Source organism: Pseudomonas sp., from assembly GCF_002796985.1.
GTDB lineage: Bacteria > Pseudomonadota > Gammaproteobacteria > Pseudomonadales > Pseudomonadaceae > Pseudomonas.
On the sequence record NZ_PEKX01000020.1, the window covers coordinates 113,597 to 228,939 of the forward strand.

Below are 115,343 nucleotides of genomic sequence, written 5' to 3' on the forward strand. Positions count from 1 at the left end.
ACTCAACGACCAGCCACGCGGGTCACGCACCGCATTGCCCACGGTCGCCACCTGCTCCATGTATGCCGGCTTCACCCGAGCTTTCTCGCGCAATGCACGCAAGGCGGCATCGTCCAGGCCATGATCGGCGCAGCGGCCGTTGATCAGCACGCCGGGTAGCGCCCACTGGCCTTCGAACGGCGCCTGGCCGCGGCGGATCAGCAGCAGCTCCAGCCCGCGCTCGGGGTTCAGGCGCAGGGCCACGATATCCACGGTGGCCAGCACTTCAGCGGTACTCATCGATGCTCCTCCCATGCTTCCTCTTCCGGAAGAAGCCCTGTGACTTATTTCACCATGTACAGAAAGCATCTTCCACCTCCGATGATTTTCAATCTTTCTGCTTGACGACTTATTTCACGTCGTGAATTATGTGGTCACGACAGGCCACTAAAGGTCAAGCGGAGGCTTCCATGAACCTGATCGCCAGCTTCGATGTAGACGCCCAGAAAGGCTTCACCCCGCTCTGCCCCAACGAACTGCCGGTCCCCGGCGGGGACGCCATCGGCGGCGCCCTCAACCGGATGGCCGAACGCGCCAGCCTGCGCCTGGGCAGCAAGGACGCCCACAGCCCGCAAGCCCCATGGGTGGTGAGCGAGCCGGCACACATGCTGCAACCGCTTGCCCTGCCCAATGCCGACCTCACCTGGGTCAGCCACTGCGTACCGGGCACGCCGGGCTTCGAGCTGCTGGACGAGCTGCCCAAGCCGATGGACTACGACTTCTTCATCTGGAAGGGCGTGGAGCCGGACCTGCACCCCTATGGCGCGTGCTACCACGACCTGGCGGAACGCCGCAGCACCGGGGTGATCGAATACCTGCGGCAGAACGCGGTCAGCCATGTACTGGTGGGCGGCCTGGCGCTGGACTACTGCGTGAAGACCACCGCCCTGCAACTGCGCCGCGCCGGCTTCGAGGTGCTGCTGTACCTGCCGGCCTGCCGCGCCATCGCGGAGGAAACCGCGAAGGTCGCCTGCGCCGAGATGCGCAGCGCCGGGGTCATCCTCTGTGCGGAAGAGAAAGAACTGGACGAAGCCCTCACGGGCATCAGGGAGAACTGATCATGGCCGAGAGCGTGTTTGCCGAGCGCATCGTGCAGAACCTGCTGGACACCGACTTCTACAAGCTGACGATGATGCAGGCGGTGCTGCACAACTACCCCAATGCCGAAGTGGAATGGGAATTCCGCTGCCGCAACGCCGAGGACCTGCGCCCGTACCTGGCGGAAATTCGCTACCAGATCGAGCGCCTGGCCGAGCTGGAAGCCACCCCGGACCAACTGGCCTTCCTCGAACGTATCCCGTTCATCAAGCCGGACTTCATCCGCTTCCTCAGCCTGTTCCGCTTCAACCTGCGCTACGTGCACACCAGCATCGAGGACGGCCAGTTGGCCATCCGCCTGCGCGGGCCGTGGCTGCATGTGATCCTCTTCGAGGTGCCGCTGCTGGCCATCGTCAGCGAGGTGCGCAACCGCTATCGCTACCGCGAGGTGGTGCTGGAGCAGGTTGGCGAGCAGCTCTACCGCAAGCTCGACTGGCTCGCCGGCAACGCCAGCGAAGAGGAGCTTAAGGACTTCCAGGTCGCCGACTTCGGCACCCGTCGGCGCTTCTCCTACCGCACACAGGAAGAGGTCGTGCACATCCTCAAGCGCGACTTCCCCGGCCGCTTCGTCGGCACCAGCAACGTGCACCTGGCCCGCGAGTTCGACGTCAAGCCCATCGGCACCATGGCCCACGAATGGCTGATGGCGCACCAGCAGCTCGGCCCAAGGCTGATCGACAGTCAGATTGCCGCGCTGGACTGCTGGGTGCGTGAGTACCGGGGCCAACTGGGCATTGCGCTGACCGACTGCATTACCATGGACGCCTTCCTCAGCGACTTCGACCTGTACTTCGCCAAGCTCTTCGATGGCCTGCGCCACGATTCGGGCGACCCGCTGGTCTGGGCCGAGAAGGCCATCGCCCACTACCGCCGCCTGGGGATCGATCCGATGACCAAGACCCTGGTGTTCTCCGACGGCCTCGACCTGCCCAAAGCGTTGCAGCTCTTCCGCGCATTGCGTGGCAAGATCAACGTCAGCTTCGGTATCGGCACCAACCTGACCTGCGACATTCCCGGCGTGGAACCGATGAACATCGTGATCAAGATGACGGCCTGCAACGGCCATCCCGTGGCGAAGATTTCCGATACCCCGGGCAAGACCCAATGCCGCGACGAGAACTTCGTCACCTACCTGCGCCATGTATTCAAGGTGCCGGTGTAACCCTTTTTCGACTTCGACAGGAGCCCCGAGATGAAAGACAGACAGGCCGCCATCGCCAGAGAACTCAACGTGCAGCCGCCCTTCCAGTCCGATGCCGAGCTGCAGGCCGAGATCCAGCGTCGCGTGCGCTTCATCCAGGACTGCCTGAAGGGTTCGGGGATGAAGACCCTTGTGCTGGGCATCAGCGGCGGCGTCGACTCGCTCACCGCCGGCATGCTCTGCCAGCGCGCCGTGGAAGGCCTGCGCGCCGAGACCGGCAACCAGGATTACCGCTTCCTCGCCGTGCGCCTGCCGTACAACGTGCAGGGCGACGAGCAGGACGCCCAGGACTCGGTGGACGTCATCGCCCCCGACGAGCGCCACACCGTAAATATTGGCCCCTCGGTACAGGCGCTGGCCGCCGAAACCCAAGCGCTGGAAGGCCTGGCCCCGGCGACCCGTGACTTCGCCCTGGGCAATACCAAGGCGCGCATCCGCATGGTCGCCCAATACACCATCGCCAACGCCCGCGCCGGCCTGGTCGTCGGCACCGACCACGCCGCCGAGGCGGTGATGGGCTTCTTCACCAAGTTCGGCGACGGCGCCTGCGACCTCGCCCCGCTCACCGGTCTGGTGAAGAACCAGGTGCGCAGCATCGCCCGCAGCCTCGGCGCGCCGGAACATCTGGTGGAAAAAGTGCCGACCGCCGACCTCGAAGACCTCGCACCCGGCAAGCCGGACGAGCACTCCCACGGAGTGACCTACAAGGAAATCGATGCCTTCCTGCACGGCCAGGACGTTGGCCAGGAAGCCTTCGACATCATCGTCCGCACCTTCGAGAAGACTCGCCACAAGCGCGCACTGCCCACCGCGCCGTAAGCGAACGGCAGCCGTTGGCGCGGAGGAAAACCCGCGCCAACGAGCGCAAGGGTTCAGTGCTGGGGAATGACGTAGCGCCAGATGGCGATGAAGTGCAGCAGGCTGCCGGCGATCGCGAACAGGTGCCAGATGCCGTGCCAGTGGCGGAAGCGGCTGTCGTAGGCGAAGAAGATGATGCCGATGGTGTAGAAGGCGCCACCGCCCACCAGCCACGCGAAACCCGCGCCGCCCAGCGCGCGGTACAGCGGGCCGACCGCGATCAGCACGATCCAGCCCATCACCGCGTAGATGATGATCGACAGCACCCGCGCCTCGGAGCGCGGCTTGATCTCCTGCAGCATGCCGATCACCGCCATCGACCAGACGATGCCGAACAGCGTCCAGCCCCACGGCCCCTTGAGCGTCACCAGGCAGAAGGGCGTGTAGCTCCCGGCGATCAGCAGGTAGATCGACAGGTGGTCGAGCTTGCGCAGGATGACCTTCGCCCTTCCCTGCACGCTGTGGTAGAGCGTCGAGATGCTGTACAGCATCGTCAACGTCGTGCCATACACCGCCACGCTGACGATACGCAGTGGCTCGCCCACCAGGCTGGTTGCCACCAGCAGCCAGATGCCGCCCACCAGCGCCAGCACGGCGCCAATCAGGTGAGTCCAGGCGTTGAAGCGTTCACCGTGGTACATGAGTCCCTCGTTGCAATTTCAACCACGCCCACACCCTACCTCGGTTCCATGAAACAAAAAGCGTGAAATGAAAAGCCCGACCTAAAAGTCGGGCTTTTCGGATCACACGCTTTCGAACGAAAGCCGGATCACTTCACCGCCAGGGTGCCCTTCATCATGGCCGAGTGGCCCGGGAAGGAGCAGAAGAAGGCATATTCATCGCCAGCCTTCAGCTTGGAAACATCGAAAGTCACCGAGTCCTTCTCGCCGGAACCGATGATCTTGGTGTGGGCGATCACGCGGGTGTCGCCGTCCTTCACGTAGTTCTTGTCCAGACCGGCGGCCATGCCATCGGTCACCACGCCCTGCATGTCAGCAGCGGCGGTCAGCACCCAGTTATGGCCCATGACGTTCTTCGGCAGGCTGCCCGGGTGGGACAGGTTCACGGTGAAGGTCTTGCAGCTCTTGTCGACGGTGATGGCGTTGGTGCTGAACTGCATCTGGTCGTTGCCCTGGATGTCCACGGAGCATTCGGCGGCCAGCAGCGGGGCACTGAACAGGCCAAGCAGGGATACAGCGGCGAGTTTACGGAACATGACATGCCTCCTAGGCAGGTTGGGCGGAGAATCCTGAAGGGGAAGACTGCCCGAAAGGGGTACGGGTTCCCCTGATCTACATCAAAGGCCACCTGGCCGATCACCATGGGCCAAAACCACAGACTGTCTATCAGGTCGATCGGCAGGATCAACGAGGCAGATCAGCGCACCCCGCCTAGCATAGACGCCATCCCCCGGCCCAACTGGAGTTTGCCCCATGCGCCGTCTCCCGGTGTTACAAAGTCTGCTGTTACAGAACCTGCTCGCCTGCTACGCCCTGGGCGCTAGCGCCGGGGCCGGGGCCTGCCGCTTGGCCGAGCTGGAATAGGTATTTTCGGACTTGGTGATGCTTCCGGCTGCCGCTACCCTGACGGCCTGCAAAACGAGGAGTGATCCATGACCTTGCGTTCCATCTGCGTATTCTGCGGCGCCAGCCCCGGCGCCACTCCGATCTACCAGGAAGCCGCCGAAGCCCTCGGCCGCTACCTCGCCGAAAACGGTATCCAACTGATCTATGGCGGCGGCGCCGTCGGTTTGATGGGCATCGTCGCCAACGCCGCGCTGGCTGCCGGCGGCGAAGTCATCGGCATCATCCCGCAAAGCCTGAAAGACGCCGAAGTCGGCCACAGCGGCCTGACGCGCCTGGAAGTGGTCGACGGCATGCACGCGCGCAAAGCGCGCATGGCCGAGCTGAGCGACGCCTTCATCGCCCTGCCGGGCGGGCTGGGCACGCTCGAAGAACTGTTCGAGGTCTGGACCTGGGGCCAGCTCGGCTACCACGCCAAGCCGCTGGGCCTACTGGAAGTGAACGGCTTCTTTGACCCGCTGCTGACCTTCCTCGACCATCTGGTGCAGGAACGCTTCGTGCGCCAGCCGCACCGCGACATGCTGCAGCGCGCCGCCTCACCCGCCGAACTTGTCAGCGCCCTGGCCGCCTGGAAGCCCCTGGCCGCGCCCAAGTGGGTGGACCGCACGCCGACCTGACAGACGCCTACCAGCAGCGCTCCGTAGCCGCACCACGGAGCCCGCTGCTGGCCAGCGTCAGCACCCCACAAGTATCGCGCGCCATGGCCCCGACCGGCTCGGCCTGCAGGACATAGCCCGCCTCGTCCGGCCCCTGGGCGAAGCCCAGGTGATAGAACGCCTGCCCCGCCCCCGCAGGCGACTGGTCGAACGGCAGCGGCGCACCGGCATAGGTGCCACGGCTGGTGTAGAAGCGCTCCAGTGACTGCGCCAGCTCCATCAGGGACCTCTGCGCGTCCACCCGACGCACCCGCTGGAGATGCTCTTGATACGCCGGCAGGGCGATGCCCAGCAGGATGCCGATCAGGGTCAGGCAGACCAGCAGCTCCACCAGCGTGAAGCCGCCCGCTTGTTCGTTCATCGCTTTCATCTCAACGAGACTCCCACCAGGCCTTGCGGCCACTGTCGCGGGGCAGCTCGACCTGGCGGCTCTGCGGGCGACCGTCGCGATCCACGGACAACATCCGCAGATCACCCTCCGGGTCGGGCTGCAGCAGCACTCCGCTGGGCTGCCGCGATGTGTCGGCACCCGTCATGTCACTGCTCGGCAGGCCGCCCGCCAGCCGCTCGCCGCTGCCCAGATCCAGCACGACCGAACCGTGAACCAGCGGATCGCTGCAGGGGTCTTCCCCCGGCGCGATCAGGTTGAACAGCACCAGCTTGCCCTCACGAATCTGCGCTTGTTCCACCACCCGCCAGCCATTCGCCGGCAGGTCCAGATACCAGCCGCGCACCCCGTCCGGTGCGGCGTTGGCGGACATCGGGCGGAGGCTGTCACGGCCGGCGAGGGTGTCCCCACCATCGAGCACGCCGTACAGGCTCTCGGCCTTTGCCGAGGGTTCGTTGTCACCCGCGCGGTAGAAACGGCCACTGCCAAACAGCACGCGCACCTCACCGCTGCGGTCCAGTGCGGCCGCCACCGGAGCGGTGATCGCCTGGGGGCTTCCATCCTGCGCCAACACGCGAAACAGCGGCTTGCCCGAGAGCGACAGCGGAATGGCCGAGTCGCCACCCTCCTCGCCCGTCAGGTCCACACGCCAGAGATGCCCGAGACTGTCGCCCACATAGAGGCGGTTGGCGGTAACACCACCCAAGCTGCTGATCGCCGTCACAGGCCCCAGGTCGCCAGCCTCGGGCAGATGAACGCGCTTGAGCAGATGACCATCCGCGGCATCGAGCAACCAGATATCCCCGCCCAGGCGTTCCGGGTCCCTGGCGCCCGAGGAAACCACCACCACGAACTTCCCCGAGCCCAGGGCCATGAGCGTTGGCCGCCCCAGCGTGTAACCGAGGTCGGGATGGCTGAACTCCCAAAGCACGCTTCCGGGATGCACCCGCTCCGGATCGCTCACATCCAGGGCAAATACGCTATTGCCGCCAGCTCCCGTGCTGCCCACCAGCAAGGTTCGCCATTGTTCGCCGAGCCAGGCGTTGCCTACGACAGGCGATCCATCGACGTAGTAGCGGTGGGTGTAGCCGGGGTCAGCCAGCTCGCGCAGGTGACTCAGTACCACCGCTGGCACGTAGGCGAACAACTCCCTCCCATCGCGCGCATCGAAGCCATGCAGCATGCCGTCATTGGCACCCACCGCCACCAGTGGCGCGCGCTGCTGGTACAGCGCGCTGGCGAGAAACTCCCGGTAGCGGCTGCCCAACGGCTCGGGCAGCTCAGCGTAGGGCTGCGGGTCGTGCCAGGAGTGAACGGGCCGTGATCCGACGATATCGCCCAGCCGACTGGCTCGCAGGCGAAACGGCAGCACGCTGCCCGGCTCGCGACGCTCCAGCAGGCGCGAACCGCGCAGGTAGTCCACCAACGATGCGCCCTCCTCGGCGCCCAGCCTGCGGCGTTGTTCTTCGTTCAAGGCGCTCCAGGCGAAGGGCATGCCTTCGCGGGCGACCAGCGCCCCGTCCGCCCCGGCCGTGGGAGGTCGCACAGTGAGAATGTTTCGCCCGGCCAGTTGCGTTTCGCTCAGCTCATCCAACCGCTGTGCAGCCGACCACTGCGGTTGCTGCTCGCCCTCACGCCACCGTTGTAGATCGCCGCTCCAACGCCGCCCCTCCAGCAGGGTACTGAACCACTCGCCAGGCTGCGGGCCTGCGCTGAAATTGCCGATGCTCTTCGGCCCCTCGTCAGCCACGCGGGCGAAGGCCTGCTTCAGCTCATCACGCAACTTGTCGGGCTCGCTGAGCCGCAGCAGATTCGCCGGCCAGCCATCCGCCCCCTCCCACCAATTGCCCGGCAGCGGTGATGTGCGTGCGAAGGCGTAATTGCGCGGGACCGTGAAGCCGCCGTACTGGGTCGCCAGCCAGAGGGCGTTGCCACGGCCGACTATCTCTTGGGAAGAGGCCAGCCAGTAGGTGGATGCGCTTTGCCGGCCGGGCAGGTCCGGGCGCAGGTCGCGCACATGGGCGTCATAGGCCAGCCCCGCCAACGCGAGCGAGGCAGCGGAACCTGTTCCCGCCTCCATGGCCGTCACTCGCTGCGCCGCCTGGTCCAGTTCGGAATCACCGAGGCGCAGCAGACTCGCACCCGCCTCGCCATCGCCCGCGCCACCAATCCCGAGCATGGCGTTGCGCTGGCAGGCGTAGATGAGCGGGTCCGCACGGTCGCCCTGACGGCGCAGATAGCGCGTGGCGGCATGGAGCAGCTCGCCCACGTCATCGAATGGCAGTAACGGGGACTCGTCAAAGCGGTTGAGAGTGGCGATCACTCCAGCTGACCGGTCGATGAACATGCCGGTCTGCGCCGACCATTCTTTCAGCGGGTTATCCCGCCCATCGTCGAGCCACGGACCGACGAACTTCTGTGGCGCGCGCAGCATCACTCCCGCTTCGCGATCAGACCGGCCGAAGACGCTGAAGCGCAGGCGAACAGCGTACTGCTGCAACAGCCCCTCGGGCTTGTAGTGCTCGCCATAGCGCTGACAGTTGCGCTCCAGTTGGCCGGTAGCACAAACCTGCACACGCACTGACAGCCGATAAGTCGTCGCCGGCAGCAACAGCGCACCGGGCAGGAGCTCCTGCGGCTCGCCGGGAAAGTCAGGGCTGCGGCTCAGCAGCAGGCCGCGTTCCTGCCCCGCTATGCGCAGATGCAGCGTTGCGCCGGAGAAAGGCGTGGCACCCGCCACAATATCCAGCGGCAAAGCACGATCAGGAAAAGCACCGTCTCGCTCCAGGTTCCGACCTTTCTGCAGCACCGTCAGCCCGGCGCTGTCGATCAAGCGGTCACCGCCGCTCAGCACCGCGCGATAGACATCGATGGCTTGCGCTGTGGCCCAGTTGAGGAAGTTGCCGCTCCATGCCTGCCGGCAGGTATGGGCCAGGGCCGGACCGACCGGCTGGAAATACCGGCCCGACTCCGCCTCACCATCGCGGTAGACGTAGCACTTGCCCGGATCGAAGTAGCCGAAGTACTGCTCGCCGGGAACATACACAGGGCTCGGATTGGCCGCCGTCGCTATCGCCGGATGGGCCATGGACGGCAACAGCAGGAGATTGCCCGGAGCACCGCTGGCGACCTGCAGCGGAATCTGGCTGACCGGAGCGGCCAGCAACGGGCTCGCCAGGGTGATGCTCACCATCAGGGCACAGAGTCTTCCGAGCCTCATCGCCACCTCCTTGCAGCCCGCTAACGGATGAAATAGATGCTGCTCAGCCGAACGCTGGAAACCGGCTCTCCCGAGGGCTGGCGACGTACGCCGTAGCCCGTGGCGCGCACCTCGATGGCCACGCCATTGGCCGCCCCGCCCTTGCCGACTTCCACCCCCTCGCTGAGCAGCCATCGCAGGAACCGCAGCCGGTAAACCGGCTGCGCGGCGCTATCGGAAAAGCCGCTGGCCACTCCTTCGGCAGCGTCGACAGAAGCCATGGGGCCGTCACGCCGATAGCGCGCCAGTGCAGTCGCTTCCCCTGCGCGCAGCGCCGCTTCTGCTGCCTGAAAAGCCATCTGCCGGTCACGCAGGTTGCCGGCCATGCGCTCTTCCAGTTGCACCATGCGCATACCCGCCAAGCCAATAAGGGTCAGCAGCACCAGCATGACCAGGGAAACCAGCAGCACCGCCCCACGTTCGGCTTGCCCACGCATCGACGAACTCCCCTTCATGGCAGCGGATTGCGCAGCGCCGCGGTGCTGCCCATCACCAGGCGCAGCCTTCGCTCCGCATTCGGCGCCAGGGTCCGGCCGCCGAACTCCAGCGTTCCAGGTGCCTCATCAACCTCTCGCGACTGACTCTGCAAAAGCAGGCTGAGGCGCACTGTGCGCACTCGACGCCAATCACCGGAGCTCATTTCCCGCGCCGTCTTGTAGGCCGCCACCCACTCGCCTCCCGCTCCCGCCACGCCATAGCGCAGGCTCATGCCGGCCACGCCATTCACCAGCTCGCTGGTCTGCGCCACACCCGTGGTTTCGCTGTTGTCGGTGATGAACAGTCCCGGCGTCCCATCCACACCCCGACCGACCCAGTAGATGACGTAGCGGTAGGGATAAACCCGCGTAGCCGGCGCCAGCAGGTGCCCCAGCGAACGACCCGCCACCAGGCTCGATGCATTCCCGGCATTGCGCAGCAGCAGGCAGGACTGCTGATCGCTGAGCACATAGAAGGCCCCGGCGACTGCCCCCGCTGACGCGAGGAGCAACCGGTTACCGGTGATCGTCCGCGCCTCCAGAACCGGGTCGGCGGCGTAGCGCAGCAACACCGCATCGGTGTTGGCCAGACGCCCGGAAGGGACCCAGGCCGCCGCCGGCATTCCCGAGCCATATCCCTCAATCGCGGATTTCTCCACGGCGTACTGCGCGCCCCCGTCACCACTGACATTGACCAGCCCGTCGGCGCACGCACCGGTGAAACCGGCATTGCGCAGGTCTTGCGCCATGGCCTCCAGGGCGAAGCGGCCGTTCTCCTGCAGTTCGGCCAGGGCGATACCGGCCTGATAGCTGCGCTTGCTGCCGAGCACGACCTGGATGACGCCCGCCAGAAGCAATAGACCCAGCGCCATGGAGACCAGCAGTTCGACCAGCGACAAACCTCGCTGGCGCATCTCAGAGCCCTGCCCGATAAGTGAAGGTTTCCCAGGCATCGCCAGCTGTCGCCAACCGATCGCGAGCACGACGCTCACTCCAACGCACGGCAATAGTCGCGCTAGTCAAATCACCGTGACGGACGACCTGCACCGAACCGCTGCCCGTTCCGCCCAGTACCTCGCACACGCTGGCGAGCCATTGCTCCAGGTCGAGCTGCGCACGCGTCAAACCACCCGCCTTCGGGCAGCCACCGGACACCTCGGCAAAGCTCGTGTCATAGGCGCCAGCGCGTGCTGCTTCGGGGTTGGCACGCAGCAGGTCGGCCATCTCAGCAGCCAGCCAGGAGGCCTGGGAGCGTTGCAGCGCGCTGTAGCTGGCGGCGATGCCGACATTCTGCAACCCCGCCAACCCCAGCAGCCCGATGCCGAGGATGAGTACCGAGACCAGCACTTCAACCAGGGTGAATCCTTCGCTGCGCTTGCCGCCAGTCATGTTGATCGCCTCGCCGCTGAGGAGTGAGCCTCAAGGGTGCAAGGTGCAGCGCGGGGCAGTCAGCCAGACATTTGCTGGGAGATCGAAGGGAAAAGTCCGCCAGCCGGAGAGGATCAGGCGTGCAGCTAGGAAAGCGTCCGAAGTACCGCGCCACTCATCCGTGCCGGCGCGCCATCGGTCCCGGCGTGGTTGTTCGCGCCGTGATTCTCGCTGGGAAAAGAAAAGGCCACCTCGCGGTGGCCTTTGCATGAGCGCGTAGGCCTCAGCCGTTAGACTGCTGCACGATCACCGTCTGCGCCGGCATCGGTGCCGGGAAGTCGGTGCCCAGGGCTTCCTTGATGGTGCGGTTGGTGTCGAAGTAGACCTGCCAGTAGTTGTCGTTGTGGCAGTACGGACGCACCGCGAGCACCGGGCCGACCAGGTTGAACTCGAGGATTTCCACGTCCACCGGAGGGTCGCTCAGTACGTTGGGGATCGCCGCGATGCGCTGCTTGAGTACCGCCACGGCAGCCGCGTAGTCAGCGGCACCGGAGAGCTGCGCCTTGAGCTCCACGCGGCGGTAGGGGTTGTGGGTGAAGTTCTGGATGGTGTCGCTGAAGATCTTGTTGTTGCCCACCAGGGTCAGGACGTTGTCCGGGGTGTTGATGGCGGTGGCGAACAGGCCGATCTCCTTCACGGTGCCGACCACGCCACCGGCGCTGACGAAGTCACCGACCTTGAACGGCCGCAGCACGATGATGAAGCCACCGGCCGCGAGGTTGGCCAGCAGGCCGGACCAGGCCATGCCGATGGCCAGGCCGATGGCGGCGATCAGGGCAGCGAGGCTGGTGGTCTGTACGCCAAAGTAGCCGAGGATGCCGACGACCAGGAGGATGTTCAGGGTGACGGTGATGAAGGAGCCGACGTAGCGCAGTACCGTCGGGTCGACGCTCTGCCGGGCCAGGGCCTTTTCCACCAGGCCGACGGCGAAGCCGATCAGCCAGCGGCCGAGGACCCAGAAGAGAATGGCGACGATGATCTTCACACCGAAGGCGAGCGCGTACTGCGAAACCGTCGCCCACAGTGCGTTGATCTTCTCCGTACCCACATTGATGATGTTCGTATCTTCCATGGAAGCGCACCTGCGAGAGAAAGGGACCTGATGAAAGCTAGCACGGCCCCAGCCGTTTGCTCATCGCAGCGCGCAGCCCAGAGCCCTGGCGGGCCCCGGGCGCTATTCCACTAGCAGCCCCCGGGCAACGAGGCGATCCAGCGGTTGAGCAGTTCCAGGCCCTCGCGGTGCACCAGCGCACGGCCCAGCTCGGGCATCATGTCGCCGGGTTTGTCGCTGGCAACGCGATAGCTGAGTACGGATTTCTCCGGGCTGCCGGGGTGGATGTCTTCCAGCCGCCCGCCGGTGCCGCCGCCCGCTGCAACTGGCGGCTTGCACAAGCCGTAGGCAATGGACACCGGCGTGTGCGGGTCGAGGTACAGGCCCGAGGTGCGCGCCGCGCCCTTGGGGTTGTGGCAGTGCGAGCAGTTGGCGTCCAGGTAGCTGCGTGCCTGTTTCTCCAGGCTTTCACCGGCGCGCGGATGCCCCCACAGCGCGTTCTGCGGCACCTGCGCCAGTTCCGGCAGGCCCTTGAGGAAGCCACGCGCCTGCCAGTGCTGCAGTTGGTTCTCGCTGCCTGCCGCGTAGGCGAAATCCTTGTTCAGGTGCCGTGCCTTGGGGCCCAGCGGGGCGATGCCGCCGCCCTTCTGCTCGGCGTGGCATTCGGAGCACTGGTTGGCGTCCGGCACCATGTAGGTGAAGGCGGTCTTCTTGCCGTCCTCGGCGGTGAGCTCCAGTGCCGGGCTGTCGCCGGCGACCTCCAGCGTCGCTTCGCTCTGGTCAGCATTCCATACGTAAGGCAGCGCCGCCCAGCCGTCCTTCTGCCGCACCAGCACGCGGGTTTCCACCAGGTGGACCTTGGCCATGTCGAGCCCGGCCTTGGGGTCGCGGTCGTCCTGGCTGTTCTGCAGCAGATTGCCCTGGGCGTCCTTGGGGTAATAGAAGGTCTTGGTCAGCACGCTGCCGACGGGGTAGTCAAAGCGATCCTCGGCGTATTGCGCGGACTGGCCTTCGGGCATCCACACGGTGCGCAGCTTGTGCGCGTAGTCGGTGAACAGCGAGGTGTTCAGGTCGTAGGGCAGCACCTCGGCGGCCGGCGTCAGGTGGCCGCCCGCCAGGTGCAGCATGCCCCAGCCGCTGAGCTTTTCCGGGTAGTCGTCGCCTTCGGGCTGATAACGCGGCTTGCTCTCCTGCCCGCACCCGGCCAGTGCAGCGGCCAGGGCGAGCGACAACAGGAACGAAGCGGGTTTCATCATGCCTTGTTGCCCTTGTCACCCAGGCCGGCCTGTTCGATCTTCGGCAGTGGTTTGAGCTTGCACTGGTGCGAGCTGATGTCGGTACTGATGTTCTTGTAGCCGTGGGGGCCGTCGACGTTGACGATGCCGGCATTGCCATTGTCGATGCAGATGGCCAGGGCTTCGGGCAGCTTGCCGTCGACCAGTTTCTTCTCGTTGAAGTAGCCGTCCCAGAGGATGTCCGGCAGGCGCCCGTTGAGGCCGAACTGGGCGACTTTCAGCGCCTTCAGCTCCAGGTGGTCGGGGCTGTCGCCGCCGGGGCCGAAGGTGTTGCCGTGGATGAAGATGCCCTCGGGGTAAGGGTCGAAGTTCGGCTGGGTGGCCTTCTCCGAATAGTTGGTGCTGAAGTAGCTGCTGATGATGACGTTGGCGGTTTTGTGGTTGCCGATCTTGTTGTTGAAGATCTCCACGTCGTCGTTGGAGTTCACCACCACACCCGAGCCGGCCGGCACGCTGGCGACCGGGGTGCCCTTGTGGCCGAAGTTCTCGTGGTTGTTGCCCTGCACGTCGTTGTCGAAGACGCGGGTGCCGCGCCCCGGCTGCTGCAGGTTGGGCATGTTGAAGACGAGGATGCCGCCGGTGTTGTCGGTGGCGACGTTGTTGTAGACGTCGGCGCCGATGGTGTTCTCGATCTCGATGCCGGCGACGTTGCGTTCGGCGCGGTTGTTGCGCACCACCACGTTGCGCGACTGGCCGACGTAGATACCCGAGTCCGAGGCGCCGATGGCGACGTTGCCTTCGAGCAGGGTGTTCTCGGTCTGTACCGGGTAGATGCCGTAGCCGCCGTTTTCGGTGGAGGCGCCGTTGGTCCACTCGGTGCGGATGTTGCGGATGACGATGTTCTTGCCGCCGATGACCTTCAGGCCGTCGCCCTTGGTGTCCTCGATGGCGAGGCTCTCCAGGGTGAAGTCGGAGGCGTCGACGAACAGCCCTTCGGCGCCGGCCTTCTGGTTCTTGAAGCTGAGGATGGTCTTGTCCATCCCGGCGCCACGAATGGTCACGCCATCCACCTTCAGGCTCAGGCTGCGGTCCAGGTGGTAGGTGCCGGCGGGAATGTCGATGACATCGCCGGCCTTGGCCTTGATCAGGCGGGCCTGCAAGTCCTTCTGGAAATCAGTGCTGACGGCGGCGGTGGGCTTGTCACCTTCGCCGCAAGCGGCCAGGGCAACAGAGAACGCGAGAAGGGAAAGGGTAGCGAGACGCATGGCGGGCTCCGGTCTTGTTCTTATGATATGGAACTATCGTACCAACTAAAACCGAGAATACTCCTACATCCCGCGCCACGCCAGCCCTTCAGACACTTCGCACTTTGATTGATTGGCGTCACTGCTCCGTGATGGCGGATCGGGATGATCTGCGCTTCCAACCCAAGGAGTGCACGGATGAGCTTCATGCCCTGGAACGACGAGTTCGTCATTGGAATCGAGCGGATCGACGAACAGCACCGCTGGCTGGTCGACCTCACCAACGCGCTGTACGACAGCCTCAACGGCCCGGATGGCGAGGACCAGCCCATCGGCGAGCTGCTGGAGCAACTGGTGGAGTACACGATGAATCACTTCATCGTCGAGGAGGTGCTGTTCCAGCGTCTGGGCTACCCCGAGGAAGAGGCGCACCGGGCCGAGCATGATCGTTTCAACCGACAGATCATCGACCTGCTGTACCGCCACGAGGCTGACGAGGTCGTCTCGGTCGAAGCGCTGGAGCTGCTCAAATCCTGGCTGATCCACCACATCCTGAAGGTCGACAAGGCTTACGTGGCGTTCTTCAAAGCAAAAGGCGTGACCGCTTAGCGGGCACGCCTTTCTCTACAGCGCCTGAGAGAGGCTTAGCGCGGGATGTTCGGCTGACGCTTGGTGGTGCGCTTCTTGCCCTTGGCGTGGCCGGTGGCCTTGCCTTCCTCGGCCTTGTTCCACGGCTTGGAGCCATTGCTGGCGCGCGGCGGCAGGCCGGTGTGCTGGGTCAGCAGCGGCTTGCCGGTCTTCTTGCTGCCGGCCGGGGTGGAGTTCTTGCGGCGCGCGCTCTGGTACTCGTCGGTCTGCGGCTGATAGGTCGGGATCAGATGATGCTTGCCGTTGCCGATCAGGTCCGCGCGGCCCATGCGCTCCAGCGCCTCACGCAGCATCGGCCAGCCCTTCGGGTCGTGGTAACGCAGGAAGGCCTTGTGCAGGCGGCGCTGCTGGTCGCTCTTGACGATGGTCACGCCGTCGCTCTTGTAGGTGACCTTGCGCAGCGGGTTCTTGCCCGAGTGGTACATGGCCGTGGCGCTGGCCATCGGCGAGGGATAGAACGCCTGCACCTGGTCGGCGCGGAAGCCGTTGCGCTTGAGCCACAGGGCGAGGTTCATCATGTCCTCGTCGGTGGTGCCCGGGTGCGCCGCGATGAAGTACGGGATCAGGTACTGCTCCTTGCCCGCCTCCTTGGAGAACTTCTCGAACATCCGCTTGAACACGTCGTAGGTGCCGATGCCCGGCTTCATCATCTTCGACAGCGGGCCTTCCTCGGTGTGCTCCGGGGCGATCTTCAGGTAGCCGCCGACGTGGTGCGTCACCAGTTCCTTGACGTACTCCGGCGACTGCACGGCCAGGTCGTAGCGCAGGCCCGAGGCGATCAGGATCTTCTTCACCCCCGGCAACGCACGCGCCTTGCGGTACAGCTCGATGAGCGAGGAATGGTCGGTGTTGAGGTTCTCACAGATGCCCGGCCACACGCAGGACGGCTTGCGGCAGTGCTGCTCGATCTCCGGGCTCTTGCAGGCAATGCGGTACATGTTGGCGGTCGGCCCGCCGAGGTCGGAGACCACGCCGGTGAAGCCCGGCACCTTCCTCATCGCCTCGATCTCGGCGAGGATCGATTCGTGCGAGCGGTTCTGGATGATCCGCCCCTCGTGCTCGGTAATCGAGCAGAAGGTACAGCCGCCGAAACAGCCACGCATGATGTTCACCGAGAAACGGATCATCTCGTAGGCCGGGATCTTCTCCTTGCCGTACTCCGGGTGCGGCACGCGCGCATAGGGCATGCCGAACACGTAGTCCATTTCCTCGGTGGTCATCGGGATGGGCGGCGGGTTGAACCACACGTCCACTTCGCCGTGCTTCTGCACCAGGGCGCGAGCGTTGCCGGGGTTGGTCTCCAGGTGCAGCACGCGGTTGGCGTGGGCATAGAGGACCGCGTCGCTGCGCACCTTCTCGAACGACGGCAGGCGGATCACCGTGCGATCGCGCTCCAGGCGCGGGTGTGCCAGCAGTTGCACGACCTTGGCTTCGTTCGGGTCTTCCTGCTCGCCCTTCTCCTGCTCGATGGCACAGGCGGCGGTGTCCTGGGTGTTCACGTACGGGTTGATGATCTTGTCGACCTTGCCCGGGCGGTCGATACGGGTGGAGTCCACCTCGAACCAGCCTTCGGGAGTGTCGCGCCGCACGAAGGCGGTGCCGCGCACATCGGTGATCTGCTCGACCTGCTCGCCGGCGGCCAGGCGCTGGGCGATCTCCACCACGGCGCGCTCGGCGTTGCCATATAGCAGGATATCGGCCGTGGCATCCATCAGGATGGAGCGGCGCACCTTGTCCTGCCAGTAGTCGTAGTGGGCAATGCGGCGCAGCGAGGCCTCGATGCCGCCGAGGATCACCGGGGTGTCGCTGAAGGCTTCCTTGCAGCGCTGGCTATAGACCAGGCTGGCGCGATCCGGGCGACGACCAGCCAGGCCACCGGCGGTGTAGGCGTCATCGCTGCGAATCTTCTTGTCCGCGGTGTAGCGGTTGATCATCGAGTCCATGTTGCCTGCCGCCACGCCGAAGAACAGATTCGGCTGGCCGAGCTTCATGAAGTCGTCTTTCGAGCGCCAGTCCGGCTGGGCGATGATGCCCACGCGGAAGCCCTGGGCTTCCAGCAGGCGGCCGATGATGGCCATGCCGAACGACGGATGGTCGACGTAGGCATCCCCGGTGACGATGATGATGTCGCAGGAATCCCAGCCCAGCTGATCCATCTCTTCCTTGCTCATGGGCAGGAACGGCGCCGGGCCGAAACACTCGGCCCAGAACTTGGGATAGTCGAACAACGGCTTGGCGGCTTGCATCACGGGCACCGGGTATCTCTAAGTAGGTATCGCGGAAAAACGCGGGCGCGGAATATAGCACAAAAAACGTACAAATCCGACCAACGAGCTCAGATTTAACTGGGATTTAGCCAGCGATTTAACCGGCATCCGGTAGATATCCAATGCCATCATATGGCTATACTTCAGCCACTATCCGCCGTACGCCTGGCCATCCCGCCCAGGCCAGGGAGTGCCTGTCGTGCGTCGCGCCTTCGTGCTGTTGCTTACCCTGCTGTTCTGCCACACGGCGCTAGCCTTCGAACTGGACGACAAGGCCAGCGGCGCCTGGCTCAACGATCACCTCGAACTGCTGCAGGAACGTGACGGCCCGCTGTCGCTGGAAGCCGTGCAGGCCAGCCACGACTTCGTGCCGGCCAACGGCCGCACCAGCGTTGGCCAGAGCCCCAACGGCTGGTGGCTGCGCCTGGACCTGGAGCGTCACGCTACCCCGCCAGGCGGCTGGTGGCTGGAGGTGGATGCGGTCAATCTGAAAGACCTGCGCCTGTACCTCCCCGACGAACGGGGACACTACCGCGAGATAGCCTCCGGTGAGGCTGTGCCCTTCGCCGAGGGCCGAGACCGCAGCTACCGCCGCCCGGTCTTCCATCTGCCTGACGGTACCGGCCCGCTGCGCGTCTATGCACGCGTCTACGACCCGGCCGGCAACTCGTTTCCCCTGCGCATCTGGTCACTGGACGACCTGCAGGAACACCGCGCCGATACCAACCTGTTCCTCGGAGTGATCTACGGCCTGATCGGCGCGCTGCTGCTGTACAACCTGTTCATCCTGCTGACCCTGCGCGACCCGGCATACTTCTGGTACGTGCTGACCACCGCCAGCGCGCTGCTGTTCAGCCTGAGCATGACCGGCCACGGCTTCGAGTACTTCTGGCCGAATCAGCCGGTGCCCTGGTGGCTGGACCGTATCACCCTGCCCTCGCTCTGGGGCCTGTGCGTGCACCGCTTCACCATCACCCTGCTGCAAACCCGCCGCCACGTGCGCTGGTCGCACTGGCTGCTGAACCTGAACTGCATGCTGTATGGGCTGACCATCCTTCTCGGCGCCCTGCAGTTCCGCGGTGTCGCCGGCTGGATGCTGGTGGCGATCACCCTGATCGGCGTGCCGGCAGCCCTGGGCGGCGCCGTAGTGCGCTGGCGCCAGGGTTCGTTCCCGGCCTTCCTCTACCTGCTCGGCTTCGGCCTAGTGCTGACCAGCGTGAGCGTCTCGGTGATGCGCGCCACCGGCGTGGTGCAGCCGTCGCCGCTGACCTCCTACATCTTCCCCATCGCTGTGGCGCTGGAGTCGGTGCTGTTCTCCTTCGCCCTGACTTCGCGTATCCAGGGCCTCAAGCGCGAGCGCGCGCAGGCCCTGGAACAGGCGGACCGCGAGAAGAGCGCGCGCCTGACCCTGATGCAGAGCGCCCAGCACGACCTCGCGACGGCGGTGGCCGAGCGCACCGCCGAGCTGACCCAAAGCAACCAGTTGCTGCGCGAACGCGAAGTGCAACTGCAACACGCCGCGCACTATGACCCCCTGACCGGCCTGCCCAACCGGCGCTATCTGGTGGAGCACGCCGAACACGCCCTGGCCAACGCCCAGCAGAATGGCGAAACCCTGGCACTGATGCTGATCGACCTCGACCACTTCAAGCCGATCAACGACAGCCACGGCCACGACGCTGGCGACTTCCTGCTGCAGAACGTCGGCAATCGCCTGCGCCAATGCGTGCGCGGCAGCGATTGCGTGGCGCGCCTGGGCGGCGACGAATTCGCGGCGCTGATCGCCGGTCCCGACGCCGAAAGCCACGCCAAGGAGATCGCCTGCCGCATCCTCCACGAGCTGTCGCGCCCGGTGAAGTTCGAAACCCTGGAGCTACGCATCACGCCGAGCATCGGCGTGGCTATCTATCCCAGCCACGCAATGCAGTTCAGCAAGCTCTACAAGGCCGCCGACCAGGCGCTCTACGAAGTGAAGGGCAACGGCCGCGCGAGCTACGCCCTGGCCAGCGAAGGGGCTGGCGAGACCAGCGAGCTTTGGCTGGAAAACGAATGGCTGGAAAGCGAAGACCGCGCCTGATCAGTTGCGATAGCGGCGCGGCACGCGGGCGGTAACCTTGGTCAGCAACTCGTAGCCGATGGTCCCGGCGCAGGCGGCCACCTCGTCCACCGGCAGGTTGGCGCCCCACAGCTCGACGCGGTCGCCCACGGCGGCATTGGGCAGATCCGTCAGGTCAACAGCCAGCATGTCCATCGACACCCGCCCGGCCAGCGCCACCCGCTTACCCTCCACCAGCACCGGCGTACCGCTCGGTGCGTGGCGTGGGTAGCCATCGGCATAACCGCAGCTCACCGTGCCGATGCGCGACGGCCTCTCAGCCACCCAGGTCGCGCCGTAACCGACGCTCTCGCCCACCGCTACCTCGCGCACCGCGATCAGTTGCGCTTCCAGGCTCATGGCCGGACGCAGGCCCAGCTCAGCGGCGCCGATGTCGGCGAAGGGCGTGGCGCCGTAGAGCATGATGCCAGGGCGAACCCAGTCCATGTGCGCGGCGGGAATGGTCAGCACGGCGGCGGAGTTGGCCAGCGAGCGCAGGTCGAAATCCAGGTCCAGCACACTGAGGAAACAGGCCACCTGGTCTTCAGTCAGCTCATCGCCGCGCAGGTCGGCATTGGCGAAGTGGCTCATCAGGTTCAGCTCGGCCACTTGTGACGCCTGACGCAGGCGCGGATGCCAGTCGCGCAGCGCCTCGGGCGAGAACCCCAGGCGGTGCATGCCGGTATCCAGCTTCAGCCACACGTTGAGCGCGCAGGGCAGTTGCACGGCGAGTAGCGCCTGGGCCTGCTCTGGCCCTTGCACCGCCACATCCAGACGCAGCTGGGCGGCGATCAGGTACTCCGCCGGCTCGAAGCAGCCTTCCAGCAACAGGATGCGCGCTCCGGCGTGCAGGGCGCGCACCTCGGCGGCCTCTTCCAGACAGGCCACCGCAAAGCCGTCGGCCTCGTCATGCAGGCAGCTCACCACTTCGCGCGCGCCATGCCCGTAGGCATTTGCCTTGACCACCGCGAAAGCCTCGCGCCCGGGCGCGCAGCGCTTGGCGACAGCGTAATTGTGGCGAATGGCGGCTAGATCGACGTGGGCGACGAGCGGGCGCATGGCGGCCTCTGCAATGAAAACGGGCGCCTATCTTAAGGCGCCCGTCGGTCACGCGAAATGCGGCATCGTTATTCGTCGTCGAAGTTGTACATGCCGGGAGCGAGGTTCTCGAAGCGGCTGTAACGGCCGAGGAAGGCCACGCGTACCGTGCCGATGGGGCCGTTACGCTGCTTGCCGATGATGATCTCGGCGACGCCCTTGAACTCGGTCTCCGGGTGATACACCTCGTCGCGGTAGACGAACATGATCACGTCGGCGTCCTGCTCGATCGCTCCGGATTCACGCAGGTCGGAGTTCACCGGGCGCTTGTTGGGGCGTTGTTCCAGCGAGCGGTTGAGCTGGGAGAGTGCCACCACCGGGCAGTTGAACTCCTTCGCCAGCGCCTTGAGCGAGCGGGAAATCTCGGAAATCTCGTTGGTCCGGTTGTCACCGGAAGAGCCGGGAATCTGCATCAGTTGCAGGTAGTCGACCATGATCAGGCCGACTTCGCCGTGCTCGCGGGCCAGACGGCGGGTCCGTGCACGCATTTCCGAGGGCGAGATGCCGGCGGTGTCGTCGATGAACAGCTTGCGGTCGCTGAGCAGGTTCACCGCCGAGGTCAGGCGCGGCCAATCCTCATCATCCAGCTTGCCCGAACGCACCTTGGTCTGGTCGATGCGACCCAGCGAGGCGAGCATACGCATCACGATGGAGTCGGAGGGCATCTCCAGCGAGTACACCAGGATCGCCTTGTCGCTGCGCATCAGGGCGTTCTCCACCAGGTTCATGGCGAAGGTGGTCTTGCCCATGGACGGACGGCCGGCGACGATCACCAGATCCGCCGGTTGCAGGCCGCTGGTCTTCTCGTCGAGGTCGGTGAAGCCGGTGGAGATACCGGTGAAGGCTTCATCACTATTGAACAGGTGGTCGATGCGATCGATGGTCTTCACCAGGATCTCACCGATGCCCACCGGACCACCGGTCTTGGGACGCGCTTCGGCGATCTCGAAGATCTTGCGCTCGGCGTCGTCGAGTACTTCGTTGGCGCTGCGCCCTTCCGGGTTGAAGGCGCTGTCGGCGATATCGCTGCTGATGCCGATCAGCTGCCGCAGCGTGGAGCGCTCGCGAATGATGTTCGCGTAGGCCTTGATGTTCGCCACCGAAGGGGTGTTCTTCGCCAGCTCCGCGAGGTAGGCAAGGCCGCCCACCTGGGGCAGTTGGCCCTCACGCTCGAGCAACTCGGAGAGCGTGACCACGTCGATCGGCTGGTTGCCTTCGGCGAGCTTGTAGACGGCGCGGAAGATCAGGCGATGGTCATGGCGGTAGAAGTCGCCATCGGACACGGCGTCGGAGACGCGCTCCCATGCATTGTTGTCGAGCATCAAGCCACCCAGCACGGCCTGTTCAGCTTCGATCGAGTGCGGTGGCACCTTGAGGGAAGCGGTCTGCAGGTCGTATTGCTCGGGGACGGTGATGTCGTTCATGGGCTCTTCGTATTGAGTGAAACGGCGGAAAAAACAAAGGGCACGGACCGAGATTCGGTGCCGTGCCCATTGTTAGCGGACAGCTTCGCCCAGGCAAGCCGTGCGAAACGTCCTAGCGACGGATCGCTTACTCGGCGACTACAACCACATGCAGGGTTGCATCAACATCCATGTGCAGTTGCACTTCGATGTTGTATTCGCCTACAGCGCGCAGGGCGCCGTCGGGCAGGCGAACTTCGCTCTTTTCCAGCGGGTAGCCGGCAGCCGAAACGGCGTCGGCGATGTCGCGGGTGCCGATCGAACCGAACAGCTTGCCTTCGTCGCCAGCGTGCGCGCCGATGGTCACGATCAGTTCGGCCAGTTGGGCAGCACGAGCTTCAGCAACGGCTTTTTTATCAGCAGCGGCTTTTTCCAGCTCTGCACGGCGCTCTTCGAAAGCAGCGACGTTGGCAGCGGTGGCAGCGGTGGCTTTGCCCTGCGGCAGCAGGTAGTTACGAGCGTAACCGCCCTTTACGTTCAGCTTATCGCCCAGGTTGCCCAGTTTGGCGATCTTTTCCAGCAGGATGACTTCCATTTGAGTCTTACCTCTTAACTTTTAACCTTCACCGTTCGCAGCTTTCTGGCGCTTCGCCAGACGACCGCGAAAATCAAACAGACTGTCGACGACGGCGACAAGACAGATCACATTGCCCAGTACGAATACCAGCAGGTACAGCGGTGCCAGCCAGAAGCCCGGAAGCTTCTTCAGCGCAGCCAGGCCGTGCCCCAGTGCGATCCCGGCAAACAGCAGCGGGATCATGCACAGCGGCGCCAGCATGGTGGCTGCGGGACCTGCGAAGGGCAGAGCCACAACGCCGACCAGCAGCGCTACAGCCGTGCCCGGCGACAAACGCAGTGCGCGGAACTCGCGGCCAAACCCTTCCGGGTTGAACAGTACTGCTTGCCAATAACGCGCCAGCATCAGGCACAACAGGCTGATTGTCTGCAGCGAGGCTGCCATCAGGCCGGTGATGGTCGGAACCATCTCCGCCTGCAGGGCGGCCATCTGTTCCGGCGAAAGCTTGGCTTCGGCCAGAACCTGCGGCAGTGCCTTGCCAAATGCATCGGCAAGACCCTCAATCAACCCGGCCGACACCGTGCTGAGCAGCAGCACGAACACCGCACCGAGCACAACGCTCGCCAGCATCACCTGGTTCCAGGACACCTTGCTGCGCAGAACCTGCGCCAGCACGGCACTACCCACCAGAACCAGACTCACGCTGGGGTCACCCAGGTACCACCAGGCCAGTGCCGGAAGCAGCGCCCAGGCCAGGATGCCAAAGGCATCGCTGGGACCACGGCGCAACAGCACCAGACTGCCTGCTGCGGCACCGAGCCAGAACAACGGCTGCAGTACCGCGGCTGCGACGACCACCAGGATCGCCTGCATGCGGCCTCGCATGACAAATTCAGCCAATGCGCGCATGCGATCTATCCATCAATTCCAGTCGACTGCCCGATCAACGGCCGTGGCTGTCGGTGTAGGGAAGCAGGGCCAGGTAGCGGGCGCGCTTGATAGCGGTCGCCAGCTGACGCTGGTACTTGGCCTTGGTGCCGGTGATACGGCTCGGAACGATCTTGCCGGTTTCGGAAACGTAGGCCTTCAGGGTGTTGAGATCCTTGTAATCGATCTCTTTCACGCCTTCAGCGGTGAAACGGCAGAACTTACGACGACGGAAGAAACGTGCCATGTGTGTGGCTCCTCAATACTGGTCCGGGATTACTCGTCAGCGCTGTCGCGGCTATCATCGCCGTCAGCGGACTCGCCCTCGTTCGATTCGGGACGCTCACGGCGCTCACGGCGCTCGTTGCGGCTCTCTTCGGCCTTCAGCATTTCGGACTGGCCGGTAACGGCTTCGTCGCGACGGATGACCATGTTACGGATCACGGCGTCGTTGTAACGGAAGTTGTCTTCCATTTCTGCCAGGGCCTTGGCGGTGCACTCGACGTTCATCAGAACGTAGTGAGCCTTGTGCACGTTGTTGATGGCGTAAGCCAGCTGACGACGGCCCCAGTCTTCCAGACGGTGGACTTTGCCGCCGTCTTCTTCGATGGCCTTGGTGTAACGCTCGACCATGCCACCGACTTGTTCGCTCTGGTCCGGGTGAACCAGGAACACGATTTCGTAATGACGCATAAATGCTCCTTACGGATTGCAGCCTGCCGACTAAGCGGTCAGACAAGGAGTGAATGATTTTTTCCTTGCCGTCTGAAACCAGTACGCGCGAACGCCTGCCCGGACGACAAGGGCCGACATTCTAGAGAAGGGGGGAAGGCGGCGCAAGGCAATTGACGATTATTTGTACAGCTGGAGCGAGAGCTCCTGTTAGGAGCGAGCTTGCTCGCGAACGGGATCGACACCGTGCCGGTCCGGTTCGCGAGCAAGCTCGCTCCTACAAAAGCGTTGTCAGGCGCCAGCCTTGGGCTGGCGTTGGCGGACGATCTCGAACAGGCATACGCCGGTGGCCACCGAGACGTTCAGGCTGCTGACGCTGCCCTGCATCGGCAGCTTGGCCAGGTAGTCGCAATGCTCGCGCGTCAGGCGGCGCATGCCCTTGCCCTCGGCGCCCATCACCAGCACGGTCGGCCCGGTGAGGTCGAGCTCGTAGAGCATCTGGGTCGCCTCACCGGCCGTACCGACGATCCACAAGCCACGCTGCTGGAGCTTCTCCAGGGTGCGCGCGAGATTGGTCACGGCGACCAGCGGGATCACCTCGGCGGCGCCGCAGGCGACTTTGCGAACAGTGGCGTTGAGGGTGGCGGACTTGTCCTTCGGCACGATGACCGCCAGCGCGCCCGCCGCATCGGCGGTGCGCAGGCAGGCGCCGAGGTTGTGCGGGTCGGTCACGCCGTCCAGCGCCAGCAAAAGCGCCGGGCCAGTGGAGCGCTCCAGCAGCTCCTCCAGCATGTTCTCGCCCCACACCTGGCTCGGGCTGACCTCAGCGACCACGCCCTGGTGCACGCCTTCGGCCCACTCGTCCAGCTCCTTGCGGTCGCGCGTCCCCACAGGAACGCGCACCTGACCCGCCAGCTCGACCAGCGCCTGGACGCGTGGATCATGCCGACCTTCGGCCAGCCACAGCTGCTTGACCCGCTTCGGGTGATGGCGCAGCAGCGCTTCTACGGCATGAACCCCGTAGACCTTTTCCCACTGACTCATTTCTTCGCCTTACGCTTGCTGCTGGCCGGAGCGCCGCCAGTCGCGCCGACCTTGGGCGCGGCGGAACCCTTGCGGTGCTTGCTCGACTTGCCGGAGCGGGCTTTCTGTTTCGAGGGATTGCGCGGCTTGCCTGCCGCAGGCGCGCCCTTGCCGCTGCCAGCTGCCGGTTTGTGGCCGCCGACCTTGGCTTCGTCGAGCAGCGCTTTCTTCACTTCACGACTCTTGCGCACATCGGTATTGCCAAGCATTTCCTCGGCCTTGGCGAGCATCTCCGGGGCCACCGATGGCAACGCCTGGACCACACCAACCCTGCGCTTGCGCGGCTGCACGGCGACATCAGGAGCAAGGTACGGATCGTCCGCAACAGCGCGAGGAGCCCGGGCCGGGGTTTCTTTCGCCGCCGCCCCCTTGAGAGCCTTGCCCTTGGCGACCTTGCCTGACGCCTTGCCTTTGGCCGGCTCAGCCTTCTCGCCACGCTTCTTGCGGCCGATAGGTGCGCTGAGCACGTTGTCGGACAGCTCGAAGTCGATCTTGCGCTCATCCAAGTCGACGCGCGCCACGACGACCTCAACGGTATCGCCGAGGCGGAAGCTTCGGCCGGTACGCTCACCACTCAGGCGGTGATGCACGGCATCGAAGTGGTAGTAGTCGCCAGGCAGCGCGGTGACATGCACCAGGCCTTCGACGTAGATATCACTCAGCTCGACGAAGATGCCGAAGCCGGTTACCGCCGTGATCACACCCGGGAAGGTCTCGCCCACGCGCTCGCGCATGAACTCGCACTTCAGCCAGTTGGTGACATCGCGGGTCGCTTCATCCGCACGGCGCTCGGTCATCGAGCACTGCTCGCCCAACTGCGCCAGGCGCGCCTCGTCGTACGGATAGATGCGCGCCTTGGGCATGCTGGTGGCGCCGACGCGCTGCACATGCTCGGAGGCCGCCTTGGAGCGGATCAGGCTGCGAATGGCGCGATGGGTCAGCAGGTCCGGGTAGCGGCGGATCGGCGAGGTGAAGTGGGTGTAGGCCTCGTAGTTCAGGCCGAAGTGGCCGGCATTGTCCGGGCTGTACACCGCCTGGCTCAGGGAGCGCAGCATCACGGTCTGGATCAGTTGCAGGTCCGGGCGACCCTGGATGGATTCCAGCAGCTTCTGGTAGTCCGCCGGCGTCGGGTCGCCTTTACCGCGGTAAAGGGTCAGGCCCAGCTCACCGAGGAACTGGCGCAGGTTGTTCAATTTCTCCTGCGGCGGGCCGTCGTGGACGCGGTACAGCGCGGGGATGGCGTGCTTCTCGAGGAACTTGGCGGTAGCGACGTTGGCCGCCAGCATGCATTCCTCGATCAGCTTGTGCGCGTCGTTGCGCTGGGTCGGGCGGATCTCCGAGATCTTGCGGTCCGCGCCGAAGACGATGCGGGTTTCCTGGGTCTCGAAATCGATCGCTCCGCGCACGTGACGCGCGCCGACCAGCACCTTGTACAGGTCGTAGAGAGTATTGAGGTGCGGCACCACCTTCGGCAGCTGTTCCTTCAGGCGCAGGCCTTCGGGGCTGTCCGGGGTTTCCAGGTACTGGCTGACCTTGGTGTAGGTCAGGCGCGCATGGGAGTGGATGACCGCCTCATAGAACTGATAGTCGGTCAGCTTACCGGCCTTGGAGAGATTCATCTCGCAGACCATGGCCAGGCGATCGACCAGCGGATTGAGGGAGCACAGGCCGTTGGAGAGAATCTCCGGCAGCATCGGGATCACCCGCTCGGGGAAGTACACCGAGTTGCCGCGCTTGGCTGCCTCTTCATCCAGAGCCGAACCAACCTTCACATAATGAGAGACGTCGGCGATGGCGACGAACAGCTTCCAGCCGCCACCCTTACGCTTTTCGGCATAGACCGCGTCGTCGAAGTCACGGGCATCCTCGCCATCGATGGTGACGAAAGACAGGGCGCGCAGGTCGACGCGCTTCTCTTTGTCTTTATCCAGCACCTCGGGCTTGAGCTTGGCCGCTTCCTTCTCCACCGCCTCGGGCCAGGTGTGGGGAATGTCATAGCTGCGCAGGGCGACTTCGATTTCCATGCCCGGCGCCATGTAGTCGCCGAGCACTTCCACCACCTCGCCCTGGGCCTGGCGATGCACGCTCGGCCAGACGTCGATGCGCACCTGGACGAATTGATTGTGCTTGGCCTTGCCGGCCTTGCCCGGCGGGATCAGCACTTCCTGCTGGATCTTCGGGTTGTCGGCGACAACCGTGCCGATGCCGCTCTCGTCGAAGTAACGGCCGACGATGGTCTCGTGGGCGCGCTCGACCACTTCCACCACCGCTCCTTCACGGCGACCGCGGCGGTCGAAGCCGGACACGCGCGCCAGGGCACGGTCGCCATCGAACACCAGGCGCATCTGCGTCGGGCTGAGGAACAGGTCGTCGCTACCGTCATCGGGAATCAGGAAGCCGAAGCCGTCGCGGTGGCCGGCAATGCGACCGAGGATCAGGTCGAGCTTGTCCACCGGCGCGTAGGCGCCACGGCGGGTATAGATGAGCTGGCCGTCGCGCTCCATGGCGCGCAGTCGGCGGCGCAGCGCTTCTTCCGGCTCTTCGCCGGAGAGGCCGAGCTCTTCCAGCAGTTGGGCTCGCGTCGCGGGGGCGCCGCGCTCGGCGAGATGCGCCAGGATGAGCTCACGGCTGGGAATAGGGTTGTCGTATTTTTCCGCCTCGCGGGCGGCCTCGGGATCGAGGTTTTGCCAATCGGCCATTAAAGTGCGGTCACCTTATATATAGGGGTATGGTTCGCCATCTGCTTATTGAAGCGCGAAATCCGCCTGCGGGTCAGCTTCGGGCAAGAATAAATTTTTTATCGCATCAGGGGTTTACAAGCTAAAAGGGGCTCCGTATAGTTCGCGCCCACAGCGTCAGACAGACGTTGTAACACGGAAACGATGAGCAATCATCGACTCCAGTGCCCAGGTGGCGGAATTGGTAGACGCACTAGGTTCAGGTCCTAGCGGTGGCAACACCGTGGAAGTTCGAGTCTTCTCCTGGGCACCACTTATTCAAGGATAAAGTCAGTCGACGACAGGCTTTATCAGGCGGGTTCGGAACCCTGATAACCGAACAATAGACCGTCAGATGCAACCAAGGGTTGCATCACCGCAAGTCGATGAGCGATCATCGCACCCCATGCTGAAAAGCATGCCCAGGTGGCGGAATTGGTAGACGCACTAGGTTCAGGTCCTAGCGGTGGCAACACCGTGGAAGTTCGAGTCTTCTCCTGGGCACCATCTTCAAACGAAAAAGCCGAGCACTGCTCGGCTTTTTCGTTTTTGGCTTTCCGTCATTCAGCCCCACCTCCTCTCAAGCCGCACATAATCCCAGGCTGATCTGCAGCCCGACTTTCGCCATCAGCCCATCCTCGGCGCGCGCCACCTCATCAGCCCCCCCTCCGGCCTCCCGGAACATTTACCCCAGAAACGACAACGGGCCGCATGAGCGGCCCGTTGCAGCGTACAGCTTCGAATCAGCCGAACGGATGGCGCAGCACGATCGTCTCGGCGCGGTCCGGGCCAGTGGAGATGATGTCGATGGGCGCACCGACCAGCTCCTCAATGCGCTTGATGTAAGCGCGCGCATTGGCCGGCAGACCTTCCAGGTTCTGCACACCGACGGTGGATTCGCTCCAGCCCGGCAGGTCTTCGTAGATCGGCTGCAGGCCAATGTAGCTGTCAGCATCGGTCGGGGCGTCGGTCAGCAGCTCGCCTTCGGCGTTCTTGTAACCGGTGCAGATCCGCACGACTTCCAGACCGTCGAGGACGTCCAGCTTGGTCAGGCACAGGCCGGACAGGCTGTTGATCTCGATGGCGCGACGCAGGATGACGGCATCGAACCAACCGCAACGACGGGCACGGCCGGTGGTGGCACCGAACTCGTGACCGACCTTGGCCAGGCGCGCGCCGATGTCATCGAACAGTTCGGTCGGGAACGGACCGGAACCCACGCGAGTGGTGTAGGCCTTGGTAATACCCAGAATGTAATCCAGGTACAGCGGACCGAAACCTGAACCGGTAGCAGTGCCGCCAGCAGTGGTGTTGGAGCTGGTAACGAACGGGTAGGTACCGTGGTCGATGTCCAGCAGCGAGCCCTGGGCGCCTTCGAACATGATGTTCCCGCCGGCACGGCGCAGGTCGTGCAGGGTCGAGGTCACGTCAGCCATCAGCGGCTTCAGCTCTTCGGCGTAGGCCATGCACTCGTCCAGTGTCTTCTGGAAGTCGACGGCCGGCTCCTTGTAATAGTGCTGCAGGACGAAGTTGTGGTAGTCCAGAACCTCACCCAGCTTGGCGGCGAAACGCTCGCGGTGGAACAGGTCGCCGACGCGCAGGCCACGACGGGCCACTTTGTCTTCATAAGCCGGGCCAATGCCGCGACCGGTCGTGCCGATCTTCGCGTCGCCACGGGCCTTCTCGCGAGCCTGGTCCAGGGCCACATGGAAGGACAGGATCAGCGGGCAGGACGGGCTGATGCGCAGGCGCTCGCGCACCGGTACGCCCTTCTCTTCCAGCTTGGCGATTTCACGCATCAGCGCGTCGGGCGCCAGCACCACGCCGTTGCCGATCAGGCACTGCACACCTTCGCGCAGGATGCCCGACGGAATCAGGTGCAGTACGGTCTTCTCGCCAGCGACCACCAGGGTATGACCGGCATTGTGGCCGCCCTGGTAACGCACCACGGCAGCAGCCTGGTCGGTCAGCAGGTCGACGATCTTGCCTTTGCCCTCATCACCCCACTGGGTGCCCAGGACTACGACATTCTTACCCATAAACTTGTCCCCATCGTGGATGTTCGGTGCCGGCCGCGGCCGGCAGAAACTCGTAGTGGCGCGCCTCAGAGCGCGACCACCTGCCAATTGCCATCGCGAACCAGCAACTGCTGGTCGCAGCCCGCTTCGTTAGCCGAAGCCGCATCCTGCCCGGGCAGCGCCTGAACCACGCGCACACCCTGGCGGCGCAACTGCTGCACCGCCTGCCACAAGCCAGCCCCATCGGCCGGCGCCCAGACTCCGGTGCGCGGCTCTTCGAGCTGGGCGCGGCCGAGAGTGACCAGGGTCTTGAGGTCGGTAGAAAAACCGGTGGCCGGACGAGCACGGCCGAAGTCGGCACCGATGTCATCGTAACGGCCACCCTGGGCGATGGACTCACCAACCCCAGGCACGAACGCGGCAAACACCACGCCCGTGTGATAGTGATAGCCACGCAACTCGCCAAGATCGAAGTACAGCGGCAGCTGCGGGAAACGCGCAGCCAGCGAGTCGGCGATGGCGGTCAAATCGGCCAGCGCCGCCTGGACGTTGGCCGGAGCGCCAGCAAGCACTTCACGCGCCTGCTCCAGCACTTCGCGACTGCCGCACAGCTCGGCGAGCGCGCGGAGCATGCCGGCGAGCTCGGTCGGCAACCCCTCGGTCAGCGCTGCCACTTCGTCCACGGCCTTGCGCTGCAGGGCGTCGAACAGCAGTTGCTCGACTTCGCCGGACAGCCCGGCAGCCTGGGCCAGACCACGGTAAATGCCGACATGACCGAGGTCCATGTGGATATCCGGCACCTGGGCCATCTCGAGCATGTCGAGCAGCAAACTGATGACCTCGACGTCGCCGGCCGAGCCGGTATTGCCGTAGAGCTCGGCACCCAGCTGGATCGGGCTGCGCGAAGTGGCCAGTGCACGCGGGCGGGCATGCAGCACGCTGCCGGCATAGCACAGGCGGTTCGGGCCATCGCGCCGCAGGCTGTGGGCGTCCATGCGCGCCACTTGCGGCGTGATGTCCGCGCGAAAACCCATCAGACGGCCGGAAGCCGGATCGGTGACCTTGAAGGTACGCAGGTCCAGATCCTGGCCGGCACCGGTCAGCAGGGATTCCAGGTATTCGATATGCGGGGTGACGACGAACTCGTAACCCCAGCGCTGGAACAGGTCCAGCACCTGACGGCGGGCTGCTTCAACGCGCGCCGCCTCCGGTGGCAGCACTTCTTCGATCCCATCTGGCAGTAGCCAGCGATCTACCGTTGCCATGTCGCCTCTCCCCTTTTAAGCCGGGCGGCACTTCAATGAATGCAGTAAAGAAGGACGGTGCCGAGCAGCATACTGCCCAGCCCGATGAGTCTCAGGCCACGATCGCCCAGGCGACCGAGCCCGCTCACGGCGTTACGCCAACCGCGCGGAGTCAGGAACGGAAGGATGCCTTCCAGCACCAACGACAGACAGGGCGCTTTGCCGAATTCCTGCCACTGGGTTCCTGCACGTGATTCTCGCAGACGCAAAAAAGCCGGGATTTCCCGGCTGCCCCATGATAACACGATTTCTCCGGCGGGCGCTGCCGCCCGCCGGAGATTGACTCAGGGTTTAGCTTTTTCCAGGTAGCGGAAGAACTCGTTGTTGGGGTCTAGCACCAACACGTCCTTCTTGTCCGCGAAGCTCTCGCGATAGGCCTTGAGGCTCCGGGTGAAGGCATAGAACTCCGGATCGGCAGTGTAGGCCTTGGCGTAGATCGCCGCCGCCTTCGCATCGCCGTCACCGCGGGTCTCTTCCGACTCACGATAAGCCTCCGCCAGCAGCACGCGACGCTGACGATCGGCATCCGCGCGGATACCCTCGGCCAGTTCGCGGCCCTTGGCGCGGTGCTCGCGAGCTTCACGCTCACGCTCGGTGCTCATGCGCTCGAACACGCTGCGGTTCACTTCCTTGGGCAGGTCAATGGCCTTGACGCGAACGTCGACCACCTCGATACCCAGCTCCTTCTGCGCCATGCGGTTCAGCGAAGCGGTGATATCGCCCATCAGCGCATCACGCTCACCGGACACCACCTCGTGCAGGGTGCGCTTACCGAACTGGTCACGCAGACCGGCTTCCAGGCGACGGGACAGACGCTCGTCGGCGATCTGCTTCATGCCGGATGTCGCGGTGTAGAAGCGCTCGGCATCGGAGACGCGCCACTTGGCGTAGGCGTCGACCATTACCGCTTTCTTCTCCAGCGTGAGGAAGCGCTGGGTCGGCGAGTCCAGGGTCAGCAGGCGGCCGTCGAACTTGCGCACCGTGTTGACGTACGGAATCTTGAAGTGCAGGCCGGGCTTCACGTCCGGCTCGACCACGCGACCAAAGCGCAGCATGACGGCACGCTCGGTCTGTTGCACCACGTAGACGCTGCTCCAGACGGCAACAGCAACCACCACACCCGCGATGAGGGCGATCAGGGACTTGTTACTCATCAGCGGCTCTCCCGGGTACGCGTGTCACGCTGCTGCAGGTCGTTGGCTACCCGCGAACCAATATCCGGCGCGCTGCTGCTCGCGCTCGGCGTACTGCTCGGAGTTGCCGAACCGCGGCCATCCATCATCTTGTCCAGCGGCAGGTAGATCAGATTGTTCTGCCCCTGCTTGCCAGTGACCAGCACCTTGCTGGTCTGACTCAGGACATCCTGCATGGTGTCCAGGTACAGACGTTGACGCGTGACGTCCGGCGACTTGTGGTACTCGCCAGCCAGCTTGGTGAAGCGGTCCGACTCACCCTGGGCGCGAGCGACGACTTCATCGCGATAGCCGTTGGCTTCCTCGATGATGCGCTGGGCCTGGCCACGAGCCTCTGGCACCACACCATTGGCGTAGGCTTCGGCCTGGTTCTTCTCACGCTGCTCATCCTCGCGGGCACGGATCACGTCGTCGAACGCTTCCTGTACTTCACGCGGCGCGGCGGCACTCTGGATGTTCACCTGGGTCACCGTGATACCGGTCTTGTAGGTATCAAGGAAACGCTGCAGACGCTCCCGCACCTCGGTGGCCATCTGTTCACGGCCCTCGGTGAGGATCTTGTCCATGGTGGTCGAGCCAGCCACGTGGCGCAGGGCGCTTTCGGTGGCGTGCTGCAGGCTTACTTCCGGCTGGTCGACGTTGAGCACGAAGTCCTTCAGGTTGCTGACCTTGTATTGCACGGTCAACGGAACCTCGACGATGTTCTCGTCCTCGGTGAGCATCTGACCCTGCTTGCTGTAGGCACGCTCGCGGGTGACGTTCTCCTGGAACTTCTTGTCGATCGGTGGGAAGTAGATGTTCAGGCCAGGCCCTACGGTCTCGTGGTACTCACCGAAGCGCAGGATCACTGCCTGCTCCTGCTCGTCCACGACGTAGATGGCGTTGTACAACCACAGCACGACGAGAATCGCCAGGCCAATGCCGAACAGGCCAAGACTACCGCCTCGACCACTGCCACCACCGCCCGACCCACTGCCGCGCTTGGGTTTACCGAAAATTCCGTTCAGGCTGTCTTGCAGCTTGCGGAAGGCTTCATCCAGATCAGGAGGGCCCTGGCGGCCGCCACCACGGCGTCCACCCCAAGGGTCCTGGTCGTTCTTGTTCGAGTTGTCACCCGGCTCATTCCAAGCCATAGCGCTCTCCATCTGATAACGCGAAAACGCGCCTGCGGCGCGCCCACCTATGCTACCGAATGCCCCTTGCCCTGCCAAAAGCAGTGTGCCGGGCTTTATTGCAAAGTGTGTTGCGCAATGAACTCCGCCGGCTGCCAGCCTTCGCGGCTCACCAAGCGGTTCAACTCGACACGCGGCAGGCGAACCTGCAATACGGCGCGCCCTTGTTCGTCGTGCCCTTCGGACTGTACCGCACCCAGCTCGAAGAACTGAGCCCGGAGTCGCCCCAGGCGCTGCGGCAGGCAGAGCGTTCCCACGAACATGTCCTCCCCCAGCAACTCGGCAACTGCCTGCTCCAGCAACTCCAGCCCGCGCGACTCACGCGCCGACAGCCAGACGCGGACCGGTCTACCCAGCTCGTCGCGCTGGATCATCGGCTGCATGTCCGGGAGCAGATCGATCTTGTTGTACACCTCGAGCATCGGCAACTCGTGCGCGCCGATTTCCTGAAGTACCGCCAGTACCTGCTCGATCTGCGCATCGCGGTCCGGCTCGTGAGAGTCGATTACGTGCAGCAGCAGATCGGAGTTGCTGGACTCTTCCAAGGTAGCCCGAAACGCCTCCACCAGCTTGTGCGGAAGGTGACGAATGAAACCCACAGTGTCGGCCAGCACGATCGGCCCGACGTCATCCAGCTTCAGACGGCGCAGGGTCGGATCGAGGGTGGCGAACAACTGATCGGCAGCGTAGACCTCGGAGGTGGTCAGCGCGTTGAACAGCGTGGACTTGCCGGCGTTGGTGTAGCCCACCAGGGACACCGCCGGAATTTCCGCACGGCGACGGCCACGGCGAGCCTGCTCGCGCTGGCTACGAACCTTCTCCAGGCGTGACTTGATCTGGCGGATACGCCCACGCAGCAGACGACGGTCGGTTTCCAGCTGGGTTTCACCCGGGCCACGCAGGCCGATACCGCCCTTCTGGCGTTCAAGGTGAGTCCAGCCGCGCACCAGGCGCGTGCTCATGTGTTCGAGCTGGGCGAGTTCCACCTGCAGCTTGCCCTCATGGGTGCGGGCGCGCTGGGCGAAGATGTCGAGAATCAAACCCGTACGATCGAGCACGCGACATTCGAGCGCTCGCTCGAGGTTGCGCTCCTGGCTCGGCGTGAGGGTGTGATTGAAGATGATCAGCTCGACCTTCTCGGCGTGGACGAGGTCGTGCAACTCTTCGACCTTGCCGCTGCCGATCAGGTACTTGGCTGAGGGCTGATGGCGCGAAATGCTAACGAAAGCAACCGACTCCGCGCCTGCCGAACTGGCCAGCTCCTGGAATTCCTGCGGGTCTTCGCGCGCCTCGGGGTCCTGACCTTCCAGATGGACCAGAATGGCCCGCTCCCCACCACCTGGGCGCTCAAAGAACAAGGCGGACTCCCGTCAAACGTTGCCCGGCTCGGCCGGTTGGTCCGCTGTGGGCAGGCGCACGGGGCGGCTGGGAACCACGGTGGAAATTGCGTGCTTGTAGACCATCTGGCTGACAGTGTTCTTCAGCAGGATGACAAACTGGTCGAAGGATTCGATCTGACCCTGCAGCTTGATGCCGTTGACCAGGTAGATGGAAACCGGAACGCGTTCTTTGCGCAGGGTATTGAGGTAAGGGTCTTGTAGCGAATGCCCTTTTGACATATGCCGCACTCCTTGTAAGGGTAAATAACTGATTTGATTAGTAGTCGAATTTGGCTTAACGCCGTCCTGAACCCCAAGGATAGACGGCCGGAATTAAGGTCTCGAGCTTATATGGAGACCGCCTCAAAGTATTTCAAGGCACGCGGCAAATTGTCGCCTGCCTGACTGTCCAACCAGTGTAGATCGCTCCAGCTGCGGAGCCAGGTGAACTGGCGCTTGGCCAACTGCCGCGTGGCGATGACGCCGCGCTCCACCATCTCAGCGTAGGACAGTTTGCCCTCGAGGTATTCCCATACCTGTCGGTAACCCACCGCTCTTATGGACGGCAGCCCCACGTGCAAGTCACTCCTTGCCCGAAGGCGTTCGACCTCGGCGATGAAGCCCTGTTCCAGCATCTGGTCAAAACGTTGCGCGATACGCGCGTGCAACACCTGGCGCTGCAGAGGCGCGATCGCCAGATGGGCCACAGTATACGGTAATTGCCCACCGCCTTGCGCGCCGAAACCCGCATTTTCACTCGCCTGGCGCAGGCGGTGTGCAGTCATGGACATACCGCTTGCGCGATACACCTCAAGGGCTCGAACAAGGCGCTGGGGATCATTCGGGTGGATGCGCGCGGCCGACTCCGGATCGACGCGGGCCAGCTCCTGGTGCAAGGCGCCCCAGCCTTCAGCGGCGGCCCAGGCTTCCAGTTCGGCGCGCAAATCAGGGTCGGCGCCAGGCATGTCGGCCAGGCCTTCCAGCAATGCCTTGAAATACAACATGGTGCCACCAACCAGCAGCGGGATACGTCCGGCCGCAGTGATCTCGGCCATAGCTGCCAGGGCATCGGCGCGGAATTCCGCCGCCGAATAGGCCTCACTGGGGTCGCGAATGTCGATCAGGCGGTGCGGAAACTCCTCCAGCACGTCACGGGACGGCTTGGCGGTACCGATGTCCATGCCGCGATAGATCAGCGCCGAATCCACGCTGATCAGCTCCACGGGCAGCAGGCGCGCCAGCTCCAGCGCCAGGTCGGTCTTGCCGGCGGCGGTGGGGCCCATGAGGAAAATTGCGGGAGGCAGGGACATCGGGGGCTCGTTATTACGTACTGCTGGTTATTGCGAACTGCTGAATCGATTGGCGCGCAGTTTACTGCACTTTCCTGAACGCAAGCTTACGAAAAATCAACGTCCGCGCAGGAACAGCTTGTCCAGCTCATCGAGCCCCAGCTGGGTCCAGGTCGGCCGACCGTGGTTGCACTGGCCGCTGCGCTCGGTCACTTCCATGTCACGCAGCAGGCCGTTCATTTCCGGCAGGGTCAGGCGGCGGTTGGCGCGCACGGCGCCGTGACAGGCCATGGTGCCGAGCAGTTCGTTGAGGTGTGCCTGGATGCGGTCACTGGTGCCGTACTCCAGCAGGTCGGCGAGCACGTCGCGCACCAGCTGGGTCGCCTCGGCCTGCTTGAGCAGCGCGGGAATCTGGCGGATCGCCAGGGTTTCCGGGCCGAGTCGCTGCAGCTCGAAGCCGAGCTTGGAGAACCAACTCCCGTGCTCCTCCGCGCAGTCCGCCTCACGCTCGATGACAGCGATGGATTCGGGTACCAGCAGCGGCTGGCCGCGCAGGCCTTCGCTGGCCATGGCGGTCTTCAGGCGCTCGTACATGATGCGTTCGTGGGCGGCGTGCATGTCCACCAGCACCAGGCCATGGGCGTTCTCCGAGAGGATGTAGATACCCTTTAGCTGCGCCAGGGCATAACCCAACGGCGGCACGTCCTGGCTGCTTTCCGGCAGCGCCTGGGGCATCTGGCCGGGCAGCGGCGCGAAGTAGGCCTTATAGGCGCCCTGGGCTTCCTGAATAGGCGGCAGCTCCGGGCGCGTCGGCTGATAGCTGTAGCCACCGCCGCCACCACTGGAGCCCCCGGAAGACGAACTCGGCTGCCAGGCACGCGCGGCGGCCGGGGCCTCCAGCACGGTTTCGGACAGGCGCATCTCACCCTGCGGGCCAAACTCACCCGCCTCCGCACCGGTAGGGCGCGCCACGGTCAGGGTGGTGGCTCCCGGCGGCGCCAGCTGGTCGTCAGGGCGCACTTCCGCCAGCGCCCGGTGCAGGGTGCCGTAGAGGAAGTCGTGGACCATGCGGCTGTCGCGGAAACGCACTTCATGCTTGGTCGGGTGGACGTTGACGTCCACCACCGACGGGTCGACCTCGAAGAACAGCACGAAGGTCGGATGGCGGCCGTTGTAGAGCACGTCGCGGTAGGCCTGGCGTACCGCGTGGGCGACCAGCTTGTCGCGCACCATGCGGCCATTCACGTAGAAGTACTGCAGGTCCGGCTGGCTGCGAGAGAAAGTCGGCAGGCCGACCCAGCCCCACAGGTGCAGACCGTTACGCTCCACTTCGATGGGCATGGCCTGCTCGAGGAAGCCGGCACTGCACACGGCACCCACGCGACGGGCACGGGAGGCCTCGTCCTTGGCTTCATGCAGCGAGAGAATGGTCTTGCCGTTGTGGCGCAGGTGGAAAGCCACGTCGAAACGCGCCAGGGCCAGACGCTTGATGACTTCCTGCAGGTGATCGAATTCGGTCTTCTCGGCGCGCAGGAACTTGCGCCGCGCCGGGGTGTTGAAGAACAGGTCGCGCACTTCGATGCTGGTGCCCACCGGATGGGCCGCCGGCTTCACCGTGGACTCCATGTCGCGACCTTCGACCTCGACCTGCCAGGCCTGATCGGCGTCAGCGGTACGGGAAGTCAGGGTCAGGCGCGAGACGGAACTGATCGAGGCCAGCGCTTCGCCACGGAAGCCCAGGCTCATCACCCTCTCCAGGTCCTCCAGCTCGCGGATCTTGCTGGTGGCGTGGCGCGCCAGGGCCAACGGCAGATCTTCGGCGGGTATGCCACCACCGTCGTCACGTACGCGCAGCAGCTTCACACCGCCCTGCTCGACTTCAATGTCGATGCGCTTGGCACCGGCATCCAGGCAATTTTCCAGCAGCTCCTTGATGACCGAGGCCGGTCGCTCGACCACCTCGCCCGCAGCAATCTGGTTCGCCAGCCGCGGGGTCAGCAGCTGGATTCGGCGCGCCTCGCTCATTGCTGCGACGCCAGGGCGGTGCCCGGAATATTCAGCACCTGACCAACCTTCAGGGTGTCGGTCTTCAGACGGTTGGCGCTGCGGATCGAGGCGGTGCTGACGTCGTAGCGGCTGGCGATCATGCCCAGGCTCTCGCCGGCACGCACTACGTGCTCACGCGGACCGGAGGCCAACTGGCCGCCATCACGCAGCGAGGCGATGTAGGTGCCCGGCGGCGGAGTCTGCACGAAGTACTGGCGCACACCGCCAGCGATAGAGCGCGCCAGCGCTTGCTGGTGCGAGCCGCTGGCGAGCTTGGCCGATTCGTTCGGGTTGGAAATGAAGCCGGTCTCCACCAGGATCGAGGGAATATCCGGAGACTTCAGCACCATGAAGCCGGCCTGTTCCACGCGGCGTTTGTGCAGCGGGGTGACGCGGCCGACACTGGTCAGCACCTTGTGGCCGACATCCAGGCTGGAGGACATGGTGGCGGTCATCGACAGGTCGAGCAGCACGCCAGCGAGCATCTTGTCCTTGTCGTCGAGGTTGACGCCGCCGTCACCGCCGATGAGGTCGGAGCGGTTTTCCGTGTCAGCCAGCCAACGCGCGGTCTCGGAGGTGGCGCCACGGTCGGACAGGGCGAACACCGAGGCACCAAAGGCGCTGCGGCTGGGCGCGGCGTCGGCGTGGATGGAGACGAACAGGTCGGCGCCTTTCTTGCGGGCGATCACGGTGCGGTTGCGCAGCGGGATGAAGTAGTCACCGGTCCGCGTCAGTTCGGCGCGGAAGCCTTTCATCTGGTTGATCTGCCGCTGCAGTTCGCGGGCGATCGACAGGGTGATGTTTTTCTCGTGCAGGCCATTCGGGCCAAGGGCGCCAGGGTCTTCACCGCCGTGGCCGGCGTCGATGGCGATCACGATGTCGCGCTTGCCACCGCTACTGGGCGCAGGAATCTTGGCAACCGACTGCGCGGGGCTGACCGGCGTGGCCGGTACGTCGGGCGTCGGGGTCGCGGGGACGTCCGGGGCGATATCGGCGCCCTGGTCATACAGGTCGACGACCAGGCGGTTACCGTACTGCTGGTTCGGCGGCAGCACGAAGCTTTTGGGCGTGACCTGATTCTTCAGGTCCAGCACCAGACGCAGGTCGGTAGGCGTGCGCTGGGCAGAGCGCATCGCAGTGATCGGAGTATTGCCGAGCTTGAGCTTGTCGAGGGCCGCGGACATCTGCGCGCCGTTGATATCGACGACGATGCGGTTAGGCGCACTCAGGGTGAACAGACTGTGCTGCACCGGGCCGGACAGATCGAACACCAGGCGCGTGTTGTCCGGCGCGCGCCAGATGCGCACGCTCTTGATTTGCGTGGCGGCAGAAACCTCGCCGGCAAAGAATGCCAGCAGAACGGACACCCCGATAAACAACGCCCGAAGGCGCAACCCCCAACCCATCTTTTTCTATGCTCCCGTGGCCAGGGCGGCACACCAGGCTTCGCCCCGTGTTCCGTGCAGGTCGAGGCGCAGCATGCGTCCGCCCGCATGCGGAACAATGGTAATGTCCATGTCGGCCTTTGGCAAAATGCCTTTGCCGCGCTCCGCCCACTCGATCAGGCACAGAGCGTCGCCCTCGAAGTAGTCGCGAATGCCAAGGAACTCCAGCTCCTCCGGGTCGGCGAGGCGATAAAGGTCGAAGTGGAAGGCGCGGATATCGCCGATTTCGTAAGGCTCGACCAGGGTGAAGGTCGGACTTTTTACCGCTCCGCCATGGCCCAATCCCCGCAGGATGCCGCGTGACAGCGTGGTCTTGCCCGCCCCCAGGTCTCCGTGCAGATAAATCACCCCGCGCCCACCGGTCGCTTCGGCGATGCGACGGCCCAGGTCATACATGGCCTCTTCGCCCTCGGCGAACAGATTCAGTTCAGGCATGGAGACAGCTCCTCGAGCAACTGACGAACGGCAGGAATCAGATCGGTGGCCGCCAGACCGCGACCTTGCGCGCCGAGCGATTCACCGGCGCGCGCATGCAGCCAGACGGCCAGACAGGCGGCATCGAAAGCGGGCAGGCCCTGCGCCAGCAGGGCGCCAATGACGCCGGACAGCACGTCCCCCAACCCAGCGCCCGCCATGGCCGGATGGCCGTGACTGCACAGCGCCAGCGGGCCGTCCGGGGACGCGATCAGACTACCGACGCCCTTGAGCACCACCACCGCCTGGTAGCGCTGCGCCAGCGCGCGTGCAGCCTTGGGCCGGTCCGCCTGGACCTCGACGGTGGAAACACCCAGCAGCCGCGCCGCTTCGGCGGGATGGGGAGTGATCACCCAGTCGCCGGACGGGCGCGACACCCGACCCTCGGCCAGCAGATTGAGCGCATCGGCATCCCACACCTGCCGGCGCTCCAGGCTCGCCGCAGCGCTGACCAGCACCCGCCCCCAGGCTTCACGACCAACACCGGGGCCGACCACCAGCACATCGGCACGCTCGGCCAGACGCAGCAGCTCCGCGGAAGAGGAGACGCCGCGCGCCATCAGTTCGGGGCGGCGCGCCAGAGCGGCCGGCACGTGAGCGGCGCGAGTCGCCAGGGAGACCAGCCCGGCGCCACAACGCAGCGCGCTTTCCGCCGCCAGCAGCACAGCGCCTCCCATCCCGGAGTCGCCACCGATCACCAGCGCATGGCCGAACTGGCCCTTGTGCGCAGCCTTCGGGCGTGCCGCCAGACGGACCAGCGACGCCGGAGCGAGCCGGTAAGCCAGGCATTCATCGGCAATCAGAGCAGGATCGGCGTCCAGCCCGTCGAACGTCAGCTCGCCGCACTGGTCCGGGCCACTGGCGGTAAACAGCCCGAGCTTGAGACCGATGAAAGTCACGGTCAGGTCAGCCTTCACTGCGCAGCCCAGCACCTGCCCGGTATCGGCGCTGAGGCCGGAGGGAATGTCCACCGCCAGTATCGGCAGGCCGCCGGCATTGATCGCCGCGATGGCCGAGGCATAGGGCTCGCGCACTTCGCCGCCAAGGCCGGTGCCCAACAGGGCATCCACCAGCACGCCGCGCAGTTCGGCGCGCTCGCTCCAGGCCTCGATATCCACGCCGGCCGAGCGCGCTTCGCCATGGGCCGAAGCGGCATCGCCGGAAAGACGCGACGCATCCCCGACCGCCAGCACGCGCACGCGCCAGCCTGCGCGCAGGGCCAGAGCGGCAATCAGATAGCCGTCGCCGGCGTTGTTGCCGTGGCCGGCCAGCACAGTGATTTCGCCCGCGTCCGGCCAGCGGCGGCGCAGAGCGCGCCAGGCAGCATGGGCGGCGCGGCGCATCAGCTCGAAGCCGGGCGTGCCGGCGGCGATCAGGCGCGCGTCGAGGTCGCGCACTTGCTGGGCGCTGTAGAGGTTCAGGGGCAGGGCGTCGTGGGCGTCGGCAGTCATCGCGGTTCCGGGCGGCAGATTGTGTCGCCTTGGCGTTCGGGCGGGCCGACGCCGGCAAGGTCTGGCAGAATTATACGCACCCCAACTTCGCTTTCTCGCCTTCCATGCACGATTCGACACTCGACTACGCCGACCTCGCCCGCTCCATCAAGGACTGGGGGCGCGAACTCGGCTTCCAGCAAGTCGGCATCAGCGGGCTCGACCTGGAGGCCCACGGCGAGCACCTGCAACGCTGGCTGGAGGCGGGCTACCACGGCGAGATGGATTACATGGGCGCCCACGGCAGCAAGCGCTGGCGGCCGGACGAACTGGTGCCCGGCACCCTGCGGGTGGTCTCCCTGCGCATGGACTACCTGCCCGGCGACACGCGCATGGCGCAGGTACTGGGGGATGCCGAGAAAGCCTACGTCTCGCGCTACGCCCTGGGCCGCGACTACCACAAGCTGATCCGCAAGCGCCTGCAACAGCTGGCCGAGCGCATCCAGCAACAGGTCGGACCGTTCGGCTTCCGCGCCTTCGTCGACAGCGCGCCGGTGCTGGAAAAGGCCATCGCCGAGCAGTCGGGCCTGGGCTGGATCGGCAAGAACACCCTGGTACTCAACCGCAAGGCCGGCAGCTACTTCTTCCTCGGCGAGCTGTTCACCGACCTGCCGCTGCCGGTGGATGCCCCCCACGGCACCGAGCACTGCGGGCGCTGCTCGGCCTGCATCGACATCTGCCCCACCGCCGCCTTCGTCGCGCCCTATGTGCTGGATGCGCGGCGCTGCATTTCCTACCTGACCATCGAGCTGAAGGGCCCGATACCCGAAGACCTGCGCCCGCTGATCGGCAACCGCGTGTTCGGCTGCGACGACTGCCAGATGGTCTGCCCGTGGAACCGCTTCGCCCGCGCCACCGACCAGGGCGACTTCCGGCCACGCCACAGCCTGGACAACGCTGCGCTGGCGGAGCTGTTCCTGTGGACGGAAGAAGAATTCCTCAGCCGCACCGAGGGCTCGCCGTTGCGGCGGGCGGGTTACGAGCGCTGGCTGCGCAACCTGGCGGTAGGGCTGGGCAATGCGCCGTCGACCATCCCGGTGATCGAGGCGCTGCGCGCGCGGCGCGAGTTCCCGTCGGAACTGGTGCGCGAGCATGTGCAGTGGGCGCTGGGCCGGCACAACGTTTGACGCGAAGGCTTTTCGTAGGAGCGAGCTTGCTCGCGAGCAGCCCCGCAGCGGAGGTTGTTCGCGAGCAAGCTCGCTCCTACAAGAGCAGAATCACGCCGGTCAGACCTTGATGAAATGCTCGCGGTAATAGCGCAGCTCGGCGATGGACTCGCGGATGTCGTCCAGCGCCAGGTGGGTGTTGCCCTTCTTGAAGCCGTCACGCACCGCCGGGGCCCAGCGTGCGGCCAGTTCCTTGAGGGTGGAGACGTCCAGGTTGCGGTAGTGGAAATAGCCTTCCAGCTTGGGCATGTGCCGGTAGAGGAAGCGGCGGTCCTGGCAGATGCTGTTGCCACAGATCGGCGAGCTGCGCTTGGGCACCCACTTTTCCAGGAAGGCGATGGTCGCCGCTTCAGCCTCGGCCGCCGAGATGGTGCTTTCGCGCACACGCTGGGTCAGGCCGGACTGGCCGTGCTGGCGGGTGTTCCACTCGTCCATGCCGGCGAGCAGCGCCTCGCTCTGGTGCACGGCGATCACCGGGCCTTCCTCGAGGATGTTCAGCTCACTGTCGGTGACGATGGTTGCCATCTCGATGATGACGTCCTTGTCCGGGTCCAGCCCGGTCATTTCCAGGTCGATCCAGATCAGGTTCTGCGGGTTCTGCATGATGGGGCTCCTCAGCTCAGCCCTCTAGTTTAGCGGGAAGCACGCCGCTGCATGCTAAACTGCGGCGCGATTTTCCCTGTGGATACCCTATGGCCAAGCGTCACCTCACCCGCCGGCAAAGCTGGCGCATCGAAAAAGTCCAGGAAGAGCGGGCCGCCCGCGCGGCCAAGCGCGAGTCGCGTGCGCTGGAAGATCTGGAAGGCGGCGACCTGGGCGCGGAACAGACCGGCCAGGTGATCGCCCACTTCGGTGTGCAGGTAGAAGTCGAAGCCCAGGACGGCGACCACGCCGGCCAGGTGTTCCGTTGCCACCTGCGCGCCAACCTGCCACCCCTGGTGACGGGCGACCAGGTGGTCTGGCGCCCCGGCAACCAGGGCATCGGGGTGATCGTCGCGCAGTTGCCGCGAACTTCCGAGCTGCGCCGCCCGGACATGCGCGGCGTGCTCAAGCCGGTGGCGGCCAACGTCGACCGCATCGTCATTGTCTTCGCGCCGCGCCCCGAGCCCCACGCCAACCTGATCGACCGTTACCTGGTGGCCGCCGAGCACGCTGGTATCAAGCCGCTGCTGCTGCTGAACAAGGCCGACCTGATCGACGAGGAGAACGCCCCCTTCCTCGACTCGCTGCTGGGCACCTACCGCGAGCTGGGCTACCCGCTGCTGGAAGTCTCGGCCGCCAACGGCCTGGCGCTGGACGCCCTGCGCGCCGCGCTGAACGAGCACGTCAGCGTGTTTGTCGGCCAGTCCGGCGTGGGCAAGTCTTCTCTGGTGAACGCGCTGCTTCCAGGCGTCGACACCCGTGTTGGCGACCTCTCGGAAGTCACCGGCAAGGGCACCCACACCACCACCACCGCACGGCTGTTCCATTTCCCCGCCGGCGGCGACCTGATCGACTCCCCCGGCATCCGCGAATTCGGCCTCGGCCATGTCAGCCGTGACGACGTGGAAGCAGGCTTCATCGAATTCCATGATCTGCTCGGCCACTGCCGCTTCCGCGACTGCAAGCACGACCGTGAGCCGGGCTGCGCGCTGCTCAAGGCGCTGGAAGACGGGCGCATTTCGCCGCAGCGGATGGCCAGCTACCGACACATCCTCTCCAGCCTGCCGGCAGACGAGTACTGATCGGCGGATACCTGTAGGAGCGAGCTTGCTCGCGAACAACTCCCCTGCGGAGCCGTTCGCGAGCAAGCTCTCTCCTACGAAGAGCCTGTCTCACCGCCCCATAACGCGACAGCCGCAACGAAGAAGGCCAGCTTCTCAGCTGGCCTTCTGGTTTCTCACTGCTGCTTGTTCAGCTCATCGAGTTTCAGCGTGCCGCCGTCGTCGAACAGGTTGAGCTTCTGCTTGAGCTGGTCCGGCGGCAGCGGGTCGCCCTGCCCGGCCGCTGGCTGGGCAGGCGCACCATTGGGCGCAGCCGGCGCGGCAGCGCCCGGAGTTGCCGGAGCGGTCCCGTCGGCAGGTTTTTCCACCCCGCCATCCTGCCCCTCGATGGCGCGCTGGGCCTTCTTGGTCAGGACGATGATGTCGATGCGACGGTTCACCGGGTTCAGCGGCTTATCGCGATCGAACAGCGCCGAAGAGGCGTAGCCGACCACGCGGGCGATCTGGTCTTCCGGGTAGCCACCCGCTTCCAGCGCGCGGCGCGCGGCGTTGGCGCGGTTGGCCGAGAGCTCCCAGTTGCCGAACTCGCCGTTGCCCGCGTAAGGCTTGGCGTCGGTGTGGCCGCTGATGCTGATCTTGTTCGGCACCTGTTTGATGGTCTCGGCCAGTGCCAACAGGATGTCTTCGAAGTACGACTGCAGGCGCGCACTGCCCAGGTCGAACATCGGCCGGTTATCCGAGTCGACGATCTGGATGCGCAGGCCATCCTGGGTGATCTCAAAGAGGATCTGGTCCTTGAAGCGCTTCAGGGTCGGGTTCTCGTCGACCTTGTTCTGCAACTCCTGCAGCAGCAGTTCCAGACGTTCCTTTTCGACCTGCTCGGCGATGCTTTCCGCCTGCTGCTCATTGACCTTGGCGTTCTCGTCCGGGTTGATCCGCGTCTCATCGGCGTCCGGCTGGGCCTGGATCTGTGGGTTCAGGGTCTTGTCCGGCGCCGGCGTCGGCGTGCCGCCCAGGTCGATGACGTAGGGGCTGGCGCTCTCGGTGAAACCAATGGGGTCCTGGAAGTAGCCGGAAATGGCCTTCTTCTGCTCCGGCGTGGCCGAGGACAGCAGCCAGAGCACGAGAAAGAACGCCATCATGGCGGTAGCGAAGTCGGCAAAGGCGATCTTCCAGCTACCGCCATGGTGGCCGGCGGCATAGCGCTTGATGCGTTTGACGATGATCGGCTGGTTGTTATCCATGCGTCAGACGACCTATCAGCGACCGCGAACGGCCTGCTCCAGCTCGCTGAAGCTCGGGCGATGCGCCGGCAGCAGCACCTTGCGGCCGAATTCGACGGCCAGCGACGGCGGCATGCCGGAGGCGGATGCGACCAGGCAGGCCTTGATCGATTCGTAGAGGTTCAGCTCTTCCTTGGCGTCATGCTCCAGGGCGTTGGCCAACGGGCCGACGAAACCGTAGGCGGCGAGAATACCGAGGAAGGTCCCCACCAGGGCCGCGGCGACGTGGTGGCCGATCTCCGCCTGGCTGCCCTGGCCGAGCAAGGCCATGGTGATCACGATGCCCAATACCGCGGCGACGATACCGAAGCCCGGCAGGGCGTCGGCCACGCGGGTCACGGCATGGGCCGGGTGCTCCAGATCTTCCTTGAGGCTGCCCAGCTCCATGTCGAACAGGCCCTCCAGCTCGTGGGGCGCCATGTTGCCGGAGGACATGATGCGCAGGTAGTCGCAGACGTACGCGGTCATGCGTTCGTCCTTGAGCACCGCCGGGTACTTGCTGAAGATCGGGCTGGCGGTCGGGTCCTCGACGTCGGCCTCGATGGCCATCATGCCTTCGCGACGACTCTTGTTGAGCACTTCGTAGAGCATCCCCAGCACTTCCAGGTAGAAGGTGTGGGTGAAGCGGTTGCCGAACATCTTCGGCGCCTTCTTCAGCACGGTCATGAAGGTGCTGCCAGGGTTGGCCTGGAGGAAAGCCCCCAGCGCCGCGCCGACGATGATCAGCACTTCGAACGGCTGGATGATGGCCGCGATCTTGCCGCCGGAGAGCATGTAGCCGCCGAGGACGCTGCCCAGAATGACGATGATGCCGATGATTTTTGCCATGGGGACCGGACTGAAACGGTGAACAGAAAGGGAGGCATGTTTCCCGCCTCCCTGTTGTTATCGGAAATTTCGGGCAAGACTATAGGCCGAAAACACTAAAAACCAGTTCGGCGCCTCCCGCATGTCTAACCAAGTGCTTCATCCCGAGCGTCTCAAGGCCTGGCTTGCCCAGCTGGAAGTGCTGCCGTTGCCCGTCCCCCTGGAGCAGCGCGATGACATTCGCCGGGCGCTGAACGACAGTCGCCGCTCGATCCGCGACATCGCCGACCTGCTGCAGGACGCACCGACCCTGGCCTTCGCCATCCTGCGCGAGGCCAACCGCGCGCAGAGCGCACGGGACAACCCGGCGGAAAGCCTGGAAGTCGCCCTTAACCGCCTGGGCCTGGCCCGCGCCAGCCAATTGCTCGACAGCTTGCCGGCGGTGCCCGAGGCGCAGATGCCCCGCGCTCTGAGCCAGTTGCTGCTGATCAGCCGCCACGCCATGCAGCAGGCCAGTGGCCTGTTCGCCAACCGCCTGGCGCGACTCTGGCAGGAAATCCACTGGGGCAGCCTGTTCACCCTGGCGCCGCTGTGGGCGCTGGCCACCGCCAAACCGGAACTGCTGGAGAACTGGCAGCGCCAGGTCTATGGCCTGGGTCGCTGCAGCAGCGAAGTCGAGGAAGAGTTGCTCGGCACCCGCCTGCTGCCGCTTTGCCGCGAGCTGGCCGAGCGCTGGCGCCTGCCGGACTGGGTCGGCCAGGGCTATGCCCTGCTCAGTGACGACAAGCGTCTGCTGGTGCGCGCCCTGCACGTCGCCCACACCGCGCACGACCCGCTCGGCCAGCAGCAACGCCTGGATGCCGACCCGGAACTGCAACGCTGGCTGACCCGGCCGGCCAACACCATCCTCCTCGCCAACAGCCTGGCGATGGCCGCCCACCAATCCTGGGGCGGTGTGCACATGCTGCGCTGGCAGCGCCTGACCAGCCTCTATCTGCAGATGCCGCTGGAGGAACTGCAGCAGACCGTCCACGGCCTCGCCGCACAGAGCGCCCGGCGCCACGCCCGCCCGCAACTCTGGCACCCGGCCCAGGCGCTGCTCTGGCCCTGGGAGGCACGTCGCTGGCTCAACGGCCCGAAGGCCGCGGAACCGGCCAGAGCGCCAGACACCCTGGCCGAATGGCGCCAGCACTGCACGCGCCTGATGCAGACGCCCAGCCCATTCGGCAATGCCGTGCAACTGCTCGACTGCACCACCGCCGCCCTGCAAGCCTGCGGGCTGCAACGCGGACTGATCCTGCTGGCCGACAAGACCGGGGGCTGGCTGCAGGCCCGCCGGCACTTCGGTCTGAGCAGCGAAATCGCCGACTTCAAGCTGGAAGTCAGCGCCAGCCCGCTGCTGCGCAAACTCCTGCAACAACCCGGGCAATTGCGCCTGAGCCCGGCCAACATGGCCGAATTCTCGGCGCTGATTCCCGGTTCGCTGAAGGCGCTGATCCCCAGCGAACACCTGCTGCTGCGCTCGCTGGGCAACGGCGCGCGGGTGATCATGCTGATCATTTCAGACCGCAACGGGCAGCCGCTGGCGGACCTGCACGCCCAGGCCTTCGGCCGCACCGCACAGTGCGTCGAACACGCGGTGAAGCAGATGGCACGGGGCGGCTGATCCGGGAAAGGTTTGCGCCCCGCCGCGTCCCCTTTAAACTAACCGCCCTCACGGGGTAGCCCAGGGCGCCTGCTCACGTTGCCTCCCCCCACCGTTCCCGCCGGGAGACTCCGACATGTCCGCCTTCTCCGCCCTGCCCCTGGTGATCGAACCGGCTGACCTCGCCAGCCGTCTCGACGCCCCCGAGCTGATCCTGGTCGACCTGACCAGCGCCGCGCGCTACGCGCAAGGCCACATCCCTGGTGCCCGCTTCGTTGCCCCCGCGCGCACCCAACTGGGCGGCCCGGCGCCCGGCCTGCTGCCGGCCAAGGCCGACCTGCAAGCGCTGTTCGGCGAACTGGGCCACAACCCCGATGCCGTCTACGTGGTCTACGACGACGAAGGCGGCGGCTGGGCCGGCCGCTTCATCTGGCTGCTGGATGTTATCGGCCACCACCGTTACCACTATGTCGACGGCGGCCTGCATGCCTGGCTCGCCGACGACCTGCCGCTGAGCCAGGAAATCCCCGCGCCGGTCGGCGGCCCGCTGCCGCTGACCCTGCACGACGAGCCCACCGCCACTCGCGAATACCTGCAGAGCCGCCTGGGCGCCGCCGACCTGGCCGTCTGGGACGCGCGCAACCCCAGCGAGTACAGCGGCCAGAAAGTGCTCGCCGCCAAGGCCGGCCATGTGCCCGGCGCCGTCAATTTCGAATGGACCGCCGGCATGGACCCGGCCCGCGCCCTGCGCATCCGTACCGATATGCCGCAGATCCTCAAGGACCTGGGCATCACCCCGGACAAGGAAGTGATCACCCACTGCCAGACTCACCACCGTTCCGGCTTCACCTATCTGGTGGCCAAGGCCCTCGGCTATCCGCGGGTCAAGGGCTACGCCGGCTCCTGGTCGGAATGGGGCAACCATCCCGACACCCCCGTAGAGGTTTAAGGAATGTCGTTCAAAGATCGTCTGTTCATCCTCAGCCAGTACCTGCTGCCGCATCACCTGCTGTCGCGCCTGATCGGCTGCGCCGCGGAGTGCCGTGCGCCCTGGTTCAAGGACCGCCTGATCCCCTGGTTCGCCCGCCGCTATCGGGTCGACATGCGTGAAGCCCAGGTCGAAGACCTGGCCGCCTACGAGCACTTCAACGCGTTCTTCACCCGCGCCCTGAAAGACGGCGCGCGCCCGCTGGACGAAACTGCCGGCGCGGTACTCTGCCCCGCCGACGGCGCCATCAGCCAGCTCGGCCCGATCGAGCACGGCCGCGTGTTCCAGGCCAAGGGCCACAGCTACAGCCTGATGGAACTGCTGGGCGGCGACGCCGAGCGCGCCGCCCCCTTCATGGGCGGCGAGTTCGCCACCGTCTACCTGTCGCCCAAGGACTACCACCGCGTGCACATGCCGCTAGCCGGCACCCTGCGCGAGATGGTCTACGTGCCGGGCCGACTGTTCTCGGTGAACCAGCTGACCGCCGAGCAGGTGCCCGAGCTGTTCGCCCGCAACGAGCGCGTGGTGTGCCTCTTCGACACCGAGCGCGGGCCGATGGCCGTGGTGCTGGTGGGGGCGATGATCGTCGCCTCCATCGAAACCGTGTGGGCCGGCCTGGTCACGCCGCCCAAGCGTGAGCTGAAGTCGTTCTCCTATGACGAAGCCGCCCGTGCGCCGATCCACCTGGAGAAAGGCGCCGAGCTGGGCCGCTTCAAGCTGGGCTCCACCGCCATCGTGCTGTTCGGACCCGAGCAGGTGAGCTGGGCGGAAAACCTCACCGCCACCAGCGCCGTGCGCATGGGCGAGCGCCTGGGTGGCGCGCGCCAGGGCTAAGGCCCACTGTCCATAAGGCGGGCGGCCAACGAGCTGCCCGCCACTGTTTTTTGCCTCATCGTGCTAGTTCCCTGCCATGAATCGTTTCCTGCATCTGATGGGCTGGCGGGCCAACGCCACCAGCCATCTTGAAAAATGGCTCTCCGCTATCGGAGCGCTGTGCGGCATCGCCGCTATCTATGCCGTCACCCACTGGGTCCTGCCTGGCGAAGCCGCCATCTGGGTCGTCGCCTCCATGGGCGCCAGCGCCGTGCTGCTGTTCGCTGTACCCCACGGTGCGCTCTCGCAACCCTGGGCGGTACTCGGCGGCCAGGTGCTCTCGGCGATAGTCGGGGTGATCTGCCAGAGACTCTTTCCGGACCAGCCCTTTACCCCCGCCCTCGCTGTCGGCGCGGCAATCCTGGTCATGCACTACGCGCGCTGCATCCATCCTCCGGGCGGCGCTACCGCGCTGGCGGCAGTTTCCGGGGGGCCGGCGATCACAGCCCTGGGTTTCCACTACGCGCTCAGCCCGGTGCTGCTCAACGTGGTGCTGATCCTCGCGGTGGCCGTGGCCTTCAATGGGCTGTTCGCCTGGCGCCGTTACCCCGCGCCCCTGGCGCGGCTGCCGGCCACGCCGAAGCTGCCCGCGGGGCCTTCGCCCGAAGACCTCTACCACGCGCTGCGCAAGATGGATTCCTACATCGACGTACAGTTCGACGACCTGCTGAAAATCCTCCAGCTGGCCCAGGAACACGCCAAGGCTCAGCGCCTGACGCCCGACGACGTCCTGCTCGGCGCCAGCTACAGCAACGCCCTGAGCGGCGATGCCTGGGCCGTGCGCCAGGTGATCGACGACCACCCGGACAAGCGCGGGCGCCAGGACCAGGTGGTCTACAAGGTGGTCAGCGGTGCCGGCAAGGGCAACACCGGCGTCTGCCGGCGCCAGGACCTGCTCGACTGGGCCGCCCACGCCGTAGTGGCCCAGGGCGATGGCTGGGTCCGCGTGAGCGCGCAGGAGTCGGCCAAGATCGCCCTGCAACGCCAGATAACCGGTGAAACACCGCTGCCGTGACCTGTCCGCGCACTAGCCGGGCGATGGGCTGCGGCGGGCAGCGGATGCTGCTAGAGTTCGGAAAAAGCTTACGGCCATGACCAACTGGTTCGTACAACGAGCCAGATTGTGGAGAACCCATTCGAACCATGGACAACAGTCCCCAGCAGTTTCTACGTGTCCCCACCCCGACGCACGAGAGCCTGAGCTTCTGCACCGCCAATGCGCGCGAGCTGAAAAGCTGGCTGGATCATCTGCCCAAGGCCAACCTCGGAGAGACTGCCCGTCAGCTCTACCAGGGGCTCATCGAACTCAACCAGCTCAAGCTGCCGGTCGAGACGCGCCTGCAGTTGCTGGAACTGTTCCGCCCGGAAGTCCACTTCGTCTGCCATAACCTGGAACGCCACTTCCTCAACCAGTCCATCGTCCTGGACGAGCGTCCGCGCAAGGTCGCCAACCTCTGCCAGGCACTGCAGAACCACCTGGCCATCGGCTACAAGCTGATCGTCGTGCGCGAAGCCTCGCGCTTCACCCGCGAGCGCGCCCAGGTCATGACCGCTGCCCTCCAGCGCGCCATCCGCAGCCTCTGCGGCCCACTGGCGCGGGCCTCGCAGCTGTACTGCCCGGTACCGGAAAACCTCTGGCTGGAACTCCACCAGCTCTACCAACTGGCCCGCCAGCACGGCCTGCAGCACACCCCCGTGCGCGATGCCTTGGCGCGTCAGTCCCAGAGCCTGTCCATCGAGCACGCCTACCTGGTGGCGTTGATGCTCGGCTCTGCACGCTGCAACCAGATGCGCCAGAACAACATCGCCCGCGTCGCGGAAGTCCTCGAAAGCTGGGCCGCGCAGGTGAAAGTGCAGCCCGCCGATGCGCCCTCCACGCTGTTCGTGGTGGTGCCGCAGGTCGATGGTCCACCGCGCTACCGCACCCTGTTCAAGGACAGCGACCTCGCTGGCGCCCTCGGCATCGACCCACAGCCACTGGTGGACGTGATCCGCGAATACCTGCTGCTGCCGCCGGAAAACCGTGCGCAGGCCCGCCTGAAAGTACCCGAGGGCGTCAGCATCGATTTGCTGCAGCACCTTGCCGCGGCCTGGGGTGACATTGCCGAGCGTACCTTCCACCGCACCCCCGGCCAGGGCCAACTGACCCTGTGCATCGGCATGAGCGCCTTGCACTACTTCCTCGCCGGCCGCAGAGGCTTCAATGACCTGCTGAAGATCCAGGTGCAGGAGCAGGCACCGACCTTCAAGGCTGACGTGAAAGACGCCTGGTCCGGCGCCTTCGACGCGCAGAAGGTCAACGACTGGCAACCCGGCATGCCGCTGGAGGAAATCGAATACACCTCGCCACGCACCGCCGATGACTCTCTTCTCGGCGCGGCGCCGGAAACCCAGCGCGACGACTACCCGGTATTCACCCTGCCCATCGTCAACCACAGCCCGGGCGGTTACTGCCTGACCTGGCCGAAGGAAATCCCCAGCCAGTTGCAGGCCGGCGAATTGCTCGGCATCCAGGACACCCCTGAGCACAGCTGGAGCGTCGCCGTCGTGCGCTGGATCCGCCAGGTCCGTGGCGGCGGCACGCAAATGGGTATCGAACTGATCGCCCCGCTCGCCCAACCCTGCGGCCTGCAACTGCTGCGCAAGACCGAACAGGGCAGCCAGTACCTGCGTGCCCTGCTGCTGCCGGAGATCGCCGCGATCTCCCGCCCGGCCACCGTCATTACCCCGCGCCTGCCCTTCCAGGAGGGCAATCGCGTGCAGCTCAACCTGCACGGGGACGAACGCCGCGCCACCCTGACCCGCAAGGTCACCGCCACCGCCAGCTTCACCCAGTTCGAATACCAGGCACAGGACGCTGCCGGGCTACCGAGCGATAAACCCATCACAGCAGCGAATGCTCGCGGCGCTGGTGGGGAGGAAGACTTTGACTCACTGTGGAAGTCTCTGTAGATTCCAGTGAATTCCCATTCGTCGCCTATTTGCTGCCGTCCAGCGCGGTATAAGCAGCCTTCCCCATGGCCAATGAAAAGAAAACCATCCGCCTGCTGATCCTCGAAGACTCGCAGAACGAAGCCGAGCGCCTGGTCAGCCTGTTCCGCAACGCGGGTCGTGCGACCCGCGTCCACCGCATTACCTCCAGCGAAGACTTGACGGAGATCCTGCCCCAGGGCTGGGATCTGCTGATCGCCGCACCCGACGCCGAGGCGCTGGACCCCAGCGAAGCGCTGGGCGCCATCCGCCGCCAGGCCAAGGATATTCCCTTCATCCAGCTGGTCAGCGGCAACGATTCCGATGCCGTCACCGAGGCTCTCGCTCTTGGCGCGCAGGATGCCCTGCCGCAAGGCGAGGACGAGCGCCTGATCCTGGTGGCCAACCGCGAGCTGGCGAACCTCGAGGAACGTCGCGCTCGCCGCTCAGCTGAAGTCGCCCTGCGCGAAGCAGAGAAGCGCTGCCAATTGCTGCTGGACAGCTCGGTGGACGCCATCACCTACGTCCACGACGGCATGCACATCTACGCCAACCGCGCCTATGTCGGCCTGTTCGGCTACGAAGACGCCGAAGAGCTGGAAGGCATGCCGATGATCGACCTGATCGCCGGCTGCGACCAGGCAACCTTCAAGGATTTCCTCAAGGGCTACCCCAAAATCAGGGAAAGCACTGAAGACAACGCCGACCTCGCCTGCAGCGGTATCCGCAGCGACGGCCAGGCCTTCGCCGCGCGCATGACCTTCTCGCCGGCCACCTACGATGGCGAGCCATGCATCCAGGTGGTGATCCGCGCCGAATCCGATAATGCCCAGCTCGAGGAAAAACTCCGCGAAGTCAGCAGCCAGGACCTGGTCACCGGCCTGTACAACCGCGCCCACTTCCTCGACCTGATGGACAGCGCCGTGGAGCGCGCGGTGACCGCCGGCCAGTCGGCGACCTTTGCCTACATGCAACTCGACCGCGCCCAGACCCTGCAGCTCACTCTCGGCGTCGCCAGCATCGACCTGCTGCTGGCGGACCTGGGTAATCTGCTGCGTGGACAGTTCCCCGAGCAGGCCCAGTTGGCACGCCTGAGCGACGACGTGTTCGCCGTGTTGCTGCCGGGCGAAACCCCGGAGCAATCCGCGCCGCGCTTCTCCGCTCTGCTGAAGAAGATCGAAAGCCACCTGTTCGATATTCATGGCCGCACCGCGCAGGTCACCCTGTCCATCGGCACCGCCGGGCTGGACGAGAAGACCACCCGCACCCAGGAAGTCATCGAACGCGCCCACCGCGGCGCCGATGCAATCGCGCAAAAGGATGGCAACGGCCTGAAAGTCTTCAACCCGGCCGATGAGCTCGCCGCCGCCGCCCACCGTGGCGACATCGTTGCGATCATCCGCCAGGCCCTGGAGCAGAACAGTTTCCGCCTGCTGTTCCAGCCGATCATCAGCCTGCGTGGCGATACCCACGAACACTACGAAGTCCTCCTGCGCCTGCTCAACCCGCAGGGCGAAGAGATACCGCCGGCGGACTTCCTCAATGCGGCCAAGGCCAGCGGCCTGGCTGAAAAGATCGACCGCTGGGTGCTGCTCAACTCCATCAAGCTGCTTTCCGAGCACCGCGCCAAGGGCCATGAGACCAAGCTCTTCGTGCATCTCTCCGGACCCAGCCTGCAGGACCCGGAACTGCTGTCCTGGCTCAGCGTGGCCTTGAAGGCCTCCCGCCTGCCGGCCGATGCGCTGATCGTGCAGATCAACGAACCGGACGCCATCGCCTACCTGCGCCAGGCCAAGATTCTGAGCCAGGGCCTGGCCGATCTGCATTGCCAGATTGCGCTGTGCCAGTTCGGCTGCGCGCTGAATCCGTTCAATACCCTTAAGCACATGAACGTCGACTTCGTGAAGGTCGACGGTTCCTACGTGCAGGATTTGAACACCGCGGAGAACCAGGAGAACCTGAAAACCCTGATGGCCAGCCTGCATGCCCAGGCCAAGCTGACCATCGTCCCCATGGTGGAAAGCGCCACGGCTCTCGCCACCCTGTGGCAGGCCGGCGCCAACTACATCCAGGGCCGCTACCTGCAGGGGCCGAGCCAGGCGATGGACTACGACTTCGCCTCAGACGAGTAGCCACGGCGGAGCTCCGGCATTGGGGGAATCGATCGCGGACAGAGTCCGCTCCTACGCCCAGGCCGAGGGTAGGAGCGGACTCTGTCCGCGATCGGGTTCGCTTCACGCCGAACCCTCCAGAGCCTGCGAAAACAAAAAAACCACCCCTGGGCTAATGCCGATCAGTTAAGCCTTGGTTTCAGGTTACCCGAAGCCTCCTGCTACCCCAAAGGCCACAAAAAACGCCGCTTTCTCTTCACGAAAAAGCGGCGTTTTTCCTTAACTGACTGGCATTAGCCCTTGGGCGGCTTTTTCCTTGCGGCAACGAATCAGCGCTGGTCAGGCACCTTCGCGGTCACGGAAGCCGAGCAGGTACAGGATGCCGTCCAGGCCCAAGGTGGAGATCGCCTGCTTGGCCGACTGCTTGACCAGCGGTTTGGCGCGGAACGCCACGCCCAGGCCCGCCAGGCCGAGCATCGGCAGGTCGTTGGCACCGTCGCCCACGGCAATCGTCTGCTCAAGCTGCAAGCCTTCCTTCGCTGCCAGCTCGCGCAGCAGGTCGGCCTTGCGCTGGGCATCAACGATCGGCTCGATGGCTACGCCGGTCAGCTTTCCATCGACGATTTGCAGTTCGTTGGCGAACACGTAGTCGATACCCAGCTTGGCCTGCAACTGCTTGGCGAAGTAACTGAAGCCGCCGGAAAGAATGGCGGTCTTGTAACCCAGGCGCTTGAGCTCGGCGAACAGCGTTTCGGCGCCTTCAGTCAGGCGCAGCGAAGCGCCGATCTCTTCCAGCACGTCCTCGGACAGCCCCTGCAGCAGCGCCAGGCGCTCCTTGAAGCTGGCGCGGAAGTCCAGCTCGCCACGCATGGCGCGTTCGGTGATCTCGGAAACCTGCTCGCCGACGCCAGCGGCCTTGGCCAGTTCGTCGATCACTTCGGCCTCGATCAGCGTCGAGTCCATGTCGAACACCGCCAGGCGACGGTTGCGGCGGAACACCGAGTCTTGCTGGAAGGCGATGTCGACGTTCAGTTCCTGGGCCACGCTGAGGAACTCGGCACGCAGTGCGACGGGGTCTTCCGGCTCGCCACGCACGGAAAACTCGATGCAGCCCTTGCCCTCGTCAGCCGGCATGTCCAGTGGCATGCGCCCGGACAGGCGATCGATCTGGTCGATGTTCAGGCCATACTTGGCGGTGATCGAGCTGACCCGCTGCAGTTGCTCGGCGGTTACCCGACGAGTCAGCAGGGTAACGATCTGGCGCGGCTTGCCCTGGCCACCGACCCACTGGCGGTAATCCTCTTCGGAAACCGGCGTGAAGCGCACCTGCTGGTCGAGCTTGTAGGCCGTGAACAGCACGTCCTTGAGCACCGACGAGGCCCGCTCGTTATCCGGGATTTCCACCAGGATGCCGAAGGACAGGGTGTCGTGGATCACCGCCTGGCCGATATCGAGGATGTTCACGCCACCCTGCGCCAGGACGCCGGTAATGGCAGCGGTAAGGCCGGGGCGGTCTTCCCCGGTGATGTTGATCAGGACGATCTCGCGCAAGGCGCTGTCTCCGCCATGGAAAAAAGGCAGCCATTCTACCTGCTTTCCGGGCCTGCGGATGCTCCGCTCGCCCGCCCGGAGGGCGGCACCGTCGATCGGATTCACGGCCACTTCCCAGGGGCATTCCGGCTTCGGTCGTATTGACAGGGCCTGCGGCGCTTTGCCCCTCAGAAGGGCCCCGTTATACTGCTCCGCATCTGCCCTAAAGAAGACCGAGCCCGCTGTGACCCGGCCCACCTCCGTCAAGCCCGACAATTTCTTCCTGCTGCTCTTCCACGCCCTGCGCCAGCGGCGCGTGCCGATCGCTCTGCGGATCGCCATCCACGGCCTGTTGCTGGTGGCTGCGGCCCTGGTGATCTACGCCTGCGTGATGGGTTTGCAGTTCAAGCAGGCCATGCAGCAACAGGCCGACGCCCTTGGGCAGAGCCTGACCACACAGACGGCTCAGTCCGCCACGGAGCTGCTGGTGTCCAACGACATCCTCAGCCTCAATGTGCTGCTCAACAACCTGACCAAGAATCCGCTGGTTGCCCACGCGGCGATCTACAGCGTGGACAACCGCATCCTTGCCGAGTCCGGCACGCGGCCCAAGCAGGGCCTGCTGGGCGACACCGAGGGCCTGTACTCCACGCCCATCACCTTCCAGGAAGTGATCGCCGGCCACCTGCGTATCAGCCTCGACATGCACCAGTTCGAGCAGCCGATGACTGTCAGCCTGCAGAGCATGGGGCTGATCAGCCTGATCCTGCTGCTGCTCACCCTGACCTTCGGCCTGCGTCTGGGCCGGCAGATTTCCACACCGCTGTTACAACTTCGCGTCTGGCTGCGCGACCCGGACGACAGCGCTCCGGGCGCCGGCCTGCAGAACGAGATCGGCGACCTCGCCCGCCAGTTGCAGGCGCGCCTGGCGCCCGAGAAGCCGCCCGCTCCCGAGCCGGTAGTCAGCACTCCTGCGCCACGCCCGAAGGCCTCCGCCAAGACGGCCGGGAAGGAGCCTACGCTGGAAAAAGCCGGTGCCACTGACGAACACGAGTTCGATGAGAACATTTTCTCCGACGACGAACTGCTCGCAACTGCCGCGCACCGCAAGGCCGCTGCCGACGACGACTTCCCCGAGGAAGAGTTCGAGGCCGTCGTGGAGGAGGAAGCGGACGACGAAATCGGCGTCGAGGAGGAGCCCGAAGCCGAACCGGAACCTCTCTCCGCCGGCACCAGCGCCGTACTGGCCGTGCAGCTGGGGGCCCAGGAGCAATTGCGCCGCCTGCCACGCGCCCGCCTGGTCGACCTGCTGCAACGCTATCGCGACTGCCTGGAGCAAGCCGCGCGCCTGTACAAGGGCACGCTGTTCACCCTCAACGATGGCGGCAGCCTGATCCTTTTCCACAGCCGCGACCAGGACGAGGAATTCCTCACCAACGCCCTGTGCTGTGGCGAGCTGATGCGCGCGCTGGGCCATGCGCTGCAGATCGAAGTGGCCGATAGCGGCATTACCCTGCAACTGCAACTGGGCCTGGTACTGGGCGAAGATGTCGCCGACCTGGAACAGACCGAGCTGTTGCAGGACACAGCCGCCCAGGACGCCCTGGCACTCAGCCAGCACAGCCGCAACTTGTTGCTGGTGGAAAAATCCATCGGCGACGATGAAAAAGTCCGTGAGCGCGCGCGCATCCGTCCTATCGCCAGCCCAGAAAACGCCTGCTGCGTGGAATGGCTGAAAGAGCCTTACCCTTCCATGCTCGAGCGCCAGCTCTCGCGCATGCGCGCCCTGCGCACCACCTGACCCCCAATAGAAAGAGAGGTGGGGCCGCCTGGCCCCTCGTGGAAAGGATTCCATGACCACCCTGATCACCCACCCACTGCCGGTGCTGGCCGCCGGTCTTGCGCTCGGCTCGCGCTTCATCCCGCCGCGCCTGCTGCTGGCCGGCATGCTCGCCGCCTGCCTGCCCGACCTTGACGTGGTCGCCTTCAAGCTGGGCATTGCCTACCACGACGCCTTCGGCCATCGCGGATTCAGCCATTCACTGCTGTTTGCGGCCTGCATGGGTGTTTTGGGGGCCCTGAGCTGCCGCCTGCTGGGCAGCGGCCCGTTGAAGGCAGGGCTGTGGATCAGCCTGGCGACCGCCTCCCACAGTGCACTGGATGCCATGACCGACGGGGGGCTGGGGGTCGCCTGGTTCTGGCCCTGGAGCGAGCAGCGCTACTTCCTGCCGCTTCACCCCATCGAAGTGTCACCCATCGGCCTGTCGCGATTCTTCAGCGCGCGCGGGCTCGAAGTGCTGATCTCCGAAGCACGCTGGATCTGGGTGCCCTGCCTGGCCGTGGCGCTGGCCGGTATTGGCCTGCGCCGCCAGCTTTTTCGCAACGACTGACTCGTCGCAACGCCTGACTCAGCGCTTGCCGAGTTGCGCCTGGAGCTGCTCCAGCAGCGGTGCCTGAGAACTCTGTAGCGGCAGCTGTGCGCTATAGCCGTGGAAGCCGCTGAATCGCGCCTGGTAATCCAGCTCGACCTGGAACTGATTGTCCCAGCCGGGCGAGTCTGCCGGCATCAACTGGTCGCAGTCACGCAGCGCCTGCGGTGACGCACAAGGCTTGTAGGCCTGCGGATAGACCTGACGCTTCCACATCACCCAGGGCGACAGAGACAGCGCTCCAAGATGGTTGCGTCGCAGGTCCAGCTCCAGCAACTGCAACAGGCCGTTGCCCCCCAGATACTGGTGCTGGTAGTCGACCATCACCATGTCCACGCTGTGCCCCAGGTCGTTGAGCATCCGCACATGCGCGGCACCATCGGCATGGGCGTTCAGGGTGAGGAATATCTGGTCGTTACGGCGAATGAGCCGATCCCAGAGCAGCGCTCCACTGGCGTTGTCCTCGCGGGAAAGTTCCGCCGCACCGCCGGCGTTTCGCCGCAGGATGCTATGCGAAGCGAGAATGACCGGCACGCGGGGATGCTCGTCGATGACGCTCTGCGCCCAGGCCAGAGTGGCCTGCGAAGGATTCCAGTCCAGCGCCAGCAGCAAGAACGTCTGGCCATAACGCTGGAACAGGTGCACCTGGCTCAGGCCCTTGGGATCGCTACCGACGTAAGTGCTCTGCCACGCCGCACGCTCCGGCCCGAAGTGATCCTTGAAGCGATCGAGGAAGGAGCGGCGGTCGTCCGAGCTCGCTTCCTCGTGTACGTCACGCTCGCCCGTGGCGATGCTGTAGGGCACACCCCGCTCTTCCAACGTACGCATGGCACCGCTGGCGGTCTGCCACTGGGTAGCGACGCCGGCGTTCTCCACCACATCCCCCAGATGCACGACCAGCGGAACCTGCAGAACCTCGGCGTACTTGGCCAACCAGAAGGTCTGGGCGAAGAACGCCAGCGCGGGCTGATACGGCAAGTCGGGGAAACGCTGCTCGCTGCGGAACAGGTGGCGCTTGCGGTGGTTGTTTTCCGCATAGAACTGGGTGTCAGGCAGCAACGGCAGCACGAAGCTGCCGCCACCCGAGACGATCTCCAGAGGTGGCAGCGGGTGCTGGCGGAAGAACGCCTGATCCCGCTCGACAACGTCCTGGGTATCGGAATCGTTGCAGCCGACCAGCAACAGACAGCATGCCAGCAGGGAGGTCAGTGCTTTCATCACGGCGAAGAGCCCGCTCCAGGAAGGCGCAGCAGGCGGTAAGAGTCCTTGTCGAACGAGCCCTCGAGCAGTTGCTGCGAGTGCGCAGGCAAGGACGCGGCGATACGCTCGGCATCGCGAGCCTCGAGCATCAGGTAGAACGGCCCTTGCTGAGCGGCCAATTGCTCGGGGTGATCGAGGAACAGCGGCTGCAGATCGCGGTCGAGGTTGACCATCAGCTTGATCGCCCGCGCATCGGGCGCCATGCCATAGAGCACCAGGGGCGCGGGCTGCGCATCGAGCTGGCGAGCCACTTCGAGGGAGAATGCCTGGCTGTCGTACAGTCGGTGCTCCACCGGTTCGAAGACCAGGATGTAGCTCGCCCACAATGCCAGCGCCGCCCCCAGGGCCAGTGTCGCCGGGCGCCGCCAGCGCAGCGCGCCGAAAGCCAGCAGCGCGGCGAGCACCACGATACACGCCGGCAAGCGCCAGCCCAGCGCGGCAAGCTCCTGCGGGTAACGCTTCCAGGCCAACCACAGCCCGGCCAGCAGCAGAACCGGCAAGGCTATCCACAGCACGCGCAACAGTCCGCGCAGTGCCTGCGCGAGCCGGCTGCCCGCCACCATGAACGGATACCCCGCGACGATAGCCGCCAGCGGCGCCAGCGCGATGATGTAGCGGGCCTTCTTCGCCTGCGGTACCGACAGACCAGCCATGACCACCAGCGCCGCCAGGGTGCAGCCGGCCACCAGGCGGAACGCCGGCTCGCGGCGCTGCTGCCAGATCAGTGCGAGCGCCGGCAGCGCCAACGGGAAGGCCAGCGCGTAGTTGCCCAGCGAGCTGCGGAAGTAATACAACGAATCGCTGGAGCCGGCGGAGCCGTCCAGGCGACCGATCACCTGCATCTGCAGGACATCCTGCACGAAGGCATCACCGCCTGCGGAGCGCGCCAGGGCGACCAACAGGAAAACGCAGAGAACCAACAGCGCCAGTGCGCTCGCGGAGAAGGCGAGCAGCGGCTTCCAGCGGCGATCCAGCAGCAACTGACTGCACACCATGCCTGCCGGCACCACCACCCCCAACGGGCCTCGCAGCGCAAAGCCGACAAGGAGCAGTGGCAACAGGCGCAGCAGCAATCCGGGCACGCCGTGACGCTCGGCGTGGAACGCCACGTAGAAGGCCAGAAGCCCCACGGCCGCAACCATCAGGTCGAGGGACACCGCCCGCGTCTCGCTGACGAAGGTGGCGGTGAGCAGCAGCATCGCCACGCTGATCAGCGCCCAGGAACGGGAGAACGGCGCCACCAGGCGGTAGACCACACCGGTGCAGATCGCCCCGGCCAGCGCGGTGGGCAGCCAGGCGGTGAACTCGGTGACCCGGCCCAGCGGCAGCGACAGCAGGTAGGTCAGGAAGGTCGCGGTAGCGGGATAGTCCGGATAAGGGGCGCCGTAGGTGGTCGGGAACCAGGTGGGCCCATGGCGCAGCATTTCGCGGGCGAACAGCACGAAGCGCGAGTCGAAGCCAACGAAGGCATCACCCTGCACGCCGAGCAGGAACAGCACCAGTGCAGCCAGCATCACGCAAAGCGTCTGACGACTCAGGGCGGTGTCCGCCTGAACACCGGAGGTTGGGGGGAATGACGACACGGGTAATCTCTCACAGGCTTCGCGCGGAAACGTCCGGGCGCCAATAGCCTGCACAAGCGCCCGTAGATAACACGAGAGCCGTCAAGAAGATGTCAAAACCGGCCACGGCAGAAGCCAAACGGCCCGCAAAGCAATGCTGTGCGGGCCGCGAGTGCTGTGGTCGACGAAAGTCGACTCAGAAGCGATAGACCTCGACGTCGGTGCGGATCGGCACCACCAGCGGGATCTTCGGCCCCTCCTCCTTCGGCTTGGCCGTCTGCTCGGTGTTTGCCACCGCCGGCTTGCGCGACGGTGCCGCCTGCTGCTCGGCGACCGCCGAGGCAACCGGACGCACGTCACGGGCCAACTGCACGGACAGCTTGCGCAGCAGGTCACCCTGGGCGCGCACCTGATCCTGCACGCTGCCCGAGTGCGCCTCTTCCTCACGGAAGACGCGGCTGTCGCGCAACTCACCCTTCTGGTCGAGCAGGCGCCAGCGCGCCTCCAGTACCGCCGGCTCCTTGGGGCCGGAGTCCAGGCGGCTAATGGTCAGCATGACCTGCACCTGCGGGGTGAAGCCGGGCTTTTCCGGGAACAGCGCCAGTCGGGTGCTGTCCAGCTCGCCCGAGAGCAGACGCATCAGTTGCTGGCTGACGTTGGTTTCCAGGCTACCGGCCCAGCGGGCGTCGGTCGACAGATTGAGGATACCGTCGGCCTGACGCTGGACCATGGTCTCGCGCTTCAGGTAATCGGCCAGGGACACCGGCCCGAGCAATACAGCGGCACCGTTGTCACGGGTCGGCACAGGAACCGCACCCGCGTCCAGCTGGTACAACTGGGTCGGTCGATTGACTGCACAACCCGCCAGCCCAAGGAGGCTGGCGAGGGAAAGAAAGGCCAAGGCGCGCAGAGCGCTCATCCGGTTCACCGTCATTCGCCGAATTTCGGCGCTACATCCAACAAATTCAACATAACTTCAGGCAACGCGCCGAGGCGCCAGTAGCCAAAGGGACGTATCATCCCTTAACCGGCGCCTCAGCTCCAGAGGCAGAATGTATCGAGCCGCGTTTCAATCCTGAGACAGCGATTCTACCAGCAAGGCGTCCACCCGCTGGAAACCGCGCGGCAGTTTGTTGCCTCGACGCCCCCTTTCACCCTTGTAGTGCTCCAGGTCGTCCCCCTTGAGGGAGAGCGTCCGCTTGCCCGCTTGCAGCACCAGGGTTGCGCCCGCCGGAAGCACGGCGAGGTCGGTGAGGTACTCCTCGCGACTCGCCACGCGCTCGCCCGGCACGCTGATGATCTTGTTGCCCTTGCCCTTGGCCAGCTGCGGCAGGTCGGAAACCTTGAACAGCAGGAGGCGGCCTTCGGTGGTGACGGCCGCAATCCAGTCCTGTTCGAGGTCAGCGACCGGGCGCGGCGCCATGACCTGCGCACCATTGGGCAGGCTGAGCAGCGCCTTGCCGGCCTTGTTCTTGGCCTGCATGTCCTCGCCCCTGGCGACGAAGCCGTAGCCGGCGTCGGAGGCCAGCACATACAGCGCACTGTCTTCGGGCAGCAGCACACGATCGAAGGATGCGCCGGGCGGCGGCGTCAGGCGGCCGGTCAGCGGTTCGCCCTGGCCACGGGCGGATGGCAAGCTGTGGGCCGCCAGCGAGTAGCTGCGCCCGGTGGAGTCGATAAACACCGCGTACTGGTTCGAGCGGCCCGGCGCGGCCACCTTGAAGCCGTCACCGGCCTTGTACGACAGCCCGGTGGCATCGATGTCGTGGCCCTTCGCGCAACGCACCCAGCCCTTCTCGGAGAGCACCACGGTCACCGGCTCGGTCGGCATCAGCTCGGTTTCCGACAGGGCGCGGGCTTCGGCGCGGGCGACGATGGGTGAACGGCGGTTGTCGCCGTAGGTTTCGGCGTCGGCGATCAACTCGTCACGCACCAGTTTGCGCAGCTTGGCATTGGAGCCAAGGATGGCCAGCAGCTTGGTGCGCTCCTTGGCCAGCTCGTCCTGCTCGCCACGGATCTTCATCTCTTCCAGGCGCGCCAGCTGACGCAGGCGGGTGTCGAGGATGTAGTCGGCCTGCAGCTCGGAGAGCTCGAAACGCTGCATCAGGACCGGCTTGGGCTGGTCCTCGGTGCGGATGATATGGATGACTTCGTCGAGATTGAGGAAAGCCACCAGCAAACCGTCCAACAGATGCAGGCGCTTCTCGACCTTGTCCAGGCGGAACTGCAGGCGGCGGCGCACGGTGTCGGTGCGGTAGGTCAGCCACTCGCTGAGCACCTGGCGCAGGTCCTTGACCTGGGGTTTGCCGTCCAGGCCGATAACGTTCATGTTCACCCGGTACGAACTTTCCAGGTCGGTGGTGGCGAACAGGTGGGTCATCAGCTCTTCGGCATCCACGCGGTTGGAGCGCGGGATGATGACGATGCGGGTCGGGTTCTCGTGGTCAGACTCGTCGCGCAGGTCAGCCACCATCGGCAGCTTCTTGGCCTGCATCTGGCCGGCGATCTGCTCCAGCACCTTGGCCCCGGAGACCTGGTGCGGCAGTGCGGTAACCACGATGTCGCCGTCCTCGACACGGTACACGGCGCGCATGCGCACCGAGCCACGGCCGGTTTCGTAGATCTTCTGCAGGTCGGCGCGCGGGGTGATGATTTCCGCCTCGGTGGGGAAATCCGGCCCCTGCACATGCTCGATCAGGTCGGCGACAGTGGCGCTGGGCTCATCCAGCAGACGGATACAGGCGGCCACCACTTCGCGCAGGTTGTGCGGCGGAATGTCGGTGGCCATGCCCACGGCGATACCGGTGGTGCCATTCAACAGGAGGTTGGGCAGCCGCGCCGGCAGTACGGCCGGCTCGTCCAGGGTGCCGTCGAAGTTCGGCACCCAGTCCGCAGTACCCTGGCCCAGCTCGGAGAGCAGGGTCTCGGCATAGCGCGACAGACGGGCCTCGGTGTAACGCATGGCGGCGAAGGACTTGGGATCGTCCGGCGCACCCCAGTTGCCCTGGCCGTCCACCAGCGGATAGCGGTAGGAGAACGGCTGGGCCATCAGCACCATGGCTTCGTAGCACGCCGAGTCACCGTGGGGATGGTATTTACCCAGCACGTCACCGACGGTACGCGCCGACTTCTTGTGCTTGGAGTCCGCGTCCAGGCCCAGCTCGCTCATCGCGTAGATGATGCGCCGCTGCACCGGCTTCAGGCCGTCGCCGATATGCGGCAGGGCACGGTCCATGATCACGTACATGGAATAGTTCAGGTAAGCCTGTTCGGTGAAGTCGGCCAGTGACCGGCGCTCCACGCCCTCCAGACTCAGATCGAGGGTTTCGCTCATGCGTGCCTCACGGTGTAGATCGCTGGCGCAGCACCAGGGTGCCGTCCTGCTGGGTGAAATCGAGTTGTCTCAAGGCGCTCATGCCAAGCAGCACCTCGTCGCCTTCCATGCCCGGCGCGATCAGCGCCGGCACATCGGTCAGGCGGATGTCGCCAAGCTGCAGGCTGGGCAGGCGTGTGCGCCAGCCCTGGCTGCGGCCGTTGGCGGTGTCCAGGGTGACGGGCAGCCCGCGCGGCAGGCCGAGCCGGTCGGCCAGACGCTGCGGGAGGGCTACCTGGGTGGCACCGGTGTCGAGCATGAAGGTCACCGTCTCGCCACTGATCCTGCCGTCCATCACGTAGTGACCGGCGCGATTGCCGATCAGCCGCACTTCCACATAGCCGTCGCCACGGGTCGATTGCGGCTGCGGGTTGGGGTTGTGCTGGCGGGTTTCCCAAGCGCCGAAATAGCGGGTAGCAAGCAGGATGCCCGCGCCCCAGGCGAGGAACATCATGATCTTGCCGATCCGCTTGCCCGGCACCGCGTCGTTCATTTGCCACCGAGCCAGCCACCGGCCGGCGCCGCGAAGCGCAGCACGTAGGGGCGCCCATCGCCATCGGCGCGGGCATGCTCACCGTTGTCCAGGCCGATCCAGGCGCCCTGATCGTCGAGGATCAGCGCTTCGGCCACGCCATAAGGCAGGTCGTAGCGCCGCTCCGGGGCCAGCGCGCCGGCGGCGAAGGACCAGCAGAGCTCCTGCACACCGGTTTTCGCATCGCGGCGGCAGATCTGGTGTGCCAGGCGCTCCAGGGTGAACAGCTTGTCCTTGTAGACCACGAGGTCGGAGAAATCGATCGGCAGCGCACGCTCAGCCCCCAGCTCCGGCGGCGGCAGCGCAGTGCCGCCTTCGCTGAGCATCACGCAGTTGCCATCGCACTTCCAGGTGCCGTTCTCGTTATGCACCTTGAGCAGGCCGCGGCGCTGACGCTCGGCGGCCAGCCACATCTGCTTGCCATCGGCGCTGACGGCGATGCCTTCATAGAGCGCATTGAATTCCATCAGCAGGCCGCTGGCACGCGCCTGGCGCATCAGGCTCTGCGGTAGCGGCAGCCAGCTCGGCTCGCCGACAGCGGGCAGCAGCAGCACGGCCGCATAGCCTTCGCTGACCACATAACGGTTGCCCGCCTGGTCGCAGCTGATGCCCTCGAAATCCATGGCGCCACCGCGCAATAACCCACCGATGCTGACCCGCGCGCGGGTGCCCCAGGACAGGCCGCTTTCCGGCGTGCCCGGTACCACGAAGGGTTCGGCGGTGGCCTGCCAGGCCTTGCCCGGTTGCTCATCGATCAGCAGGCGGTAAATACGGTCGTCGTCGCGGTCGGATATCGTCCACATCTCGCTGCCGCACAGCGCTAGCCCTGAAAGGTTGCCGCGGGGCATGCCTTCCACCGGGTGCTCGGCGACGAACAGCAACGAAGCCGGCGCACTGGGAGCGGCCAACGGGGCAGCCGTCTTCGGCGATTCGACCGCGGGCTGGGCGGCCATCGCCAGACCAGCCAACAGCCAGGAGCAGGCCAGCAGCCAACGCATCAGGCCAGCACCTCCGCGAGGTTACCCTTGGTTTCCAGCCAGGACTTGCGGTCGCCAGCGCGCTTCTTGGCCAGCAGCATATCCATCATCTCCAGGGTGCCCTCGGCGTCTTCCAGGGTGAGCTGCACCAGACGACGGGTATTGGGGTCCATGGTGGTTTCGCGCAGCTGCGGCGGGTTCATCTCGCCCAGGCCCTTGAATCGGGTGACCTGCGGCTTGCCGCGGCGCTTTTCGGCAACCAGGCGATCAAGGATGCCATCACGCTCACCGTCATCCAGGGCGTAGAAAATTTCCTTGCCCAGGTCGATGCGGTAGAGCGGCGGCATCGCGACGTAGACGTGGCCGGCATCCACCAGCGGGCGAAAATGACGGACGAACAAGGCGCAGATCAGCGTGGCGATGTGCAGGCCGTCGGAGTCGGCGTCGGCGAGGATGCAGACCTTGCCGTAGCGCAGTTCGCCAAGATCGGCCGAGCCTGGATCGACGCCGATGGCCACGGCGATGTTGTGCACTTCCTGGCTCGCCAGTACTTCGCCGCCATCGACTTCCCAGGTGTTGAGGATCTTCCCGCGCAGCGGCAGGATCGCCTGGAACTCCTTGTCGCGCGCCTGCTTGGCCGAACCACCGGCGGAGTCACCTTCCACCAGGAACAGCTCGGCGCGCATCGGGTCCTGGCCGGCGCAATCGGCCAGCTTGCCGGGCAGCGCCGGGCCCTGGGTAATTTTCTTGCGCTCGACCTTCTTGCCCGCCTTGAGGCGACGGCCGGCGTTGCTGATGGCCAGCTCGGCCAGTTGCAGGCCCAGCTCGGGGTGCGCATTGAGCCACAGGCTGAAGGCATCCTTGACCACGCCGGAGACGAACGCGGCAGCCTCGCGAGAGGACAGGCGCTCCTTGGTCTGGCCGGAGAACTGCGGCTCCTGCATCTTCATCGAGAGGACGAAGGCGATACGTTCCCAGACGTCTTCCGGGGCCAGCTTCACGCCGCGCGGCAGCAGGTTGCGGAATTCGCAGAACTCGCGCATCGCGTCCAGCAGGCCCTGGCGCAGGCCGTTGACGTGGGTGCCGCCCTGGGCGGTGGGAATCAGGTTGACGTAGCTTTCCTGCAGCGATTCGCCCCCCTCGGGCAGCCACAGCAGGGCCCAGTCCACCGCTTCCTTGTTGCCGGCCAGCGTGCCGCAGAACGGCTCGTCAGGCAGGCGCAGGTTTTCCGAGACCGAGTCGACCAGGTAGGAACGCAGGCCGTCCTCGAAGTGCCATTCGATGCGCTCGCCGCTGGACTTGTCCTCGAAGCTCACCAGCAGGCCCGGGCAGAGCACGGCCTTGGCCTTGAGCACATGCTTGAGGCGGCTGACGGAGAACTTGTGCGAGTCGAAGTACTTGGCGTCCGGCCAGAAGTGCACGCTGGTGCCGGTGTTGCGCTTGCCGACGGTGCCGACCACTTCCAGGTCGCTGGACTTGAAGCCGTCGGCGAAGGTCATGCGGTATTCGTTGCCGTCACGCTTGACCCGTACCTCGACCAGGGTCGACAGCGCGTTCACTACCGAGATACCGACGCCGTGCAGGCCGCCGGAGAACTGGTAGTTCTTGTTGGAGAACTTGCCGCCGGCATGCAGCTTGGTGAGGATCAGCTCGACACCGGGCACGCCCTCTTCGGGGTGGATATCCACCGGCATGCCGCGGCCGTCGTCGATCACTTCCAGCGAGTTGTCCTCGTGGAGGATCACCTGCACGCTCTTGGCGTGCCCGGCGAGGGCTTCGTCGACGCTGTTGTCGATGACTTCCTGGGCCAGGTGGTTGGGCCGCGAGGTGTCGGTGTACATGCCCGGGCGCTTGCGCACCGGATCGAGGCCGGAGAGAACCTCGATGGCGTCTGCGTTATAGGCGTTCTGCTGGGCCATGGGGTTCCTGCTTAATCAGTCGAAGAGGTGATGGCTTCAAAGGCGGCAAAGTCGACGTCGCGCCACTGGCTGGACGGCACGCCGGCAAAGGCCAGGAGTGCCGGCAGATGGCTGACGAAGCGCTGGAAGCTGTGGTCGCCGCCGGACTCGATGCGCAGCGCAGCAGCCCGGTAGTAGCGCTCGGCGGCGCGGTAGTCGAGGGTTTCGTCGGCGGTCTGCAGCCACACCTGGTAGCGCGAGCCGTCGGTCGGCGCCGGGACTTCCAGCTCCGCCAGCGCGGCGACGTGGTCCAGGGTCAGTTCCCAGGTCTCGCCGCTGTAGTAGTTGGTCTGCGGGCCGAGCTGACCGTCGAACAGCCGGTGCGGCGCCACGGCCGGGTTGATCAGCACGGCCTTGAGGCCATGGCGCTCGGCAAGACAAGTCGCGTAGTAGCCGCCCAGGGAGCTGCCGATCAGCAGCGGCTGGCCCAGTTCGGCGACGGCGGATTCCAGTTGCGCCATGGCCTTGCGCGGATGGTGGTGCAGTGCGGGCACGCGCACATGCTCGGCCAGATCCAGGCGCTCCATGGCGGCCGTGAACTGGCGCGCCTTCTGCGAGCCGGGCGAACTGTTGAATCCGTGGATATAGAGGAATGCGGTCATGGGCCGGGAGGCTACAAGCTGCAAGTGGCATGCCGCAAGTGGGGCAGCGTCGCAAGCTGCTCCTGGCGACGGTTCAATAACCCTTGACGCTGTAGTCGATCTCGAACGCGATGTCGGTCACCCGCGACACACCGGTCTCCACGCCCCCGTCCGACAGCAGGCGCAACCAGCGGTAGCCCGGCGCAGGGCTGTCGACGCTGAAGTCTTCGCTGCCCGGAGTGAACTGCACGCAGGTGGACGGCGAGGCCAGCAGGCGCACGTCGCCGCGCATCTTGTCGATTTCCTGGTGCACATGCCCCCAGAGCAGGCAGCGCACGTTCGGGTAGCGGTCCAGCACGGCGAAGAGCTTTTCCGGGTTGTAGATGCCGATGCGGTCCATCCACTGGCTGCCGATGGGCACCGGGTGGTGATGGAAGCTGATCAGCAGGTGCTTGTCCGGCGCGGCCTGGATGGCGCGCTCGAGCAACGCGGCCTGTTCATCGGTCACCTGCCCCGGCACCGCGCCGGGGATGGTGGAATCCAGCAGGATCACTCGCCAGGCGCCCAGGTCGATCACCGGATCGAGCAGATCGGTGCCGGCGGCGGCTTCGCGCATCGGCTCCATTTCGTCGTGATTGCCGGGGAACCAGCGGGTCGCGGCAGCGATCGGCGCGGTAATCGCGCGGAAGCGCTGGTAGGACTCGACCGAGCCATCCTGGGAGAGATCACCCGTGGCCAGCACCAGGTCGATCACCGGTTGCTCCTCGCCGACCAGGCGCACGACCTGAGTCAGGCTGTCGGCGGTGTCCATGCCCAGCAGCCGGCCGTTCTCTTGCGCGAACAGGTGGCTGTCGGAAAGCTGGACGACCAGGACGGAATCTGAAGCGGTGGGCTGGGGCAATGCGCCTTCTCCTGTGAGGCGGGCGTGCGGGAATTCGTGACGAAGTATGGTGACAGGCGCCCCCCTGAGCAAACCGGGAAAGCGTCACAGATCACAGTTAGGGACACGAGTCGGCGATGGGCGGGCAGGATATCATGGCGCCACTATGCCACATCGCCATCACTGCGATTTCAGCGTTGCAGCACCGGCTCCAGCTCATGGCCGCAGGACAGGCAATGACTCAGCCATTCGCCGAGGAACTGGTTGAGCTGGTTCTTCTCGTCCGGCTGGTGCATCGCCTGGTTCGGGTAGGGGTAGATCGCCAGCAGGCGGCGCGCCTGCTCAGCGCCAACCACTTCGGCCATGCGCGCGTCGTGGTACACCCGCACTTCCAACTTGGGCGCGGGCAGCCAGGGCAGCCCCAGCTCCTGGCGCACTTGCAGAACCGTGGTGTACGGGCAGGCTTCGAGCACGTCCAGCGCCAGCACGCCGAGCAGCCGCTCGCCTTCGCTGAGCGCCACGCGGCGCGAGACCTGGGCTTCGCGCATTTCCGGCAACAGGCGCATCAGGCGCAAGTAGTTCGCCTCGCAGGTCGCCTGCAGACCCGCCAGGTCGACGCGATAGCGCTCGCGCAGCAGATTCACACCCATAGCCCCCTTACCTCGGCGCGGTTGAGCGCCAGCCATTGCAGGGCGAGCATGCTCGCCGCGTTGTTGATACGGCCGTCACGCACGGCCTGCAGTGCTTCCTCGAACGGCATGACGTGGACGCGGATGTCCTCGCCCTCCTCCTCCAGCCCGTGGATGCCCGAGGCGTTGCTGCTGTCGCAGCGGCCGACGAACAGGTGCACCAGCTCGTTGCTGCCGCCGGGCGACGGCAGGTACTGGGCGATCGGCCAGAGCGCACCGAGGGTCAAGCCAGCTTCTTCCACCGCTTCGCGGCGGGCGACCTCTTCGGGCTCCTCGTCCTTGTCGATCAGCCCGGCGACCAGCTCCATCAGCCAGGGATTGACCCCGGCGTCCATGGCGCCGACGCGGAACTGCTCGATCAGCACCACTTCATCGCGTTGCGGATCGTAGGGCAGCACGCACACGGCATCGTGGCGCACGAACAACTCGCGCTTGAGCACCGGGCCCATGCCACCCGCGAACTGGCGGTGCCGCAGGTGCAGGCGGTCGACCTTGTAGAAGCCCTTGAAGCACTGCTCGCGCTTCTGGATCTCGATGTCCTGGGGGCCTGGCTTGAACGTTTCCGACATCCCGTTCCTACTCCCGTTCCTACTGACAGTGCGTTGAACTTCGCGCCATCCTATCGCGCCGCCGAGAGCGACGCAGCCTCTTTCGCGGGCAGTCGGACGGCCAGAATGGCTGTGACCGCCGCACGCAGCCGGGGTTCGCAAAGTGGTTCATAATCCACCGCCGAACCGGCAGCGCCGATGGCGGTCGAACCACTCCATTGCCGGCGAACGTCAACGACAAGGAATCCCATGCGACTTCTGAAACTAGCAGCCCTGTGCGGCATCAGCCTGTTACTGGGGGCATGCCAGGGCCTGTTCAAGCCCGCGCTCGACGAACCGCTGGCCGCGCAACACATCGCTTTCGAGCACCCCAAGCCGGGTTGCCAGGGCGAACAATGCCCACTGTTCAACCTCGACACCGTCCAATTCGACGACGAGCCGGCGCTCAACGAAGCGATCAACGCCCAACTGCTGCAACTGGCCCGCGAGGGCGAAGGCGCCGCGCCGGCCAACCTGGAACTGTACGAGAAACGCTTCCTGGATTCGGCCCAGCCTGGCTGGAGCTCCTACCTGCAAGCGAAGATCCGCGAGCAGCATGACGGTCTGGTGATCATCGAGCTGTCCAGCTATCGCTTCACCGGCGGCGAGTACGGCCAGCCCGGCCGCGCGTTCATCAATTATGATCGACGGATCCACAAGGTGCTCGCCCTGCAGGACATTCTTCTGCCCGGCCAGGAGGACAACTTCTGGAAGGTGGCGCGCATGGCGCACCAGGCGTGGATCCTGCAGAACAAGCTGGACGAACAGGACCCGAACTTCTCCAGGGACTGGCCGTTCCAGCCGACCCCGCATTTCGCCCTGACCTACGGCGCGCTGACGCTCAAGTACGACATCGACCGCATCGCCCCGCACTCGGTCGGGCACCCCGAGCTGAAGATTCCCTATCCGCGCCTGAATGGCATCGTGAAAACCTATTACTTCCCGGGGCGTGGGGCGCAGTAGATAAGGTTCACAGCGGCCGGTAGCCAATCGCGGACGGAGTCCGCTCCTACGCCACGTTTCAGCACGTGCGCAGGAACGGACTCATCCGCGATCTGCCGACAAGGCCGGCATTGGGCGTGTTCGCGAGCAAGCTCGCTCCTACAGGCTCGGCGCCGATGCAACGGCTTTTGTAGGAGCGAGCTTGCTCGCGAACCGCATCACGCAGAAGCCGGCACCTTCGTGCCAACCCGCCCCAGCAGCAGTTGCAGCACACCGGCCACCGCCAGCGCCGGCAGGGTCGCGCCCAGGTCCGGCTGGTAGTTCGCCAGCAGGTGATAGACCACCACACCACCAGCCCAGGCCAGCAGCGAACCCCAGCGCAGGCCATGGGGAATCGCGGCCGGCGCGCGGCGGCGAAGCACGAAGTGGTCGATCAGCACCACGCCGAACAACGGCGCGAACACCGAGCCGATCAGCAGCAGGAAGTTCTGGTACTGCGCCAGCGGCGCGAACCAGGCGATCAGGGTGCAGATCACGCCGATGGCCAGGGCCAGTAGTTCGACCTTGAGCGGCAGCAGAATGCCGCTGGACACCGCCGCCGAGTGGATATCGGCGAAGGCCTTCTCCGACTCGTCGAGCAGGATCAGCAGCAGCGGGATGCCCATGCCGGCGCCGGCCAGCGCCAGTAGCAGCGCATTGGCGTCGCTGCCCTGGGCGAACGCCAGGGTGTAGGCCACGCCCAGCCCCATCAGCCAGAAGCAGCCGATGAAGAAGCCCAGCGCCGCACCGGTGAAGGTATGCCCGGCGCGCTTGCCGAAGCGCGAGTAGTCGGCAATCAGCGGCAGCCAGGAGAGCGGCATGGCGATGGCAATGTCGAAGCCCACGGCGAAGGACAGCGAGCCGTCACCAGCCTTGGCCCAGAGCGCAGCCAGGTCGGCACGCTGGAACAGGTCGAAGGTCAGCCAGACGCACGCGGCGAGCAGCAGCCAGATGCCCCAGCGGCGCAACACGCGGCGCACGAACGCCAGCGGGCCGGCGACCGCCAGCAGGGTCGCCAGCGCGCCGAATACCAGGGTCCAGAGGGCCGGGCTGGTCCACGCGCCGCCGTCACCCAAGGCACGGGCCGCCAGCACGCTGGCGGCATCGCGCATGACGATGATCTCGAAGGCGCCCCAGCCGATCAGCTGCATCAGGTTCAGCAGCGCGGGCAGCGCGGCGCCGTGGCTGCCCAGGCTGAGCTTGAGCGAGGCCATGGCGGACAAGCCGGTATCGGTGCCGATCACCCCGGCGCTGGCCAACAGCAGCACGCCGACCAGGGTGCCGAGCAGGATCGCGCCCAGCGCACCGGCCAGGCCCAGGCCCGGCGCGAGCAGTGCGCCGGTCTGCAGCACCATCAGGCCGATGCCCAGGGAGAACCAGAGGGAGAACAGGTCGCGCAGACCGAGCACGCGCTGGGCGCTGCCCACGGCGGAAGTCGGTGAATAGTCGATGGCGGTAGTGGTCACGATGCGTGCAGGGCTCGAAGGTTGGATTGGATTTTTTTGTTTTTCGTAGGAGCGAGCTTGCTCGCGAACCGTGCCATCCGGCGACTCGGCTGCCGGGCGGTTCGCGAGCAAGCTCGCTCCTACAGGTTTGCCCACCCTAGCGATAAGGGCAGGCGCTGGCTTACACCTGTTTGTAGATCACCGAACCTTCGTCCTTGAAGCGCGCGGCCTGTTCCTGGAAGCCGGCCTCGATGGCCTTCTGCTCGTCGGTCAGGCCGTTCACCTTGGCGTAGTCGCGGACTTCCTGGGTGATCTTCATGGAGCAGAACTTCGGCCCGCACATGGAGCAGAAATGCGCGACCTTGGCCGAATCCTTGGGCAGGGTCTCGTCGTGGAAGGCACGGGCGGTGTCCGGGTCCAGGCCGAGGTTGAACTGGTCTTCCCAGCGGAACTCGAAGCGGGCCTTGGACAGCGCGTTGTCGCGGATCTGCGCGCCGGGGTGGCCCTTGGCGAGGTCGGCGGCATGCGCGGCGATCTTGTAGGTGATGATGCCGGTCTTCACGTCATCCTTGTTCGGCAGGCCCAGGTGCTCCTTGGGCGTGACGTAGCAGAGCATGGCGCAGCCGAACCAGCCGATCATCGCCGCGCCGATACCGGAGGTGATGTGGTCGTAGCCCGGCGCGATGTCGGTGGTCAGCGGGCCGAGGGTGTAGAACGGCGCTTCGTCGCAGCACTCCAGCTGCTTGTCCATGTTCTCCTTGATCAGGTGCATCGGCACGTGGCCGGGGCCCTCGATCAGCACCTGGACGTCATGCTTCCAGGCGATCCGGGTCAGCTCGCCGAGGGTCTCCAGCTCGCCGAACTGTGCGGCGTCGTTGGCGTCGGCCACCGAGCCCGGACGCAGGCCATCGCCCAGCGAGAAGCTGACGTCGTAGGCCTTCATGATTTCGCAGATGTCTTCGAAGTGCGTGTAGAGGAAATTCTCCTGGTGATGCGCCAGGCACCACTTGGCCATGATCGAGCCGCCACGGGAGACGATCCCAGTGACGCGCTTGGCGGTCAGCGGTACGTAACGCAGCAGCACGCCGGCGTGGATGGTGAAGTAGTCCACGCCCTGCTCGGCCTGTTCGATCAGGGTGTCGCGGAAGATTTCCCAGGTCAGGTCCTCGGCGACGCCATTGACCTTCTCCAGCGCCTGGTAGATCGGCACGGTGCCGATGGGTACCGGGCTGTTGCGCAGAATCCACTCGCGGGTCTCGTGGATGTGCTTGCCGGTGGACAGGTCCATCACCGTGTCGGCGCCCCAGCGGATGCCCCAGGTGAGCTTCTCCACCTCTTCCTCGATGGAAGAACCCAGCGCGCTGTTGCCGATGTTGCCGTTGACCTTCACCAGGAAGTTGCGGCCGATGATCATCGGTTCCAGTTCGGTGTGGTTGATGTTCGCCGGGATGATCGCGCGGCCGCGGGCCACTTCGTCACGAACGAACTCGGCGGTGATTTCCTTCTGGATACTGGCGCCGAAGCTCTGGCCCGGATGCTGCGCGTCGAGCAGGCCGGCGGCGCGGGCCTCCTGCAGTTTCATGTTCTCGCGGATGGCGATGTATTCCATCTCTGGCGTGATGATGCCCTGGCGCGCGTAGTGCATCTGCGTAACGTTGCCGCCGGCCTTGGCGCGGCGCGGGGTGCGCACGTGGGCGAAGCGCAGGGCATCGAGGCTGGCGTCGGCCAGGCGCGACTGGCCGAACTCGGAGGTCAGGCCGGGAAGGATTTCAGTGTCGCCACGCTCGTCGATCCAGCGCGAACGCACGTCCGGCAGGCCCTTGCGCAGGTCAATGTGGACGTCCGGGTCGGTGTAGGGGCCGGAAGTGTCGTAGACCATCACCGGGGCGTTCTTCTCGCCACCGAAGGCGGTCGGGGTGTCGGCGAGCGAGATTTCCCGCACGGGGACGCGGATGTCCGGGCGCGAGCCGGTCAGGTAGACCTTCTTCGAATTCGGAAAGGGCTGGGTCGACTGGCGGTCCAGCTGTTCAAGGCGGGTGACGTTGTTTTTCTGGGTGCTCATCCTGGCTCTCCTGGGGTTGATTGCCGGGGAGAACCTGGGACGAGAGGAGCTGCTTGCTGCAGCGAAGGAGCGCATCCCGAGAAGGGCTGGGGCCGGGGCGGAATGCGCCGCGGGATGCGTACTTCTTGTTCCCTACGCGGGTGCTAACCCGATCAGGTTCAACGGGATCCGGAATTATCCGATCTCAGCCCCTCACGATGGGGCACCCCGACAAGAACGCCCGCAGTCTAATCAAGTGCGCGGGGATAAGCCAACGCCGCCCGGCCGAAACGCGCAATTGCCTACACGCAACTACACTCCAGCCTCGGAAGGCTCGTACGAACGCGCCTTGACCGCCACCGGCGGCAACCGTAGCCTTGCCTCACCTCGCATCACTTTCCAGGATGAACGAATGCTGCGCAGACTCTCTCTGGCTGTCGCTGTAGCCGCAACGACAGGCTTTGCCTGGGCTGCACAGCCCGCTCCGGCCGCACCCTCTCTGCCCACCAAGACGGACCTGATCAGCGTCTATAAAGATGCCGTCGACAATAACGCCGACCTCGCCGCCGCCCAGGCCGACTATATGGCGCGCAAGGAAGCCGTGCCCCAGGCGCGCTCCGGCCTGCTGCCGCAGATCAACGCCGGCGCCAGCACAGGCAACACGCGCACGTCGCTGGACACCCCCAGCGCCACGCTGAACCGCAACACCCAGCTGGTACAGGCGACCCTGAGCCAGCCGCTGTTCCGAGCCGACCGCTGGTTCCAGCTCAAGGCGGCGGAAAACACCACCGAACAGGCCCAGCTGGAATTCTCCGCGACCCAGCAGCAACTGATCCTGCAGACCGCGCAGAACTACTTCGGCGTGCTCCGCGCCCAGGACAACCTGGCCGCCAGCAAGGCCGAGGAAGCGGCGTTCAAGCGCCAGCTCGACCAGTCCAACGAACGCTTCGACGTCGGCCTGTCCGACAAGACCGATGTGCTCGAATCCCAGGCCAGCTACGACACCGCGCGGGCCAACCGCCTGGTGGCCGAGCAGCAGGTGGATGACGCCTTCCAGGCCCTGGTGACCCTGACCAACCGCGAGTACAGCTCGATCGAGGGCATCCTCCACTCGCTGCCGGTCGTGGCGCCCGTCCCCAACGACGCCAAGGCCTGGGTAGACACCTCGGTGCAGCAGAACCTGCGCCTGCAGGCCAGCAACTACGCGGTCGACGCCGCCGAAGAGACCCTGCGCCAGCGCAAGGCCGGCCACCTGCCGACCGTCGACGCCGTGGCCCAGTACCAGAAGGGCGACAACGACGCCCTGGGCTTCGCCAACTCCGGCATACCGGGCGACCCGCACTACGGCAAATACGTCGACCAGACCAGCATCGGCGTGCAACTGAACGTGCCGATCTACAGCGGTGGCCTGACCAGCTCCCAGGTCCGCGAGGCCTACCAGCGCCTGAACCAGAGCGAGCAGCTGCGTGAAAGCGAGCGCCGCCAGGTGGTCCAGGACGCCCGCAACCAGCACCGCGCGGTGAACACCGACGTGGAGCAGGTGAAGGCGCGTCGCCAGGCGATCATCTCCAACCAGAGCTCGCTGGAAGCTACCGAGATCGGTTACCAGGTCGGTACCCGCAACATCGTCGACGTACTGGACGCCCAGCGCTCGCTGTACAACTCGGTGCGTGATTACAACAACACCCGCTACGACTACATCCTCGACAACCTGAGCCTCAAGCAGACCGCCGGCACCCTCGCGCCGAGCGACCTGGAGGCACTGGGCGCCTACCTGAAGCCGGACTACAACCCGGACAAGGACTTCCTGCCGCCGGACCTGGCCAAGGCCGCCGAAGCGCAGCTCAAGGCTGGCGCCAAGTACTGATCCAGCCCCATGAAAAAGCCCCGCGATTGCGGGGCTTTTTCTTTGGTCACGCTGGTGGCCCGGCGTAAAGCGAACCCAATCGCGGACAGAGTCCGCTCCTACGTTCAGGTCAGGCGTAGGAGCGGACTCCGTCCGCGATCGCTCAACGCAACGCCAGAAACCACTCAGCAGCATGGCGACGTAGGGCGCATAACCTGGAACAGGTTATCCGCCAGTCCCGACCTTGCTCATGCCGAGGGCTCGGCGTAAAGCGAATCCAATCGCGGACGAAGTCCGCTCCTACGTTCAGGCTGGGCGTAGGAGCGGACTCCGTCCGCGATCGCTCAACGTCAACGCCGAAACCTCACCCGTGGCTCAATCACGGTAACCCGGCGACACCCGATCCAGCATCCTCAGCAAAGCCGACCACGCCAGGTCATAACCATCCGGGTCGCTCAGTTCCCCTTCCGCCAGCGGGCGCGCCGGGGCGTTGAATTGCTGCTCGGTATGCCGGCAAACCTCGTCCGGCGGAATCACCAGCTCGCCACCCGCCTGGGCCGCCAGCTGGATGTCGCAGGCCTTCTCCAGGTAGTACATGCGCAGGAACGCCTGCTGCACCGTCTGGCCCACGGTCAGCAGACCGTGGTTGCGCAGCAGCAGGCCGAAGTGGTCGCCCAGGTCGCGCACCAGGCGCTCCTGCTCGTCCATCGACAGGGCGATGCCTTCGTAGTCGTGGTAGCCGAGCCGTCCGTAGAACTCCAGGGAGATCTGGTTCAGCGGCAGCAACCCGCAGGCCTGCGCCGCCACCGCACAACCCGCGCGGGTGTGGGTATGCAGCACGCACTGAGCATCTTCGCGGGCGCCGTGAATGGCGCTGTGGATCACGAAGCCGGCCGGGTTGACCTTGTACGGCGACGGCCCCACGGCATGGCCGCTGAGGTCGATCTTCACCAGGCTGGAGGCGGTGATCTCGTCGAACATCAGGCCGTAGGGGTTGATCAGGAAATGGTGTTCGGGACCGGGAATGCGCACCGAGATGTGGGTGAAGATCAGGTCGGTCATGCGGTAGTGCGCGATCAGCCGGTAGCAGGCCGCCAGCTCCTCGCGCAGCTTCCATTCCTCGGGCGAACAAGTGGCGCGACTGGGCGCCTGCAGCGACGTCATGGTGCACTTCTCCTCAAGGCAAAAGATGCCGGGGCAAAAGCCCCGGCATCTGGATCATTGGGCGGCCCAGGCGTTGAAGCGCTCTTCCAGCTCCTCGCCGTGGTCGACCCAGAACTCATCGTCCATCGCCAGGCCCTGGGGCAGATTCTGCGTGGAGGTCGGCACCCAGCCGGCGAGGTCGGCCGGCAGGCGTTCGGCGGCCTGAATGTTGGTCGGACCATACGCAATGTGTTTCACGTAGTCGACCTGGGCATCGGGCTGGTTGGCGAAGGCGATGAAGCGCTTCGCCTCATCGACGTGCTGCGAGCCCTTGATGATCGCCCAGTAATCCATGCCGTACAGGCTGCCCGGCCAGACCAGCTGCAGGTTGCGTCCGCCCTTGTAGGCATCGGCGATGCGCCCGGTGTAGGTGGTGGTCATCACCACGTCACCGGCGGCCAGCCACTGCGCCGGTTGCGCGCCGGCTTCCCACCACTGCACGTAGGGCTTGATCTGGTTGAGCTTGGCGAAGGCGCGGTCGACGCCAGCCTTGGTGCCCAGTTCCTTGTAGACGTCCGCCGGCTTCACGCCGTCGGCCATCAGGGCGAATTCCAGGTTGTAGATCGCGCGTTTGCGCAGGCCGCGCTTGCCAGGGAATTTCTTCACGTCCCAGAAATCCGTCCAGGACTGCGGCGCCGGCTTGAGCTTGTCGGCGTCATAGGCGATAGCCACGCCCCACACCAGGGCGGCTGAGCCGCAGTCCTTGGCGGCATTGGCGATCAGCTGGTCCTTGCCACCGATCTGCTGCCAGTCCAGCGGCACGAACAGGCCTTCGTCGCAGCCACGAGCCAGGTCCGGGCCCTCGATCTGCACCACGTCCCAGTCGGCGTGGCCGGTATCGGCCATCACCTTGATCCGCGCCATCTCGCCGTTGTATTCGCTCTGGGTCACGCCGACCCCGGACTGCTTGCTGAAAGGCTGGAAGAAGGCCGCGTCCTGCGCCTTCTGGCCAGCGCCGCCGTAACCGACCACCACCATGTTCTCGGCGGCCTGGGCGGCGCCGCAGCACAGCCCGAGGGCGACCAGCAGCGGTGAGACGGCGGACTTGAGGAAGGAGCGCTTGTGGAAGTTGTTGCGGTGGACAGTCATCGAGCATACCCCCGGTCGTAGGTGGCAGCGGGCGCGGCCGGAATGGCCGCACGCACGCAGGACGGGCGCGCCGGAACCACGGTGCAAGAAAGACAGGGCAGAGATGAATCGATTGCCAGCGGGTGAACCCGCCAGGCGAGGGGGGACCGTACGGAACGGTTCATGCGCCTCTCCTCTTGTAGTTGTTGTGGAGCACGTCGCGGTGACCCCGGAGGCGTCCGGGGCGGAACTGAAACTACCCAGTCACTTTTAAAAAAACAAGTTGATTTTTTACTGGCGGTAAATTTTTATAACAACAACTTAAACGCACTTGCCTAGACAACATTGCCCGTTTCAGGAGAAGCCGCCGTGCCCCAGGTCCGTCACTTCCAGCAATCCGCCCTGCAATTCCAGCCCTACAGTGGGCAAGACATCGAACGTGCCGCCATCTGCCGGCTGATCGGCCCGACGGACAGCGAGACCATGGGCGCTGGCCTCGCCCGCTTCGACGGCGTTTCCATCGAATGGACGGTGCTCTACGACGAGCTGATCGTGGTGCTGGAAGGCAACTTCCGCCTGCGCCTGGCCGACCAGGTGATCGACGCCAAACCGGGCGACGTGATCTGGGTCCCCGAACGCACGCCGCTGGCCTACGAAGGCGAGAAAGCCTGCGTGTTCTACGCGCTCTATCCGGTGGACTGGCAGGCGCGCAACGCTTGAGTCCGCCCCGGCCGCCCGACGCGGCCGCATCCCAAGATCCAGGCTGCACCACAACAAGAATCCGGAGTTGCCCGATGAGCCAGTTTCCCCACCTGTTCAGCCCGCTGAGTATCCGCGGCAAGGCGCTGAAGAACCGCATCATGTCCACCGGGCACGACACCTCGATGCCCACCGACAACCTGGTCAACGACCAGTTGGTGGCCTACCACACCGCCCGCGCCAAGGGCGGCGTCGGCCTGATCGTGCTGCAGGTTGCCGGCGTGCATGACAGCGCCCGCTACACCTCCCACGTACTGATGGCCACCGATGACGAGTGCATCCCCGGCTACCGGCGCATCGCCGAGGCCTGCCATGCCGAGGGCACTGTGGTGCTGTCCCAGGTCTTCCACCCCGGGCGCGAGATCATGGAATCCAGCGACGGCCTGCTGGCCGTGGCCTACGCGCCTTCCGCCTCGCCCAACGAACGCTTCCGGGTGATGCCGCGCGAGCTGAGCCAGGCGATGATCGACGAGATCGTCCAGGGCTACGCCGACGCCGCGCGCCGCCTGCATGCCGCCGGCATCGACGGCGTGGAAGTGGTCGCCAGCCACGGCTACCTGCCGGCGCAGTTCCTCAACCCACGAGTGAACCGCCGCAGCGACGGCTACAACGGCGACATCGATGCGCGCCTGCGCTTCACCCGCGAAGTGATCGCCGCAGTGCGCGCCGCCACCGATGAAAACTTCATCATCGGCCTGCGCATCTCCGCCGATGAGCGCGACCCGGAAGGCCTCACCGAAGACGAATCACTGCAGGGCGTGAAAGGCCTGCAGAACTCGCTGGACTACGTCCACATCGTCGCCGGCACCTCCGCCTCGCTGGGCGGGGCCATCCACATCGTCCCGCCGATGGCCATCGAAGCGGCCTACCTGGCCAACGAGGCCGGCACCTTCAAGCGCAACCTGGACATCCCGCTGTTCGTCACCGGGCGCATCAACCAGCCGCAGGAAGCCGAGCTGATCGTCGCCCGCGGCCAGGCCGACGTGTGCGGCATGACCCGCGCGCTGATCTGCGACCCGCAGATGCCGAGCAAGACCGAAAGCGGCCACGTCGAGGACGTGCGCGCCTGCATCGCCTGCAACCAGGCGTGCATCGGCCACTTCCACCGCGGCTACCCGATCTCCTGCATCCAGCACCCGGAAACCGGCCGCGAACTGATCTATGCCGAACGCAAGATGGCCACCCAGCGCAAGCGAGTGCTGGTGGTCGGCGGCGGGCCGGCGGGCATGAAGGCCGCCGCCGTCGCCGCCCAGCGCGGCCATGAGGTCACCCTTTGCGAAGCCAGCGCCCAGCTCGGCGGACAGGTCAACCTGGCCCAGTTGCTGCCGCGCCGCGCGGAGTTCGGCGGCGCCTCCACCAACCTGCAACGCGAGATGCAACTGGCTGGCGTCGAAGTGCGCCGCAACACCCGCGTCGACCGCGCGCTGGTCGAGCAGGAACGCCCCGACGTGGTGATCGTCGCCACCGGCGCCAAACCCTATCGCCCGCCTTACGAGGAAGCCGGCGAACTGCAGGTGGTGGACGCCTGGCAGGTACTGCGCGGCGAAGTGAAGCTGGGCCGTTCGGTGCTGGTCACCGACTGGCGCGCCGACTGGATTGCCCCCGGCATCGCCGAGCGCCTGGTACGCGACGGCCACCAGGTACACCTGGCGGTGAACGGCACCCACGTCGGCGAAAGTCTGCCGCTCTACGTGCGCGACCACCTGGCCGGCGAGCTGCACCGCCTGGGCATCACCATCACCCCGTACGCCCGCCTGTACGGCGTCGACGACAGCACCGTCTACCTCCAGCACACCGCCAGCGGCGAGCCGATGCTGGTGGAAAACATCGACACTCTGGTGCTCTGCCAGGGCCATCAGCCGGTGGACGAACTGGCCGACGAGATCGCCGACCTGGCCGAAGTCCGCCGCATCGGCGACTGCCTGGCGCCGCGCACGGCAGAGGAAGCGATCTACGAAGGGCTCAAGGCGGGCTGGGCGATCTGAGGCGCGGTTGAATGGGGGCGCTCCGATTTTCCCGGCTTGCTCCTGAGTAGGATGGCGTGGAGCGCAGCGATACCCATCAATGCCCGAGCAGCGTCAGCATGGGTATCGCTGCGCTCCACACCATCCTACGACGAGCAGAACCTGGGACGACCCATGGCTCCCAATGAAGAAACAAAGGACCCGGCGCATTGTTTAGAATGCCCCACGACGCCAATCGCCAGGACCACCGCCGCATGAGCCGCAAAGCCCCGCAGGAAGCCCCCGCCAACGCCGAAGCGCAATTCCTCGGCACCCGCATCCGCGGCCTGCGCAAGCGGCGCGGCATGACGCTGGCGGAGCTGGCCGAGCAGAGCGGGCTCACCGCCGGCTACATCAGCCAGCTGGAACGCAACCTGGCCTACCCGTCGATCCCGGCGCTGTTCAACATCGCGCGCAGCCTGGGCGTGACCATTCAGTGGTTCTTCGCCAGCGAAGTGCAGGTCGACCCGGCCGACGCCGGTTACGTGGTGCGGCGCAACGCCCGCACCAGCGTGCATTACGAAGATGGCATCGTCGACGAACTGCTCAGCCCGCAGCCCAGCCGCCAGCTGGAAATCCTCCACTCGCGCTTCCCGCCGGGCACCTACAGCCAGCAGAGCTACAGCCATGACGGAGAGGAAGCCGGCTACCTGCTCAGCGGCACCTTCGAGCTCTGGGTGGGTGAGCGTCATTTCGTGCTCAACGAAGGCGACAGCTTCAGCTATTCCAGCCAGGAGCCGCACCGCTACGGCAACCCCGGAGAGGTGGATGCCGTGGTGCTCTGGGTGATTACGCCGCCGACTTTCTGAGCAGCTTTTGTAGGAGCGAGCTTGCTCGCGAACGCTCTTCGGTGACTTCGGCGTCAAGCGGGTTCGCGAGCAAGCTCGCTCCTACAGGCACCTTGGGATTTGGGGCGCGGAAGGAGGCCCTCTCCCTGAAGGGAGAGGGAGCCGTTCGGCGTTGTAGGATGACGCCGAGTCAGCCGGCTGGCTCAGAATTTTCACAGCGCGCCAGATCAGTCCCCTCTCCCTTCAGGGAGAGGGTTAGGGAGAGGGAAAATCCCCCGATCCGAAGCACGATCAGCCCTTGATCAACCGCCCCAGCCCATCCAGCAAACGCACCAGTGCCCCCTGATTGGCCTTCATCACTCCCAACCCAGCTTCGGCCATGCGCTCGGAAGCAGCGGGCTCGTCCCACAGGGCCGCCACGGCGACAGCCAGCGAAGGTGCATCAGCCACTTCGCGCAGCGCACCGACCTCGCGCAATTGCCCAGCAATTTCCAGGAAGTTGAACAGGTGCGGGCCGGACAGCACCGGCTTGCCCAGCGCCGCCGGCTCCAGCAGGTTGTGCCCGCCATTGGGCACCAGACTGCCGCCGACAAAGGCGACATCGGCCAGCGCATAGAGGAACAGCAGCTCGCCCATGGTGTCGCCCAGCAGCACCTGGGTGTGCGCCGTCACCAACTCACCGAGGGAGCGACGCTGGGTGCGCAAGCCCTCACGGGTGCACAGCTCGTACATCGGGTTGAAGCGTTCCGGGTGGCGCGGCACCAGGATCAGCAGCGCGTCCCGGTGTTTCTCCAGCAGTTGCCGATGAGCCGCCAGAACAATCTCGTCTTCCCCAGCATGGGTGCTGGCGGCGATCCAGATCGGCCGCTGTTGCGCCTGCCACTGGCTGCGCAGCTCATGGGCACGCGCCAGCAGCTCGGGGTCGATGGTCAGGTCGAACTTGATCGAACCGGTCACGCTCACGCAGTCCGCACGCGCGCCAAGCTGGCGGAAGCGCTCGGCTTCGGCCTCGGTCTGCACGGCGATCCAGCTCATCTCTTCCAGCATCGGCCGGGTCAGCCCGGCGAAGCGCGCATAACCGCGCGCCGAGCGTTCGGACAACCGCGCATTGGCCAGCGCCACCGGAATGCCGCGCTTGGCGCACTGGTGGATGTGGTTAGGCCACAGCTCGGTTTCCATGATCACGCCCAGCACCGGCCGCGCCCGGTCGAGGAAGCGCGCCGCCGCCCAGGGCAGGTCGTACGGCAGGTAGCAGTGCTGCACCTGGTCACCGAACAGCGCGCGGATGCGCTCGGAGCCGGTGGGCGTCATGCAGGTAACGGTGATCGGCAGACCGGGGTAGCGCTGCATCAGCGCGCGGATCATCGGCGCGGCGGCGATGCTCTCGCCCACCGACACTGCGTGCACCCAGATACCGCCGGGCTTGAGCGCCGGCAGACCGAGGGCGAAGCGCTCGCCGACGCGCTGAGCGTAGGCCGGCGCCTTGCGCGAACGCAGGAACAGGCGCAGCGCGACCAGCGGCAGGCCCAGGTGGAACAGCAGGGTATAGAGGGTCCGGTTCATGGCGGCGGAGAGTAGCAAATTAGCGGGCTCGGCGGCCGCCCAATCCTGCATGGACACCGTTCCTGGTAGGAGCGAGCTTGCTCGCGAACCGCTTGACGCTGCAGCAGCCGGGAAATCCTGTTCGCGAGCAAGCTCGCTCTTACGAAGAGCAGATCGGCGCGGGATCTGGCGATGTCACACCGGCGAAGCGAGATGTTCGGCAAAGCACTCGCCCAACCACTGCGCCGCCGGCCCCAGCGGCTCGTCGCGGCGCCAGACCAGCTCCACAACCAGCGGCGGCGGCGTCCAGTCGCTGGCCAGTTCCACCAGCAGCGGCTGGTAAGCCGGGTACTGCGCCACGTGGGTCGGCAGCCAGGCCCAGCCCAGGTCGCGCATCAACAGTTCGGCCATGGCGTAGAAGCTGTCGGCGCGCCAGACCAGCGGGCTGATCTGCTCGCCGCCGGGGTAGTGGCTGTCCTGCGGGGCCATGAGCAACTGGCGATGCCGCGCCAGCTCGCGCCGGTCGGCGTAGTCCAGCTTCGCCAACTCGTGCCCGGCGCCGCACACAGTGACCATTTCGATGGTGCCCAGGCGCTGCCGCTCCAGCGCTTCCGGCATGCCCTCGTGGTGGAACAGCAGGCCAAGGTCGGCGCGCCGTTCCAGCAGCTTGCGCGCCACGTCGCCCTGGGCGCCGCTGGCCAGTTGCACCTCCAGGGTGGGGAATTCCTGCGCCAACGCCTGCAGCCCGGAGAGCACCGGCTGGTAAGGCATCGCCTCGTCCTGTGCAAGGCGCAGCAACGGCTCGGTGCCACGCACCAGCGCCAGCGCGCGGCTTTCCAGGCGCTCGCACTGACGCAGTACTTCGCGGGCTTCATCCAGCAGCGCCCTGCCCTCGCCGGTCAGCACCGGCTGGCGGCCGCTGCTGCGCTCGAACAGGGTCACGCCCAGGTCGCTCTCCAGCAGCGCGATGGAGGAACTCACCGCCGACTGCACGCGCTGGAGCTGCCGCGCCGCCGCCGAAAAGGAAGATTGATCGGCGACGCTGACGAAGAGTCGCAACTGGTCCAGGTTCCACTGCATGGCCCCACTCCAAACCTATCTCACAAACAGATAGGTAATGACTTTATCCCATCATCCAGCGGACTAGAATGCCCGGCAGAATCGAACGTCAGCTGCGTGTCGCTCATACCGAGCGGCGTGTCGTTCCGGGGAGCACCCACCATGCCCGGCTATCTCTATCTTGCTATCGCCATCGTCGCCGAAGTCATCGCCACCGCTTCGCTGAAGTCGGTGAAGGGCTTGTCCACGCCCCTGCCGCTGGTGCTGGTGATCGTCGGCTATGCCATTTCCTTCTGGATGCTCACCCTGGTGGTGCGCAGCATCCCAGTGGGTATCGCCTACGCCATCTGGGCGGGCCTGGGCATCGTGCTGGTCAGCATCGCGGCCATGGTGCTCTACCAGCAGAAGCTCGATACCGCCGCCCTGTTCGGCATGGGCCTGATCGTCAGCGGCGTGGTGGTGATCCAGCTGTTCTCCGGCAACGCCGGCCACTGATGCGGCGCCGTCAGCATTCTGTAGGAGCGAGCTTGCTCGCGAACCAGCCGCCGCGCGAGGCGTTCGCGAGCAAGCTCGCTCCTACAAAGGCAGCCTGAGGCAACGGGCGTTTGCCGTCGCCCTCAAGCGTTATACTGCGCGCTTCGTTTTTCCCTTCGAGGCGCTTTCATGTCCGAATCCCTGAGCACCGACATCCTCATCGTCGGCGGCGGCATCGCCGGTCTCTGGCTCAATGCCCGCCTGCGCCGCGCCGGCTTTTCTACTGTGCTGGTAGAGAACACCGCGCTGGGCGGCGTGCAGAGCATGCGTTCACAGGGGATCATCCATGGCGGCACCAAGTACGCCCTGCACGGTGCGCTGACCGGCGCCTCGGAAGCCATCGCCGACATGCCCGCGCTGTGGCGCGACTGCCTGGCCGGCACCGGCGAGGTGGACCTGCGCGGCACGCGTGTGCTCTCCGACGCGCATTACCTGTGGTCGCCCGGCGGTCTGGCCGGCAACCTCACCAGTTTCTTCGCCAGCAAGGCAGTGCGCAGCCGCGTCGCCCAGGTGAAAGGCAACGACCTGCCGCCGGCGTTGCAGGACAAGGCCTTCAAAGGCAAAGCCTACCGCCTCACCGAGCTGGTGCTGGACGTGCCCAGCCTGATCGCGCGCCTGGCCGAACTGGCCGGTGACAGCCTGCTGGCCGGCGAACGCATCGAAGCCCTGCGCGATGCTGACAAGCTGGTTGGCCTGCGCGTGGACGGCCGCGAGATCCGCGCCCAGCGTGTGGTGCTCAGCGCCGGTGCCGGCAACGAGGCGCTGCTGCGCGAACTGGGCCTGGAACGCCCGGAGATGCAGCGCCGCCCGCTGCACATGGTGCTGGTCACCGCGCCGACCCTGAAACCGCTGTACGCCCACTGCCTCGGCGGCGGGCCGAAACCCCGCGTCACCGTCACCACTCACCCGCTGAGCAACGGCGACTGGGTCTGGTACCTGGGCGGCGACATTGCCGAAGCCGGCGGCGTGGCGCGCAACGAAGCCGAGCAGATCGCCGAGGCGCAGCGCGAGCTGCACAAGCTGGTGCCCTGGATCGACCTCTCCGCCGCACGCTGGGCCACCCTGCGCGTGGACCGCGCCGAGCCCTCGCAGAACAACCTGCTGCGCCCGGACAGCGCCTTCCTCGCCGAAGAGGGCGCCCTGCTGGTCGGCTGGCCGACCAAGCTGGCGCTGGCGCCGAACTTCGCCGACCGCGTACTGGAATCCCTGGAGAAGAGCGGCATTCGCCCACAAGCCAATGCCGCCCTGCCGGACCTGCCGCGCCCGGCCATGGCCCGCCCGGTGTGGGAGGAACTGCTCGGATGAAGACCCTGCATCACCTGCACCGCCCGCTGGGCAGCACTGGCCTGAACGTCTCGCCACTGGGCCTGGGCACCGTGAAGCTCGGCCGCGATCAGGGCGTGAAGTACCCTGAAGGCTTCCGCATCCCCGATGACCGTGAGGCCGCCGATCTGATCGCACTGGCCCGCGACCTGGGCATCAACCTGATCGACACCGCGCCAGCCTATGGCCGCAGCGAGGAACGCCTCGGCCCGCTGCTGCGCGGCCAGCGCGACCAGTGGGTGATCGTCAGCAAGACCGGCGAGGAGTTCGTCGGCGGCCAGTCGCTGTTCGACTTCAGCGCTGTCCACACGCGTCGTTCGGTGGAACGCAGCCTGCAGCGGCTGGAGACCGACTACATCGACCTGGTGCTGGTGCATTCGGACGGCAATGACCTGGACATCCTGCGCGGCACCGAGGTCTACGCGACCCTGGAGCGCCTGAAGGAGGAAGGGCTGATCCGCGGCTTCGGCTTCTCCGGCAAGACCGCCGACGGCGGCCTGCTGGCCCTGGAGCGCGGCGACTGCGCGATGGTCACCTACAACCTCAACGAGCAGGCGGAAAAGCCGGTGATCGACCATGCCCAGGCCCATGGCCGTGGCATCCTGATCAAGAAGGCCCTGGCCAGCGGCCACGCCACGCTCGCCCCCGGCGTCGACCCGGTACGCGCCAGCTTCGAGCTGGTGCTGGGCCATCCCGGCGTCGCCAGCGCCATCGTCGGCACCATCAATCCGTTGCACCTCGCGCACAACGTGGCGATCGCCGCCGAGGTGCTCGACCACTGATCGGCGGTCATGTGGATTACCTATTCCTGTGCCATGCTCCAACTCCCTCGGGAAAAACCGGGGGCACAGAAACTGTCGCCAGCCGGTGATTCACGCGCAAAAGCTTCGGAATCACCAAGCCTTTCAGGGAAAAATCCGGAAATCCTTTCGATTTTCGATGACACCAGGAGCGGTGTCAGGCTGTCCAGGTTGTAGCGACCCCGTAATGAACGATCGGCCGGACTGTCTTCCAGGACAGTCAGCGTTCGCGTCGGCGTCGCTTACCCAGGTAAGGACGCGCCAGCGCAACCCGGCGCCTTGTACGACCAGGCCCTGCAAGAGCAGGCCCTGCAAGAAAAGGAAGCCCACATGCCCCGTACGCTCGCCCGCAAGGACCCGACCGCCTTCAAGACCCTGCCGCTGCTGGTGGATGCCAGCCCGAAAGGTCTCGCCTACCAGACCCTCGGCAAGCCCCTGAACTTCGCCCAGGTCCTGGAAAAGCGCCGCCCCATCGAGATCAACGAGACCGAACGTTTCACCACCGAACTGGCCAACCTTGGCGTTTCGGTGCGCCTGACCCTGAACTACCAGGGCCGCGACCACTGGATCCTGGTGCGCCAACGTCGCCTGGACCGTGGCGACACGGTGCTCAAGCTGATTTCCGGCTACGTGCCGGCCCACGAACTGAACCTGCCGCTGCTCACCGCGATCCAGGAAGTCGCCGAGGAATGCCTGGTGGAAACCGCCGACGGCTGGCTCGGCGGGCGCTTCGGCGACACCTGGCTGCCGACGCCCTACGAGGGCATCCTGCGCTACCGCGAGAGCAGCCACTTCTCCCTGACCCCGCTGTCCGGCGCCGCGCGCCCGGTGCAGGCCGGTGCGTTGCGTTTATTGGAGCGCCCGCAGGCCTACGTGCACCTGCCGACCGCCTCGCTACAGCTGGTCTATGACTTGCGCCTGGAGCTGCCCAAGGATGCCCGCGAGGTCAGCCTGTTCCATGTCGACGAGAAGCTCGAAAGCGGCCCGCTGGTGGCGCGGCTGGACCGCCGTCGCCCGGACATCTATCTGCTGCCGCTGGAGCATGGCCAGCCGACTGGCGAACTCTTCACCCTGAGCAAGGGCGAGCTGTGCAAGGCCAGCACCCGTGGTCTGTGGCTGTCGGAGAGTTTTGCCGAGCAGGATGGCTGGCTCGTGCGCGAGGAACGCATCCGCTTCCGCGAATGGATGGAGCAGTGGCCGCCCGCCGCCGGCAATGCCGGCAGCGGGCGGCGCACGGCCTGATTCCGCCAGCGTGAAACGGCCTGGCGGCCGCACTCACCTGTAGGAGCGAGCTTGCTCGCGAACCCGATCAACCGGCCACGCTGGTGCAGGGCGGTTCGCGAGCAAGCTCGCTCCTACAAAAAAGCGCTCTGTCTTACTTGAGCTGGCTGGAACTCTTGCCCAGCAGCCGCCGCGCCACGATCAGCAACTGGATCTGCTGGGTGCCTTCGAAGATGTCGAGGATCTTCGAATCCCGCGCCCACTTCTCCAGCAGCTCCTCTTCCCCGTATCCCAGCGCGCCGGCCAACTCGACGCATTTCAGCGTCACCTCGTTGGCCACCCGCCCGGCCTTGGCCTTGGCAATGGAAGCCTCTTTGGAATTCGGCAGGCGGTTGTCAGCCATCCACGCCGCCTTCAGGGTCAGCAGGCGCGCCGCTTCCCATTCGGCTTCCAGGCGATACAGCGTCGCCTCGGCATGGCTGGCGCTGAGCAGCGGCTGGCAATAGTCGAAGCGGCAGCCGGCCTTCTTCAGCAGCTCGCGGGTGCGGTCCAGCGAGGCCTTGGCCACGCCGATGGCCATGGCAGCCACCAGCGGGCGGGTGTTGTCGAAGGTTTCCATCACCCCGGCAAAGCCTTTCTGCACGTCGATCTCGGCATTGCCCAGCAGGTTGGCGGCCGGCACGCGGCAGTCGCTGAAGCTGATGGACGCGGTGTCCGACGCCTTGATGCCGAGCTTCTTCTCCAGGCGGGTGACGGTCATCCCCGGCGTACCCTTCTCCACCACGAAGGATTTGATCGCCGCGCGGCCCAGCCCCTTGTCCAGGGTCGCCCAGACCACCACCGCGTCGGCGCGGGCGCCGGAGGTGACGAAGATCTTCTCGCCATTGAGCAGGTAGTGATCACCCTCGCGGGTGGCCGTGGTGCGGATCGCCGCCGAGTCCGAGCCGCAACCCGGCTCGGTGATGGCCATGGCCGCCCAGGTGCCGGAGAAGCGCTTGAGCTGCTCCTCGTTGGCCACCGCAGCGATGGCAGCGTTGCCCAGGCCCTGGCGCGGCATGGCCAGCAGCAGGCCGGTGTCGCCCCAGCACATCTCCATCACACCCAGGCAGGCAGAGAGGTTGCCACCGTTCTTCACCCCCTCCTCCGCGCCGGCCTTGCGCTTGCTGGCCGAGGTGGCGCCCACGGCATCCGGCGAGCCGGCGTTCATGCCGTCCAGCAGCGCGGCCAGCAGGTCCAGTTCCTTGGGGTAGGCGTGCTCAGCCTTGTCGTACTTGCGCGAAATCGGTCGCAGGTAGTTCTCCGCCACTTGGCGGGCCTGGTTCTGCAAGGTGCGGAATTTCTTCGGCGTCTCGAGGTACATGCAAAGCTCCTTACAGGTGCAGGCCGCCAGCCATCAGGCTGACGGCGCGCAGGTCGCGGTACCAGCGCTCGGCCGGGTGTTCCTGGGTGAAACCGTGGCCGCCGAGCAGTTGCACCGCATCGGTGCCGATCTTCATCGCCTTCTCGGCGCAGAGCAGCTTCGCCAGATAAGCCTCGCGGTGGAACGCCTGGCCACGCTCGGCCAGCGCGCAGGCGCGCCAGACCATCAGGCGCATGGCGTCCAGTTCGATGGCGATGTCCGCGATCATGAAGGCCACGCCCTGGCGATGGCTGATCGGTTCGCCGAAGGCCTCGCGCTCGTTGCAGTAGGTGATCACATAGTCCAGCGCGGCCTGCCCGGTACCCACGGCCAGCGCGCACCAGGCCAGCGCGGTGTGATAGAGGAAGGCCTGGTAGTCAAAGCGCTCCGCCGCCAACCGCTGTTCGGCCGGAACCTTCACGCCCTTGAGGCGAACCCGCGCGGTGCCGGTGGCCTTCAGGCCCATGGCCGGTTCGGCGCGCACCTCTACCCCCCTGGCGCGGGTGTCGATGAGGAACAGCGCCGGGCCGTCGCCGGCATCGGCCGCGACGATCAGCTTCTGCGCATCCACGCCACGCACGACCAGGCACTTTTCGCCGGTCAGCGTGTAGCTCGAACCGCGCTTACGCGCCTTGGTGGACAGGCGCAGCGGGTCGGCCAGCAGTTGCGGCTCGTTCACCGCGATGGCGATCAGCGGCGCCGCCTCTTCGCTGACGAAGGCCGGCAGCCAGCGCGCCTGTTGTTGCGGCGAGGCCCAGCGGCGAATGCAGTTGGCCGCCGACAGCGGCACCAGCAGCGCAGCGGCCAGGCTCAGGTCGCCACGGGCGAGAGCTTCGGCGATCAGCGCGTTGGTCACCACGGTGCGCTCGCCGGCCATGCCGCCGTGCACTTCGCTGACGCCATAGTGGGTCAGGCCCAGCTCCTGCGCCTGGGCCAGCAACTCAAGGCTCAGGCTGGCCTTGGCGTCGGCCTCATGGGCGGCCGGGCGCAGCACTTCGACGGCGAAGCCTTCGAGCATCTCCACGAGCATCTGCTGCTCGTCGGACAGGGACAGGTCGAACAGCCCGTCCGGGTCGACCTTGCGCGGGGTCTTGGGCTGCTTGGCGGCGCGCTCGCTGGCCAGCCGGAAGCCGGTGCGGCTGCCGCTGTAGAGGAGTCTTTCAAAAGGCTTGCGCAGCTTGAGTCGGTCCGGCCAGTCGGCCTGGGCGACACGGTTCAGCACGGCCAGGGCGCGGCCCTGCACGTCGGTGGTCATGGCATCTCGCTCCGCGGAGGGTGGATGCCCCGATCATGCGCTTCACAATGCCGCAGGGACCATGACCGCTTTGCCGCCAGGTACTGGCAACGCGGTCAGTGAGGAGACCTGTAGGAGCGAGGGGGACGCCATCGTTATTGCTCGCGAACAGAGCCAATCGGCCACTCTGTCGTTTGGCGATTCGCGAGCAAGCTCGCTCCTACAAAGAGCCCGACGGAGATCAGCCCTGGTGGCGGATCTTCTCGACGATGGCGGTGGTGGAGCTGTTTTCCACCAGGCCCAGCACACGGACTTCGCCGCCGTAGGCCTTGACGATATCCGCGCCGACTACCTGCTCGACACCGTAGTCGCCGCCCTTCACCAGCACGTCCGGGCGGACTTCGGTGAGCAGGCGCTCGGGAGTGTCTTCGGCGAAGCTGACAACCCAATCCACCGCGCCGAGGCCGGCGAGCACGGCCATGCGCCGGTCAACGCTGTTGATCGGACGACCCGGGCCTTTCAGGCGGGTCACCGAGCCATCGTCGTTGACCCCGACGATCAGCCGATCACCCTGGGCGCGCGCCTGCTCCAGGTAGGTCACGTGGCCGGCGTGGAGGATGTCGAAGCAGCCGTTGGTAAAGACGATCTTCTCGCCGTGGGCGCGGGCGTCCTCGATGGCCAGCAGCAGCTGGTCGAGGCTCAGTACGCCACGCTCGGAGCCCTGCTCGCGCTGCACGGCGCGGCGCAGTTCCGGGGCGCTGATGGCAGCGGTGCCGAGCTTGCCGACGACGATGCCGGCAGCCAGGTTGGCCAGCGCCACGGCCTGCGGCAGGTCCTCGCCAGCGGCGATGGCGCCGGCCAGGGTGGAAATCACCGTGTCGCCAGCGCCGGTGACGTCGAACACTTCGCGGGCGCGGGCCGGCAGGTGCAGGGCACTGTGGCCGGGGCGCAGCAGGGTCATGCCGTGTTCGCCACGGGTGACCAGCAGCGCGCCGAGCTCCAGCTCGGTCATCAGTTGCTGGCCCTTGGCGACCAGGTCGGCTTCGTCGGTGCAGCGACCGACGATGGCTTCGAATTCGGAGAGGTTCGGGGTGATCAGGCTGGCGCCACGGTAGATGGCGAAGTCCTTGCCCTTGGGGTCGGCCAGCACCGGGATGTCGCGCTGGCGAGCCGCCTGGATCAGCTGCTGGTGGTTCTTCAGCGCGCCCTTGCCGTAGTCGGAGAGCACCAGCACACGAACCTGGTCCAGCAGCGCCTCGACATCGGTGGACAGGGCCACGGCGTCGGTACGGAAGGCTTCCTCGAAGTCCACGCGCAGCAGTTGCTGGTGACGGCTCATGACCCGCAGCTTGACGATGGTCGGCTGGCCGGCGATGCGCTGGAAGCGGGTGGTCACACCCACCGCCTGCAGGCTGTCGCTCAGGCTGTCGGCGGCCTCATCGACGCCGGTGACGCCGACCAGGAAGGCCGGGGCGCCGAGGGCGGCGAGGTTCAGCGCGACGTTGGCGGCGCCACCGGGACGATCCTCATGCTGCTCGACCCGCACCACGGGCACCGGGGCCTCGGGCGAGATGCGCGAGGTCGCGCCGTGCCAGTAGCGGTCGAGCATCACGTCGCCTACTACCAGTACGGGGGCCTGATCGAATCGGGGCATGGTCAATTTCATGGGAACTCCGCAGGTCGAAATCGCCGCGGATAATACCATAGCCGCCCAGTGCGACTTGCGCCGAGCACCGGGCGGTCACGGTGATCTCTACGGGACTTTGCGGACCCAGAACAGCTCGTGGCGGCGCACTGCCTTGCGGAAGAACTCGTCGTCGCCGGTAACTGGCCACTGACGCCCGGCGAGCACGCGCTGGATCAGCCGGCGCAGGCGCTTCTTGCCGGTGAGCGGGGTCTGCAGGTCGTGCTGCAGGGCCAGGGCCTGGGCCTTGTCGACGCGGGTCGCGGCATCCAGCACCGGGCTCCACAGCGGGTCGGCCGGCAATGCCTCGATACAAGGCGGCAGGGCGATACCGCCGTCGGACGGGCCCATGGGCCAGCGGTCGTTGTCGTGCAGGTGGTTGGCGTAGAGCAGCAGGGTCTGCGGCTTCCAGCTGCTGCGCGAAATCGCCTCCAGCGTCGCTCGGGTGGCATGCACGTGGTCGGCGTGGGGGTCCAGTTCCGGGTGCGCGGTGAGGATCACTTCCGGGCGGATGTGTTCGATCAGCGCGGTAAGGTCAGCCACCAGGTTGAGCCAGGTCGGTACGCCGTCGCTGTCGCCGGGCAACGCCAGTGGATTGAAGCCGCGCACGCTGCGGATGTCGGTATCGCCGGAGTCCCGCGAGCCGAACGCCTGGCTCGGCTCGGCGGCCATGGCCGGCAGTTGCAGGCAGTAGTAACCCAGTTGCACGCAACGCTCGGCGGGCACACCGCCCCACAACGGCGCGGCGATGCTGTCCCAGGTGCGCAGACGGCCTTTCAGGCGCGCGGCGGCGGCCTTGTCCAGGCCCAGGCGCTGGTAGTGCTCGGCCTCGATCTCACCCTGGGTCAGGGTGACGATCCAGGCCTCCGGGCAACGACTGTACTGGCCGAAGGCAGCCAGCTCGGCGTCATCGGCGTGGGGCGCGATGATCAGTAGGCGCTGCTGGGCGTAGTCCGGGTTGTGGAAGGCGTGCAGCACGCCCTGCTGCGCCAGCCGGCAATGACGACTGCGGATGCGCAGGTGACCAGCGCGCAGCGCTTCGCCCTGCCCGGAGAGGTTGATGTAGCGTTTGCCGCTGACGCCGCGTTCGAAGTCCTGGCGGTCAGGTTCGACGCCCTCGATCAGCACTTGCGGGTCGAGCCAGCGGCCGAGCAGCGAGGTCTTGACCTCGATCTCCAGCACCAGGGTTTCTTCGCCCTGCGGCAGCGCATCGGTGGCGACGTGCAGGCCGTGCGGGCCGAGGGACACCGGCAGGGCGATGGAGCCCTCGGGGAAGTCGTAGCGGTAGTCGTCGCGCGGGGAATAGAACAGGTGATCGGCGAACCAGGCTTCGTGGGCAACCCATCCCAGCAACACGGCCAGCGGCACGCTCCACCAGGGCGCGAAGATGCCCAGCAGGATCAGCGCCAGCAGGGCGACGAGCAGGACCACGCGCTTCTTGCGGCGGTGCTGTTTGAGCAGGTGCTGCTTGCGGGCGCTCATGGTGATTCTCCGTAATCCTACTGTTACCGATAGGCTCGGCGGCTTGCTCTTCGTAGGATGGGTGGAGCTTGCGATACCCATCAGCGTTACCGGCCAGCCCTGTGATGGGTATCGCTTCGCTCCACGCCATCCTACGGTCGTGCCCGACGTCGGCGTTCCCGCCTCAGACCTGGAACACCGGCACGCGGTGGCACCAGCGGTCCTTGTACTCGCGGTCGGCACGGCCGAAGGAATAGCGCAGCGGCTTGCCCAGTGCCTCGGCGTCGGCCCAGGCCTCCTGGGTATTGACGAAGCTGAGTACGCTGCCGGGGCTGAACTCGCGGTTCTCCGGAGCCACGCCGCCGTTGATGTATTCGACGCTGACCCACTTCGGCGCTTCGACCCGATAGAGAATCTGGATCGCCACCGGCTCGCCGTCCAGGCGCACCAGCGAGCCGCGCATGAAGTCGCGCATCAGGCTGAAGACTTCGGCCAGCCGTGCCTTGCCCGGCACCTCGAACTCCCAGCGGCGCTGGAACAGGTCGGCATAGATACGCGCCTGCTCTTCGGGGCTCAACTCACTCATGGGCTGCAGCACGCCGCCTGCCTCTTCCAGCAGGCGCTGCTCGCGGCGCTGGTTGTAGCGGAACTTCTTCGAGAAGTCGGCCGGGGCGCGGTTCATTGCCAGTTGCTCGGGCTGCTCGCGGGCGTCGCTGACCTGCTCGCGATTGAGCTCGGAGAGGTAGCGCACCTGATGGCGCAGCTCGATGCGGGCGCCTTCGGCGATGGGCAGGATGATCTCGGCGTTGCCCAGGTCGAACAGCGCCTTCTTGCCCTCGCGCTTGAGCACGTCCTTGGACAGCGCCAGGTTGCGCCCCCAGGTCGGCACGGCGGCGCGCAGTTCATCGCCTTCGAACCAGCCCAGGTAGCGCACCGGAATGCCGGCCAGGCTGGCGAGACGCTCGACCACTTCGGGGTGGGTGGCGACGCTGCCGCCGAAGCGCTGCCAGGCAGCGGCATAGTCGGCCGCCGCGATGGGCGCCCAGCCGCGTTCGCGGAAGACTCGCAGACGGTTCAGCATGTCAGGTGCCGCGTCATACCGGCTGCTCGACAGCCAGCTCGTTGCCGTCGACCGGATCGTCGGCGAACTGACGTGCGTGCAGGCGCGCGTAGTAGCCGTTCTGGGCGATCAGTTGATCGTGGGTGCCGCGCTCGACGATGTGGCCCTGGTCCATCACCAGGATCAGGTCCGCCGCCTCGATGGTGCTCAGGCGGTGAGCGATGACCAGGGTAGTACGACCTTCCATGACCTTTTCCAGAGCCGCCTGAATGTGCCGCTCGGATTCGGTATCCAGCGCCGAGGTGGCCTCGTCGAGGATCAGCACCGGGGCGTCCTTGAGCAGCGCGCGGGCAATCGCCAGGCGCTGGCGCTGGCCGCCGGAAAGCATCACGCCGTTCTCGCCGACTTCGGTGTCGAAGCCCTCGGGGAGGCGGTCGATGAATTCACGGGCAAAGGCGTCTTCGGCAGCCTTCTCCACCGCCTCGCGCGGCTTGCTGGCGAGGTCGCCGTAGGCAATGTTGTTGAGCACGCTGTCGTTGAACAGGTTGACCTGCTGGGTCACCAGCGCGATGTGCCGGCGCAGGTTGGTCAGCTTGTAGTCTTCGACGTCCGTGCCATCGAGCAGGATTTGCCCGTCGCTGTGGTCGTAGAAGCGCGGGATCAGGTTGGCCAGGGTCGACTTGCCGCTGCCGGAGCGGCCGACCAGCGCCACCATCTGGCCCGGCTCGACGCTGAAGTTCAGGTCGTTGAGCACCTTCTTCTCGGTGCCCGGGTAGGTGAAGCTGAGGTTCTTCACTTCGAGGCGACCCTGCACGCGATCGCGCTCGACGGTGCCGTTGTCCACTTCAGGTTGCTCGTCGAGCTGCTCGAAGATGCTCTCCGCGCCGGCCACGCCCTTCTGGATGGTCGAACTGACTTCGGACAGCTGACGGATCGGTTTGGGCAGCAGGCCAGCCATGGAGATGTACGCCACCAGATCACCAACGGTGGCTTCGCCACGCAGCAGCAGCACGAGGTACAGCAGGACAGCCATGGCGCTGTAGATCACCAGTTGCAGCATCGGCGTGTAGATCGCCGAGGTTTTGTTCATCCGCAGGTTCTTGCTGGTGTTCTCGTTGGTCACGTGACGAAAGCGCTCACGCTCGTAAGGCTCGCCACCGAAGCTGCGGACCACACGGTAGCCCTGGATGGTCTCGGAGGACACGTGGGTCACGTCGCCCATGGCCACCTGGATCTTCTTGCTCTGCTTGCGGAACTTGCGGCTGGCGGTGGTCACCATCATGGCGATGATCGGCAGGATCGCCAGCATCACCAGGGTCAACTTCCAGTTCATCCACAGCAGGGAGAGGAACAGGAAGACCACGGTCATGCCTTCACGGATCACCACCTTGATGGCGTCGGTGGCCGCGCCGGTGACCATGGTCACGTTGAAGGTGATACGCGAGATCAGGTGCCCGGAGTTGTGGCGGTCGAAATAGCGGTTGGGCAGGGTAAGCAGGTTATTGAACAGCGCAATGCGCAGGTCCTGCACCAGACCCAGGGATACCTTGGCGATGAAGTAGTTGCCAAGGAAGGAGCCAACACCCTGCCAGACGGCAATCAGCACGACCAGCAGTGGTACCGCGTAGAGTAGCGAAAGGTCGCGCAACCAGGCCCAGGGCGCGTTGGGGAACAGCTTGGCATCCGGATGCGCCAGGCCGTCGACGAAGTACTTGAGGATGCCCGCCAGCATCGGCTGGGTCGCGGCGAAGATCAGGAAGCCGACGATGCTGATCAGGAACATACCGATGTACGGACGCACATAGGACAGCAGTCGGAAGTAGATCTTCAGGCTCGAAGGAGCCTGGGGTTCTTTACCGGACATGTAGGAATCGCACGCTTAAAAGGTCGGCGATTATAACACAGCGCTCTCGTTTGCCCGGCGGCTGGGCTACTATAGCCGGCTATCGATTCAGGGACCCGTTATGCAAGACCTCGCCCTCTCCGCCTACGAAGCGCTGCGCGCCGGCGCCCAGGTGCTGGAAGCCGACAAGCATGGCGACAAGGTCCTGCGCCTGGCCGATGGCAACTTCCTGAAGCTGTTCCGGCGCAAGCGGCTGATCTCTTCGGCGGCGCTGTATCCCTACGCGCAGCGCTTTGCCGACAACACCGAGACGCTGCAGCGCCTGGCAGTCCCCTGCCCGCAGATCATCGCGGTCTACCGCATTCCGGAAATCGCCCGCGACGCAGTGCACTACCAGCCCCTGCCGGGCGACACGCTGCGCCAGGTGATTGCTGCCGGTGAGGCTGACGCCCAACTGGCAGCCCAACTGGGCACGCTGATCGCTGAGCTGCACGATCAAGGCGTGTACTTCCGCTCGTTGCACCTGGGCAACGTGGTGAAGACCCCTGAAGGCACGCTGGGCCTGATCGACCTCGCCGACATGAAGAAGCAGCGCCGGGCGCTCAATCTCGCGCAGCGCAAACGCAACTTCATCCATATGCTGCGCTACACCGGTGATCGCCAGTGGCTGCTGGCGGGCAACACCGACAGCCTGTCGCAGGCCTACCTCGCTCGCAGCCGGGTACGCTGGCCGCTGGCCGACCTGCAACGGTTCCTCAGCTCGGCTCCATGACCGCCGGCCGCACCTGCGGCCAGCGCTCCAGACTCAGCCCCAGCAGAATCACCACCCAGGGCATCAGCCACATGGCGCGCGTGCGCTCCCACAGGCTGAAGACGTCGAATTGCAAGGCGACGCTGGAGAACACCCACAGCAGCATCACCGACAGCCCCAGCGCCCGTGCGCGGCAGCGCCAGGCGTGATAGCCGATCATGCCCCACAACACCAGGAAAGCCAGCAGCGCCGGCACGCCGTACTGGATGGCGGTATGCACCGGGAAATTGTGGGCACCATTTTCATAAACGGAAGTCCCGCTGGTCACCGAATAATCGGCTCCCAACCCCACGCCAAGCCAGAAGTGCTGCTGGATTTGCGGCCAGGCATTGCGCAGCAACTCGAAACGCTCGGCATCGCCCCGCGCCATCAGCCCGGGCTCGGCGATAACCAGCGCCGCGCCGCCCACCAACAAGAGTAATGGCAGCAACTTGGCGATCCGCCCCGGCACCAGGCTGAGACTGAAGATTGCCGTGACCATCAGCGCCAGCAAGGCCCCACGGCTACCGCACAGCGCGACATAGACCAGAGAGGCTGCCAGCAGGATCACCCAGGGCAATTGCCGCCAGCCACGACGCGGCAGCAACGGCACGCACATGACCGCGACGAAGGCGATGGAATAGGCCGCCGCATTGGGGTTGTCGAGAAAACCACCGAACCCGCTCAGACGTCCCGCCCCGAATACCGGCTCGAACACCAGGGCCGCCAGGCTATAAAGCCCGACCACCAACGCCAACGAAAGCATCGCCAGGCGCAACCGACGCTCGTCCGCGCGCGCCCAGAGTACCCAGCCGAAGACGAACAGCATGAACAGCGAAGCGCTCTTGAGCTGGCCCAGCGGCTTTCCCCCCGTGGACCAGAGCAGCGAGAGGACCGCCCAGGCAAACAACGCCAGCAGGAGCCATATTTCCTTGTGGGACCGCAGCAGGTGGCCGAGCTCCTGGCGGCGGGCGATGCACAACCACAGCGACGGCAGATAGACGAGCAGCGCGATCATCTGGAAGTAGAACTTCATCGTCGGCGTCAGCATCACACCAGCGATGCTCCACAGCACGCCGACACCCAGCATCGCCTCGGCAATCCGGCTCCCTCTGCCCTGGCTCGCGCCGGTCGGCGTCAAACGCGGACACCAGGCGCTCCAGGCATGGGTAATCAAATCCTTCATCGGAAAACTTCTTATTCCTGGCCAAACTTGAACAGCAAATGGCGAATCCGCCGCAAGGTAACGCGATTCCAGCGCCACGGCGGAAGATGCAGCAACAGCGACCAGGCGTAGCCCTTGTCACAGACGACGGACTGCTTGAGCGCCTTGTTGTAAATACAAGTGAGAGCGGCAGCGTAGGCAGGATGGTCGCGGTAGGGGGCGATCGTCATGCAGTCGTAATCGAGCTGGCTCTTGAACGCAGTCCTCGACAGATTACCCTCATGGCGACGGTAGCCGCTAACCACCTCGGGCAGGACTTCGACACCGTATCCCTGATGAGCGATTTTCAGGGTCATCTGGAAATCCTGGATGCGAATCTGCGGATCGTAGCCGCCGACCTGGTCCATGGCCTCGCGCCGATACATCACCACCGTCGCACCGATGGCAACGGCCTGCCCCAACAGTTCGTCGAAGCTATAGCGGCGTACGGCCTCGCCTGGCCCACCCTTCAGGTGCTTGCCAGCGGCATCGATATAGATGGCGCGCCCGCCCAGGCATCCGACCTCGGGATGCTCGCGCAGGTAGTTCGCCTGCAGCGTCAAGCGCCCCGGCATCATGATGTCATCGGAGTCCGGCGTCGCCACCAGCACGCCACGAGCGTGACTCAGGGCCGTGTTGAGTGCGGCACTGACGCCCTGGTTGGTCTGGCGATAGAACTGAAAGCCATGCTCTTGCTGCAGTGCCTGGATCTTCTCGACACTGCGATCCCCGGAGCCATCATCCACCACGATCAATTCGAAGTTCGGGTAGTCCTGGCGGAGAATGCTCAGCAGTGTCTCTTCGATATAAAGCTCGCGGTTGTAGCAAGGCACCAGCACGGAAATCAGCGGGTATTCCACAGACACCTCATTAACCGGCAGAAATTGGCCACCGCTCAAATCCCCAGTGCCCAGCGCCAGCGTTCCAGCATACCGGGCTGCGCTCGCTCACGCAGCGGGGACGCCATGGCCTGGACTATCCGCGCACCGATCTGGCTGAAGCCAAAACCTTGCGTCGCCAGCGCCCGCCCAGCCTCCGCGATGCGTGCCGCGCGTTGCGGGTCCTCGCGCAGCAACTGTAGCTTGCTGCGCAGTTGGGCCACGTCGCGATACAGCACCACGTTGTGCATGTCCTGCAGGCCCAGTGCGCGGTTCTCCGCCTCTCCCTGGTCGTATGCCAGCAGCACGCAGCCACAGGCCATGGCTTCGAAATTCTTGATCATGTACTCGCCCATGCCAACGTCCGCGCTGACGAAGAAGCGGATGCGGTTGAGCGTATTCAGGTAGTCCTCGCCCGAGTTGGTCTTGGTGACCAGCAGGTTCTCCAACTGCCCCAGCTCATCCAACAGTGCCTTGCGGCCGCTGTAGGCCACGCTGCCGGTGCTGCCGACGAAGGCCAGTTCGATATCCCGCTCCCTGCCCAGGTCATGTAGCAGATCCTGATCGTAACCCTTGGGCACGAAGACCGCATCGAAGCCTTCCTGGCGCAGTCGCTCGCTGACCATGAAACCCGAGCTGATCACCCTGACCCAAGGTAGGCGGCGATAGTGCGCACTGAACTTCCCGGTGTACTTGCACGCAATGTAGTTCTGGTAGGCATCGTGCTCGAGGATGACCAGATTGGGCACGCTGCGAATGAAGGACGCCTGGCGCATTTCCTTCTTGAAGCGCAGGAAGAACAGGATACGGTCGTACTTCGCGACATCCACGTGCTCACGGAAGTAGCGGCGCAGATTGGCCTGCTCGTCGCTGCTCAGCCAACGCAGATCGCAGTCGCAGTGCTCGGCAATGCCGTCATACAGGCGATCGAGGATGGCACGTTGTTCTTTCTGGACCAGGAACAGAACTTTCATACCGACTTGCCCACCTCAGGAGCCAATGGTTGCGATGCCGCCGAGCCAATCAGGCCGTCGATCTGAGCGAGGCCGATTTTCGGGATCATCTCGCCTGGCAACCGGCTATCGCGGGAAAGATTGAAAACCTGGAACTCCGAGTCGATAACCCGTCGGGCAAGGATGTCGAAGTGCGGCAGGATATGGCCGCCGAAATCACTGTCCAGTCGGCTTTTGACCTGAGTGCCCACCGGGTCGTAGAACTGACCCAGCGATGAATTCATGTCGACGCCGACCAGGAATACTTTGTCGAACCCGAGGAAATATGCAAGCTGGATGGCGGCATACGCGATGGTGCGGGCATTGAAGTAACCCCGCGCATAGTTACGGCTGAAGCCGATGCGGTTGGCGGTCTGACTCAGCAGCGACCAGCGCATGACGAAGTCCGGGTCCCGTCGGACCGACCAGGCGAAGGCACGGTCGGAGCGCTGCGGCACACCGACCCAACGATTGACGCGCTCCATCAGCAGCAGGCTCTCGGCCTCCAGCGCCTGCGGCTCCTTCCGGTACAGGCGCTGCATCGACTCCAGGCTCAGTGCGGACCAGCGGGACAGGCGAATACCAGTGGCCAGCGCCGCGCTTTTTTTTTCCGCCACGCCAGCGTCATCGCACAGGTAGAACAGCGGGCTCAGGCCGGCAGTCTCGAAACAGGCAATGGAGCCGTTCATGGCGATCATCGGCACGCCGGCGTAGCGCTGCAGCGGAAACTCCGCCACCGAAGGCCCGGACGCGATGATGAACACCGGGCCACTGCAACTATTGCGCAGCGGCTCCCAGGAAGGCAGTGGCCGGTACTGCCCATCAGGCAGGCGCAGGCCACGCGCTCCGGTGCTTGCGATTTCCAGGGCCACGGCGCTCATCGTGCTTTTTCAGCCTCGAGCAGGGCCTGGATGTCACGGTATTGGGTGACCGGCTTGTCGACGAAATAGCTCGGCGCATCGTGGAACTCACTCCAGCCCTGGAGAAAGACGAAATCAAGTCCGGCGGCATCGGCGCACTGATGATCGAAGCGGCTGTCACCCAGGAACAACGCGGGGCCCGCAAGATTGCCGGAGGCCTGCTCACGGGCCAGGATGCTGTCTTTCGCTGTCGGGCTGCCAAAGATCCCACCGTCGAAGAGTGCATCCAGCCCTCTGGTTGCGAACACGTCACGCAGCTCGGCTTCATCGCCGCCGGAGACGATCATCCAGCGGCTGTGCGGCAGCAGCTCGCGCAATTGTTGCAGGCCGGGAGCGACGGCGCACGCTAGCAACCCCTGGCGCACGGCGCTGGCGTACTGATCAAGGAGCATCGGCAAATGTTCCTGCAGGTCATCCACCCTGACGATCTGCTGCAGGAAATACTCGAACTTGCGATAGCGGGAAATGCCGCCATTGGCCTGGTGATAGTCGACGAATGCCTGCGCGGCGGGCACTCCGAACGGCAGGGCAACCTGATGGAATGCCTGGGTCTTCACCGCGTTGGAGTCGAGAACGACGCCATCGCAATCGAATGCCAGACAGCGGTAGTCAGCGAGCGGGCGCAGCATCAGAGGCTCCGCGCCAGGATAGCCGCTTCGGCCGCGGCGACATCCTCGGGATTGTCCACGGCAATGGAGTCCTGGGACAGCTCCAGCATCCTCACTTCCCAGCCCAGCTCGAGGAACCGCAGGATCTCGATGTCCTCGAGACTTTCCAGCGGTGTCTTGCTGTCGCAAGCCGCGAACGCCGCCAGGGACTCTCGCGGGAAGGCATACAGGCAGACCTGGCGCCAGCCACGGACGAACTCGTCGCTCTTGGTGCCCGGGATGGTCGCGCGCGACATGTACAGCAGACGGCCGTCCGGACGCAGGACGACCTTGGGCGTGCTGGTGCTGCGAAATTGCGCTTCTTCCGCGATGGCGCAGTAGCCATTGAGCACTTCGCCCGGCCACTGGCTGCACGCCTCGATCATCCGACGCAAGTCATCGGGATTGAACACCGGCTCGTCACCCTGGACATTGATGAAGATGTCCGCGCCCAGTTGCTGAGCGCACTCAGCCAGGCGGTCGGTGCCGGTCAGGCATTGCGAGGACGTCATCAGCACAGAGATGCCGTGCTGCTCGCACACCTCGCGAATACGGTCGTCATCAGTGGCCACATGGACTCGTTCGGCGGGACAGGCCTTCAGGCACTGCCTGTAGGTCCGCACTATCATCGGCACGCCGTTCAGTTGCACCAGGGGCTTGCCCGGCAGGCGGCTGGATTGGTAACGGGCGGGGATGATAACGGCGTAGTCGGGCGTAGCGGCCATGGGCGACTCAGAGTGCATAAATGGAAGAACAGGGAATCTGATAGCGGGTCGGCGTCACGGCGAGCAGTTCCGGTGCAGAACACTGAGCCTGATACAGCTCCAGCACGTCGTTAACCTCGGCGTTGCGCGGGTCTTCCCCCGGATAACCGTCAAAGCCCGCCAGCAGTACCCGTCGGGCCTTGCCACTGGCAGCCACGGCCAGTGCATAGGCGGCCACCAGAGACGTCGGCAATGTACAGTGCCGCGAATGGAAACCAAAGCCCTGCTTGTCGATCGACAAGCCGAAGTCCAGGAGTGTCTTGCCGTCGAGAGAAGCGCGTACATCTGCGGGCAACATGCCAGCCGGGGTGATCAGCGGCTGCGGCAATCGCAGATGCTCGGCACCGTCCGCCATCAGGCGCAAGGGGTGGCATGCCGCACGCAGATCGATCAGCTCCGGGTCGATGTCCGTCTGGGTGTTCAGGGCCAGCACCACCGGCCGGGCCTTGCGAATGTACTGTTCGATGGCTACCCGATGTCGTGCCACCCCGTCGCCACTGCCCAGCAGCAAGACTTCGCGCTCATCGAGCAACTCTTGCGGCGCCCATTCGCCATGGGGCGCGCCGTGGTAGAAGTGGCGTGCAGCTTCCAGTGTATCGGGGTTGTATTTCTTGCCACCGCTGGCGCGCAACGCCTGGATAGCCACCAGCAGGTCCGAGTTGCCGTAGCGGGAGTCGGCAAGCATCTCCTGAACGTAGGTCGGATGGATGCCGTGCATGCCGGCCAGGTAATAGTAGGGATTGCTCCCCCAGCCATAGAGCTGCTGCATCGGCTGGAAGCGCTGCGAGACCAGTTGCAACAGCGGCGAGAGATTCCCGTTGCCGCGCTGCATCGCCAAATATTCGATACGCGCATTGCCCGGTCCGCGGCCCATGCCCAGCACCGTGCCATCTACCCAGGTGGCACCAGCAGAAATGGCCGCCAGTGTGTTGGCGTGGGCCAGGGCCCGGTTGTCGTGGGCGTGGATACCAAGCGAGCCCTTCCATACCTGGCGCAGCAGGTCAATGATTCGGCGCACATCTTCCGGCGACAGGCTGCCCATGCTGTCGGCGAAATACAGGACGTCCAACCCGAACCGCTGGGCGGCTGCCGCCAGCCGGACGATGGTGTCGTCCGGCTGCTCGGCGATCTGCATCAGGTTGATCCCGACCTTGTAACCTTGCTGCCTGAGCCACCCGCAGGCGGGAAGGACAGCCTCGAATTCATGAGCATGGCTGGCGATGCGCACCAGCCCGACCGGAGAGTCTGCCGCCGGGGAAAACAGCAGCCTGGCAGCGGCCAGCGCACCATCGGCGTGCTGGACCAGCTCGCTGGCATTCACCATGACGCCATAGCAGACGCCCGGAAGCAGCGGCAGGCTGCTCAGGAACGCATCACTGCTGTAGGCATAACCACCGCGAAAGCCGTGACGTGCAAAGCCACGAAGGCCCAGCTCGACGTAATCGATGCCGGCAGTCGCCATGGACTGCAGGTAGTCCTGGACCAGCTCGGTATCGAAATCCCAGTTGTTGTAGTAACCGCCGTCGCGCAGTGTGCAATCCAGCAGGAAAGTCTTGGAGTCGCTCACGTATTCGTTCCTCGAGCGTGATGTGGAAACGAGTCAGCGCCCGCCGGTAATAACCTTGACCATCGGCAAACCCCAGAACTCCCGGCGCACCGCCTCATCGGAGAAGCGCGTCTGCAGGCGCTGCTCCATCTGCTGCGCGCACATCACTCGCTGCTCGCGATCCAGCACCGACAGGTGCCTCAGGCCCTCAGCCAGCGCGGCATCGTCGCCCAGCGGGAAGAGAATCCCCAGCCCCTCGACGATTTCCCCGGCGCCGCCGCCTGCGGTCGAGATCAGCGGCACACCGGCGACCATCGCCTCCAGCAGGACCATGCCGAAAGGCTCGTGGTCGGAGGTCAGGGCGAACACATCGAACGCCTTGAAGTAGCGTTTGGCGTCCGGGACCTGGCCGAGGAACAGCACACGGTCGGCGATGCCCAGTTCACGCGCCAGATCCTTGAGATCTTCCTCCAGACGCCCCTTGCCGAGGATCGCCAGCAGGCTGTTGTGCGGCAGGCGCGGCAGCGCACGGGCGAAGCCGCGCAGCAGGGTGGCCTGGTCCTTGTCCGGATGCAGGCGGCCGACGTTGCCAACCACCCAGGCGTTGTCCGACAGCCCCAGGTGCTGGCGAGCCGGATAGCGCTCGACCTGCTGGGCATTGAGGGCGTCGACGTCGACCCGGTTGTACAGCGTCTCGATGCGCTCCTGCGGCCAGGCCGGCAGGCAGGCGCGGATTTCGTCGCGCACCGCGTTGGAAACGCCCAGCAGGCTCAGGCGCTCGGCGAAGAAACGCGCGAACAGCTTGCGCCCCAGGCGCTGGAAATCACCGAAGCCGTGGTGCACGCCGATGATCGGCAGCTTGGTGCCGAGCATGGCGATCCAGGTCGGCTTGAAGCGGTGCGCGATGCAGAAGCGGAAATCCCGGGAGCGGGCGATCTCGCGCAGGTCGCGGATCGCCTTGAGCTTCAGCCCGCGGATGTCCCGCGAGCTGTAGTCGAGGAACAGCACCTCGTCGCTGGCGCAACCGGCCACCACCTCGGGGTCAGGCGCCCCGGTGAGGAACACCGTGGTCACCCGGTAGCCGGTGCCGGCGAACAGGCTGGCGTACTGACGGGCACAGTCGAGGAACGGCCCGTCATAGCCATGGCAGAACTGCAGGACGCGCGGTTCAGCTGAGCGAGTCATGGGCCTGTACGCCATCCTTGACCACCAGGATGTCCTGCATGATCAGGTATTGCAGGTCCGAGCCGTAGAACATGTTCAGCGCGTCGGTGGGCGAGCAGACCATCGGCTCACCACGGCGGTTCAGCGAGGTATTGAGCGCCACACCGTTGCCGGTAAGCTTCTCCAGCTCCTTCATCATGTCGTAGTAGCGCGGATTGAACTCGCGCTTGAGGACCTGGGCGCGCGAGGTGCCGTCTTCATGGACGACTTCCGGCACACGGGTCTTCCACTCTTCGTTGACTTCGAAGGTGAAGGTCATGAACGGTGCCGGATGGTCGATCTTGAACATCTGCGGGCCGACGGTATCCAGCATCGACGGGCAGAAGGGCCTCCAGCGCTCGCGGAACTTGATCTGCGCGTTGATGCGGTCGGCGACGCCGGCGATGCTCGGGCAGCCGATGATCGAACGGCCACCCAGCGCGCGCGGACCGAATTCGAGGCGACCCTGGAACCAGGCCACCGGGTTGCCTTCGACCAGCACCTTGGCAATGTGCTCGGGCACGTTGTCGATCTTGCGCCATTGCGGCTTGGCCTCGTGGCGAGCACAAGCGGCGATGACGTCTTCGTTGCTGTATTCCGGGCCGAGGTAGACGTGTTCCATCTTCTCGACCGGCACGCCACGCTCCCAGGAGACGTAGGCCGCCGCGCCAACCGCGGTGCCGGCGTCGCTGGCCGCGGGCTGCACGTACAGCTCCTTGACCTCGGGACGGGCGATGATCTTCTGGTTGAGCTTGACGTTCAGCGCGCAGCCGCCGGCGAAGGCGATCTTGCCGGTCTCGCGGATGATGTCGCCCAGGTAGTAATCCATCATCTCCAGCGACAGCTTCTCGAACAGAGCCTGGATGCTGGCGGCGTAGTGGATGTAGGGATCGTCGGCGATGTCGCCTTCACGCTTCGGACCGAGCCACTCGATCAGCTTGGGCGAGAAGTAGTAACCCTTGCCCTTTTCCTTGTAGCGACGGAAGCCGATGACGTTGGCGTACTCGGTGTTGATGATCAGCTCGCCGTTCTCGAACTTCGCCAGGCGGGAGAAATCGTACTTGCTGGCGTCGCCATAAGGCGCCATGCCCATGACCTTGAACTCGCCATCGAGCATGTCGAAGCCCAGGTACTCGGTCAGCGCGCCGTACAGGCCGCCCAGGGAATCCGGATCGTAGAATTCCTTGATCTTGTGGATCTTGCCGTTCTCGCCGTAGCCGAAGAAGGTGGTGGCGTACTCGCCCTTGCCGTCGATCCCGAGGATCGCCGTCTTCTCCTTGAAGCCCGAGCAGTGGTAGGCGCTGGAAGCGTGGGCCAGGTGGTGCTCGACCGGTTGGATCTTGGTCTTCTTCAGGTCGAAGCCCAGTTGCTGCAGGCACCACTCGATGCGCTTGTAGTAGCGCTTGTAGCGGCGGTTGCCGAGCAGGATGGCGTCCAGCGCGCGGTCCGGCGCGTAGGCGTAGCGCTTGGCGTAGTGCCAGCGAGCCTTGTCGAAGATGCTGATGGGGGCGAAGGGAATGGCCACCACGTCAACGTCCGACGGCTTGATCCCGGCCTGCTCCAGGCAGAACTTGGCCGACTCGTAGGGCATGCGGTTCTTCGCGTGCTTGTCGCGGACGAAGCGCTCTTCTTCGACGGCCGCGACCAGCTTGCCGTCGATGTACAGGGCGGCGGAAGGGTCATGGCTTACGGCGCCGGACAGGCCGAGGATGGTCAATGCCACAGGGTCTAGCCTCTTTCATCTGGGCGGGTGCAAGGCACCCGCGGTAAACGTTCGTCGAGCAGCCGGTGCAATGCGCTGCCCTCTGGCCAGTTGCGCAGGAAGCGCGCACGGTCGCGGGCATAGGCGCGGGCGAAGCTCGCTTCTCGCGAGTGGCGCTGCATGGCATCGAGGTCGATCAACGACCACTGCCCGCCTTCGCCCTGCTCCTGCCAGAACAGATTGTGCCCTTTCAGGTCGCCATGGCTGATGCGCTCGCGCACCAGCGCCGCGAACAGACTGTCCAGGGCCACAAGGTCCGATTCCGGCGGCAGGCCGCCCCCCTCCTGTTGGTCCAGGTAGGGTTTGAAACGGGCGATTATATCCTGACCCGCCAGGTAATCGGTAATCAGGAAGGCCGGGCCGCGCAGCCACAGCCAGCGCCGCTCGATCACCGCCAGCGGCTTGGGCGTGGCGATGCCGAGGAAGTCCAGGCGATTGCCCTCGCGCCAGGACGCCCAGGCACGAGTGGGGCGCCAGAAGCGCTTGAACCAGTGCAGCAGGTTCTTGATGTTGTAGCGCTTGACCACCAGAGGCCGGCCATTCAGCTCCACGCGGGCGACAGTCGCAGCGCCGCCGGTCTTGTAGATATGCCCTTTGGCGATGAAGGCGTCGGGATCGGCCAGCAGCGGCTGCAGGCCCTCCTCTTCCTCGCGGCGCACCGCGCGCAGGCCGAACGGCCCCTTGAACACGCTGAACAGGCTGCAGTCGCGGGCGATCTTCTTCATCAGGTCGCCGACGCGCCAGCGCCGAATCCTGGCGATTTCCTTCTGCAAGGCTTCCAGCGGCAGGGCGTGCTCACCGTTGGCCAGCAGGTAGTGGATCAGCAATTCTTCCAAATACGGATCGAGGCTGGCCGGCAGCTGGGCGAAAAACACCCCGAGGTTTTCCAGCACGTGCTTGCGCGACAGCGGCCGGCCTGGGGTTTCCGCGCGGATGCCGGCGCCGTCGATGAGGTACAGCTGGCCGGCGTGGCGCAGCAGGTTGTCCAGGTGCAGGTCCTCCTGCCACAAACCTTTGGCATGCATCTGGGCGATGGCGGTCAGCGCCTCGGCGATGACGGCGGTCTGGTGGTCGGACAGCAGCGGCTCGCCTTCCACGGCGCGCCAGGCATCCCAGAGGCTCTCGGCGTTATCGAGGAATTCGAAGAGCAGCCAGCCACCCTCGCCGTCCTTCAGGCCGTCAGCCAGCAACTGCGGCGTGGTCAGCCCCTGCTCGGCGAGTAATCGCACACCGTCGAGTTCACGCTGGAACTGCTTCGCCGCACGGCCGCCGACCAGCAGCTTGGCCAGCACCGGGCGGCCGCGCCAATTGGCCGCCGCGACGTAGCGCTGGCCGGGCAGGACGCGCAGCAGGCTGTCCAGGCGCAGTTCGGCCGGGCCGGCGCCATCTTCCAGCTCGATGCGCAGGGGCAGCGCCGGAGCACGGCCGGCATCGCGCAGGGTGGACAGCCTCATGCGCGGTTTTCCTTCTTCTTGCGGCGCGCGCCCAGGCGGCGGTACCAGTCGTCGACCTCCGGGCCACCGGACGCGGTGCCCAGGTAGGCCGCCAGCAGGTTGCGCACGTCGGTCTCGTTCCAGTCCGGCGCGCGGCGCAACAACGGTTCGAGATCGCGCACGCGGTCGCGCTGGCCGAACCACAGTGGGCGGGTTTTCTCCAGGTCGATCAGGGTCGCCTCGAAGGCGTCGTCGGTTTCGCGCAGGAAGATGTGCTTGGGGTAGAAGCAGCCGTGCATCTGCCCGGCCTCATGCAGCCGGCGAGCGAGCATGCCGCAGGCGCGCAGGATGGCCTGGCGACGCTCGGCGGGCAGGCTCGACCAGCCCTGCAACAGGCTGTCGAGGTCACGCCAGCCATCCAGGGCACGGGTCATCAGGATCGCCCGGCGCTCACCGCCGACCTGCCGCGCACCGAAGAAGGCCGCCTGCATCGAAGGAATGCCGAGCTGGTGGTAGCGCTGGATATTGCGGAACTCGCGGCTGAAGGTCGGCTCGCCGAGCGGGTGCTTCAGGCTGCGGGTCAGGTGGTTGCTCTGGCGCTTGAGGTAGTAGGCCGTGCCGTCCAGCTCCAGGCGGTACACGCTGCTCCAGCCGCCGCGCTCGGTGTTGGGCTCGTCCACAGCCACCAGCTGCAGGTCCCACAGGGCGTCGAAGTCGGCCAGGGCGTTGCTTTCCAGCAGGGCCTGGTCGCCCTCAGCAATGAAATCCTTCACTCGCGTCCCTCGAAGAAATGGACGATCTGCCGGACACGCTTCTTGTCCGACGCGTTCAATCGCTCGCGGCGCCGATACAGCAGGTAGAACGCCAGGCGCTGCGTATGGGAAAGGTGGTGCTTGGCGACCTTGTCGAGGGTCGCCAGGTCCTTGGTGATGCGGTAGCGCAGCATGAAGCCGATCCAGAAATCGCCGATCGGGCAGTCGATGAAGTACACCTTGCCCTCGCCATCCACCAGGATGTTGCGCCACTTCAGGTCGTTGTGGGTGAAGTGGTGGTCATGCATGGTCCGCGTGTAGCCGGCCAGTTGGCGCATGACGTGCTCGACCCAGGCGCGATCCTTCAGACGCGGATCATTCTGCTTGGCCAAGGCATGCAGGTCCTCGGTGCCGACCAGCTCGCGGGTAATGATCGCGCCACGGGAGAAGCCGCCGTTGACCCGTTCCAGGCCGTAAGCCACCACCTGCGCGGTGGGTATGCCCCACTTGGCGAACTGTTTGAGGTTCTGCCACTCGGCCTTGACCCGCGGGCGCGGCAGGTAGCGACGAAAGCCCTTGCCCGGCTTGCGGTAGCGCTTGACGTAGTAGCGCACGCCGTCGCGCTCCACGCGCACGACATCGGACATCGCATCCTTGGTGATGCGCTCGCCTTCGAGGGCAAACACGGCATCCAGGCTGCCGAAATCGGCGGCGAGGTGCTGGTAGTCGGCTTCAAGTACCCAGCCGGCCATCAGAGCAGGTCTCCATATCGTTGCTTTCGGTCGTAGAGCTTGGCCGCCTTGCGCTCCATCCACGCCAGCAGCGCGGCTTCCTCGCGGAGGATGTCACGTAGCGGGCGCTGGAAGTAACCGCGCAGGAAGCGCAATTTGTCACGGCGTGTCAGGCCGATGTCCAGTGCGGAGAAGTACAGCGCCGCCAGGTCCTTGTTGCGCCAGCGGCGCGGCGTGGCGGCGCGGGTCTGGGCGCGGTGCAGGTCGATCACCGACAGGCGCAGGGCGTCGGCGCTGATCGGCCGGTCGGTGTGCAGCAGGAAATGGCAGATGTAGCAGTCGCGGTGATTGACCCCGGCGCGGTGCATGGTGCCGACCATCTTCGCCACTTCGGCGATCAGCGCGCGCTTCAGCCGCGGTTCGGGCGGCGTCTGCAGCCAGTCCAGCGAGAGGACTTCCAGGTCGGTGGTCGGCGCCAGCTCCTCGGTGATGATGAAGGAGTGCTGCGTGGCTGGATTTCCGCCACGCTCGCCGTAGGCCACCGAGGTCATGGTCGCCACACCGGCCTGGTGCAAGCGTTCCAGAGCGCGTTGCTCCTGACCGGCGCCGAGCACCGGGAGCTTGGCGCTGAACAGGTTCTTGACGATCTCACCCCAGCCGATACCGCGGTGGATCTTCACGAAGTAACCGCGACCTTCAACTTCGGTACGCAGCGTGCGACGGCCTTCCAGCTCGCGGTAGACCTTGCCTTGCAGGCGCTCGACTTCGGCGAACGGGTCCTTGCCGGCCCACAGGCGCTTGAACGGCTCTTTCAAATCCAGCTTCACGGCACAGCCCTGCCTGTAGGAGCGAGCTTGCTCGCGAACGGATTGGCACCGAGCATGGGGCGGTTCGCGAGCAAGCTCGCTCCTGCCAGAGCAAAAGCTTTCATACGCGCTCCCGCAGGATCAGGTCGGCGGCGTGCTGCGGCATGCTGTAGAGATCGGCGCTGTCGGCGAAGGCCAGGCCATTGCGCGACCACTCCGAGCGCGCGGCATTGTCTTCCAGCATTTCCTGCAACATGGCGTTCAAGCGTTCCTGCTCGAAGGGCGACGGCACCACGCGCCCCGCCTTCGCCTCGTCGATGTAGTGGGCGTAGCCGCAGACATCGGTGACCAGCACCGGCAGCCCGGCCACCAGCGCCTCCAGCAGCACGGTACCGGTGTTCTCGTTGTACGCCGGGTGGATCAGCAGATCGGCGCCCAACAGGAAGCGCGGGATATCGCTGCGCCCCTTGAGAATCTGCACGTTGTCCGACAGGCCCAGCGCCTTCACTTGCAGCAGGAAGGGTTTGGGATCGTCCTGGCCGATGGCGATCAGCCGGGTGCGCTTGCGCAGCGAACGCGGCAGAGCGGCCAACGCCTTGAGGCTGCGGTCCAGGCCCTTGGTCTTGAAGCCGGAGCCGATCTGCACCAGCAGCCGGTCATCGTCGGCGAGCTTGAACTCGCGGCGGAACTCGGCGCGGATGTCGGCGGCATTGGCCGGCGCGCGACGGTCCTGGGCAATGCCCGGCGGCAGCAGGTGGAAGCGCGCCTCGGGGGTGCGGTAGTGCTTGATGAACAGCGGCTGCTGCACTTCGGAGATCATCAGGATCTCGGTCTTCGACTCCGGCGCGAACACCGCGCGCTCATAGTCGGCGAAGTGCTTGTAGCGGCCCCAGCGACGGTAGAAGGAGTTGCGCAAATTCTGCGCCTTGTCCTCGAAGCAGCCATCGGCGGCGTAATACACATCCAGGCCCGGCATCTTGTTGAAGCCGATCACCCGGTCCACCGGCGAGCGCGCGAGGTCCGCGGCCAGCCAGGCACTGAATTTTTCGTTGCGGCGATGGTTGAACAGCGACTTCACCGGCGCCACGCGCACGTCGAAGCCGGGCGGCACTTCGCCTTCCCAGATCGGCGTGTAGACGCGGATGGAGTGGCCGCGATGCTGGCATTCCAGGGCGATGCGCATGAAATCGCGCTGCAGCCCGCCGAACGGGAAGTACTTGTAAAGGACGAAAGCCAGGGTCATCGAAGCGTCTCCGGGGCCAGCAGCAGTGCCTCCAGCTGGTTCGCCACGCGCTGGGGATTCAGGCGCGTGAAGCACAGAGGCTGTTCATGCCGCAGGTCGAACTGGCGCTTGTCTTCGGCCGTCGGCTGGTAGGTGCAGGTCTTCTGCAGGCAGGGCGCACACGAGGGCCAGTCGCTGGCCAGGTGCACCTGCGAGCGCCCGTAGGCGCCGGTCAGACCGGGGTTGGTCGGGCCGAACAGCGACAGCGTCGGCACGTCCAGGGCGGCGGCCAGGTGGCCGAGCCCGGTGTCGACCGCCACGCAGGCGGAAGCGCCGGCCAGTACCTTGGCCATGCCGGCGAGACTTAACTTGGGGAGCACCGAGGCGTTTTCCAAGCCTTCGGCGAGCCGTTCGGCGCGTTGCCGCTCGGCATCGTTGCCCCACGGCAGGCGGACTTGCCAGCCACGCTCGCCCATGCGCTGGGCCAGCTCACGCCAGTAAACCTCGGGCCAATGCTTGGTCACCCAGGTGGTGCCGTGCAGGAACACCAGGTACGGCTCGGTCTCCACCGCGTCCAGCAGACGATTGCGGTCCAGGCCGTAATCGCCGGTGCCGGCGGGCAGCGGGTAGTCCAGCGCCTGGGCGAACAGCTGGCGCACGCGCTCGACGGCGTGCTGGCCCC

Annotated in this window: 100 protein-coding genes, 2 tRNA genes and 1 riboswitch (2 of these 103 running past the window's edge); of the genes, 28 read left to right on the forward strand and 74 right to left on the reverse strand. The window is 65.4% G+C overall.

Going from position 1 to position 115,343, the window contains the following annotated elements:
* Positions 1-279 carry the 5' end (the start) of an NUDIX domain-containing protein gene (locus CTR55_RS22920; protein WP_296289655.1) on the reverse strand. It extends 414 nt beyond the left edge of the window, so the window shows 279 of its 693 coding nt (coding positions 1-279); the start codon lies at positions 277-279; its stop codon lies off the left edge, out of view.
* A 170-nt stretch (positions 280-449) separates the two neighbouring features.
* Between CTR55_RS22920 and CTR55_RS22925 the strand changes: the two genes are divergently transcribed.
* Genes CTR55_RS22925 through nadE form a run of 3 tightly spaced genes read left to right on the forward strand, consistent with a single transcriptional unit; the run spans position 450 to position 3,157 of the window.
* A complete protein-coding gene (locus CTR55_RS22925) occupies positions 450-1,097 on the forward strand; it encodes a nicotinamidase (protein WP_296289657.1) in 648 nt (215 codons plus the stop codon).
* 2 nt (positions 1,098-1,099) lie between these two features.
* Positions 1,100-2,299, forward strand: coding sequence for a nicotinate phosphoribosyltransferase (gene pncB / locus CTR55_RS22930; protein ID WP_296289658.1), 1,200 nt, complete (start codon positions 1,100-1,102; stop codon positions 2,297-2,299).
* 30 nt (positions 2,300-2,329) lie between these two features.
* The gene (gene nadE / locus CTR55_RS22935) at positions 2,330-3,157 is read left to right on the forward strand and encodes an ammonia-dependent NAD(+) synthetase (protein WP_296289660.1); all 828 of its coding nucleotides are present in this window, start codon (positions 2,330-2,332) and stop codon (positions 3,155-3,157) included.
* A gap of 53 nt (positions 3,158-3,210) precedes the next feature.
* Here nadE and CTR55_RS22940 read toward each other — a convergent pair whose 3' ends face one another.
* Entirely contained in the window at positions 3,211-3,837 is a 627-nt protein-coding gene (locus tag CTR55_RS22940; RefSeq protein ID WP_296289662.1) for a hemolysin III family protein, read from the reverse strand.
* Positions 3,838-3,965: 128 nt separating this feature from the next.
* Entirely contained in the window at positions 3,966-4,412 is a 447-nt protein-coding gene (gene azu / locus CTR55_RS22945; RefSeq protein WP_296289663.1) for an azurin, read from the reverse strand.
* A 396-nt stretch (positions 4,413-4,808) separates the two neighbouring features.
* Here azu and CTR55_RS22950 point away from each other — a divergent pair, with 396 nt between their 5' ends.
* Positions 4,809-5,396: a TIGR00730 family Rossman fold protein gene (locus CTR55_RS22950; RefSeq protein WP_296289665.1), complete on the forward strand. Its 588-nt coding sequence runs from the start codon at positions 4,809-4,811 to the stop codon at positions 5,394-5,396.
* 7 nt (positions 5,397-5,403) lie between these two features.
* Here the strand turns inward: CTR55_RS22950 and CTR55_RS22955 are convergent, their stop codons facing one another.
* The 8 genes from CTR55_RS22955 to CTR55_RS22990 all read right to left on the reverse strand — a co-directional run bounded on the left by CTR55_RS22955 (position 5,404) and on the right by CTR55_RS22990 (position 14,537).
* Positions 5,404-5,796, reverse strand: a complete 393-nt coding sequence (locus CTR55_RS22955) for a type IV pilin protein (RefSeq protein ID WP_296289666.1) — start codon at positions 5,794-5,796, stop codon at positions 5,404-5,406.
* 10 nt (positions 5,797-5,806) lie between these two features.
* Positions 5,807-9,043 carry a PilC/PilY family type IV pilus protein gene (locus CTR55_RS22960; RefSeq protein ID WP_296289668.1) on the reverse strand — a complete coding sequence of 1,079 codons (3,237 nt, stop codon included), beginning with the start codon at positions 9,041-9,043 and terminating at the stop codon, positions 5,807-5,809.
* Between the two features lie 20 nt (positions 9,044-9,063).
* Entirely contained in the window at positions 9,064-9,519 is a 456-nt protein-coding gene (locus CTR55_RS22965) for a PilX N-terminal domain-containing pilus assembly protein (protein WP_296289670.1), read from the reverse strand.
* A gap of 14 nt (positions 9,520-9,533) precedes the next feature.
* Positions 9,534-10,472 (reverse strand): PilW family protein, encoded by a 939-nt coding sequence (locus CTR55_RS22970; protein ID WP_296289671.1) that lies wholly within the window; start codon positions 10,470-10,472, stop codon positions 9,534-9,536.
* 1 nt (position 10,473) lies between these two features.
* Positions 10,474-10,947, reverse strand: coding sequence for a type IV pilus modification protein PilV (gene pilV / locus CTR55_RS22975; RefSeq protein WP_296289673.1), 474 nt, complete (start codon positions 10,945-10,947; stop codon positions 10,474-10,476).
* Between the two features lie 262 nt (positions 10,948-11,209).
* Positions 11,210-12,058: a mechanosensitive ion channel family protein gene (locus CTR55_RS22980; protein WP_296289675.1), complete on the reverse strand. Its 849-nt coding sequence runs from the start codon at positions 12,056-12,058 to the stop codon at positions 11,210-11,212.
* A 110-nt stretch (positions 12,059-12,168) separates the two neighbouring features.
* Complete coding sequence (locus CTR55_RS22985; protein ID WP_296290354.1) at positions 12,169-13,290, reverse strand: SO2930 family diheme c-type cytochrome; 1,122 nt, start codon at positions 13,288-13,290, stop codon at positions 12,169-12,171.
* The gene (locus CTR55_RS22990; protein ID WP_296289676.1) at positions 13,290-14,537 is read right to left on the reverse strand and encodes a parallel beta-helix domain-containing protein; all 1,248 of its coding nucleotides are present in this window, start codon (positions 14,535-14,537) and stop codon (positions 13,290-13,292) included. Before CTR55_RS22990 ends, CTR55_RS22985 begins: the two co-directional genes overlap by 1 nt.
* 177 nt (positions 14,538-14,714) lie before the next feature.
* Here CTR55_RS22990 and CTR55_RS22995 point away from each other — a divergent pair, with 177 nt between their 5' ends.
* The gene (locus CTR55_RS22995; RefSeq protein WP_296289678.1) at positions 14,715-15,125 is read left to right on the forward strand and encodes a bacteriohemerythrin; all 411 of its coding nucleotides are present in this window, start codon (positions 14,715-14,717) and stop codon (positions 15,123-15,125) included.
* A 35-nt stretch (positions 15,126-15,160) separates the two neighbouring features.
* Here CTR55_RS22995 and CTR55_RS23000 read toward each other — a convergent pair whose 3' ends face one another.
* A complete protein-coding gene (locus tag CTR55_RS23000; RefSeq protein ID WP_296290355.1) occupies positions 15,161-17,410 on the reverse strand; it encodes a YgiQ family radical SAM protein in 2,250 nt (749 codons plus the stop codon).
* Between the two features lie 220 nt (positions 17,411-17,630).
* Here CTR55_RS23000 and CTR55_RS23005 point away from each other — a divergent pair, with 220 nt between their 5' ends.
* Complete coding sequence (locus tag CTR55_RS23005) at positions 17,631-19,508, forward strand: diguanylate cyclase (protein ID WP_296289680.1); 1,878 nt, start codon at positions 17,631-17,633, stop codon at positions 19,506-19,508.
* On the opposite strand, the gene alr is transcribed toward CTR55_RS23005, so the two are convergent.
* The 8 genes from alr to rnr all read right to left on the reverse strand — a co-directional run bounded on the left by alr (position 19,509) and on the right by rnr (position 27,985).
* Positions 19,509-20,585 (reverse strand): alanine racemase, encoded by a 1,077-nt coding sequence (alr, locus tag CTR55_RS23010; RefSeq protein ID WP_296289682.1) that lies wholly within the window; start codon positions 20,583-20,585, stop codon positions 19,509-19,511.
* A 68-nt stretch (positions 20,586-20,653) separates the two neighbouring features.
* Entirely contained in the window at positions 20,654-22,048 is a 1,395-nt protein-coding gene (dnaB, locus tag CTR55_RS23015) for a replicative DNA helicase (protein ID WP_296289683.1), read from the reverse strand.
* 127 nt (positions 22,049-22,175) lie between these two features.
* Positions 22,176-22,622 carry a 50S ribosomal protein L9 gene (gene rplI, locus CTR55_RS23020; protein WP_296289685.1) on the reverse strand — a complete coding sequence of 149 codons (447 nt, stop codon included), beginning with the start codon at positions 22,620-22,622 and terminating at the stop codon, positions 22,176-22,178.
* 21 nt (positions 22,623-22,643) lie between these two features.
* Entirely contained in the window at positions 22,644-23,513 is an 870-nt protein-coding gene (locus tag CTR55_RS23025) for a hypothetical protein (protein ID WP_296289687.1), read from the reverse strand.
* Between the two features lie 34 nt (positions 23,514-23,547).
* Positions 23,548-23,778, reverse strand: a complete 231-nt coding sequence (gene rpsR / locus CTR55_RS23030) for a 30S ribosomal protein S18 (RefSeq protein ID WP_003095634.1) — start codon at positions 23,776-23,778, stop codon at positions 23,548-23,550.
* Positions 23,779-23,807: 29 nt separating this feature from the next.
* A complete protein-coding gene (gene rpsF, locus CTR55_RS23035; RefSeq protein WP_017518275.1) occupies positions 23,808-24,224 on the reverse strand; it encodes a 30S ribosomal protein S6 in 417 nt (138 codons plus the stop codon).
* Positions 24,225-24,494: 270 nt separating this feature from the next.
* On the reverse strand, positions 24,495-25,247 hold the full coding sequence (rlmB, locus tag CTR55_RS23040) for a 23S rRNA (guanosine(2251)-2'-O)-methyltransferase RlmB (protein ID WP_296289691.1): 753 nt from the start codon (positions 25,245-25,247) through the stop codon (positions 24,495-24,497).
* Entirely contained in the window at positions 25,244-27,985 is a 2,742-nt protein-coding gene (rnr, locus tag CTR55_RS23045; RefSeq protein WP_296289694.1) for a ribonuclease R, read from the reverse strand. The genes rlmB and rnr overlap by 4 nt, the downstream gene beginning before the upstream one ends.
* 205 nt (positions 27,986-28,190) lie before the next feature.
* Between rnr and CTR55_RS23050 the strand changes: the two genes are divergently transcribed.
* Positions 28,191-28,277, forward strand: a tRNA-Leu gene (locus CTR55_RS23050).
* Positions 28,278-28,423: 146 nt separating this feature from the next.
* A tRNA-Leu gene (locus CTR55_RS23055) sits at positions 28,424-28,510 on the forward strand.
* Positions 28,511-28,746: 236 nt separating this feature from the next.
* Here the strand turns inward: CTR55_RS23055 and CTR55_RS23060 are convergent.
* From CTR55_RS23060 to CTR55_RS23115, 12 genes are all read right to left on the reverse strand, one after another.
* Positions 28,747-30,042: an adenylosuccinate synthase gene (locus CTR55_RS23060; protein ID WP_296289695.1), complete on the reverse strand. Its 1,296-nt coding sequence runs from the start codon at positions 30,040-30,042 to the stop codon at positions 28,747-28,749.
* A gap of 65 nt (positions 30,043-30,107) precedes the next feature.
* On the reverse strand, positions 30,108-31,286 hold the full coding sequence (locus tag CTR55_RS23065) for an ATP phosphoribosyltransferase regulatory subunit (RefSeq protein WP_296289696.1): 1,179 nt from the start codon (positions 31,284-31,286) through the stop codon (positions 30,108-30,110).
* 32 nt (positions 31,287-31,318) lie between these two features.
* The gene (locus tag CTR55_RS23070; protein ID WP_296290356.1) at positions 31,319-31,528 is read right to left on the reverse strand and encodes a DUF2065 domain-containing protein; all 210 of its coding nucleotides are present in this window, start codon (positions 31,526-31,528) and stop codon (positions 31,319-31,321) included.
* Between the two features lie 81 nt (positions 31,529-31,609).
* The gene (hflC, locus tag CTR55_RS23075; RefSeq protein WP_296289698.1) at positions 31,610-32,479 is read right to left on the reverse strand and encodes a protease modulator HflC; all 870 of its coding nucleotides are present in this window, start codon (positions 32,477-32,479) and stop codon (positions 31,610-31,612) included.
* On the reverse strand, positions 32,479-33,651 hold the full coding sequence (hflK, locus tag CTR55_RS23080; RefSeq protein ID WP_296289700.1) for an FtsH protease activity modulator HflK: 1,173 nt from the start codon (positions 33,649-33,651) through the stop codon (positions 32,479-32,481). The genes hflC and hflK overlap by 1 nt, the downstream gene beginning before the upstream one ends.
* Before the next feature lie 95 nt (positions 33,652-33,746).
* Positions 33,747-35,048: a ribosome rescue GTPase HflX gene (gene hflX / locus CTR55_RS23085; protein ID WP_296289702.1), complete on the reverse strand. Its 1,302-nt coding sequence runs from the start codon at positions 35,046-35,048 to the stop codon at positions 33,747-33,749.
* Between the two features lie 12 nt (positions 35,049-35,060).
* Complete coding sequence (gene hfq / locus CTR55_RS23090) at positions 35,061-35,309, reverse strand: RNA chaperone Hfq (protein ID WP_169936101.1); 249 nt, start codon at positions 35,307-35,309, stop codon at positions 35,061-35,063.
* A gap of 107 nt (positions 35,310-35,416) precedes the next feature.
* The gene (miaA, locus tag CTR55_RS23095; protein ID WP_296289706.1) at positions 35,417-36,379 is read right to left on the reverse strand and encodes a tRNA (adenosine(37)-N6)-dimethylallyltransferase MiaA; all 963 of its coding nucleotides are present in this window, start codon (positions 36,377-36,379) and stop codon (positions 35,417-35,419) included.
* Positions 36,380-36,475: 96 nt separating this feature from the next.
* On the reverse strand, positions 36,476-38,383 hold the full coding sequence (mutL, locus tag CTR55_RS23100; protein ID WP_296289709.1) for a DNA mismatch repair endonuclease MutL: 1,908 nt from the start codon (positions 38,381-38,383) through the stop codon (positions 36,476-36,478).
* Entirely contained in the window at positions 38,380-39,810 is a 1,431-nt protein-coding gene (gene amiB, locus CTR55_RS23105) for an N-acetylmuramoyl-L-alanine amidase AmiB (RefSeq protein ID WP_296289711.1), read from the reverse strand. Before amiB ends, mutL begins: the two co-directional genes overlap by 4 nt.
* Before the next feature lie 6 nt (positions 39,811-39,816).
* Entirely contained in the window at positions 39,817-40,284 is a 468-nt protein-coding gene (tsaE, locus tag CTR55_RS23110; protein ID WP_296289713.1) for a tRNA (adenosine(37)-N6)-threonylcarbamoyltransferase complex ATPase subunit type 1 TsaE, read from the reverse strand.
* Positions 40,272-41,774: an NAD(P)H-hydrate dehydratase gene (locus CTR55_RS23115; RefSeq protein WP_296289714.1), complete on the reverse strand. Its 1,503-nt coding sequence runs from the start codon at positions 41,772-41,774 to the stop codon at positions 40,272-40,274. The genes tsaE and CTR55_RS23115 overlap by 13 nt, the downstream gene beginning before the upstream one ends.
* Positions 41,775-41,878: 104 nt before the next feature.
* Here CTR55_RS23115 and queG point away from each other — a divergent pair, with 104 nt between their 5' ends.
* Positions 41,879-42,940 (forward strand): tRNA epoxyqueuosine(34) reductase QueG, encoded by a 1,062-nt coding sequence (gene queG / locus CTR55_RS23120; RefSeq protein ID WP_296289716.1) that lies wholly within the window; start codon positions 41,879-41,881, stop codon positions 42,938-42,940.
* Between the two features lie 99 nt (positions 42,941-43,039).
* Here queG and orn read toward each other — a convergent pair whose 3' ends face one another.
* Positions 43,040-43,582: an oligoribonuclease gene (gene orn / locus CTR55_RS23125; RefSeq protein WP_296289718.1), complete on the reverse strand. Its 543-nt coding sequence runs from the start codon at positions 43,580-43,582 to the stop codon at positions 43,040-43,042.
* Positions 43,583-43,671: 89 nt separating this feature from the next.
* Between orn and rsgA the strand changes: the two genes are divergently transcribed.
* Complete coding sequence (gene rsgA, locus CTR55_RS23130) at positions 43,672-44,703, forward strand: small ribosomal subunit biogenesis GTPase RsgA (protein ID WP_296289720.1); 1,032 nt, start codon at positions 43,672-43,674, stop codon at positions 44,701-44,703.
* A gap of 155 nt (positions 44,704-44,858) precedes the next feature.
* Here the strand turns inward: rsgA and motB are convergent, their stop codons facing one another.
* On the reverse strand, positions 44,859-45,926 hold the full coding sequence (gene motB / locus CTR55_RS23135) for a flagellar motor protein MotB (RefSeq protein WP_296289722.1): 1,068 nt from the start codon (positions 45,924-45,926) through the stop codon (positions 44,859-44,861).
* 15 nt (positions 45,927-45,941) lie between these two features.
* The gene (motA, locus tag CTR55_RS23140) at positions 45,942-46,793 is read right to left on the reverse strand and encodes a flagellar motor stator protein MotA (RefSeq protein ID WP_296289724.1); all 852 of its coding nucleotides are present in this window, start codon (positions 46,791-46,793) and stop codon (positions 45,942-45,944) included.
* A 121-nt stretch (positions 46,794-46,914) separates the two neighbouring features.
* On the opposite strand from motA, the gene CTR55_RS23145 reads away from it, so the two are divergent.
* The 6 genes from CTR55_RS23145 (at position 46,915) to CTR55_RS23170 (ending at position 55,380) form a co-directional block, all read left to right on the forward strand.
* On the forward strand, positions 46,915-48,438 hold the full coding sequence (locus tag CTR55_RS23145) for an HDOD domain-containing protein (protein ID WP_296289725.1): 1,524 nt from the start codon (positions 46,915-46,917) through the stop codon (positions 48,436-48,438).
* 115 nt (positions 48,439-48,553) lie between these two features.
* Entirely contained in the window at positions 48,554-49,366 is an 813-nt protein-coding gene (gene rhdA, locus CTR55_RS23150) for a thiosulfate sulfurtransferase (RefSeq protein ID WP_296289727.1), read from the forward strand.
* A 3-nt stretch (positions 49,367-49,369) separates the two neighbouring features.
* On the forward strand, positions 49,370-50,239 hold the full coding sequence (asd, locus tag CTR55_RS23155; protein ID WP_296289729.1) for an archaetidylserine decarboxylase: 870 nt from the start codon (positions 49,370-49,372) through the stop codon (positions 50,237-50,239).
* A gap of 76 nt (positions 50,240-50,315) precedes the next feature.
* Positions 50,316-51,293, forward strand: coding sequence for an HPP family protein (locus CTR55_RS23160; protein WP_296289731.1), 978 nt, complete (start codon positions 50,316-50,318; stop codon positions 51,291-51,293).
* 128 nt (positions 51,294-51,421) lie between these two features.
* Positions 51,422-53,230, forward strand: a complete 1,809-nt coding sequence (locus CTR55_RS23165) for a molecular chaperone (RefSeq protein WP_296289734.1) — start codon at positions 51,422-51,424, stop codon at positions 53,228-53,230.
* 65 nt (positions 53,231-53,295) lie between these two features.
* On the forward strand, positions 53,296-55,380 hold the full coding sequence (locus tag CTR55_RS23170; protein WP_296289735.1) for an EAL domain-containing protein: 2,085 nt from the start codon (positions 53,296-53,298) through the stop codon (positions 55,378-55,380).
* A gap of 318 nt (positions 55,381-55,698) precedes the next feature.
* Here CTR55_RS23170 and serB read toward each other — a convergent pair whose 3' ends face one another.
* Positions 55,699-56,910 (reverse strand): phosphoserine phosphatase SerB, encoded by a 1,212-nt coding sequence (gene serB, locus CTR55_RS23175; RefSeq protein WP_296289737.1) that lies wholly within the window; start codon positions 56,908-56,910, stop codon positions 55,699-55,701.
* 223 nt (positions 56,911-57,133) lie between these two features.
* On the opposite strand from serB, the gene CTR55_RS23180 reads away from it, so the two are divergent.
* The gene (locus CTR55_RS23180) at positions 57,134-58,690 is read left to right on the forward strand and encodes an AhpA/YtjB family protein (protein WP_296289739.1); all 1,557 of its coding nucleotides are present in this window, start codon (positions 57,134-57,136) and stop codon (positions 58,688-58,690) included.
* A gap of 52 nt (positions 58,691-58,742) precedes the next feature.
* The gene (locus tag CTR55_RS23185) at positions 58,743-59,279 is read left to right on the forward strand and encodes a metal-dependent hydrolase (RefSeq protein WP_296289741.1); all 537 of its coding nucleotides are present in this window, start codon (positions 58,743-58,745) and stop codon (positions 59,277-59,279) included.
* Positions 59,280-59,297: 18 nt separating this feature from the next.
* Here CTR55_RS23185 and CTR55_RS23190 read toward each other — a convergent pair whose 3' ends face one another.
* The 11 genes from CTR55_RS23190 to CTR55_RS23240 form a co-directional block, all read right to left on the reverse strand.
* Positions 59,298-60,536 carry a calcineurin gene (locus tag CTR55_RS23190; protein WP_296290357.1) on the reverse strand — a complete coding sequence of 413 codons (1,239 nt, stop codon included), beginning with the start codon at positions 60,534-60,536 and terminating at the stop codon, positions 59,298-59,300.
* Positions 60,536-62,092, reverse strand: coding sequence for a glycosyltransferase family 39 protein (locus tag CTR55_RS23195; RefSeq protein WP_296290358.1), 1,557 nt, complete (start codon positions 62,090-62,092; stop codon positions 60,536-60,538). Before CTR55_RS23195 ends, CTR55_RS23190 begins: the two co-directional genes overlap by 1 nt.
* A gap of 244 nt (positions 62,093-62,336) precedes the next feature.
* On the reverse strand, positions 62,337-63,059 hold the full coding sequence (locus CTR55_RS23200; protein WP_296289742.1) for an ABC-type transport auxiliary lipoprotein family protein: 723 nt from the start codon (positions 63,057-63,059) through the stop codon (positions 62,337-62,339).
* 150 nt (positions 63,060-63,209) lie between these two features.
* On the reverse strand, positions 63,210-65,474 hold the full coding sequence (parC, locus tag CTR55_RS23205) for a DNA topoisomerase IV subunit A (protein WP_296289744.1): 2,265 nt from the start codon (positions 65,472-65,474) through the stop codon (positions 63,210-63,212).
* A 7-nt stretch (positions 65,475-65,481) separates the two neighbouring features.
* A complete protein-coding gene (locus CTR55_RS23210; RefSeq protein WP_296289746.1) occupies positions 65,482-66,006 on the reverse strand; it encodes a TIGR02281 family clan AA aspartic protease in 525 nt (174 codons plus the stop codon).
* Complete coding sequence (locus tag CTR55_RS23215; RefSeq protein ID WP_296289748.1) at positions 66,003-67,043, reverse strand: esterase-like activity of phytase family protein; 1,041 nt, start codon at positions 67,041-67,043, stop codon at positions 66,003-66,005. Before CTR55_RS23215 ends, CTR55_RS23210 begins: the two co-directional genes overlap by 4 nt.
* Positions 67,043-68,941: a DNA topoisomerase IV subunit B gene (parE, locus tag CTR55_RS23220; protein WP_296289750.1), complete on the reverse strand. Its 1,899-nt coding sequence runs from the start codon at positions 68,939-68,941 to the stop codon at positions 67,043-67,045. Before parE ends, CTR55_RS23215 begins: the two co-directional genes overlap by 1 nt.
* An 11-nt stretch (positions 68,942-68,952) precedes the next feature.
* A complete protein-coding gene (locus CTR55_RS23225) occupies positions 68,953-69,582 on the reverse strand; it encodes a YqiA/YcfP family alpha/beta fold hydrolase (RefSeq protein WP_296289752.1) in 630 nt (209 codons plus the stop codon).
* Positions 69,583-69,655: 73 nt separating this feature from the next.
* A complete protein-coding gene (cpdA, locus tag CTR55_RS23230) occupies positions 69,656-70,462 on the reverse strand; it encodes a 3',5'-cyclic-AMP phosphodiesterase (RefSeq protein ID WP_296289753.1) in 807 nt (268 codons plus the stop codon).
* A gap of 170 nt (positions 70,463-70,632) precedes the next feature.
* Positions 70,633-71,091, reverse strand: a complete 459-nt coding sequence (locus CTR55_RS23235; protein ID WP_296289755.1) for a DUF1249 domain-containing protein — start codon at positions 71,089-71,091, stop codon at positions 70,633-70,635.
* Positions 71,082-71,699 carry an NUDIX domain-containing protein gene (locus CTR55_RS23240; protein WP_017520423.1) on the reverse strand — a complete coding sequence of 206 codons (618 nt, stop codon included), beginning with the start codon at positions 71,697-71,699 and terminating at the stop codon, positions 71,082-71,084. The genes CTR55_RS23235 and CTR55_RS23240 overlap by 10 nt, the downstream gene beginning before the upstream one ends.
* A gap of 228 nt (positions 71,700-71,927) precedes the next feature.
* Between CTR55_RS23240 and CTR55_RS23245 the strand changes: the two genes are divergently transcribed.
* The gene (locus CTR55_RS23245) at positions 71,928-72,680 is read left to right on the forward strand and encodes an RsiV family protein (protein ID WP_296289757.1); all 753 of its coding nucleotides are present in this window, start codon (positions 71,928-71,930) and stop codon (positions 72,678-72,680) included.
* 197 nt (positions 72,681-72,877) lie between these two features.
* Here the strand turns inward: CTR55_RS23245 and cytX are convergent, their stop codons facing one another.
* Both cytX and thiC read right to left on the reverse strand, forming a co-directional pair.
* Complete coding sequence (cytX, locus tag CTR55_RS23250; RefSeq protein ID WP_296289758.1) at positions 72,878-74,164, reverse strand: putative hydroxymethylpyrimidine transporter CytX; 1,287 nt, start codon at positions 74,162-74,164, stop codon at positions 72,878-72,880.
* A gap of 160 nt (positions 74,165-74,324) precedes the next feature.
* On the reverse strand, positions 74,325-76,205 hold the full coding sequence (gene thiC / locus CTR55_RS23255) for a phosphomethylpyrimidine synthase ThiC (protein WP_296289760.1): 1,881 nt from the start codon (positions 76,203-76,205) through the stop codon (positions 74,325-74,327).
* Between the two features lie 112 nt (positions 76,206-76,317).
* Positions 76,318-76,425: riboswitch (TPP riboswitch) on the reverse strand.
* A 171-nt stretch (positions 76,426-76,596) separates the two neighbouring features.
* Here thiC and CTR55_RS23260 point away from each other — a divergent pair.
* On the forward strand, positions 76,597-78,051 hold the full coding sequence (locus tag CTR55_RS23260; protein ID WP_296289763.1) for a TolC family outer membrane protein: 1,455 nt from the start codon (positions 76,597-76,599) through the stop codon (positions 78,049-78,051).
* 354 nt (positions 78,052-78,405) lie between these two features.
* Here CTR55_RS23260 and CTR55_RS23265 read toward each other — a convergent pair whose 3' ends face one another.
* Entirely contained in the window at positions 78,406-79,194 is a 789-nt protein-coding gene (locus CTR55_RS23265; RefSeq protein ID WP_296289765.1) for a class II aldolase/adducin family protein, read from the reverse strand.
* Positions 79,195-79,248: 54 nt separating this feature from the next.
* Positions 79,249-80,322, reverse strand: coding sequence for an ABC transporter substrate-binding protein (locus CTR55_RS23270; RefSeq protein ID WP_296289767.1), 1,074 nt, complete (start codon positions 80,320-80,322; stop codon positions 79,249-79,251).
* Between the two features lie 348 nt (positions 80,323-80,670).
* Between CTR55_RS23270 and CTR55_RS23275 the strand changes: the two genes are divergently transcribed.
* The 3 genes from CTR55_RS23275 to CTR55_RS23285 all read left to right on the forward strand — a co-directional run bounded on the left by CTR55_RS23275 (position 80,671) and on the right by CTR55_RS23285 (position 83,872).
* On the forward strand, positions 80,671-81,021 hold the full coding sequence (locus tag CTR55_RS23275; RefSeq protein WP_296289769.1) for a cupin domain-containing protein: 351 nt from the start codon (positions 80,671-80,673) through the stop codon (positions 81,019-81,021).
* 74 nt (positions 81,022-81,095) lie between these two features.
* Positions 81,096-83,045, forward strand: coding sequence for an FAD-dependent oxidoreductase (locus tag CTR55_RS23280; protein ID WP_296289771.1), 1,950 nt, complete (start codon positions 81,096-81,098; stop codon positions 83,043-83,045).
* Between the two features lie 233 nt (positions 83,046-83,278).
* Positions 83,279-83,872, forward strand: a complete 594-nt coding sequence (locus CTR55_RS23285) for a cupin domain-containing protein (RefSeq protein ID WP_296289773.1) — start codon at positions 83,279-83,281, stop codon at positions 83,870-83,872.
* 270 nt (positions 83,873-84,142) lie between these two features.
* On the opposite strand, the gene waaA is transcribed toward CTR55_RS23285, so the two are convergent.
* Positions 84,143-85,414 carry a lipid IV(A) 3-deoxy-D-manno-octulosonic acid transferase gene (waaA, locus tag CTR55_RS23290; protein ID WP_296290359.1) on the reverse strand — a complete coding sequence of 424 codons (1,272 nt, stop codon included), beginning with the start codon at positions 85,412-85,414 and terminating at the stop codon, positions 84,143-84,145.
* A gap of 174 nt (positions 85,415-85,588) precedes the next feature.
* Positions 85,589-86,473, reverse strand: coding sequence for a LysR family transcriptional regulator (locus CTR55_RS23295; protein WP_296289775.1), 885 nt, complete (start codon positions 86,471-86,473; stop codon positions 85,589-85,591).
* Positions 86,474-86,614: 141 nt separating this feature from the next.
* Here CTR55_RS23295 and CTR55_RS23300 point away from each other — a divergent pair, with 141 nt between their 5' ends.
* The 4 genes from CTR55_RS23300 to CTR55_RS23315 all read left to right on the forward strand — a co-directional run bounded on the left by CTR55_RS23300 (position 86,615) and on the right by CTR55_RS23315 (position 90,351).
* On the forward strand, positions 86,615-86,947 hold the full coding sequence (locus tag CTR55_RS23300; protein ID WP_296289777.1) for a multidrug efflux SMR transporter: 333 nt from the start codon (positions 86,615-86,617) through the stop codon (positions 86,945-86,947).
* A 168-nt stretch (positions 86,948-87,115) separates the two neighbouring features.
* Positions 87,116-88,291: an FAD-dependent oxidoreductase gene (locus CTR55_RS23305; protein ID WP_296289779.1), complete on the forward strand. Its 1,176-nt coding sequence runs from the start codon at positions 87,116-87,118 to the stop codon at positions 88,289-88,291.
* The gene (locus CTR55_RS23310; RefSeq protein WP_296289781.1) at positions 88,288-89,091 is read left to right on the forward strand and encodes an aldo/keto reductase; all 804 of its coding nucleotides are present in this window, start codon (positions 88,288-88,290) and stop codon (positions 89,089-89,091) included. Before CTR55_RS23305 ends, CTR55_RS23310 begins: the two co-directional genes overlap by 4 nt.
* A gap of 348 nt (positions 89,092-89,439) precedes the next feature.
* Complete coding sequence (locus CTR55_RS23315) at positions 89,440-90,351, forward strand: metal ABC transporter ATPase (protein ID WP_296289782.1); 912 nt, start codon at positions 89,440-89,442, stop codon at positions 90,349-90,351.
* Positions 90,352-90,484: 133 nt separating this feature from the next.
* On the opposite strand, the gene CTR55_RS23320 is transcribed toward CTR55_RS23315, so the two are convergent.
* The 6 genes from CTR55_RS23320 to msbA all read right to left on the reverse strand — a co-directional run bounded on the left by CTR55_RS23320 (position 90,485) and on the right by msbA (position 99,032).
* The gene (locus CTR55_RS23320) at positions 90,485-91,690 is read right to left on the reverse strand and encodes an acyl-CoA dehydrogenase family protein (protein WP_296289783.1); all 1,206 of its coding nucleotides are present in this window, start codon (positions 91,688-91,690) and stop codon (positions 90,485-90,487) included.
* Between the two features lie 10 nt (positions 91,691-91,700).
* Complete coding sequence (locus CTR55_RS23325; RefSeq protein WP_296289785.1) at positions 91,701-92,984, reverse strand: acyl-CoA dehydrogenase family protein; 1,284 nt, start codon at positions 92,982-92,984, stop codon at positions 91,701-91,703.
* Positions 92,985-93,204: 220 nt separating this feature from the next.
* Positions 93,205-94,629: a bifunctional D-glycero-beta-D-manno-heptose-7-phosphate kinase/D-glycero-beta-D-manno-heptose 1-phosphate adenylyltransferase HldE gene (gene hldE, locus CTR55_RS23330; protein ID WP_296289787.1), complete on the reverse strand. Its 1,425-nt coding sequence runs from the start codon at positions 94,627-94,629 to the stop codon at positions 93,205-93,207.
* Between the two features lie 87 nt (positions 94,630-94,716).
* Positions 94,717-96,129: a PIG-L family deacetylase gene (locus CTR55_RS23335; protein WP_296289789.1), complete on the reverse strand. Its 1,413-nt coding sequence runs from the start codon at positions 96,127-96,129 to the stop codon at positions 94,717-94,719.
* Between the two features lie 163 nt (positions 96,130-96,292).
* On the reverse strand, positions 96,293-97,189 hold the full coding sequence (locus tag CTR55_RS23340; RefSeq protein WP_296289792.1) for a GNAT family N-acetyltransferase: 897 nt from the start codon (positions 97,187-97,189) through the stop codon (positions 96,293-96,295).
* 13 nt (positions 97,190-97,202) lie between these two features.
* The gene (gene msbA / locus CTR55_RS23345; protein ID WP_296289794.1) at positions 97,203-99,032 is read right to left on the reverse strand and encodes a lipid A export permease/ATP-binding protein MsbA; all 1,830 of its coding nucleotides are present in this window, start codon (positions 99,030-99,032) and stop codon (positions 97,203-97,205) included.
* A 100-nt stretch (positions 99,033-99,132) separates the two neighbouring features.
* Here msbA and CTR55_RS23350 point away from each other — a divergent pair, with 100 nt between their 5' ends.
* Complete coding sequence (locus CTR55_RS23350) at positions 99,133-99,783, forward strand: lipopolysaccharide kinase InaA family protein (RefSeq protein ID WP_296289795.1); 651 nt, start codon at positions 99,133-99,135, stop codon at positions 99,781-99,783.
* Here the strand turns inward: CTR55_RS23350 and CTR55_RS23355 are convergent.
* The 15 genes from CTR55_RS23355 to waaC form a co-directional block, all read right to left on the reverse strand.
* On the reverse strand, positions 99,767-100,987 hold the full coding sequence (locus CTR55_RS23355) for an O-antigen ligase family protein (RefSeq protein ID WP_296289797.1): 1,221 nt from the start codon (positions 100,985-100,987) through the stop codon (positions 99,767-99,769). The two genes, CTR55_RS23350 and CTR55_RS23355, sit on opposite strands and share 17 nt — an antisense overlap.
* An 11-nt stretch (positions 100,988-100,998) precedes the next feature.
* On the reverse strand, positions 100,999-101,865 hold the full coding sequence (locus CTR55_RS23360) for a glycosyltransferase family A protein (RefSeq protein WP_296289800.1): 867 nt from the start codon (positions 101,863-101,865) through the stop codon (positions 100,999-101,001).
* A gap of 35 nt (positions 101,866-101,900) precedes the next feature.
* The gene (locus CTR55_RS23365; RefSeq protein ID WP_296289802.1) at positions 101,901-102,857 is read right to left on the reverse strand and encodes a glycosyltransferase; all 957 of its coding nucleotides are present in this window, start codon (positions 102,855-102,857) and stop codon (positions 101,901-101,903) included.
* Positions 102,854-103,756, reverse strand: a complete 903-nt coding sequence (locus CTR55_RS23370; protein WP_296289804.1) for a lipopolysaccharide core biosynthesis protein — start codon at positions 103,754-103,756, stop codon at positions 102,854-102,856. The genes CTR55_RS23365 and CTR55_RS23370 overlap by 4 nt, the downstream gene beginning before the upstream one ends.
* On the reverse strand, positions 103,753-104,424 hold the full coding sequence (locus CTR55_RS23375) for an HAD family hydrolase (RefSeq protein ID WP_296289806.1): 672 nt from the start codon (positions 104,422-104,424) through the stop codon (positions 103,753-103,755). Before CTR55_RS23375 ends, CTR55_RS23370 begins: the two co-directional genes overlap by 4 nt.
* On the reverse strand, positions 104,424-105,167 hold the full coding sequence (locus CTR55_RS23380; protein ID WP_296289808.1) for a 3-deoxy-manno-octulosonate cytidylyltransferase: 744 nt from the start codon (positions 105,165-105,167) through the stop codon (positions 104,424-104,426). Before CTR55_RS23380 ends, CTR55_RS23375 begins: the two co-directional genes overlap by 1 nt.
* A gap of 7 nt (positions 105,168-105,174) precedes the next feature.
* Positions 105,175-106,773 (reverse strand): aldolase catalytic domain-containing protein, encoded by a 1,599-nt coding sequence (locus CTR55_RS23385; RefSeq protein WP_296289810.1) that lies wholly within the window; start codon positions 106,771-106,773, stop codon positions 105,175-105,177.
* A gap of 33 nt (positions 106,774-106,806) precedes the next feature.
* A complete protein-coding gene (locus tag CTR55_RS23390; RefSeq protein ID WP_296289811.1) occupies positions 106,807-107,937 on the reverse strand; it encodes a glycosyltransferase in 1,131 nt (376 codons plus the stop codon).
* Positions 107,921-109,678, reverse strand: a complete 1,758-nt coding sequence (locus CTR55_RS23395) for a carbamoyltransferase (RefSeq protein ID WP_296289813.1) — start codon at positions 109,676-109,678, stop codon at positions 107,921-107,923. Before CTR55_RS23395 ends, CTR55_RS23390 begins: the two co-directional genes overlap by 17 nt.
* Positions 109,679-109,683: 5 nt before the next feature.
* Entirely contained in the window at positions 109,684-111,171 is a 1,488-nt protein-coding gene (locus CTR55_RS23400; protein ID WP_296289815.1) for a lipopolysaccharide kinase InaA family protein, read from the reverse strand.
* A complete protein-coding gene (locus CTR55_RS23405; RefSeq protein WP_296289817.1) occupies positions 111,168-111,923 on the reverse strand; it encodes a lipopolysaccharide kinase InaA family protein in 756 nt (251 codons plus the stop codon). Before CTR55_RS23405 ends, CTR55_RS23400 begins: the two co-directional genes overlap by 4 nt.
* On the reverse strand, positions 111,920-112,654 hold the full coding sequence (locus CTR55_RS23410; protein ID WP_296289818.1) for a lipopolysaccharide kinase InaA family protein: 735 nt from the start codon (positions 112,652-112,654) through the stop codon (positions 111,920-111,922). The genes CTR55_RS23405 and CTR55_RS23410 overlap by 4 nt, the downstream gene beginning before the upstream one ends.
* The gene (gene rfaP / locus CTR55_RS23415) at positions 112,654-113,460 is read right to left on the reverse strand and encodes a lipopolysaccharide core heptose(I) kinase RfaP (protein WP_296289820.1); all 807 of its coding nucleotides are present in this window, start codon (positions 113,458-113,460) and stop codon (positions 112,654-112,656) included. The genes CTR55_RS23410 and rfaP overlap by 1 nt, the downstream gene beginning before the upstream one ends.
* A 100-nt stretch (positions 113,461-113,560) precedes the next feature.
* The gene (locus tag CTR55_RS23420; RefSeq protein ID WP_296289821.1) at positions 113,561-114,682 is read right to left on the reverse strand and encodes a glycosyltransferase family 4 protein; all 1,122 of its coding nucleotides are present in this window, start codon (positions 114,680-114,682) and stop codon (positions 113,561-113,563) included.
* A protein-coding gene (gene waaC, locus CTR55_RS23425) for a lipopolysaccharide heptosyltransferase I (protein ID WP_296289823.1) crosses the window boundary here: on the reverse strand, positions 114,679-115,343 show its 3' portion. 409 nt of this gene lie beyond the right edge of the window; 665 of the gene's 1,074 nt are visible here — the last part of the coding sequence; its start codon lies off the right edge, out of view; the stop codon is at positions 114,679-114,681. The genes CTR55_RS23420 and waaC overlap by 4 nt, the downstream gene beginning before the upstream one ends.

Coding starts and splice junctions, on each gene's coding strand:
- CTR55_RS22985 (WP_296290354.1), bottom strand. CDS start 13,290: ATGAAACCCGCTTCGTTCCTGTTGTCGCTCGCCCTGGCCGCTGCACTG.
- CTR55_RS23380 (WP_296289808.1), bottom strand. CDS start 105,167: ATGGCCGCTACGCCCGACTACGCCGTTATCATCCCCGCCCGTTACCAA.
- rplI (WP_296289685.1), bottom strand. CDS start 22,622: ATGGAAGTCATCCTGCTGGAAAAGATCGCCAAACTGGGCAACCTGGGC.
- CTR55_RS22990 (WP_296289676.1), bottom strand. CDS start 14,537: ATGCGTCTCGCTACCCTTTCCCTTCTCGCGTTCTCTGTTGCCCTGGCC.
- miaA (WP_296289706.1), bottom strand. CDS start 36,379: ATGTCCCTGCCTCCCGCAATTTTCCTCATGGGCCCCACCGCCGCCGGC.
- CTR55_RS23060 (WP_296289695.1), bottom strand. CDS start 30,042: ATGGGTAAGAATGTCGTAGTCCTGGGCACCCAGTGGGGTGATGAGGGC.
- CTR55_RS23195 (WP_296290358.1), bottom strand. CDS start 62,092: ATGCTGGCTGCACTGGTGCTGTTCCTGCTCGGCGTGCAGGGTGATGCC.
- CTR55_RS23320 (WP_296289783.1), bottom strand. CDS start 91,690: ATGTACCTCGAGACGCCGAAGAAATTCCGCACCTTGCAGAACCAGGCC.
- azu (WP_296289663.1), bottom strand. CDS start 4,412: ATGTTCCGTAAACTCGCCGCTGTATCCCTGCTTGGCCTGTTCAGTGCC.
- alr (WP_296289682.1), bottom strand. CDS start 20,585: ATGCGCCCGCTCGTCGCCCACGTCGATCTAGCCGCCATTCGCCACAAT.
- CTR55_RS22970 (WP_296289671.1), bottom strand. CDS start 10,472: ATGCGCCAGCGAGGTTTGTCGCTGGTCGAACTGCTGGTCTCCATGGCG.
- pilV (WP_296289673.1), bottom strand. CDS start 10,947: ATGACTGGCGGCAAGCGCAGCGAAGGATTCACCCTGGTTGAAGTGCTG.
- CTR55_RS23370 (WP_296289804.1), bottom strand. CDS start 103,756: ATGAGCGCCGTGGCCCTGGAAATCGCAAGCACCGGAGCGCGTGGCCTG.
- CTR55_RS23025 (WP_296289687.1), bottom strand. CDS start 23,513: ATGCGCGCATTGGCTGAATTTGTCATGCGAGGCCGCATGCAGGCGATC.
- orn (WP_296289718.1), bottom strand. CDS start 43,582: ATGCAGAACCCGCAGAACCTGATCTGGATCGACCTGGAAATGACCGGG.
- hldE (WP_296289787.1), bottom strand. CDS start 94,629: ATGAAATTGACCATGCCCCGATTCGATCAGGCCCCCGTACTGGTAGTA.
- rpsF (WP_017518275.1), bottom strand. CDS start 24,224: ATGCGTCATTACGAAATCGTGTTCCTGGTTCACCCGGACCAGAGCGAA.
- asd (WP_296289729.1), top strand. CDS start 49,370: ATGTCGTTCAAAGATCGTCTGTTCATCCTCAGCCAGTACCTGCTGCCG.
- CTR55_RS23170 (WP_296289735.1), top strand. CDS start 53,296: ATGGCCAATGAAAAGAAAACCATCCGCCTGCTGATCCTCGAAGACTCG.
- rlmB (WP_296289691.1), bottom strand. CDS start 25,247: ATGAGTCAGTGGGAAAAGGTCTACGGGGTTCATGCCGTAGAAGCGCTG.
- CTR55_RS23365 (WP_296289802.1), bottom strand. CDS start 102,857: ATGAAAGTTCTGTTCCTGGTCCAGAAAGAACAACGTGCCATCCTCGAT.
- CTR55_RS22960 (WP_296289668.1), bottom strand. CDS start 9,043: ATGAGGCTCGGAAGACTCTGTGCCCTGATGGTGAGCATCACCCTGGCG.
- motB (WP_296289722.1), bottom strand. CDS start 45,926: ATGGATAACAACCAGCCGATCATCGTCAAACGCATCAAGCGCTATGCC.
- CTR55_RS22980 (WP_296289675.1), bottom strand. CDS start 12,058: ATGGAAGATACGAACATCATCAATGTGGGTACGGAGAAGATCAACGCA.
- rpsR (WP_003095634.1), bottom strand. CDS start 23,778: ATGGCACGTTTCTTCCGTCGTCGTAAGTTCTGCCGTTTCACCGCTGAA.
- CTR55_RS23390 (WP_296289811.1), bottom strand. CDS start 107,937: ATGACTCGCTCAGCTGAACCGCGCGTCCTGCAGTTCTGCCATGGCTAT.
- CTR55_RS23300 (WP_296289777.1), top strand. CDS start 86,615: ATGCCCGGCTATCTCTATCTTGCTATCGCCATCGTCGCCGAAGTCATC.
- CTR55_RS23200 (WP_296289742.1), bottom strand. CDS start 63,059: ATGAGCGCTCTGCGCGCCTTGGCCTTTCTTTCCCTCGCCAGCCTCCTT.
- nadE (WP_296289660.1), top strand. CDS start 2,330: ATGAAAGACAGACAGGCCGCCATCGCCAGAGAACTCAACGTGCAGCCG.
- CTR55_RS23235 (WP_296289755.1), bottom strand. CDS start 71,091: ATGGGTGTGAATCTGCTGCGCGAGCGCTATCGCGTCGACCTGGCGGGT.
- rsgA (WP_296289720.1), top strand. CDS start 43,672: ATGGCCAAGCGTCACCTCACCCGCCGGCAAAGCTGGCGCATCGAAAAA.
- CTR55_RS23185 (WP_296289741.1), top strand. CDS start 58,743: ATGACCACCCTGATCACCCACCCACTGCCGGTGCTGGCCGCCGGTCTT.
- hfq (WP_169936101.1), bottom strand. CDS start 35,309: ATGTCAAAAGGGCATTCGCTACAAGACCCTTACCTCAATACCCTGCGC.
- CTR55_RS23295 (WP_296289775.1), bottom strand. CDS start 86,473: ATGCAGTGGAACCTGGACCAGTTGCGACTCTTCGTCAGCGTCGCCGAT.
- CTR55_RS23260 (WP_296289763.1), top strand. CDS start 76,597: ATGCTGCGCAGACTCTCTCTGGCTGTCGCTGTAGCCGCAACGACAGGC.
- CTR55_RS23245 (WP_296289757.1), top strand. CDS start 71,928: ATGCGACTTCTGAAACTAGCAGCCCTGTGCGGCATCAGCCTGTTACTG.
- CTR55_RS22950 (WP_296289665.1), top strand. CDS start 4,809: ATGACCTTGCGTTCCATCTGCGTATTCTGCGGCGCCAGCCCCGGCGCC.
- mutL (WP_296289709.1), bottom strand. CDS start 38,383: ATGAGCGAGGCGCGCCGAATCCAGCTGCTGACCCCGCGGCTGGCGAAC.
- hflC (WP_296289698.1), bottom strand. CDS start 32,479: ATGAGTAACAAGTCCCTGATCGCCCTCATCGCGGGTGTGGTGGTTGCT.
- CTR55_RS23305 (WP_296289779.1), top strand. CDS start 87,116: ATGTCCGAATCCCTGAGCACCGACATCCTCATCGTCGGCGGCGGCATC.
- CTR55_RS23115 (WP_296289714.1), bottom strand. CDS start 41,774: ATGACTGCCGACGCCCACGACGCCCTGCCCCTGAACCTCTACAGCGCC.
- CTR55_RS22995 (WP_296289678.1), top strand. CDS start 14,715: ATGAGCTTCATGCCCTGGAACGACGAGTTCGTCATTGGAATCGAGCGG.
- rhdA (WP_296289727.1), top strand. CDS start 48,554: ATGTCCGCCTTCTCCGCCCTGCCCCTGGTGATCGAACCGGCTGACCTC.
- CTR55_RS22940 (WP_296289662.1), bottom strand. CDS start 3,837: ATGTACCACGGTGAACGCTTCAACGCCTGGACTCACCTGATTGGCGCC.
- CTR55_RS23190 (WP_296290357.1), bottom strand. CDS start 60,536: ATGAAAGCACTGACCTCCCTGCTGGCATGCTGTCTGTTGCTGGTCGGC.
- CTR55_RS23335 (WP_296289789.1), bottom strand. CDS start 96,129: ATGAGCGCCCGCAAGCAGCACCTGCTCAAACAGCACCGCCGCAAGAAG.
- CTR55_RS23315 (WP_296289782.1), top strand. CDS start 89,440: ATGCCCCGTACGCTCGCCCGCAAGGACCCGACCGCCTTCAAGACCCTG.
- CTR55_RS23355 (WP_296289797.1), bottom strand. CDS start 100,987: ATGAAGGATTTGATTACCCATGCCTGGAGCGCCTGGTGTCCGCGTTTG.
- CTR55_RS23310 (WP_296289781.1), top strand. CDS start 88,288: ATGAAGACCCTGCATCACCTGCACCGCCCGCTGGGCAGCACTGGCCTG.
- CTR55_RS23325 (WP_296289785.1), bottom strand. CDS start 92,984: ATGACCACCGACGTGCAGGGCCGCGCCCTGGCCGTGCTGAACCGTGTC.
- CTR55_RS23350 (WP_296289795.1), top strand. CDS start 99,133: ATGCAAGACCTCGCCCTCTCCGCCTACGAAGCGCTGCGCGCCGGCGCC.
- thiC (WP_296289760.1), bottom strand. CDS start 76,205: ATGAGCACCCAGAAAAACAACGTCACCCGCCTTGAACAGCTGGACCGC.
- waaA (WP_296290359.1), bottom strand. CDS start 85,414: ATGAACCGGACCCTCTATACCCTGCTGTTCCACCTGGGCCTGCCGCTG.
- CTR55_RS23410 (WP_296289818.1), bottom strand. CDS start 112,654: ATGGCCGGCTGGGTACTTGAAGCCGACTACCAGCACCTCGCCGCCGAT.
- CTR55_RS23215 (WP_296289748.1), bottom strand. CDS start 67,043: ATGCGTTGGCTGCTGGCCTGCTCCTGGCTGTTGGCTGGTCTGGCGATG.
- CTR55_RS23375 (WP_296289806.1), bottom strand. CDS start 104,424: ATGCTGCGCCCGCTCGCTGACTACCGCTGTCTGGCATTCGATTGCGAT.
- CTR55_RS23285 (WP_296289773.1), top strand. CDS start 83,279: ATGAGCCGCAAAGCCCCGCAGGAAGCCCCCGCCAACGCCGAAGCGCAA.
- dnaB (WP_296289683.1), bottom strand. CDS start 22,048: ATGAACGACATCACCGTCCCCGAGCAATACGACCTGCAGACCGCTTCC.
- CTR55_RS23240 (WP_017520423.1), bottom strand. CDS start 71,699: ATGTCGGAAACGTTCAAGCCAGGCCCCCAGGACATCGAGATCCAGAAG.
- amiB (WP_296289711.1), bottom strand. CDS start 39,810: ATGGGTTGGGGGTTGCGCCTTCGGGCGTTGTTTATCGGGGTGTCCGTT.
- CTR55_RS23400 (WP_296289815.1), bottom strand. CDS start 111,171: ATGAGGCTGTCCACCCTGCGCGATGCCGGCCGTGCTCCGGCGCTGCCC.
- pncB (WP_296289658.1), top strand. CDS start 1,100: ATGGCCGAGAGCGTGTTTGCCGAGCGCATCGTGCAGAACCTGCTGGAC.
- CTR55_RS23000 (WP_296290355.1), bottom strand. CDS start 17,410: ATGCAAGCCGCCAAGCCGTTGTTCGACTATCCCAAGTTCTGGGCCGAG.
- parE (WP_296289750.1), bottom strand. CDS start 68,941: ATGGCCCAGCAGAACGCCTATAACGCAGACGCCATCGAGGTTCTCTCC.
- CTR55_RS23145 (WP_296289725.1), top strand. CDS start 46,915: ATGTCTAACCAAGTGCTTCATCCCGAGCGTCTCAAGGCCTGGCTTGCC.
- CTR55_RS23065 (WP_296289696.1), bottom strand. CDS start 31,286: ATGGCAACGGTAGATCGCTGGCTACTGCCAGATGGGATCGAAGAAGTG.
- msbA (WP_296289794.1), bottom strand. CDS start 99,032: ATGTCCGGTAAAGAACCCCAGGCTCCTTCGAGCCTGAAGATCTACTTC.
- CTR55_RS23165 (WP_296289734.1), top strand. CDS start 51,422: ATGGACAACAGTCCCCAGCAGTTTCTACGTGTCCCCACCCCGACGCAC.
- CTR55_RS22965 (WP_296289670.1), bottom strand. CDS start 9,519: ATGCGTGGGCAAGCCGAACGTGGGGCGGTGCTGCTGGTTTCCCTGGTC.
- CTR55_RS23265 (WP_296289765.1), bottom strand. CDS start 79,194: ATGACGTCGCTGCAGGCGCCCAGTCGCGCCACTTGTTCGCCCGAGGAA.
- CTR55_RS23340 (WP_296289792.1), bottom strand. CDS start 97,189: ATGCTGAACCGTCTGCGAGTCTTCCGCGAACGCGGCTGGGCGCCCATC.
- CTR55_RS23270 (WP_296289767.1), bottom strand. CDS start 80,322: ATGACTGTCCACCGCAACAACTTCCACAAGCGCTCCTTCCTCAAGTCC.
- rnr (WP_296289694.1), bottom strand. CDS start 27,985: ATGGCCGATTGGCAAAACCTCGATCCCGAGGCCGCCCGCGAGGCGGAA.
- hflK (WP_296289700.1), bottom strand. CDS start 33,651: ATGGCTTGGAATGAGCCGGGTGACAACTCGAACAAGAACGACCAGGAC.
- parC (WP_296289744.1), bottom strand. CDS start 65,474: ATGAGCGAAACCCTCGATCTGAGTCTGGAGGGCGTGGAGCGCCGGTCA.
- tsaE (WP_296289713.1), bottom strand. CDS start 40,284: ATGCCTGAACTGAATCTGTTCGCCGAGGGCGAAGAGGCCATGTATGAC.
- CTR55_RS22925 (WP_296289657.1), top strand. CDS start 450: ATGAACCTGATCGCCAGCTTCGATGTAGACGCCCAGAAAGGCTTCACC.
- queG (WP_296289716.1), top strand. CDS start 41,879: ATGCACGATTCGACACTCGACTACGCCGACCTCGCCCGCTCCATCAAG.
- CTR55_RS22955 (WP_296289666.1), bottom strand. CDS start 5,796: ATGAACGAACAAGCGGGCGGCTTCACGCTGGTGGAGCTGCTGGTCTGC.
- CTR55_RS23225 (WP_296289752.1), bottom strand. CDS start 69,582: ATGACCGCATTCCTCTATATCCACGGATTCAACAGTTCGCCCGGCTCG.
- motA (WP_296289724.1), bottom strand. CDS start 46,793: ATGGCAAAAATCATCGGCATCATCGTCATTCTGGGCAGCGTCCTCGGC.
- CTR55_RS23210 (WP_296289746.1), bottom strand. CDS start 66,006: ATGAACGACGCGGTGCCGGGCAAGCGGATCGGCAAGATCATGATGTTC.
- CTR55_RS23160 (WP_296289731.1), top strand. CDS start 50,316: ATGAATCGTTTCCTGCATCTGATGGGCTGGCGGGCCAACGCCACCAGC.
- CTR55_RS23420 (WP_296289821.1), bottom strand. CDS start 114,682: ATGACCCTGGCTTTCGTCCTTTACAAGTACTTCCCGTTCGGCGGGCTG.
- CTR55_RS23280 (WP_296289771.1), top strand. CDS start 81,096: ATGAGCCAGTTTCCCCACCTGTTCAGCCCGCTGAGTATCCGCGGCAAG.